This is a genomic window from Microbispora rosea, assembly GCF_900156315.1.
In the GTDB taxonomy this organism is placed as follows: domain Bacteria; phylum Actinomycetota; class Actinomycetes; order Streptosporangiales; family Streptosporangiaceae; genus Microbispora; species Microbispora rosea.
Genome location: NZ_FTNI01000011.1, coordinates 114,088 through 227,483, shown reverse-complemented (window position 1 = coordinate 227,483; position 113,396 = coordinate 114,088). Strand labels below are relative to the sequence as shown.

The following is a 113,396-nucleotide window of genomic DNA, read 5'->3' as shown; positions in this document are numbered from 1 at the left end:
GACGACCCTGGCCAAGACCCTGGGCGTGGGCCGTTCCACCGTCCGCGAGGCCCTGCGCGCGCTGGCCGGCGCCGGGCTGGTCCAGGCGCGGCAGGGGGCCGGCGTCTTCGTCATCGCCACCAGTCCCGCGGAGGACTGGACCTCCCGCCTGCGCCGTGCCGCCGTGGCCGACGTCTACGAGGTGCGCATGCTGGTCGAGGTGCAGGCCGCCCGGCTGGCGGCGCGGCGCCGTACGCCGGACGACGTGACGGCGCTGCACGCGGCGCTGGAGGCCCGGCGGGCCGCCGCACGGGACGGTGACGCCGCCTTCGTCGACGCCGACATCGCCCTGCACGCGGCTGTCGTCGCCGCCGCGCACAACCCGGTGCTGACCGACCTGTTCGCCGAGTTCGTCCCCCGGCTACGCGAGGGGCTGGTCGCCCTGGTCGACCTGCTCGATCTGCGGGCGGGCGACCCGAACCCGGGAGACCACACCCATGCGGCGTTCGTCGACGCCGTCGAGCGCGGCGACGCCGACGGCGCGGGCCGCGTGCTGCAGGAGGAACTGGAGCAGACCCTCGGCCGACTCCGCCGCGCCGGCTGACGATCGGGCCCCGCGGCTGCAGGGCAGAGTGCGGGGTCAGGGCATGCTGCGGGATCAGGGCTCGACGTCGGCGAAGAACTTGGCGTCAAAGGTGATCTTGGCGAGCGCCTTCTGCCCGTCCGCGTTGGGGTGGAAGTAGTCCCACGCGCTCACCTGCTTCAGCGTGAAGGGATAGGAGAAGACCGCACCCCCGTCGTAGCGGCAGGCCGGGCCGTAGCTCTCGCACGCCTGCCTGAGCTGCTCGTTGTAGTCCATCACCCGCTCGCGCACCCGGTCGCGCCTGGCCTCGTCCTTCTTCGCCGTGGACTTCGGGTTGGCCAGCATCGACTGGCAGATGTGACCGATCCCCCAGAAGACGCGTGCCCACCCGTTGTCCTTGCCGACCTGCCACAGGCGTTTGACGTCCGGAATGCTCGCGACGTAGACCCGCGCGCCGGCGGGCCGCAGCACGTCGAAGGCGGCGTCGACGTTGCGCCGGAAGGCGCCCACCGGGGTCATCTCCTTCTCCGTGCCCACACAGGCGTCCTGCGCGCCGATCAGCACGGTGACGTAGCCTGCCCCGGCCTCGACGGCCTTGCGCGCCTGTCCGGCCAGGTCGGCGCTGGTCGCCCCCGGGACGGCGAAGTTCAGGTTGTGCCCCTTGATCGCGCTCCCCATGGCGAGCAGGCGCAGGTAGTGGCTGTTCACCGATGACGAGTCTCCCGCGGACCATGAGCGGGACGTGCAGGCGACGTACCAGCCGCAGGCGTTGAACCCCGCGCTGATCGAGTCGCCCAGCGCCGCCATCACGGCGGGCGTCGTACGGGCATGAGCGGCGGTCGGCACGAGCAGGACGGCCGTGGCCAGGACCGGCGTGATCTTCTTGATCATGGGCACCTCCGGGAGATCAAAGGTAGGGATCGCGTGGAGGTGCGCTCTATCGCCACCAGGGAAGTCGAGCCTTCCATGACCAAGTTCCTATCGCGGCTTGACAGAGGGAACCCGGGACCGCATGGGGGGCCTCTTGTCGAACACGTTCAGATCCTGCGTAGAGTGAGTCGGGTGACTGTCGCTCTTATCCGGCCCCTCGTGGTTCGCACGGTCGCGGTGAGCGACCCTGACGATCTGCTGGCGCGTCTGCCCGACGCCGCGCCGTACGCCTGGATCAGACACGGCGAGGGGCTCGTGGGCTGGGGGGAGGCGGCACGCGCGTCGGTGCCGCCGGGCGCCGGCCGGTTCGACTGGGCCCGCGGCTGGCTCTCCTCGCTGTTCGCCGGGGCGCTCATCGAGGACGAGGTCGGCGTGCCGGGCTCGGGACCGGTCGCCTTCGGCTCCTTCACCTTCGACGGCGACGCCCAGGGGACCGTGCTGGTCGTCCCCCGCGTGGTGCTCGCCCGCCGGGACGGCCGCGCCTGGCTCACCACGATCGGCGACAGCGCCTTCGACCTGGCCACCCCGCCGAGGGAGCCCGGCCGCATCCGCTACGCCGACGGCTCGCTGTCGGCGCTGGAGTGGGAGCACCGGGTCGCGCGAGCCGTACGCCGGATCAAGGACGGCAGGCTGGACAAGGTCGTGCTCGCCCGCGACCTGATGGCCGTAGCGGAGCGGGACATCGACCCCCGGGTGCTGCTGGGACGGCTGGCCGAGCGCTACCCCGAGTGCTACACGTTCTCGGTGGACGGGCTGGTCGGCGCGACGCCGGAACTCCTGGTGCGGCACACCGGCCAGGCGGTGGAGTCGCTGGTGCTCGCGGGCACGACGGCGCGGGGCGGCGGCCCGGCCGAGGACGCCGCCCGCGCCGCCGCGCTGTACGCCTCGAAGAAGGACCGTCACGAGCATGCCTGCGCGGTCGCCTCGGTCCGGGAGGCGCTCGGCCCCCTCTGCTCGGCGCTGGACGTCCCCGACGAGCCCGAGCTCCTGGTGCTGCCCAACGTGCAGCATCTGGCCAGCCGGGTCACCGGGCGGCTGTCCGACGGCGCGTCGGTGCTCGACGTGGTGGCGGCCATGCATCCCACGGCCGCCGTCGGCGGGACGCCCACCGGGGCCGCGCTCGGCGTCATCCGCGAGCTGGAGGGCATGGACCGCGCGGGCTACGCCGGGCCGGTCGGCTGGATCGACTCGCGTGGCGACGGCGAGTGGGGCATCGCGCTGCGCTGCGCGTACGTCTCGGGCAGACGCGCCCGGCTGTTCGCCGGCTGCGGCATCATGGCCGGGTCGGACCCCGCCGCCGAGCTCGCCGAGGCGCAGGCCAAGCTCCGCGCGATGCGATACGCCCTGGAGGGGTGAGCCCCGAGGGCGCGCTCACAGGCCACTCGGCCGGGGCCAGGTGTAGTTACAGGAGGAGAAGCCCAGGTCGTTGGCGCGCTTTATCGCCGAGTCATCATATTTCGCGTACATATCGAGATAGGCGGAGGCCGTCTTCCACTCAAAGCGGCCGATGCCGTCGGCCATTTTCGACCAGGCCCAGTTCGCCTTCTCGTAGTCGTCCCAGATCTTCCGCATCGAGAACCGCATACCGTCCGGGAGGTCTTCCATCGCGGCACGCCACCGGCGGAGCAGCAAGGTGCGCAGTTCGAGGATCTTCTCGGCCCACGGATGGAACGTGGCCGCGTCGTTTCCAGCCAGCCGGTTCATCTCGTCGATCCGTTTGAGCACCTTCGCACAGGCCCGATCACCGTCCATCACGGCGTCGTCCGCGGCCTCCCGCTCTGTCACCTCGGGATCCGGCGTGGACGCGGCGGCACTGGGAGAGGGAGAGGGAGTAGATCCCCAACCAGGGATATCTTTCACTGAAGAAATGCCCAAAAAAGTGGCGATCCCCATTAACGAGGCGATTAATCCGACAAAAGCCACGAAAGACGCACCTCGCCTTTTACGCCCCATAGATCATTCCCTTTGGACGTGCGGAGTCCTCGATGGAACGCGGTTCGCGGGTCATCGCCAACCAGCACTTCTGTTATATCCGGTTCATTGAGCCTTTTTCATCGCGAGTAGCGGTCGTCTTCGACGGCGTGCAGGACGAGGATGGCCTGAAGGATCGCGGTGGCGTGGGTGGGGGCGGCAGCGGAGATTCGACACCGGCTTCCACGCTTTCAGGGTCGCGACGGCGCTTTCGCCGAGGACTCGGATGTGGGCGCGAGCGCGGTTCACGTCCTCTTGACGGCGGGACCGCCGCGGGCGGGGTGCCGGCGGCGTTGAACGGGGTGCGGATGGTGCCGCCCGCGGTCAGCGGGCGAGGTGGACGGTGCCGCCGCGCTCGGTCTCGGCCCGCCCGGCGGTGAGCGCCGCGATCCACTCCTCGAAGACGGGGAGCCGGTCCTCGGCCACCGCCACCTCGAAGGCGACCCGCGAACCGTAGTCCACACCCCGCAGCGCGTACGGCGAGGCGCGCAGGTCGCTTTCCAGCCTCCCGGCCTGCGCGTGGCCGACCGACACGGTCACGACGGCCGCGGGGACCATCTCGACCGCCTCCGCCCGGTCGAGCGTCTCCCCCACCGCGCCGCCGTACGCCCGCGCGAGGCCGCCCGCGCCCAGCAGCACCCCGCCGAAGTAACGGGTGACGACGGCGACCACGTCGGCGAAGCCGCGCCGGGTGAGCATCTCCAGCATCGGCGTGCCGGCCGTGCCGCCGGGCTCCCCGTCGTCGTCCGCCCTGCGCACGCGCTCGCCGACGACGTACGCCGTGCAGTTGTGGGTCGCGTCGGCGTAGAGCCGCCTGCGCTCGGCGACGAACTCCCGCGCGGCCTCCTCCGTGGCGGCGGGGGCGAGCGCGCAGATGAAACGCGAACGGCGGATCTCGATCTCGTGCTCGACGATGTCCCTGATCGTCCGGTACGGCGCTGCCACAAGGTCAGCTTATTCAGCGCGCCGCCTTTACAAAGTAAGGTGAGGCCTTTGTGGGGCTGGACGAACATCGCGGCGCCTTTTGGTGCGACCCGACGAATTGCCCCGCTCCCTCCCTGCCGTACCGTCGGCGGGGTGTCAGTCGAACTCCCCTCCAGCCTCCACCACCGCGCGGTCGTCGCGGACACGCACAACGACCTGCTGATGGCCGTCGCCGAACGCCCGCCGGCCCGGTGGGCGCAGTTCTTCAGGGAACGGTGGCTGCCCCAGTTGCGGGACGGCGGGGTGGACCTCCAGGTGCTGCCCGTCTTCGTGGACGACCGCTACCGCCCGGAGGGCGCGCTGCGCCAGACCCTGCGCATGATCGAGTGCGCGCACGTGCTGGCCGAGGGCAACGCGGACGCCGTACGGCTGTGCCTGGACGGCGCACAGGTCGACCGTGCCCTCGACGACGGCGTGATCGCCCTGGTCCTGGCGCTGGAGAGCATGCCCGGCCTCGACTCCTCCGTCGAACTGCTGCCCACCCTGCACCGGCTCGGCGTACGGGTGGCCTCGATCGCCCACTGGGGGCGCACGCCCCTGGCGGACGGCAGCGGCGAGGACGCCACGGGCGGACGGCTGACCCACGCCGGGGTGGCGGCCGTCCGCGAGATGGAGCGGCTCGGCATGATCTTCGACATCTCCCACCTGGGCGCACGCGGCGTCGAGCACGTGCTGGAGCTCGCCGGCCGGCCGGTGATGGCGACGCATTCGTCCGCCCGCGCCCTGCGCGACCACCACCGCAACCTCACCGACGACCAGATCCGCGGCGTCGCCGCCACCGGCGGGGTCGTCTGCGTCAACTTCTTCCCCGTCTTCCTCGCCGAGGACCCCGCCGGCCACACCGTGGAGCGGCTGGTGGACCACATCGAGCATGTCGCGGAGGTCGCCGGGATCGACCACGTGGGGCTGGGGCCCGACTTCGTCCGCGAGGTGCTGCACGACACCACTCCCCCGTGCTGTGAGGACTTCGGCTTCGACGGCATCGACCCCTACGCCGCCCTGCCCGGGCTGGACGGGCCGCGCGGGCTGCCCCTGGTCACCGCGGCCCTGCTGCGGCGCGGCCTGGCGGAAGACGACATCCTGAAGATCCTCGGCGGCAACGTGCGGCGGCTGTTCCAGGCTGAGCTGGGCAGGCCCCGGTGACGACGGTCGTGAACCTCTCAGCCATGCTGGCCGACCTGGAGGAGCTCGTCTGCTGCGAGTCGTTCTCCGCCGACCACGAGGCGGTGGCCCGCAGCGCCGCCGTCGTCGCCGGCCAGGGGCGCCGCCTGCTCGGCATGCCTCCCGAGACCATCGTGATCGACGGGGTGACGCACCTGCGGTGGAGCTTCGGCGAGCCGCGCGTGCTGCTGCTCGGCCACCACGACACGGTATGGCCGATCGGCTCCCTGCGTACGCGGCCGTGGTCGGTCAGCGACGGGATCGCGCGGGGGCCTGGGGTGTTCGACATGAAGGCCGGGCTGGTGCAACTGTTCCACGCGCTGGCCACGCTGCCCTCCCCCGACGGCGTGTGCGTGCTGGTCACCGGGGACGAGGAGGTCGGTTCGCCGTCCTCCCGCGCCCTGGTCGAGGAGTCGGCACGCGGCTGCGCCGCCGCCTTCGTGCTGGAGGCGAGCGCCGAGGGCGGCGCGCTGAAGACCGCGCGCAAGGGCATCTCGGCGTACGAGGTGGTGGTGCACGGCCGGGCCGCCCACGCGGGCCTCGATCCCGGCAAGGGAGCCAACGCCGGAGTGGAACTCGCCCACCAGATCCTCGCCGTCGCCGCGATGGCGACCCCGGCCGCGAGTCCGGACGGGACTTCGGACGGCCCGGACGGGACCCTGGACGAAACGACGGTCACGCCCACGCTGCTGTCCGGCGGCACCACCATGAACACCGTGCCCGCGCTGGCCCGCCTGGCCGTGGACGTGCGCGTGCCTACCGTCGCGGCCCAGCTCCGGGTGGACACGCTGATGCGGGCGCTGTCACCCCGGACGCCCGGCACGCGCGTGGAGGTTCTCGGCGGCCCGAACCGCCCGCCGCTCGAACCGGCCTCGTCGGCCGGTCTGTTCGCGCTCGCCCAGCGGGTCGCCGCCGGCCTCGGGCTCGCTCCCCCGGCGGGCGCGGCCGTCGGCGGCGCGTCGGACGGCAACCTCACCGCAGGGGCCGGCTGCCCGACCCTGGACGGGCTCGGCGCGGTCGGCGGCGGCGCGCACGCCGACGACGAGCACGTGGTCGTGGCCGAGATGCCGGGCCGTGCGGCGCTGCTGGCGGGCCTGGTGGAGGCGGCGCGCGGCTGAGCGGCCCCGACGGGCTGTACCCGCGGGAGAACGGGCATCTGACCGTGCCCACCGGCCCGGGCATCGGGGTCGAGCCGATCCCGTCGCTGCTGGACGAGGTCGCCGCCGACGGCTCATCCGGCGACCACGTCCTCGGGACCGGCCGCGGGCGGGAATCCCGAGCCGGCCCCCCACATCTCCGCGAACCGGCCGTCGTCGATGCGGAAGATCTCGAACAGCATGGGCCCTTCGTCGCCGTCCGCAGCCGTGATCCCCTCGACGGTCGAGCGGACGGCGGCCTTGTCGCCGTCGACCAAGATGTCCTGAGCGACGACGCGGATGCCGGGATACCGGGCGACGAGCGCGCGCCAGGCCCGCTTGCCCGCCTCGAACCCGGGGACGCCGAGCGGATGGCTGAAGAAGCCGGGGGTGTGCAGGTCGGCGGCCTGGTCGAAGCGCCGGCTGTTGAAGCACTCCTGCATCCGGAGCACCAGGGCGGTCGCGTCCTCGCGTGTGGTCATCGGCGTGGTCTCCTCGTGGCCGGCGGATCGGTCATGGGCGACGCGAGGCCTAACCGGTGCGCCGCCCCGGTTCTGCCCATACTATGCGGTGCGGCGCCCCGGTTATGCTGATCCGCGTATGTCCAGCCAGCCATCTCGACCAGGCCCGGCGAACCCGGCGGCAGGTCCCGGAAGCGACCGTGAGCTGCGGGCCGACGCGCGCCGCAATCGCGAACGCGTCCTGCGGACCGCGCAGCGGCTGTTCGCGACGGAGGGGCTCGGCGTCTCGCTCGACGAGATCGCCCGCCGCGCGGGCGTCGGTCCGGGCACCGTCCACCGGCACTTCCCGACGAAGGAGGCGCTCTATCTCGCCGTCGCGATCGACCAGATCAGGAAACTGGTGGCGGAAGGGGAGGCACTCGCCACAACCGGCGATCCCACCGCCCTGTTCACGCTGCTGTCCGCGATGATGGCGAGCGGCGCGGAGAACGTGGCGGTGAAGAGCGCGCTGGTGGCGGCCGAGTTCGACCTGCGTACCGCCGCCCCCGATGTCGCGGCGGACCTCACGCGCCGTGTCGCGGACCTGCTCGATCGCGCGCAGGCAGCCGGCGCCGTACGCCCCGACCTCACCGTCGGCGAGGTGATGGCCCTGGTCGCCGGCGCCTTCGCCGCGATCCGCCACGCGGGCGCGGAAACCAGCCGGGAGCGCTCCGCGCACATCGCCCGGCTCATCCTCGACGGGCTGCGACCCCGCTGAGCGGCGCGCCGGCCCGGTTCCGGCCGCCCGCTCAGCGCCACCGATCTCTCAGTGCCAGTCGCTGATCTGGACGTCCCGGGGCGCCGGCGCGCCCTCGCCGGTCTCCACCAGGGACTTCAGGCTCATCAGGAACGTGGCCCACTTGGTGCTGCAGTGGTGCATGAACTCCACGGGCTCCTTCCAGCCCCGGTGCCTGAACAGCACGATCGTGTAGTCGCCGTCCTGCCGGAGGTCCCAGTCGATCGTCGTTCCGACCCATTCCTCGGGGCCGTCGACCACCCGCCACGCCACCCGCTCGGACGGACGCAGCTCGACGACCTCCATGTCGAAGCCGCCGGGCGGGAACCGGAACTCGAGCACGCCGCCGACGTCGCCGCTCCCCTTCGTGTCGTCGGTCCACCAGCCGGCGAGGCCTTCGACGGTCGTCAGCGCGTCGTACACCTTCTCCGGCGCCGGGGTCTTGACCCCGATCCTGTGCAGAATGTCCGCCACCTTCGGTTCTCCTCGGTCTCGTCAGTCCTGTTGGGTGCGCTGGATCGCCTCGGCGATCCGCTTGATCCGCCGCAGCCGGGCGTCCCACGCCGCCCCGACGGACGACAGCTGGGCCACCGCGCGGGCGAGCTGGGCGTCGTCCACCCGATACCGCTTCTCCCGGCCCGCCGGCGTCCCCCGGACCAGGCCGGCCCGGTCGAGGACGCCGAGGTGCTTGGCCACCGCCTGACGGGTGACCGGAAGCCGCTGGGCCAGCGATGTCGCGGTGCCGTCGCCCTCGATGAGCAGCAGGTCGAGCATCCGCCGCCGGGTCGGGTCTCCGATCGCGGACCAGAGGCCGTCGTCGACGTCCTCGGCCGCCGTGACGCTCACGGCCGCACCCGCAGCGTCGCGACGTACGGCGCCAGCCGCGGCAGGTAGAAGTCCCAGCCGGTGGCGTGCTCCCGGTACTGCTGTTCGAGGACGGCGGCCTCCCAGCCCATCTCGCGGAAGCCGGACTCGGTCATCTTGAGCAGCGTCCCGGCACCCGAGGGGGTCAGGTCGAAGGTGACCAGCAGCGAATTGCCCTCCGCCGCGACCTCGCCCGCCGGGTGCGTCCAGCGGAACGAGAACGTACGTGGGGGCCGCACGTCGACGACGGTGAACGACACCACCGCCCCGCCGGCGTCGGGGTCGCCGAAGACGATGTCCCCCGCCGCCCCGGGGGCCGGCTCGTACCTGGCGTCGTCCGGCCACCACTCCTTGAGGTGGCCGGGGCTGCTCACGACCTCGAAGACGATCTCCGGTGACGCCTCGATGTAGATCTCACGCTCGATGGTGCCGAACTCCACGTCAGCCTCCTGCAACTTTCGGTTGCACATGAGGCTATCGCCAGGCCGCCATTCACGCAACCGTCGGTTGCACATTGGGCGGCGCGTACGCTCCGGGAGCCGCGCGCCGGGGTCGGTCAGGTCCAGCCCGCCGATCTCGGTCAGCCGCTTGAGGCGATAGCGGCCGGCGCATCACCGGAAGCGGGATTGTCCTACACGCTGCGCCGCACCTCGAACAGGAAGCAGCCGAACTCCACGGCCCGCACGTGGACCACCGCGGTCTCCGGGTCCTCCAGCAGGACGTCCAGCAGGGTCGACGCCGCGACGGGGTCTTCCGACCGGTGCGCCTCCACGAGGTGCCCGTCCAGGATGGAGCCGTCGGCGCGGTAGGTGCGGAAGACCCGCCGCGGGCCGCCCATCGCCGCCGGATAGCCGGGCCCTGCTTCCGGCTGGGGCCCTTCACACGGCTCCTCGTGGACGAACACCGGACCGACCTCCTCGTACGCCCCGGGGTCGGCGCCGGTCTCCAGCGCCCAGCGGCGCAGCGGCGCGTAGGCCGCGAGCAGGACCGCCTCCCCGGGCCGGGAGCGGCGCAGGCAGCAGCGCAGCGGGCTGCCGCCCTCCTCCTCGACGATCCGGCGCGGCCTCCGCCCGGCGTCGTCGGTCTTCCTGAGCTGGTCACACACGTCGGGCGCGATGGCCCTGATGTCGAACGCCATGTCCTTATCGTGGCCCTGCGCCCGCCCCGAAGACCGGCGGAAAACGGACGGCGCGTTACGAGGCGCTGACGGTCTCCGGCACGGTCTCCTCCTCGCTCGCGGCCTTGGCGGCCTTGCGCTTGAGCCACAGGGTGGTGCCGATGCCGACCAGGACGGCGACCACCAGCCCCACCCAGGAGAAGCCCTTGAGCCACTTGTCGGCCACCACACCCAGGTAGTAGACCCCGGCCGTGGTCCCGCCTGCCCACGCGACGCCGCCGAGGACGTTGGCGACGAGGAAGCGCCAGTACGGCATGTGCAGGGCCCCGGCCAGCGGCCCGGCGAGGATCCGCAGCAGGGCGATAAAGCGGCCGAAGAACACCGCCCACATCCCGTGGCGGTTGAACATGTGCTCCGCCCTGGCGATGTGCGCGGGGCCGAAGTGCTTGGGGAAGCGCCGTCCCAGCCGGTCGAACAGCGCCCGTCCGCCCTTGCGGCCGATCAGGTAGCCGATGGAGTCCCCCACGATCGCGCCGCCGCTCGCGCAGAGCCCGACGACCAAAGGGTCCACGACCCCTCTGGACGACAGCAGCGCGGCGCTCACCAGCACGATCTCACCCGGGAGCGGGATGCCCAGACTCTCCAGCCCGATGACGGCGCCCACGAGCACGTAGACCCAGACGGACGGGATGGTCTGCAGCCACTCGTCGACGTGCATCTCACTCCCTCTATGCGATGACAGCACCCATTCTGCCGTCGCCCCACGGGTGCGGCATCCGTCGGAAGGACCATGGCGGGTAACCCGGCAGAAGGACGGGCGTCCGCCGTCTCCGGCCCGGAGAGGACCGCGAGAGGACCGGGAGAGGATCAGTCGCGCATCGCGGCGCGGACGGCGTCGCGCATCGCGGCGTGGACGGCCGCGTTGCTCACCCGGTCGGTGCGCGCCTCCACGATGCGCAGGCCGTCCCCCTTGATCGCCCTGGACAGCTCCTCCGGGTCCTCGACCAGCGTGTACGGCAGGCCGCTCGCGGCGGCGACGTAACCGAAATCCACCCCGTGGGGGGTGCCGAACACCCGCTCGAACGGGTCCTCCAGCGCGGCCTGCGGCAGCAGCGAGAAGATGCCGCCGCCGTCGTTGTTCACCACCACGAGGCACAGGTCGGGCCGGGGCTCGCGCGGGCCGAGGATCAGGCCGTTCTGGTCGTGCAGCAGCGTGAGGTCGCCGATCAGCGCGTACGCCGGGCCGTTGTGGGCGAGCGCCGCCCCCACGGCGGAGGAGACCAGGCCGTCGATGCCCGACGCGCCCCGGTTGGCCATCAGCCGCAGCCCCCGCCGGGGGCGCATGGCCTGGTCGAGGTCGCGGATCGGCATGGACGACCCGCAGAACAGCAGCGAGCCGTTGGGCAGCACCTCGACGAGGTCCCTGGCCAGCCGCGGCTCGGTCAGCCCGGAGGAGTCGAGCACGGCGTCGATCGCGTCGCGGGCCACGTGGTCGGCGTGCCGCCAGGCCCGCAGCCAGGCGTCGCCTCCCGCCGCGATCGGGATCTCCACGGCCTGGGCCACCTGCGTCGCCGAGCGGGTCGGGTCGGGCCACCGGGTCAGGTCGGGGGAGACCACGATGTGCTCCTCGGCCCGGCGCAGCCACGACAGCAGCGGGCGCGACAGGCCTGGGCGGCCGAGGGTGACCACGACGTCGGGCCGGTGGGCGTCGGCCCACTCCTGGTCGCCCAGCAGGAAGTGGTAGGTCGAGACGGCGTGGTCGCCGTACCTGCCGCCGCCGTTGGGCTCCGACAGCACCGGCCAGCCCGCCATTCCCGCGGCGGCGACGTATCGCCGCACGTTGGCGGCGCCGTCGCCGACGACCAGCACCCCGCGCCGGGTCGGCGGGATGTGCAGGGCGGCGGAGGGCGGCGCGACCCGCGCCCGGAACCACGCGCCGGAGGCGTCGCCGTCCAGCGGCTCGCACCAGCTCGCGTCGCCGTCGGGGATCAGCGGCTCGCGGAAGGCCACGTTGAGGTGGACGGGCCCGGGGTCCGGCGGCCCGGCGGCGCGCTGGCAGGCCCGGCACACCAGCGACCGCCAGTAGGCGACCTGGCCCGGCCGATCCTCAGGCACCCCGACCTCGGCGAACCAGCGCACGGCCGAGCCGTACAGCTTGACCTGGTCGATCGTTTGATTGGCGCCGGTGCCGCGCAGCTCGGGCGGCCGGTCGGCGGTCAGCAGGAGCAGCGGCACGCCGGACTCGGACGCCTCGATCACGGCGGGGTGGAAGTTGGCCGCTGCCGTGCCCGAGGTACAGATCAGGGCCACCGGCCGCTCGGACCGCTTGGCCAGGCCGAGCGCGAGGTACGAGGCCGACCGCTCGTCGACGCGCACGTGCAGCCGCACCCGCGACTCCGCGTGCGCGGCGAGCGCCAGCGGCGCCGACCGGGAACCCGGGGCGAGCACCACATCGGTGACCCCGCAACGCACCAGTTCGTCGATCAGGACGGTCGAGAGGGCGGTCGCCGGGTTCACCGCCGCGCCTCCGAAACGCCCCGGCCGGCCCGGTTTATATCCACCCGCCCGTCTCCTCCCGTTCCCGCAGCCGCAAGCGTACGGCAAAAAGGAGAAGCCGCCGTCATCACGCGGCCTTCTACGGACGGCGGGGGAACTTCGAGAAGTCCGGCTTGCGCTTCTCCTTGAACGCGTCGCGGCCCTCCTGGGCCTCCTCGCTCATGTAGTAGATCAACGTCGCGTCGCCGGCGAACTGCTGCATCCCGGCCGCGCCGTCGGTCACCGCGTTGAGCGCGCCCTTCAGCATGCGCAGCGCGAGGGGCGACTTCTCCAGCAGCTCGCGGGCCCACTGGACGGTCTCCTCCTCCAGGCGCTCCAGCGGCACCACCGCGTTGACCAGGCCCCACTGGAGCGCGGTCTCCGCGTCGTACTGGCGGCACAGGTACCAGATCTCGCGGGCCCGCTTGAGGCCCACCGTCTCGGCGAGCAGCCAGGAGCCGTACCCGCCGTCGAACGAACCCACCTTGGGGCCGGTCTGGCCGAACCTGGCGTTGTCGGCGGCGATCGTCAGGTCGCAGCAGACGTGCAGCACGTGGCCGCCGCCGATGGCGTAGCCCGCCACCATGGCGATGACCGGCTTGGGGCAGCGGCGGATCTGCACCTGCAGGTCCAGGACGTTGAGCCGGCCGATGCCGTGGGTCTTGTCGTCCACGTAGCCGTCGTCGCCGCGGATCTTCTGATCGCCGCCGGAGCAGAACGCCTTGTCCCCGGCGCCGGTGAAGATGATCACACCGACCTCGGTGTCCTCCTGGGCGCGGTTGAAGGCCTCGCGGAGCTCGAACAAGGTCGTGGGCCGGAAGGCGTTGTGCCGCTCGGGGCGGTTGATGGTGATCTTCGCCATCCCCTCCGCGGTCTCGTAGATGATGTCCTCGTACTCGCCCGACCGCTTCCAGTCGACCCCGCTCGTCACACCCGCTCCTTCGCCGTCACCAACCAGGCGCTCCCGCACCAACGAGGCGCCGTCACCGACCACGCGCCGTCATGAACCAGGCGCCGTCACCGACCAGGCGGTCGCCTCCGGCCACCGCGCCGGGACTAACCTTACGACCGTGCTCAGCCCTCACGGACACCGCCCGGGACAGCGACCCGTGCACGCCGTCGTCCTGCCTCCGGGTCCCGCCCTGTCCGAGGCCGTACGGCAGGCCCTGACGGGCGACGGGCCCGCCGTGCTGCCGCTGTCGCCCGACCTCCCGAGGCCCGCGCTGGAGGCGACGCTCGCCGCGCTGCGCCCCACCCATGTCGTCACCCCCGACGGCGTGCGGCGCGAGCCGGACGGCGAGCCGTCCGACGCCGCGCTGATCATCGCGACCTCCGGCTCCACCGGCACGCCGAAGGGGGTGGAGCTGACGGCCGAGGCGCTGCTCGCCTCGGCCCGCGCCTCGCTGGCCAGGCTCGGCGCCCGCGAGGGCGACCGCTGGCTGTGCTGCCTGCCGCCGTCGCACATCTCGGGCGCGCAGGTGCTCATCCGGTCGCTGCTGTGCGGCACCGAGCCGATCGTCCACGCGCGCTTCTCCCCCGCCGACGTCGCCGCGAGCGGGGCCGACCACGTCTCGCTGGTCCCCACCCAGCTGCGGCGGATGCTGGACGCGGGCGCCGACGTCGCGGCCTTCGCCACGATCCTGCTCGGCGGGGCCGCCGCTCCCGCTGGCCTGCTGGCCGAGGCCCGCGCGGCGGGGGCGAGGATCGTCACCACGTACGGCTCCAGCGAGACGAGCGGCGGGTGCGTGTACGACGGCGTCCCGCTCGACGGCGTCGAGGTCAAGATCGGCGGCGACGGCCGGGTGCGGATCGCGGGGCCGGTGCTGTTCTCGGGCTACCGGCTGCGCGAGGAGCGGCCGTTCGAGGGCGGCTGGTTCGTCACCTCCGACCTGGGCTCGATGGAGGACGGACGGCTCACCGTGCTGGGCCGGGCCGACGACGTGATCAACACCGGCGGCCGCAAGGTCGTGGCCGGCGCGGTCGCCGAGGTCCTGGCCGGGCACCCCGCCGTACGCGACGTCGTGGTGGTGGGCAGGCCCGACCCCGAGTGGGGCGAGATCGTGGTCGCCGTCGTGGTTCCCCGCGACGCCGACGAGGTCACCCTCGGCGGGCTGAGGGACTTCGCCAAGAAGCGGCTGCCCGCCTACGCCGCGCCGCGCGCCGTCGAGCTGGTGCCCCAGATCCCGCTCCTGCCGAACGGCAAACCCGATAGGGTCGAACTCAAGAACCGGAACCGCGGATGACCTTCGTGCGTCTGTAAGAGCAGGGGGAAGGGGACGCCGCATGCAACCGATCCGCCTCACGCCGGCCCAGAAGATGATGGCCTCCGCCGTGCTGGTCGGCGTCGTCATCGTGGGCGGAGCGTCGGTCACGGCCGCCGCCTTCGCCGGCCGCCTGGACGACGTCGCGAAGGTGGGCGACGCCCCCGCCGCCAAGCTCGGCCCGGCGAGTCACGGGAGATCGGTCGAGGTCTCCCCCGACGCCCCCCGCCAGGGCGACGTCACCAGAGCTCGGTCCACTCCCGAGGTCGACCCCGACGTGGTGCTGAAGGAGCTCACGGACGACCCGGACGGGGTCGCCGACTACTGGACGCAGGAGCGCATCCAGGGCGCGAACCCCATGCCGATGCCCCAGGTCAGCGTCAGCATCGTCCCGGACTGACCGGCCTGCCCGGGACGAATTCGACAGCATCCCCCGCGGGGCGAGGGAACAAACCAGGCGTGAGAGCGTTATTGATACTGGTGCGCTGAGCCGCCGGACGCCGCGCCCCGATCGCAAGCATCAGAACCTCGAACCATCCACGAACTCCGCAAGGAGGAGGTGTCCTCATGCCCCGGACCGCCGTGGCGGCCTCGCCCGAGCGCGAGGCGACCCCGACGACGCTCGACCTGCTCCTGGAGCGAGGCCGTGCACAGGGTCGCCTTTCCCTGTCGGAGCTGCGCCAGGCCTTCGCGAAGGCCGGTGTCAGCCCCGTCGAGGGCCGCTCGATCCTCCGCGAGCTCACCGAGGCGGGCGTGAACCTGGCCGCGGACAACGGCGCGGAGAACGAGCCGGGCGACAAGACCGAGGCGGCCCCCGCCAAGGCGCCGGCCAGGAAGTCCCGCCGGGCCGCCCAGGCCGCGGCGCAGGCCAAGAGCGCGCCGGCAGCCAGGAGCTCCGCGAAGAAGACGGCCAAGGCCGCCGACGAGGAGCCGTACGACGAGGAGCTCCAGTCCGACGAGGCCGAGGTGGAGGACAGCGGGACGCTCGACCTCGACGACACCTCCTCGGTGATGGGCGACTCGGTCCACACCTACCTGAAGTCCATCGGCCGCCGCACCCTGCTCACCGCCGCCCAGGAGGTGGAGCTGGCCAAGCGCATCGAGGCCGGTCTGTACGCCGAGTACAAGCTGGAGACCGTGCTCGAGAGCGGCGAGCACCTGCCCCCGCACGTGCGCGAGGACCTTGAGTGGGTCATCGAGGACGGCAGGCGGGCCAAGGACCACATGCTGGAGGCCAACCTCCGTCTGGTCGTCTCGGTGGCCAAGAAGTACACCGACCGCGGCATGGCCCTGCTCGACGTGGTGCAGGAGGGCAACCTCGGCCTGATCCGCGCCGTCGAGAAGTTCGACTACACCAAGGGCTACAAGTTCTCGACGTACGCCATGTGGTGGATCCGGCAGGCGATCCAGCGCGGCTTCGCCGACTCCGCCCGGACGATCCGGCTGCCCGTCCACGTGCTGGAGATGCTGTCGAAGCTGTCGCGCGTCGAGCGTGACATGCACCAGCGGCTCGGCCGGGAGCCCACGCCGGAGGAGCTGGCCGTCGAGCTGGACAAGACCCCGGACCAGATCGAGGAGCTGCTGCGCACCAGCCGGCAGCCGATCAGCCTCGACTCGACCATCGGCGAGGACGGCGAGACCCGGATCGGCGACCTCATCGAGGACGTCGACTCCCCCGAGGCGTCCGAGGTCGTGGACCGGCAGCTGCTGGCCGAGCAGCTCAAGGGCGTGCTGAGCAACCTGTCGCCGCGCGAGGCCAAGATCATGAGCCTGCGCTTCGGGCTGGCCGACGGCAAGCCACACACGCTGGACGAGATCGGCAAGTACCTGGGCCTGACCCGGGAGCGGATCCGCCAGCTGGAGAAGGAGTCGCTGTCCAAGCTGCGCCACCCGAGCAACACCCGCCCGCTGCTCGACTGGGCGAGCTGATCCCCGTTATTCGTACGGCCCGCATCCCCTCGGGGGTGCGGGCCGCACTGCTGCCTGGGGTCAGCGGCCGGCGGCGGCCAGCCCCTTGCGCACGTCGCGCGGCGTCAGGCGGGCGGGGTCGCCCGTCTTGGAGGCGCGGGGCACCCGCGGGATGCCGCTGAGGCGGTGCGCCTCGCGCAGCGTGCGCAGGCGGTTCACCTCGTCGGTCCACAGCGCGCCGTCGGGAGTGGCCTTCGCCTTGCGCCGGGCGATCCTGCTGTCGTAGGACTTCACGCCGAAGGTGGCGCGCTGGCCCGCCTCCGCGGCGCGCAGCGCCTCGGTCAGGGCGGCGTCGAAGCCCAGGGCCGCCTCACGGAGCTCGGGGAGCGGCGCGCCGGCCGCCTTCGCCTCCTGGAACCGCCGCTGCGCCACCCGGACCTTCTCCAGCACCTGGTCGAAGTCCTTCCGGATCTCCAGATCCGCGTGGTAGCGGACCTCCGCCTCCCGGCTCACCCGCGGACGGAAAAACGCCATCGTCAGCCCCTTCGGTATCGGACTCGCGCAATCGGATGTGCGCAATCGAACTCGCGTCGCAATCGGTAGCGTACGCGCTCCGCGCGGAGGCCCGCACCGCAGGGTGCGCTGCCCTTTACGAAGTAAGGGTCCATATGGCAGCATGATCGCCGTGCCTGCCAAGCGACCACCCGTCCCCCTGTCCCGCGAGCGGATCATCGACGCCGCCCTGCACATCGCCGACGGGCAGGGCCTGCGCCGGCTGACCATGCGCCGGCTCGGCGACGCCCTCCAGGTGGAGGCCATGGCGATCTACCACCACCTGCCGCGAGGCAAGGAGGCGCTGATGGACGCCCTCGCCGAGCACGTGACGACCGTGGAGGTCGATCCGGACGCCGCCACCACCTGGCAGGACAGGGCGCGCGCCTGGGCCCGCGCGAGCCGTGCCGCGCTGCTGGAGCACCCGGGCGTGCTGTCGCTGGCGCTGACCAAGCCGCCGAAGGGGTCGGCCCTCATCGCGATCACCGAGCAGACCGAGCAGTTGCGCGAGACGGGGGCGGGCGACCCGGCCGGGGCGGTCCGCGCGCTGCGGGCCTACGTGTTCGGGAGCGTGGCGGTGGAGGTCCAGCAGTCGGGATGGGCCGATCCGGACGCCGAGGTGCGCGACGCGCGCACCGCCGAGGGCGAGCGCGATTTCGAGCACGGCCTCGACGCGCTGATCACCGGCCTCGGCGGCTGAGACCTGGGGATTTCCGGACCGTCCGCATCACTCGCATCCGACGACCGGAATCTGTGATCTGTCGGTTACCCGGCCGTCGGCGTGTCGAGGCCGGACCGTTGCCTCCATTGGGGCATTCTTGTGTACTAGGTCACATCAGTGCGCGCGAGCCTGCTCGGGGGGTGGCCGGGTCCCCTGCCCGACCGGCGGAAATGCTCCGAACGGGCTATGTCGTACGGATGCGGCCGAGCCGCAAACTGGTGTAGTCCAGTGTGGTGTGCGTCATACCCCACGGACGCCAGGAAGACAAAAACGAGCGAACGATAAGACACGGAGCCCCGGCGATGTGCCCTCATGAACCGGCCTGTCCCAACGCGGACGCGAAGGACCGAGAAGCCGCCCGCACGATAGCCTGTCACCCCGAGCAAGGCTGGAGCCTGCTCTGCAACGGCGTCGTGCTGTTCGAGGACACCGGCGAGCTGCTGCCCGACGGCGGCGTCATCGCCCCGCACCGCCCCACCGACATGGCCATCAGCGCGGCCTAGGTCCCGTTCCGCGGGGACGCTGACGCGATCAGCGTTCCACCCTCACCGTGATCGGCGTGGGAGATCGGGGCGACGGGGCCGACGCGGAGTGGGAGCGCCTCAAGTGTTCGCTCCCACCCGTGAGAACACGCGGCGGCCGGTGGAGTGGTGTCCGCGTGGTCGCCGAGAGCCGTAGCCGAGTGGTCACCACGTGGTCATAAAGGGGGGCGCCGTACCGGCCCGGCCGATGGGCCACGGCGCAACTGCCGGAACACCCCGAACCCCGCCCGCGGCGGAGAAGCGGCATCGCGAGCCGCCGCCCGGCGAAGGAACCCAGGCGGCATCTGATCACGCGAGTGCACGCCGCCCACGATGCGGAAAACGAATCGGCCGGCAGGGGTGCCGGTCGACTCGCCTCCGGCTCGGGCCCGCCCACATGCGGCCGGGCCGCGGAAGACCCCAGGGCCTACGACGCCGAAACCGCCCCCAGCGCCGGACGTCACGTGCGGTAGTTCTTCCCCGGGACCTTCCCCGGGATCGGCTTGCCGATGAGGGCGACGGGGATGAAGAAGCAGATCTGGCTCATCGCCATCGTGAGGGTCCACAGCGCCTTGTCGTCATAGTGGGCGGACGCCCTGGCGAACAACTCGTCAGGGACGCGCTCCCCGCACGGGTTGGGGGTGAGGACGGCCTCCACGAGCTCCAGCGCGACCCGTTCCGCGTCGGTGAAGTAGGGGGCGTCCTGCCATGACGCCACCGCGGTGATGCGCTCCTCCGGCTCCCCCGCCTTGCGGAGGAGGCCGGTCTGCCGGACGGTGTGGTAGGTGCTGCCGACGATCTGCCCGGCGCGTAGCTGGACCAGGCCGACGGTGGTCTGCGGAATCGCACCGTTCCTGGTCGCCTTCGACATGGCTCCGGCGATCGTTCCCAGCTCGGGGAAGAACTGGGCGGGGTCGGGCAGACGCGACCGGAGGTCGTCCTGCTCGGTCGTCGAGGACATGGACATGGCGGGTTTCCCTTCTCTCGCTGGTGAAGTGGGTCGCTCGTCAGTAGGCGGCCGACGGCGGGGACGCGCGGCGGCCGGACCAGATCCAGACGAGCTGAAGGACGCTCAGACCGAACATCAGGACGCCCAGCGGGATGTGCAGGGTCTTCACGTGCGCGATGCCCAGCGCCACCTGCGCGAGCGTGAGCCCCAAGAACCCGGCCGCGTACAGGATGGGCCCGGGCGAGCCGCCACCCGGACGCCACGTCAAGATCGCGACGATCAGATGCAGCACCGTCACGACGAACACCGTGTACGCGCCGGCGCTGTGCAGCGCCCCATGGCCGGGCGACGACAACAGCAGTCCCGCGGTGATCGCCTGGACGAAGACGGCCACGGTTTGCACGGTGGTCGCGGCACGCAAGAACATGAGGTTGCCTTGCTTCGCCGTCGTGCGCGTGGGCATGGCGCGGTTTCCCTTCTCGATCTCACTGTGTGTGAGGCTCGGGACCCGGTGTCCCGGTAGCCCGACGACGCGACCGCCGGGAATGTGAGGCGAAGCGCCGGCCTCACACTTGGGCGCGCTGTCTCGTCGGTCTGGTGAGGGACGATGCGACCGAGGAAGCCGGGGACACCATGACCACCACATCCGAGCCGGGACACGACCGGCCCGATCCGAGCCTCGACGCGATCATGAGCGAGCGGCGTCAGCTGATCAATCTCGCGTACCGGCTCCTCGGTTCACTGGCCGATGCCGAGGACGTCGTGCAGGAGACGTACGCCCGCTGGTATGCCATGTCACGGCAGCAGCAGGAGGCCATCGCGTCCCCCGGCGCCTGGCTGACGAAGGTGGCCGGCCGCATCTGCCTGGACCTGCTCGGCTCGGCACGGGCCCGGCGGGAGAGCTACGTGGGCGAATGGATCCCGGAGCCGCTCCCGGATCGTGCGGAGTGGATCGACGGGCGGGGCGGCGGCACGACCGACCCTGCCGACCCGGCCGACCGGATCACGCTCGACGAGTCGGTCACCATGGCCTTCCTGGTCGTGCTCGAGTCGATGACCCCGGCCGAGCGTGTCGCCTTCGTCCTCCACGAGGTGTTCCGCTACTCCTTCGCGGAGGTGGCCGATATCGTCGGCCGCACACCCGCGGCATGCCGCCAGCTGGCCTCCTCCGCCCGCCGCCGTATCCGCGCGTCGCAGGCTCTCCCGGCTCCCGCGGGTCTGCGGGCCGGCCTTGTGAGGGACTTCAAGCAGGCATGGGAGGCCAAGGACATCGACACCCTCGTGGGCCTCCTCGACCCCCGCGCCACGATGATCGCCGATGGCGGCGGACTGGTCAGCGCCGTGCTCCGCCCGATCGAAGGCGGCGAGCAGATCGCCCGCTACATCATCGCCATCGCCGACATGGCCCCCGGGCTGACGATCCTGGAGCGTACGGTCAACGGTCAGCCCGGTCTGGTGGCCCAGCGCGACGGCGTCACCGTGACGGTGGCGGCGTTCGACGTTCCAGGCGACCGGATCACGCGGATCTGGGCGGTACGCAACCCGGAGAAGCTCTGGCCGTGGACGGGGGAGCCACAGGCGGCCTCCGACAGCGGCCACGATGCCCGCCACGGTGAGGGTGAGACCACGATCACGTGAGCGGATCCGAGGAGCGGGACCCGGGCGAGAGCAGCCACCGCGCCACCACCTCGCCCACACGGGCGGGGTCCTTCTTGAACTCGTGTCCCTCCCCCACAAGGACCACGAGACATGCGGCGTCCTTCTCGTCCGGCACGCCGAACGGATCCCGGTCCCCGTTGACCACGAGCACCGGGGTCCCCGCCTGCCGCAGTTCCTCCGCCCGTGACCGTTCCGGCCGGCCCGGCGGGTGGAGCGGGAACGCGAGCGCCACCACCGCCTCGGCCCCGGCGGCGCGTGCCGTGCGGCAGGCGACCCGCGCGCCGTTGCTCCGCCCGCCCTGGACGAGGGGCAGGCCCGGATGACGCTCGCGGAGCGCGGCGACGATCGACAGCCACGCCTCGTCCTGTTTGACGGCCGAGCCCGGCGCCCGTGCGCCGCGCAGCCGGAACGGCTGGGTCACCCGTGCGACGCTCCCCCCGATCGCCAGCACCGCGTCCCGTACGGCGAGCAGGTCGGGGGCTTCCACACCTCCCCCGGACCCATGGGTCAGGACCAGCAGCAGCCGGGGATCGGCCGCCTCGTCCACCTCGGCCAGCGCGCGGCCGTGCGGGGTCTCGATCTCCATGCGGCGACGCTAACGGGTCCGACCGGAGCAGGAGGATTCGACCCTCCGATCGGAGGATGGCAGGCACCTGATAAAGGGGCCACAATGTCATGGTGCCGGACATCGCATCGCAGCAGCCGCCCGGGACCGGGCGCCCCGTCCCTCCGCCACCGGCGGCCCCCTCGAACCGTGAGGATCTGCGCGCCGTGATGGCGGCCCGCCGCGACCTCGGCCCGGACTACGAGGACGCCCTGGTCGACTCGTTCCTCGACAAGCTCGACGTGGAGATCGCCGCGCGGGTACGCAACGAGGTGGCGGCCCATCTCGCCCGGCAGCCGCCCGGAAATCAGCCCAAGCAGAAGGACAGCGCCGTCGGCATCGCCATAGGCTCACTGGCCCTGGGCATCCCGTTGACGGGAATCGCCGTGGGAAACGCGCACCTTCCGGGGCTGCTCCTCGCCTGGGGCGGGATCGTCGCGGTCAACCTCGCCTACGCCCTCGGCCGCCGCAGAGAGCGCTGAGCCCTGCCCGGGGGTCGGTCAGGCCTCCACGCCCTCCATGGCGGGGCGCACGTCCCGCCCGAGGCGCAGCCGCACCTGCTCGGCGAGCGCGGGATCGGGATGGTCGAGGCCGTAGCGCCACACGGTCTCCGCGTCAGCGTCACGGCCCCGCAGCGGTAGCGTGCGGGCCAGCAGTTCGATCGCGAGCGCGCCGGTGCCGGCGTCGGCCCCCTCCTGACGGCTGTCCTCCACGGCCCCGGCGAACTGCGCGCACGCCATCTCCAGGTGCGCCATGCCGAGCAGCACCCGCAGCCGCGCGGGATCGGCCACCGCGCTGACCGACAGCGCCTCAAGCAGGACGTCGGCGGCCCGCTCTGGCTCGCCGTCCTCCAGCAGCCGCTCGGCCATCCGCTCGACCACAACAGACAGGCCCTCGCCCGCCTCGCCGCGGTCCGGCGCGTCCTCGTCCGCCGCGAGCTCCGCGAAGATCGCGGCCGCGCCGTCGAGGTCGCCGCTTTCGGCGAGCCGGCGCGCGTGGTCGAGCCGGTCGGACCGCCGCCCGGAATCGATGGCCGTCATACAGGGGGCCTCGCATGGTCGCAGGTGATGAGGAACGATCACCGCGATCTTAACGAGACCGGCCGCCGGGCGGGGCCGACATGCTCAACTGATCAGTCCTCGTACGCCTCGAGGGGCGGGCAGGAGCAGACGAGGTTGCGGTCGCCGTACGCCTGGTCGATGCGGCGCACCGGCGACCAGTACTTGTCGTCCCGCAGGCCGGGGACCGGGTAGGCGGCCACCGCCCGCGAGTACGGGTGGGCCCACTCGTCGGCGGTGAGGCACTCGGCCGTGTGCGGGGCGTTGCGCAGCGGGTTGTCGGTCTTGTCGAACTCGCCCGACGCCACCTTCGCGATCTCGCCCCGGATGGCGATCATCGCGTCGGCGAAGCGGTCGAGCTCGGCCAGGTCCTCGCTCTCGGTCGGCTCGATCATGAGCGTCCCGGCGACGGGGAACGACATCGTGGGCGCGTGGAAGCCGTAGTCGATCAGCCGCTTGGCCACGTCGTCCACCGTGACGCCGGTCTCCTTGGTGATCTGGCGCAGGTCGACGATGCACTCGTGGGCGACCAGGCCGTCCCTGCCGGTGTACAGCACCGGGTAGTGCGGCGCCAGCCGCCCGGCCAGGTAGTTGGCCGACAGGATCGCCTGCTCGGTGGCCTGCCGCAGCCCGTCCGCGCCCATCATCCTGACGTACGCCCAGGAGATCGGCAGGATGCCCGCCGAGCCGTACGGCGCGGCCGACACGTGCGCCGGCAGATGCTCGGCGAGGTGGGCCTTGACCGCCACCGGGCCGACGCCGGGACCGCCGCCGCCGTGCGGGATGCAGAAGGTCTTGTGCAGGTTCAGGTGGGAGACGTCCGCGCCGAACTCGCCCAGCTTGGCCAGTCCCACCAGCGCGTTGAGGTTGGCGCCGTCGACGTAGACCTGCCCGCCGGCCTCGTGGACCCGCTCGCAGATCTCGACGATCGTCTCTTCGTACACGCCGTGGGTGGACGGGTAGGTCACCATGATCGCGGCGAGCGCGTCACGGTGCTTGTCGATCTTGGCGGCGAGGTCGGCCAGGTCGACGTTGCCGCTTTCGTCGCAGGCCACCACGACCACCCGCATGCCCGCCATGACGGCGCTGGCGGCGTTGGTGCCGTGCGCCGAAGACGGGATGAGGCAGACGTCGCGGCCGCCCTCGCCCCTGGCGCGGTGGTAGGACCTGATCGCCAGCAGCCCGGCGAACTCGCCCTGGGAGCCCGCGTTCGGCTGGATCGACACCCGGTCGTAGCCGGTGACCTCGGCCAGCCAGCCCTCCAGCGTCGCGATCAGCTCGGCGTAGCCCTCGGCCTGCCCCGCCGGCGCGAACGGGTGGATCGCGGCGAACTCCGGCCAGGTGACCGGCTCCATCTCGGTGGTCGCGTTGAGCTTCATCGTGCAGGAGCCCAGCGGGATCATCGAGCGGTCGAGCGCGATGTCCTTGTCCTGCAGCCGCCGCAGGTAGCGCAGCATGGCCGTCTCGGACCGGTGGGAGTGGAACACGGGATGGGTGAGGAAGTCCGAGGTCCGCTGCAGGTCGGCCGGGAGGGAGTCGGAGGTCACCCGGTCGAGGTCCTCGACCACGAGCCCGGACGCGCCGAACGCCGCCCAGACGGCCCGCAGGTGGTCCGTGGTGGTCTTCTCGTCGCAGGCGACGCCGACGTGGTCGGCGTCGGCCAGGCGCAGGTTCACGCCCCGCTCGGCGGCGGCTGCCACGACCTCGGCGGCCCGCCCGGGCACGCGGGCGAGCACGGTGTCGAAGAACTCGTCGTGGACGACCTCCACGCCGCCCTCGCGCAGCCCGGCGGCGAGGACGGCCGCGTGGCGGTGCACCCGCTGGGCGATCCTCTTCAGGCCCTCCGGACCGTGGTAGACGGCGTACATCGACGCCATGACGGCGAGCAGCACCTGCGCGGTGCAGATGTTGCTGGTGGCCTTCTCCCGCCGGATGTGCTGCTCGCGGGTCTGCAGGGCGAGCCGGTAGGCCGTGCGGCCGTCGGCGTCCAGCGAGACGCCGACCAGGCGGCCCGGCATCTGCCGCTGCAGTCCCTCGCGGACGGCCATGTACGCCGCGTGGGGGCCGCCGTAGCCCAGCGGGACGCCGAAGCGCTGGGAGGAGCCGACCGCGATGTCGGCGCCCTGCTCGCCCGGGGACTCCAGCAGGGTCAGCGCCAGCAGGTCGGCCGAGGCCACCAGCAGCGCCCCCTGGGCGTGCGCCCGCTCGGCGACCGCGCGGAAGGACGCCACCCGGCCGCTCGCGCCCGGATACTGGACGAGGACCCCGAAGCACTCGGGCAGCTCGCCGCCGAGGTCGGACTCCACCAGCGTGATGCCGAGCGGCTCGGCGCGGGTCGCCAGCACGGCCTTGGTCTGCGGCAGCGCGTCGGCGTCCACCACGAAGACGTCGGTCTTCACCTTGCTCGCCCGCCGGGCCAGCGTCATCGCCTCGGCGGCGGCCGTCGCCTCGTCGAGCAGGGACGCGCCGGCGACGTCGAGGCCGGTGAGGTCCGACACGACCGTCTGGAAGTTCAGCAGCGCCTCCAGCCGCCCCTGCGAGATCTCCGGCTGGTAGGGCGTGTACGCGGTGTACCAGCCGGGGTTCTCCAGCACGTTGCGGAGGACGACACCCGGGGTGATCGTGTCGTGGTACCCGAGGCCGATCATCGAGGTCAGCACCTGGTTGCGCCCGGCGAGGGCGCGCAGTTCCGCCAGGGCCTCGGCCTCCCCCACCGCCTCGGGCAGGTTCAGCGGGCCGCGCGTGCGGATGGCCTCGGGCACGGCCACGGCGAGCAGGTCGGCCACCGACTCGTAGCCGACGACCTCCAGCATCCGGCCGCGGTCGGCATCGGAGGGGCCGATGTGACGGGTGGCGAAGAGCGGAGCGGAAAGATCGCGAAGCGTGGACCGATCGGTCATGACAGGGGCCTCCTGGCGGGTTCGAGACCTGCGGCGACCGCCCGGCGCCCGGTGTGGCGCCGCGGTCGTGAAGCGGTCTCCCCCTCTGTCATCGGACCTGAGAGCTTCACCGGGCCGTCGCGCCCGGCTTTCCCCTTCGGTGAGGCACCGCCTGGCCGGCGGGCCTGCTTTTCAGAGTCGCCTCGTCCGTGCGGTACGGATGCCTGAGAGATTCCGGGGAGGTTTGCTCCTTCGGCGCCCCTTCAAGATCAGGGGTCTCTCCCGCACGAGGTCGTCGGCCGTTCCACTCTACCGGCTACCCCGGATCGGCCCGACTCGCACCCTGCTCGAGATCGGCGCCGAGACCGGCCTGGCGGGCGCGGACGATGGCCTCGGCCCGGTCGGCGACCGCCAGCTTGGCGAAGATGGCGGTGATGTGGTTGCTGACGGTCTTGCCGCTGATGGCCAGATGCCGGGCGATCGCCGCGTTGGACCGGCCGGCCGCGATGAGGTCGAGGACCTCCCGTTCGCGGGCGGTGAGCTCGGGAAAGGGCTCCGGGGCCGGCGCGCGAGAGGCCCCGGCGGCGAAGAAGTCGATGATCCGGCGGGCCACGCTCGGGCCGAAGACGGCATGTCCGGCCGCGACAGAGCGGACCGCCCGGACGATCTCCTCCTGCTTCGCGCCCTTGACCAGGTATCCGAAGGCTCCGGCGCGCATCGCGGCGAACACCGACTCGTCGTCCTCGAACATCGTGAGCACGAGCACCCGGGTGGCGGGCACCGCGCGCACGATGGCCCTGGTGGCCTCCACCCCGTTGACGCCCGGCATGTGCAGGTCCATGACCACGACGTCGGGGCGCGTGAGCTGAACCTCACGACGGGCGGCGTCGCCGTCGCCGGCCTCGCCCACCACCTCGATGTCCGGCAGCGACGTCACCAGGGCACGCAGGCCTTCCCGCATCAGTGGGTGATCGTCGACGACGACGATCCTGATCGGTTCCCCGGCGCTCATGTCTGCTCCAGTGGAAGGCGGGCGTGGACGCGACCACCGCGGTCGGTGGGGCCGGCGGTGAGCGTACCGCCCAGTTCGCCGGCCCGCTCGTGCATGGAGCGCAGACCGACGCCGTGCGGCCACGCTCCTGCGCCCCCGGAGCCGTCGTCGCTCACCTCCACATGCAGGGCGGCGTGGTCGGCGCGCAGGGAGACCCGGCACGCCGTCGCCCCGCCGTGGCGCAGCGCGTTGGTGACCGCCTCGGTGGCGATGCGATAGGCGGCCACCTCCACCCCGGCGGGCAGCGGCGGCAGGTCGTCCGGGGCGTCGATCGTGACCACGTACCCGGCGTGCTCGCGCCGCCACGAGTCGTGGGCGCGCTGGCGCAGCGCGCCCAGCAGTCCGAGCTCGTCGAGGGCGGGCGGCCGCAGGTTGTAGACGAGCCGGCGGATATCGGCGATCGCGGCGGTCAGGTCGGCGCGCAGGTCGAGCAGGAGCCGTGCGCTCCGCTCGGGGTCGGTGTGACGCAGGTTGTGGGCCGCGTCGGCCTTGAGGGTCACCGCGGTGAGCACGGTGCCGAGGCCGTCGTGCAGATCGCGGCGCAGCCGCCGGCGTTCCTCCTCCCGCGCGGCCACGATGCGCGTGCGGGACTCGCCCAGTTGCTCGGACAGGCGCACCGCCTGCAGGGCCAGGCCGACCGGGGCGGCCAGCAGTTCCAGGGCGCGCCGGTCGGCGCCGGACAGCCGGCTCTCCCCCGCCCTCAGCCCGACGAGCAGGTCCGCGGGCGGCCCGTCGGCCACCTCCAGCGACACCGTGTGCCGCCGCCGCGGTGACCGGCCGTACGTCGCGACCAGCCGCCCGTCGGAGGCGACCGCGGCGTACGGCAGCCGCAGCGCCTCGCACACGGCTCGCAACACCCCGTCCAGGCCGGCGCCGAGCCGCAGGCCGACCCGGGCGGCGGCCGCCACAGGATCGCGGCGCTGGCCGTACATGACCCGGTCCACCAAGGACTGCACGGCCGAACGGGCGGGCGCGAAGGCGAGAGCGACAGCCGCGGTCGCGATCAGCGGGGCGGCCGACAGCCGGTCCCGCGCCAGCGCGGACAGCCCCGCGACGATGCCCAGGTAGGCCAGCACGACGCCGAGCGTGAGCGCCCCGTACACCAGCGAGCGGTTGACGATCAGCTCGATGTCGTACAACCCGTGGCGCAGGATCGCCACCGTGGCCGCGGCCGGGATCAGCGGCAGGGTCAGCAGGAACAACACCGGCCCGTCGGTCGTCACGATCCGCTGCGCGTTGAGCGCGGCGAACAGTCCCACGGCCCACAGCAGCCACATCAGCTGCTGCCGCGGCACCCCGCGGGAGCGGCGGACGCGCAGGACGAGCGCGCCGAGGGAGGCCAGCAGCACCAGCGCGGCGACGGCGGCGAACACCGGAATCAGCCGCTGGGCGACCTCGCCCACGATGACGGGCAGCATCGGCTCCTCCGTGGCCGGCCCGTCCCCCGCCGGCCCGGCCGCCACGGGCAGGGTCGGGATGGGCGTGAACGGCAGGACGGCGAGGGTCGCGACGGCCAGCGGCCGCCAGCGCCGCGACAGCGGCCTGCCGTCGGGGAACAACTGCACGATCAGCGGAAGGCAGACGACCGGCGCCGGGATCCACGCGGTGATGCCGAACAGCTCGACCGCCCGCGCCCACCCCTCCGGCAGCCCGACCGCGTCGGTGAGCAGCCCGAGGCAGGCCACGCTCAGCGTGTAGCAGGCGCCGTACGCCACGAACAGCAGCCCGATGCGGTGCCCGGGGCGGTGGGCGAGCACCAGCGCGCCGAACGTGGTGAAGGTCAGCGCCTGCGCGCTGTTGGTCAGCAGGTAGGAGTCGTCGGCCGCGTCGGCGAAGGTGAGCCCGCCGAGGAACCACGACACCCACGCCGCCACCACCACGACGGCCGTGAGGATGAGCACCGCGACCGGGCCGGCCCGCCTGACTGCCATGCGCTCATCATCGGATCCCGGCGCTCCCATCGGCCATAGGAGCGTGCTCCCGGATCACGGGGTGCACGGGACCGGAATCGGGACCACGCCCCCACGACGAAGGGAGCCGTCCGCGCCCATCCTCGGACTCGATCGGACAACTCCCGGACTTTCGGAGGATCATCATGCAGCCGGACACCGACGCCCGCGCCGCCGCCACCCCGCGGAAACCGCCGCGGGACGTGCGCGGCTTCTGGCGGGTGCTGCTCGCCGTCGTGGCCCCGCTCCCCATGCTCGGCATGGGCCTCAACTATCTGTTCAGCCCCGTGGACGGCGGCGAGTCGTTCGAGGCCACGGTCGCGGCGTACGCGGCCCACGAGCAGGCCGCGGGCGTGCTCCGATGGTTCGCCCTGCCGTTCCTGGTCGGGCTGATCCCGGCCACCTTCGCCGTGGCGTGGGTGGCCCGTCGCGGCGCTCCCAGGCTCACCACGGCGGGTGCCCTCCTCGCGCTGCTCGGCGACCTGGCCGGCTTCCCCCTGATCCGTGGCGGCGACGACCTCGCGTACCTGACGGTGACGAGGCACTTCGACGTGGCGACCATGGCGAGGATTCAGAACGCGCTCGAGGACGACCCCGTACAGCTGGTGGCGAGCCTGCTGTTCATCGTGGGCATCGTCGTCGGCCTGCTGCTGCTCGGCCTGGCGCTGTGGCGCAGCGGCGCGGCGCCGGCCTGGATGGGGGTCCTGCTCGCGGCCGGCGGGTTCACCCATCCGTTCATGCCCGGCCACACCGCGTCGGGCATCGGCCTGCTGGTCACGGCCGTGGGCTTCGCCGCCGCGTCCGTCGCCCTGCTGCGCATGCGTGATGACGAGTTCGACCTGCCCCCGGTCAGGCCCGGCACGCGCGCCTGACGGTCAAGCCTGTGATCGCCGGGGCATCCGCTCAGCCGGTCCTGCGGGCCTTTCTCCGGCGGGCCAGCTCGTCCGCCGGATGGTCCCCCTCCGCATCCGGAGCGGCCTCCGCCCGCTCGCCCGGAAGCTCGGCCAGCGATCCCTCGACCTCCCGCCAGACCCTGCCGAGCGCGATGCCGAACACGCCCTGACCGCCCTGCAACAGGTCGATCACCTCGTCGGCGCTCGTGCACTCGTAGACGCTCACGCCGTCGCTCATCAAGGTGATCTGGGCCAGGTCGTTGACGCCGCGGTCGCGCAGGTGCCGTACGGCGGTGCGTATCTGCTGGAGGGAGACGCCCGTGTCCAGAAGACGTTTGACGACCTTCAGGACGAGGATGTCGCGGAAGCTGTACAGTCGCTGAGACCCGGATCCCTGGGCGGCCCTTATCGTCGGGAGCACCAGTTCGGTCCGGGCCCAGTAGTCGAGCTGCCGGTAGGTGATCCCGGCCGCCGCGCACGCCGTGGGGCCGCGGTATCCGATGCCCTGGGGCAGCGCCGTCGGCTGCTCGTCGAACAGCAGACCCTGTTCGCCGGCGCGCTCGCGCGCCGCCTGCCGAACCGGGTCGTGCTGGCCGGCCGACTTACCCTCGCCGCTGCTGACCGCCACTGCGGACCTCCGGCTTTCTCTCATCCCACGGTCTGATCTGGGGGTTCGTGAATTACAACCGTGGTTTCCCTTGCACCGTAGGACCGGGGCCATCGTCAGTCAACGACCCCGTCCGGCGCGTCGTGAAGCGTAATCTCCCGAAATCGTCCGGCACGTCAGCCCGCCCGGCCGAAGTCTTCCGGTGTGATTTTGTCCAGGAACTCGCGGAACTTTTCCACTTCGTCTTCCTGGTCGTCGGGCATGCTCACGCCCGCCTCCTGGATCACGTCCTCACTCGCGTAGATCGTCGCACCCGTACGCAACGCCAGCGCGATCGAGTCCGAAGGACGGGCGCTGACCTCCACACCGTTGGAGAAGACCAAGTCGGCGAAGAAGATTCCATCGCGGAGCGCGACGATGTTGACGGTGCGCAACCGCACCCCCAAGGCCTCAAGAACGTCACGGAACAAGTCGTGGGTCAGCGGCCGGGGCGGCGGCTCCTCCGCCTGCGCCAACGCGATAGCGGTCGCCTCGGTCATGCCTATCCAGATCGGCAGATACCGATCGCCGCTCGTCTCCTTCAGGAGAACGATCGGCTGGTTGGTGGGCATCTCAACGCGAACCCCCACGACCTCCATCTGCAACACGGGCGGCTCCGTCTCAAGCGTCGCGGCATATCACCAGGCATTCAACGTAACACCCACGGAGGTGCGGATGTGCCGGTCACCGTCCCAGAACGCCGCGAACACTCCCACGCAGTAACGCACTGTGCAGTTCCTGGAGAAGTCCGGAGATCTCCCGAGCCGTCTCGTCCGCCTCCGCGATCGCCCCCGGCGCCTTGCGCCGCAGCAGCGGGGCCACCGCCTGCTCGATGAGACCGGCCTCCCGCTCCACCGCGGCGCGGACCGCCCTCAGGTGCCGCGCCTGCAGGCCGAACCGCGCCAGCGCCCCCACGCTGCGCGCGACCTCCAGCGCCTCCCCGTCGTAGCGGCGCGCCACGGGAGCGACCAGGCCGAAGCTCTCCATCTCGGCCAGGGTCTCCTCGTCGATGCCCGCGGCCTCGATGAGCTCTTCGCGGCTGAGACGCACGGGCGGAGCGCCGCCGGACACGGAGTGCGGGCGGGCCGCCTGCTCGTCCAGCTGATCCTTGATCACGCGGAGCGGCAGGTACTGGTCACGCTGCGCACGCAGGATGTACCGCAGGCGCTCGACGTCGTTGAAGGTGAACTTGCGGTACCCCGACGGGCTCCGCTGGGGCTCGATCAGCCCCTCACCCTCCAGAAACCGGATCTTGGAGACGGTCACGTCCGGGAACTCGCTCTGCAGCAGGGCGAGCACTTCCCCGATGCTCATGAACGCCCGTACGGCCTGCGCGCTCATGACTCCTCCTCCTCACCGATCACAGCCCTCCGGGACCACGTGTGAGGAACACCAGCCGGAACTTGCCGATCTGCACCTCGTCGCCGCCCTGCAAGGGGGACTCCTCGATGCGCTCCCGGTTGACGTAGGTGCCGTTGAGGCTGCCCACGTCACGCACGGTGAACTGGCCGCCGCGCCGGTAGAACTCCACGTGCCTCCTGGACACCGTCACATCGTCCAGGAAAATGTCGCTTTCCGGGTGGCGACCCGCCGTAGTGAGGTCGCTGTCGAGCAGAAATCGGCTCCCCGCGTTCGGGCCACGCATGACCACCAGAAGAGCCGTGCCCGGCGGCAACTGCTCGACCGAGGCCCTGTCCGGCAGAAGCGTCTGGCCCGTCTCCGCCTCAAGTGCCTCAAGTGAGATCGTCGAGGTCGTGTCGGCTGCGACGGGCGCCGGAGCGCTCAGCGGCGAACCGCATCGTGAACAGAAACGGGCATCCTCGGGGTTGGCATGACCGCACTGCGTGCAGTAGACGCTGGGCATCGAACGGCTCGGCCTCTCTCACGACTTGCTCAAGGACTAGGTCAAACTGCGAATGCCGCAACTTACGCTGATCAGGCACAAAGGTCAAGACCGCGGCTGGGCGTGGACTGACCAACGCTACAGCCAGCGGACGTTCAATGTCATCTAGCTCCGGCTGCTTGTTCGACGACGTAGGCCCAGCGTTCCAGGAGGGCCTGGGCGGTGTCCATGTCGTGGCCCTCGGCCCACAGATGCGTGACGGCCTCGGCGGGGTCGGGCAGGACGAGGGCCCAGCTCCCGTCGTCCTCCACCACGCGCACACCGTCGGTGGTGTCCAGGCGGTGGCCCTCCGCAGCCTCGACGACCGAGCGCATCACCGCCCCCTTGTGCGCCCAGGGCGTGGGAACGGTCCGCTTGAGCAGCTTGGCCTCCGGGATGCGGGCGTCGATCTGGCTGAGCGACAGCCTGGTGCGCGCGACCAGGCCGAGCAGGCGCAGGAACACCGCCAGGCCGTCCACCGTGGGCGCGAACTCCGGGACGATGAAGCCGCCCTTCCCGTCGCCCGCGAAGATCGTGTCGGGGTGCCTGGCCGCCCGGGTCAGCGTGTCGAGGCTCGTGGCCGTCCAGTCGACCTGCACGCCGTGGAAGCGGCACACCATCTCCGCCACCCGGGTCGTGGTGACCGGCAGGGCCACCCGGCCGCCCCGGCGCTCGGCCGCCACCAGATCGAGCACCACGAGCAGCGCCCGCTCCTCGCTGATCAGCTGGCCCATCTCGTCCACGAGCGAGACCCGCTCCCCCACCGGGTCGAACCGTACGCCGAAGGCGGCCCGCGCCGATGCCACCAGCTCCGCCAGGCGCTGCAGGTCGCGGCGGCGCTCGGCGAGCGTCTCGGTCGGCGAGGCGTCGTCGAGGCGGTTGTTCACGGTCAGCACGTCGACCCCGGCCCGGCCCAGCAGGCTCGGCAGCACGAGCGAGGAGGTGCCGCCCGCGCAGTCGACCACGACCTTCATCTCGGCGTCCTTCACCCCCGACATGTCGATGCAGGCCAGCAGCTCCCGGGCGTACGTGTCGACGGCGCGGGCGGGGAAGGTCAGCTCGGCGATCTCGCCGGGGAAGGCGCGCCGGTACTCCTGCCGGGAGAAGACCCGCTCCAGCTTGCGCTGGGCCGCCTGGGACAGGTCGGCTCCCGTCTCGTCCATGAACACGATGTCGACGCTCTGGGGGTCGCCCGCCGTGGTGCGCACGGCGATGCCGCCCCGGACGTTCTCGCGCGAGGTGTTGAACCTGGCGACCGGCAGGGCGGCTGCCTCCAGGTCGACCACGTTGATCGCGCTGGAGTTCAGCGCGCTGATCACCGCCCGTTTGAGCGCCCGCGCCGCGCGCGAGGCGTCGCGGGAGGTGACGACCGTGTCGCCCTTGCGCAGCGTCGTGGCGTACGCGCTGGCCAGCCGTACGCACAGCTCCGGGGTGATCTCGACGTTGACCAGCCCGGAGACCCCCCGGGGGCCGAACAGGCTGCGCTGGCCGCGCGACTCCCAGATGACGCTCGTGTTGACGACCGTGCCCGCCTCGATCGTCTTGAACGGGTAGATCTTCACCCCTGAGGAGACGTACGCCTCGGACTCGATGACGCACTCGTCGCCGACGACGGCGTTCTCCTCGATCCTGGCGCCGGTCATCACGTCGGTGTTCTTGCCGATCACGCAGCCGCGCAGGTGGGCGGCCGGGCCGACGTACACGTTGTCGCTGACCACGGCGCGGTGCAGGAAGGCGCCCTCCTTGACGACGGCGTTGCTGCCGAGCACGGTGTATTCCCGCAGCTCGGCGCCGGCCTCGACCTTCGCGTAGTCGCCGATGTAGAGGGGGCCCTTGAGCACGGCCTCGGGGTCCACCGAGGCGCCCTCGGCGGCCCACACGCCCGGTGCCAGCTCGAACGCGTCGAAGTCGACCTTGACCTTGCCCTCCAGCACGTCCGCCTGCGCCTTGAGGTAGCTCTCGTGCGTGCCGACGTCCTCCCAGTAGCCCTCGGCCACGTAACCGAACAGCCGGCAGCCGCGTTCGAGCATCTTGGGGAAGATGTCGGACGACCAGTCGACCGACTGGCCGGGGGCGATCTCGTCGAGGACCGACGGCTCCATGATGTAGATGCCGGTGTTGACCGTGTCGGAGAACACCTGGCCCCAGGTGGGCTTCTCCAGGAAGCGCTGGATGCGGCCGCTGTCGTCCACGATGATGATCCCGAACTCCAGCGGATTGGGCACGCGCTTGAGCCCGATGGTGACCAGCGCCCGGTTCTCGCGGTGGAAGCGGAGCATGTCGGTCAGGTCGATGTCGGTGAGCGCGTCGCCGGAGATGACCAGGAAGCGGTCGTCGCGGAGCTTGTCGGCGGCGTTCTTCACGCTGCCGGCCGTCCCGAGGGGGACCTCCTCGGTGGCGTAGTGGAGGGTCATGCCCAGCTCGTCGCCGTCGCCGAAGTAGTTGCGGATCAGCGCGGCCAGGAACTGCACGGTCACCACGGTCTCGGTGAACCCGTGCCGCTTGAGCAGCCGGAGCACGTGTTCCATGATCGGCCGGTTGATGATGGGGAGCAGGGGCTTGGGCTGGTTCGCGGTCATCGGCCGCAGCCGTGTCCCCTCCCCGCCCGCCATGACGACGGCCTTCACGGGTCACCCCTTCGTTAGCTGGCGCACCTGTACGACATACAACACCCCCGCCCACCAATACAGACCAGTTCCCCAGATGGCGAAGGCCCATCCGAAGATCGCGGCAATCTCGGCGTACCAGCCTTCGTGGGACGCGAGGAACAGCAGCGGGAACGCGTACATCAGGGCGGCGGTGCCGGCCTTGCCGAGGAAGTGGACGGGCAGCGCCGGGCCGTACCCGTGCCGCCGCAGCAGGGGCGGCATCCACAGCAGCAGCACGTCGCGCAGCGGCACCGCGAGCGCCAGCCACCAGGGGACGGCGCCCCGCAGCACCAGGCCGATCAGGGTGGCGAGGATGTAGAGCCGGTCGGCGAGCGGGTCGATGAGCCGGCCCAGCCTGCTGATCTGGTTCCAGGCGCGGGCGAGCTTTCCGTCGAGCCAGTCGCTGAAGCCGGCGAGCGCCAGCAGCGCGATGGCCCACCCGTCGGCATGGGGACCCAGCACGAGCCAGAGGAAGACGGGGACGCCGAGCAGCCGCAGGGCGCTCAGCAGGTTGGGCACCGTCCAGATCCGGTCCTCGGCAGCGTTCACGCCCCAGACCCTACATGCCGCTCTCCCGGTCGTTCCGGGCAGGAGCCACGGGGTTGAACGCGGTGTCGACCAAGCCGAACCGGTGGGCCATCACCGCCGCCTGGGTGCGGTTGCGCAGCCCCGGCGCCCGTCGCGGCCCGCCGCGCCGGCTGGACCATCCGAGCGGGCGGGTCGTCCGTGATCAGGAATCCGAGCGCGCCCGCCGCGTGACGGCTGGTAGCGGGCGGTATCAAGACAACGATCCGTCACTCGTTCGCCTACGGGTGCCGGCCCGGGCGGAGCCCGTCTGCGCGGCGACGAGCCGGGTGTAGCGGCCGCCCAGGGCCAGCAGCTCCTCGTGGGTGCCCCGCTCCACCACCATGCCCCCCTCGACGACCAGGATCAGGTCGGCGTCCCGCACCGTGCTCAGCCGGTGCGCGATCACGACGCGGGTCTGGGTCAGACGGGACAGCCGCGCCTCGATGTCGGCCTCGGTCGCGCTGTCCAGGTTGCTGGTCGCCTCGTCCAGCAGCAGCACCTTGGGGCGAGGCAGCAGCGCGCGGGCCAGGGCGAGGCGCTGGCGCTGTCCGCCCGACAGGCCGCCACCCTCGACCAGGATCGTCTCGTAGCCCATCGGCATCGCCATGATCTCCTCGTGCAGGCCCGCGAGCCGGGCCGCCTCGGCGATCCGGTCCATGCCGGCCTCGGGGAAGTTGAGCGCGATGTTCTCCCGGATCGTCCCGGTGAACAGCGACGGCTCCTGGGTGACCACGCCGAACTGGCGGCGCAGCGATCGCGGGTTGAGCTCCGCCGCGGGAACGCCGTCGTACCGGATCTCCCCGGCCGTCGGCTGGTACAGGGCGAGCAGGAGGCGGGCGAGCGTGCTCTTGCCCGACCCCGAGGGACCGACCAGCGCGACCTTCTGCCCCGGCCGTACGACCAGTGAGACGTCGCGCAGCGTCCATGAGCCGCGCGGGTCGTGGCGGAAGCCCACCCCGCGCAGCTCGATGCCGCCGCGCAGCCGCAGCACCTCGATCCCCGTGGACGGCTCGGGCTCGGAGGCGAGGATGTCCGACAGCCGGTCGAAGTGCGCCCCGGCCTGCTGAAGGGTGCGCAGGCTGGTCATCAGCGAGCCGATCGGGGTGAGCGCGGCGGTGGCCAGGGCGTTCAGCGCGAGCAGCGTCCCGAGGCTCAGCGACCCGTCGAGCACCCGCCACGCGCCGACCCACAGCAGCCCCAGCGGTGCGAGATAGCGCACCGCCCCGAGCACCGCCTCGATGAGCCCCCGGACGAGCCCTCCCCGCACGTCGGCGTCGAGTTGCTGGGCGAACAGGTCCGACCAGCGCTGCATCGCCCGCGGCTCGGCCCCGGACGCTTTGAGCGTCTCGATGCCGCCGACCGCCTCCATCAGCCGGCCCTGCGTGACGGCGAGAGCGGCCAGCTCGCGCCTGGTCAGATCGCCCACCCGGCGGGCGGTGCCGAGTAGGAGGGCGGCCTGACCCGCGGCGAGCAGCGCGAGGAAGCCGCCGAAAACCGGGTCACGGGCGAAGACGAGCAGCAGGTAGACCAGGGCGAGCGGCCCGTCGAGCAACGACGAGAGAATCTGCCCGGTCAGCGTCTCGCGCAGGGCGATGACGCTGTTCGATCGGTTCGCCAGGTCGCCCTTGCCGCGTACCGCGAAGTACCGGTACGGCAGTGCGACAAGGTGCGACACCAGGTTCCGCGTCACCTCGCCGTCGGTGCGCGAGCGGAGCGCGACGAGCAGCACCGAACGCAGGTAGCCCACCGCGAACTGGGTGACCACGGCGACCAGCACGGCCACGCCGAGGAGCGCGAGAAGCCCGGAGTCCCCGCGCGGGAGGACCCGGTCGACGACGATCTGGAACGCCGTCGCGAGCCCCAGGCCGAGCACCTGGAGCAGCACTGAGGCCGCGAGCACCTGGGCGAGCAGGCCCTTCCTGCGGAACACCAGGGTGCGCAGGAAGTCGCGCCGCCACGCCCGCGCGGCGCCGGACCGCACGCGGCGGAACCCCGGCTCCGGCTCGAACGCCAGTAGCACGCCGGTGAAGCCGGCGTCGAACTCGGCGGGCGTGAGCCGCCTGCGTCCCTGGCCGGGGTCCACGATGTCCACGTGATCGGGCGTCCACCGCTCCACCACGACGAAGTGCTGGAACTCCCAGTGGACGATCGCGGGCATGGGCACCCGCCCGAGGTCGGCCGGCTCCAGCGAGAACGCCCTGGCGTTCAGGCCGAACTCCCGCGCGGCGTGGACGATGGCCAGCGCGCTCAGGCCGTCCCTGCCCACCTGGAGGTGGTCGGTGACCTCCTGCACGGTGGTGCGGTGGCCGTGGAAGGACAGGATCACGGCCAGGCAGGCCGCGCCGCACTCGGTCGCCGAGTTCTGCAGAAAGACCGGGACCCGTTTCACCCGCCACCCCTCAGGACCGCAGCGGTGAGAACGGCCAGCCCCGAGGTGAGCACCGCGACCGCGCACCAGAGCAGGACGAGCGTCCGGTTTCCGACTTCCTTGGCAGCGGCCGGGACGGACTGTGGGGCGGCATGACGGCGCAGCGCCTCGGCGCGGAAGATCTGCCTGCTCACAGCGTGCCGGTCCGCGCCATGGTTCCCCAGAACCACTCGATCTTCGCGGCCCGGCGGCGTTCGTCGATCCACAGGTCGAAGACCCGCCGTTCGACGCGGCGGCGCGTGTCCGCGTCGAGCTCGGCGCCGGCCACGGAGATCACCTTGAGCAGGACGCCCGGGGCGGGCGAGACGACGTCGCCCGGGCGGGCGGTGCCCACCTCGGCCGCGGGCACGTCCTCGACGACCAGCCGGGCGCCGCGCGTCCGCTCCGCCAGCGTGAGGAAGCCGGCTCCGGCGTCGATCTCGGCCGCCGCCCGCCGGGCCGTCTCGGAGTCGGGGAAGGTGAGGCGGGCGACCCGGGCCGTGCCGAGCTCCTCCCGGTGCTCCTCGAAGTACGGCTCGACCCGGCCGGCCGTCACCCGCTCGCGGACGCGGGCGGCGGCCACCTCCCCCGCGACCAGCTCCTGGAGGTCCACCAGGGTGAGGGAGCGGCGGTCCATCCACTCGCGCGTCCGTTCCGCCGTGAGCAGTCCCCGGGCGCGCCGGAACGCGTCCACCGCCTCCTGGATCTCGTGGTCGGAGAGCTCGACCGGCGCCTCCGCCATCTCGGCCTGGACGAGGGCGGCGGCGACGATCCGGTCCACCAGCCGGGTCTCGTCCCACAGGAAGTCGAGCCAGGCGATCGCGTCGACCACTGTGACCCCGACGCCGTCGATCCGCAGCAGCAGCATCTCGGCCGCCCGCTGCACGCCCCGCAGGGGCCAGGGCAGGGCGCGGTCGGGGCACCAGGACAGCGACACTGTCCCCTCCCCCGGCGCTTTGATCAGAAGGTCGTAGTGGAGCGAGTCGTCGTAGTCCTCCCGCTGCCACAGCAGCCGGAAGCGCACGCCGGGATGGCGCTCCCGCAACTCCCGCAGGCGCTCCTGTGCCTCGGACGGGTCGACCCCGTCCAGGCCGCGGAGGGTTTCAAGGGCGTCCGGCACCATGCGCGGTCTCCTCTCCGACCGTGCCGTACATCAACAGATCACACAACGCCGCGCCGATCGGCAGACCCGTGGCCTTCTCGATCCAGAGCCACTGGCCGCTGGGGTTGACTTCGAGGAAGACGTAACGCCCGTCGGGGGTCAGGATGAGATCGATCGCCCCGTAGCGCAGGCCGAGCCGCCGCACGATCCGCACGCAGCGTTCGGCCACCTCCGGCGGCAGCGCGTGCACCTCGTGGCGGGTGCTGCCCGGGTCGTAGCGGCGCCAGTCGAGCCTCGTGTGGTTGCTCTCCTGTGAGTGGATCTCCGCCGCGAAGACGGCCCGCCCCACGACGGTCACCCGCAGTTCGACCCGCTTGGGCACGTACTCCTGGATGACGACCGGGCCGAACCTGATCGCGTCCGCGTACGCTGCGTCCCGGGTGGACACCGGCTCCGACATCCGGGCCACCCCATCCCCGTCGGCGCGCAGGCTCGTGGGGACGCCCAGGGGCTTGGTGATGATGCGCCCCTGGTGCCGGTTGTAGAAGTCCAGGAACTCGTCGGGGTCGTTGGTGATCAGCGTGTCCGGCAGCTCGAATCCGAGACGACCGGCCAGGGCCAGCTGTGACGACTTGCGCTGGGCCAGTCTCACGCGTTCCCTGGGCGCGGGGACCATGCGGCAGTCGAGCTGCTCCCACAGGTCCCCGGCGAACACCGCGCACTCCTGCTCGATGTGGGCCCGTGCCACCGGGTCGGCGATCTCGGGATGCGCGACGGGGGCCTGGGGACGGCGGAACCACACCGCCGTCAGACGGTCGAGGTCGACGTCCGCCGTCTCCGTGCGCAGCCGCCGCCGCACCCGCCCGTCGCGGTGGTAGGCCGCGTCGAGCACCGCGCGGACCGGATAGCCGGCCGGGTCGAAGACGACCGCTTTCGCCCCCCGCGCGGCCAGCAGACGGGCCACGTGCTCCGCATGGGAGTCACCGTCGATCGTGAGGATGAGTATCTCGCCGGACATCTCTCGTTCTTCCTGGTCTGGCTTCCTGACGGGGCGCGGGGCGCCGGGAGGGCGCCCCGCGTTGTCACTCGGAAGCGGTCGCTCAGAAGTCGGGGTCCTGGGCGTCGATGCTGCCGTCCGGGCTGATGACGTGGCTCGACCAGTCGAACCTCTGGCCGCCGTTGACGAGACGGAGGTCTCCCTCGTCGAGCTCCGGCCCGGCCGCCGCGATATCGTCGATTCTGATCTTGGGCATTGTGATCCCTCCCGCCGTCCGGGGACGGCGCGGTTCCTGATGTGCAGGCACCCGGTCGGGCACCGGACACAGACGCTAGGAGGGCCCTCTTGGTGTCCACTTCGGACGATCTAGGGATCGGCTGAACGGCCGCTTAAGGTCAGGGGGCGCTCAGCCCGCGACGACGTCGCCCCAGACCCTACGTGCCGCTCTCCCGGTCGTTCCGGGCAGGAGCCACGGGGTTGAACCCGGTGTCGACCAAGCCGAACCGGTGGGCCATCACCGCCGCCTGGGTGCGGTTGCGCAGCCCCAGCTTGTCGATGAGCGCGGCGACGTGACTCTTGACGGTCGTGACCCCCACGTGCAGGCGATCGGCGATCTCGGCGTTGGACAGGCCGACCCCGACCAGGGCGAGCACCTGCGCCTCGCGCTCGGTGAGGCCCGGCGGGAGCGGCATCGCCTGCCGCTCGGCCGCCAGGGCCCGTTCGACGACGCGCCGCAGCACCGACGGCGCGAGCGGGGGCTCCCCCGTCGCGGCCCGCCGTACGGACTCGACCATCCGGGCGGGCGGGTCGTCCTTCACCAGGAACCCGAGCGCTCCCGCGCCCAGCGCGGCGTAGAGGTTCTCGTCCTCGGAGAACGTGGTGAGCACGACGATCCGGGCGGACGGCTGGGCGGCGAGGATCCTGCGGGTGGCCTCCAGGCCGTCGACGCGTGGCATCCGCAGGTCCATCAGCACCACGTCGGGGCGGTGCCGCTCGGCCAGCCGTACGGCCTCGGCCCCGTCGGCGGCCTCGCCGCACACCTCCATGTCGCCGGCCGCCTCCAGCATCATCCGCACGCCCGCCCGCACCAGGGCCTGGTCGTCGGCGACCACGACGCGGATCACGCGAACCTCCCGGACACGCGGCACTCCGGCCGGTTCTCCCGTGGCACCGGCAGCGAGGCGGTCAGCCGCCAGCCGCCGCCCTCGGCCGGGCCCGCGGTGACGTGCCCGCCGAAGGCGCGGGCCCGCTCCCGCATGCCCGCGATGCCCTGGCCGTGGGACGGCAGCACGTCCGGGGCGCGGGACGTGCCGGGGCCGTTGCGCACCTCCACCGTGAGCGCGTCCGGGCGCATCGCCACGTCGACCTCCGCCCGGGCTCCCGGCCCGGCGTGCTTGAGCACGTTCGTCAGCCCCTCCTGGACGATCCTCGCCGCCGAGGCCCGCACCACCAGCGGGGCCCGTTCCGCCTCGGGCGCGAGACGCAGATCCACCCGCAGACCGGCCGCCGACATCCGGGACACGGCGTCGCGCAGCACGTCACCGGGGTCGGCCAGCATGTTCGCGAGCTTGAGATCGGACCCCAGCGCCTCGTCCGGGTCGCGCAGCACGGCCAGCAGGCCGCGCAGGTCCTCCAGCACGCGATGGCCGGTGTCCCTGATGTCGGCCAGCGCCTCGGCGGCCGGGCCGCCGGCCCCCGCGTACTGCGCGGCGCTCGCGCGCAGCACCATCGCCCCCACGTGGTGGGCGACGATGTCGTGGACGTCGCGGGCGATCCGCTCCCGCTCGGCGAGCCGGCCGGCTCTGTCGCGCTCCGCGGCCAGTTCGGCGGCGTGCCTGGCCTGGGCCTGCCGCACGCCGACGTACCGGCCGATCGCCACGGGCGCGGTGATCATCGTCATCAGCGCCACCGCCCGGAACGGGGTGACGTCGGCGGGGTCGTCCACGACCACGATCGCGGCGACCGAGCAGGTCAGGGCGTAGGCCGCGGCGACCCACGGCCAGGTGGCGCGGGTCGCGAACACACCGAGGGCCACCAGGGCGAGCAGTTGGAGGCTGCTGCCGGTCCTCGGCACGTACTGGTCGGCCACGACCAGCGCGACGCTCTCCAGCAGCAGGACCGCGCCGGGCAGGTGCCGCACGACGCCCAGCGCGAGCCCCGCGAACATCACCCCGAGCGCGACCGCCCACACGGGCGGCTCGCCGCCGTGCCAGTAGGGCCAGGTGGTCAGCACCGACAGCGCCACCCCGCCGCCCGCGAGCAGCAGGTCGAGCAGCGGCGCGGGGTCCTCCTTACGGCGCCCCTCCTGACCGCGCAGGTAGCGGCCGATCAGCACGGGGGCCGCGATCAGCCCGACGGAGTAGAACCAGGTGTTGCTCGTCAGCGCGACGCCCGGGTCGGCGAGGTTCACGGCGGTCGCGGCGGAGGCGAGCACGGCCGCGGGCGCCGTCCAGCGCCAGCCGCGCGACCGGGCCAGCACGCCCACCGAGATCGGCAGCAGGACCTGCAGGGTGTTGACGGTGAACGCGCCGAGTTGGTCGCAGATCACCAGCAGCACGGACAGGTAGACGGTCACCGGCCCCGGCCACCGGCGCAGCAGGCCCATCGGCAGTCCGGCCAGCAGGGCGAAGCCCATCCCCACCCAGGGCGGGGCCGAGCCGCCCTCGTCGCCTGAGAAACCCCAGGAGCCGGCGCTGACGAGCACGTCGAGCCCGGTCCCGCCCACCGCCAGGCCGATGTCGAGGGCCGTGCCGCGCGAGAGCGCGAAGGGACGGTCAGTGAGGGGACGGTCAGTGAGAGGCAGGTCGGTCAGGGGCCGGACCGTGAGGGGACGCTGAGCGACGAGCCGGCGCGTCGAGGGCCACCGCATGAGGGAACGTTACCGTCCGCTTGCGCGGGAGCCCGTCCTCCGGTGGGAGGAGGCGTCTCCTCCTTCTGGCCGCTCCCGCCCGCCGATGGGCCGTACGCGGTGATCCACCCGGCCGCCAAGTCGGTCCGGACGGCGGGCGGCCGGGGCGGTCGCGGGGCCCTAGCGTCGCAGCATGGCGAACGAAACAGCGGTCTTCTTCGGGCAGTTCCTGCGCTCCCCCGCCGTGACCGGGGCGGTCGCGCCCAGCTCGCGGCGGTTGTCCGAGGCGGTGTGCGTGCCGGTGCCGGAGCGCGGCGACCCCGTCGTGGTCGAGCTGGGGCCGGGCACCGGCCCCTTCACCGCCGAGATCCAGCGCCGCATCGGCGGGCGGGGGCGGCACCTGGCGGTCGAGATCAATTCGCGCCTGGCCGGTCACCTCGGCGCCCGCTACCCCGGGGTGGAGCTCGTGGTGGACAACGCGGCGCGGCTGCCCGAGCTGCTCGCCGCCCGCGGCGTGGCCGCCGCCGACGTGATCGTGAGCGGGCTGCCCTGGGCGGCGTTTCCCCCCGCCCACCAGGCGGACCTGCTGCGGGCCGTGGTCGCCTCGCTCGCGCCGGGGGGCGCGTTCACGACGTTCTCCTACGTCCACGCCCGCGCCCTGCCCGCGGCCCTGCGGTTCCGCCGCAGGATGGGCGAGGCGTTCGAGGAGGTCGTGGCCGGGCGCACGGTGTGGCGGAACCTGCCGCCCGCCTTCGTCTACCACGCGCGCCGCCCCCGGCGATGATCTCGCAGCTCGCCGAATGACGTTCTAGAGTGGCGGGCATGGACTTCACGCTGCCGGAGAGCGCGCAGGCGGTGCGCCGGGGCATCGCGGACATCTGCTCGCGGTACGACATGGACTACTGGCAGCGTTGCGAGGCCGAGAAGCGCTGGCCGGAAGAGGTGTGGGCCGAGCTCGCCAAGGGCGGCTGGCTCGGCCTGGCCGTGCCCGAGGAGTACGGCGGAGCCGGCCAGGGCCTGCTGGAGCTGGCCGTCGCCACCGAGACCCTGTCGGCCTCGGGATCCGCCGGCGGTTCCGCGTTCATGTACGTGCTGACGCCGGGGTTCGGGGCGCTCACGCTGGCCAGGCACGGCTCGGCCGAGCAGAAGGCCGCGCTGCTGCCGAAGCTGGCGACGGGAGAGATCGAGACCTGCTTCGCGCTGACCGAGCCCGACGCCGGGTCCAACTCGCTGGCGATCTCGACCTTCGCCCGCAGGGAGGGCGACGACTTCGTCGTCAACGGCCAGAAGATCTGGATCACGGGGGTCCAGCGGGCCTCCTGGATGCTGCTCGTCACCCGGACGATCCCGGCGGCGCAGGCCAGGCCGCGCAGCGACGGGCTGACGGTGTTCCTGGTGAACGTGCCGGAGGCCGTCGCGGCGGGGCGGCTGTCCTATCGGCCGATCCCCAAGATGGGCGCGAACACCACGCCGTCCAACATGGTCTTCATCGACGACCTGCGGCTGCCCGCCTCCAGCGTGCTCGGCGAGGTGGACCGGGGGGCGGCCGTGCTGTGGGACGTGCTGAACCCCGAGCGGATCCTGCTCGCGTCCAGCGCCCTCGGCGGGGCCGAGGTGGCGCTGCGGGTGGGCGTGGACTACGCGAAGCAGCGGGAGGTCTTCGGCCGGCCCATCGGGGCCAACCAGGCCATCGCGTTCCCGCTGGCCCAGGTCAAGGCCAAGATCGAGCTGGCCAGGCTGATGCTGTACAAGGCGGCCTGGTCGTTCGACAACCGCCTGCCCTGCGGCACGGAGGCCAACATCGCCAAGCTGACGGCCTCGCAGGCCGCGTGGGAGGCCGCCGACGCCGCGTTCCAGACCCACGGGGGCATGGCGTACTCGCTGGAATACCCCGTCGCACGGCTGCTGGCCGACGCCAGGATCGGCCGGATCGCGCCGGTGACCGAGGAACTGCTGCTCAACTACCTGGCCACCCAGGTGCTCGGCCTGCCCAGGAGCTTCTGACCGCACACGATCGCTCCCGGCCGCTTGCGCGCCGCCGCGGCGGGGCACTTACTTGGGGCAGCGGAAGGAGTCACACATGCGCGGTGCGTACGCCAGCACGGTGATCAGCGCGGACGCCGGGGACGTCTGGGCGTTCCTGCGCGAGTTCGGCAACCTCCACGAGTGGCTGCCGGGCGTGTCCACCTGTGAGATCGAGGACGGCGCACCGCTCGCCCCGGGGGTCGTACGGCGGGTCGACGGAGCGGGCGGGGTGTTCCGCGAGCGGCTGCTCACCCTCGACGATGAGGAGCGCACGCTGACCTACGCCATCATCGAGTCCCCGCTGCCCATGCGCGACTACCACGCCACCTGCCGGGCCGCGCCGGTGACGGACTCCGGACAGACGTTCGTGGAGTGGTACGCGAGCTTCGCGGCCGACGACCCGGAGAAGATCGCCAAGATCCTTACGCGGGGCGTCTTCGTCCCCGGCCTCGAGTCGCTGCGCAAGCGGTTCGGCTGAGTCGCGTCCGACGGATCCGAGTCGCGGCTCACGGCTCCGGCCGGAAGCGGGGCGGGCGCTTCTCCCGCAGGGCCAGCACGCCCTCGGCGGCGTCGGGGCCGGTGAAGCCGAGGAACTCCATGGCCAGCGAGGCGTCGAACGACGGCCCGGCCATGCGCAGCCAGTTGTTCAGCGCGTACTTGGTCAGCCGGATCGCCTCGGCCGAACCGGCCGCCAGCCGCGTCGCGATCTCCAGCGCCCTGTCGTGGACCTGGTCGTCGTCGACGCACAGGCTCACCAGCCCCATCGCCTCCGCCTGCTCGCCGGTGACCGGCTCGCACAGCAACAGGTGATACTTGGCCTTCGCCATCCCGCACAGGAGCGGCCAGATGATCGCCGCGTGGTCGCCCGCCGCGACGCCCAGCCGCGTGTGGCCGTCGATGATGCGGGCCGTGCGCCCGGCCACCGAGATGTCGGCCAGCAGCGCGACGGCCAGCCCCGCCCCCACCGCCGGGCCCTGGATCGCCGAGACGACCGGTTTGGAGCAGTTGAGCACGTTGTAGACGATGTCGCGGGCCTCGGCGAAGACCTTCAGGCGCGTGGCGTGGTCGCGCATCATCTCCTCGATCATCGCCAGGTCGCCGCCCGCCGAGAACGCCTCACCCTCCCCGCGCACGATCACCGCCCTGACGTCGTCGTCGCGGTCCACGTCGCGCCAGATCTCGGCCAGCTCGCGGTGACCGGTGCGGTCCACGGCGTTGCGCCGGGACGGCTCGCTGATCACGACGCGCAGGACCCCGTCGCCCGCCCAGCCGACCTTCAGCTTCTCGTACTCCCTCACGACGCCGCTCCCAGTGCTCGCCTGATCCTGGCGGCCAGGAAGTCGCGGCCCTCCAGCGCCTGGTCGAAGAACCCGGGCAGACCGAGGAAACCGTGCAGCGCGCCCTCGAAACAGCGGTGCTCCACGGCGACGCCCGCCTCGGCCAGCGCCCGCGCGTAGGCCGCGCCCTCGTCGCACAGCGGATCACACTCCGCCGTGATCACCGTCGCGGGCGCCAGGCCCGACTTATCCGGCAGGTGGATCGGCGCGAGACGGGGGTCGCGGGGGTCGGCGCCACCGGCGTACTGCTCGATGAACCACCGCATCTCCGCCGCGTCGAGCCCGAACCCCTTGCCGTACGTCCGATAGCTGGGCGTGTCGGCGGCGACGTCGACGACCGGGCAGATCAGCGCCTGGTGGGCGAGGCGGAGCCCGGCGTCCCTGGCCAGCCAGGCCGCCACCGCCGCGAGGTTGCCCCCGGCGCTGTCGCCGACGACCGCCACCCTGCGGGCGTCCGCGCCGTAGAACGCCGGGCGGGCGTGCACGTCGCGGAGCACGCCGAAGGCGTCCTCGGCGGCCGCGGGGAACGGGTGCTCGGGCGCGAGGCGGTAGTCCACGGAGACGACGACCGCTCCGGTCCTGTGGGCGAGGTCGCGGCCCAGGGCGTCGTTGCGCTCGACGCTGCCGAAGACCCAGCCGCCGCCGTGGAAGTAGACCAGCGCCGGCAGCGGATGCTCACCCGGCTCCGGGCGGTAGATCCGGACCGGCACCCCGGCCGCCGTCTCGTCCCTGACCACCGGCAGATCGACCCTCGGCCCGCGCTGCTCCACCATCCCGTCCAGGGATCGCATCTTGGCGATCTGCTCGCGGGTGAGGGAGGCGAGGTCCATGCCGAGATCCGAGGGGAACAGCTTGAGATAGGCCTCCGCCTGGGGATGCAACGCCATGCCCCGCACAGTAACAGCGCCCGCCGACACGACCGCGGAAGCGGCCGCGGCGGCGCTCTCCCGGCCGCCCGCGCCGCCTTCGCCGCCTCCGCCGGCCCGGGACCGGGTCCGTACGGGTCAGGGGCGGGCGGCGTCCACCAGGGCCTCGACCAGGCGGTTGTCCGCGCCGCGTTCAGGGTGCCACTGCACGCCGACCGCGAACCGGTGCCCCTGCAACTCGACGGCCTCGACGATCTGGTCGTCCGCCCACGCCACCGCGATCAGGCCGGTGCCAAGCCTCCGGACGGCCCGGTGGTGCGCGCCGGTCACCTCCGCGCGGTCGCCCACGGCCTTGCCGACCTTGCTCGACACGCTCACGGTGACCACGTGCGCGGCCGTCTCGTGACGGTCGTGGCCGACGGCCTTCGGCAGCGAGGTGATCAGTGTGCCGCCCTGGGCGACGTTGAGCACGTGCATGCCGCGCGAGATCGCCAGCAGCGGCACGTCCGCCTCCACCGCCGCCTGCGCCAGCGCGGTCTCGAACCGGTCGCGCTGCGGCTGCGGCCCGCCGAGCCCGTCGTCGTCCGGCTCCCCCGCCGGGACCTCACCGTACAGCGCCGGATCGACCTCCACGCCCCCGGCGAGGACGACCGCGTCCAGGCGGCGCACGTAGTCGCCGGCGGAGAAGGGACTCAGCGGCGGCAGCAGGACGGGCGCGCCGCCCGCCTTCTCCACCGCGCGCGCGTACGCCTGGGGCGAGACCGCCGCCTCACGGACCCACGTACCCCAGCGCGCGGCCTCCAGATAGGTCGTGATGCCGACGATGGGACGCGCCATGGCCATCTCCTGAGGGTGTGCGAGCAGGCAGGCCCATCATGGCGCAGATCGTTTTCCTTTTTGTCAGTTTTCTCGTCAGTCACACGAGTCACAGGGAGGGCGTCACGAAAAATAACGAAGTGTTCACAGTCGGTTGCCTTGTGGGGAATCGGTTGTGACGCCCGAGAGCGAGTGAAACACTCCCCGTTGAGCGATCGGTTGAGCCGGGGCCGCCGGCGCTCGTCACCCGGAGCCGTCAGGGAGGTGGATCGACAGACCGGAGCACGTCTCCGGTCCCTAGGGTGGGACACAACTGATGCCGCTGAATCCGCGCCTCGTCAAGGAGAGCTTCTCGGTCGTCGAACCCGTCGCCGGGAAGGCCGCGGGATACTTCTACGGACGACTCTTCACGCAGTGCCCGCACCTGCGGGGCATGTTCCCGCCGGGCATGGAGGTGCAGCGCGACCGCCTGTTCAACGCGCTCACGAGGGTCGTCTGGATGCTCGACAGCCCCGAGGGGCTGGCGTCCTATCTCGCCCAGCTCGGGCGGGACCATCGCAAGTACGGCGTGTCTCCCGAGCACTACAGAGCCGTGGGAGGCGCGCTCCTCGCCACGATCAGGCATTTCGCCGCCGCCATCTGGACCGACGAGATCGAGGCCGCCTGGACCGAGGCGTACGCCATGGCGGCGAAGATCATGATCGACGCCGCCGCCGCGGAGACGACGCCCCCCTGGTGGCTGGCGGAGGTGATCGACCACGAACCGCGCACCCGGGACATCGCGGTGCTCACGCTGCGGCCCTCGCAGCACATGGACTTCGTCCCCGGGCAGTACGTCACGGTGCAGACGGCCAGGTGGCCACGGGTCTGGCGGCGGTTCTCCATCGCCAACGCGCCCCGCGCGGACGGCACGCTCCGCCTGCACGTGCGCGCCGTGCCGGGCGGCTGGGTGAGCACGGCGCTGGTCCGCCACACCCGCATCGGCGACCAGCTCCTGCTCGGCCCGCCGGTGGGCACGATGACGCCGCCCGAGTCCGACCGCGACCTCCTCTGCGTCGCCGGCGGCACCGGTCTCGCGCCGCTCAAGGCCGTCATCGAGCACGTCATCGCCTCCGGTGAGCGCCCGAACATCCACCTGCTGTTCGGCGTGCGGCGCGCGTGCGACCTGTACGACATGCCGGACCTGGCGAGAATGGAGGCCGCCTTCCCCTGGCTGCGGGTCGTGCCGACGGTCTCCGACGACCCTGGCTACGACGGGATACGCGGCCGGCTTCCCGACGTGGTCGAGAGGTTCCACTCCTGGGCCGACCACGAGGCGTACGTCTGCGGGCCGGCGGCGATGGTGAACGAGACCGTACGGCGCCTGCAGATCTCGGGGGTGCCGCTCGCGCGGATCCACCGCGACCCGATACAGACCGACACCACAGAGAGCGGCACCACACGCGGCGGCACCACCCTGAGCGGCACAAGCGACACGCTGCACGGGGACGCGCTGCACGGGGACACCGTGCACAGGGACACCGAGCACGGCGACAGGCTGCACGGCGACGCGATCCGAAGCGAGGCTTGACGGGAACGGCGGGCGGGGTGGACGGTTTCCTGGCAGGATTCGAATCGAAAACATAATCGAAATCAGCACAGGGAGGACATATGCCCGCACTGCTCGCGATCGGTACTCGCAAAGGATTGTTCCTCGCACGCTCCTCGGACGGCGGCTCGTTCGAGGTCGAGCCGGTACGGTTCTCCACCATCGGGATCCACTCGGTCGCGATCGACACCCGCGGCGGCACACCCCGCATCCTCGCCGGCATCGAGTACGGCCACTTCGGCCCGTCGGTGATGTGGTCCGACGACCTCGGCGAGACCTGGGAGGAGGCGACGACCCCTCCGGTCGCCTTCCCCGAGCGCACCGGGGCCGCACTGGCCCGGGTGTGGCAGCTCCAGCCGTCGCCGTCCGAGCCGGACGTGGTCTGGGCGGGCGCCGAGCCCGCAGCGCTGTTCCGGTCGGAGGACCGCGGGGCCACCTACACCATGGTCGACGGCCTGTGGGACCACCCCACCCGGCCCCAATGGCAGCCGGGCGGCGGCGGCCTGTGCCTGCACACCGTGATCCCCCACCCCACCGACCCGCGGCGCATCGGGGTCGCCGCCTCCGCCGTGGGGTTCTTCCGCAGCGACGACGCGGGGGCCACCTGGCGGCCGTCCAACAAGAACATCCGAGCGCCCTTCCTCCCGGAGGGCGCGCAGTATCCCGAGTTCGGCCAGTGCGTGCACAAGGTCGTCCAGCATCCCGCGGCGCCCGAGCGGCTCTACCTGCAGCACCACTTCGGGGTCTACCGGTCCGACGACTTCGGCGACTCCTGGACCGATATCGGGTCCGGCCTGCCCTCCGACTTCGGGTTCCCGATCGCGGTCGACCCGGGCGACCCGGACAGGTTGTACGTCTTCCCGCTCCACGGCGACGTCGACCGGACGCCGCTCGGCCACCGCTACCAGGTGTTCCGCAGCGACGACGCCGGGGCCACCTGGCAGGGGCACTCCGCCGGGCTGCCCGAGGGCCCGGTGCACTCCTCGGTGCTCAGGGACGCGATGTCCGCCGGGCCCGCCGGGGTGTTCTTCGGCACCAGGGACGGCGAGGTGTACGGCTCGGCCGACGCGGGCGAGACCTGGTCGCTGATCGCCCGTCACCTGCCCGACGTGCTGTGCGTGCGGGCGGCCGTCCTCTGACCGCGCCGCCGCGGCCCGGCGGCGCCCTTCCGTCCGTCCTCTGACCCGACGCCGTGGCCCCGCGGCGCCCTTCCTGCCGCGGGGCGGCCGGCTCACGGCCTGGCGCTCTCCGGCGACTCAGGCCTCGGGGATCTCCGCCATCGTCAGACCCCGGCGGATAAGACCCGGGCAGCCAAGACCCCGGCGGCTCAGACCTTGCGGTAGCCGGGAACCCAGGCGCCGTCCTCGACGACGTAGTCGCCGAACAGGGCCGGCGCCTCCTCCCGCATGATCTCCCCGATGCGGTTGAAGACGAGGCGGATCTCCTCTTCGGCTCCCCCGGCCGTCCTGGCCTCGATCGTGTGCCGCAGGGTGCGCACGTTGGCCGTCCAGACCAGGCCGGTGCCGACGCCCTCCGGCGCGAAGCGGCGCATGAACGAGGTGCGGTGCTTCTTCTCCGCGAACGGCACACCCTCCTCGTCCAGACCGAAGTGGGCCGCCATCCAGTTCTGGAACTCCTCCATCCGGTCGAGCATCTCGGTCGCCCGCTTCATCAGCTCGGCGTCCTCGCGCGCCCACTCGGGGAACCAGAACGGGATGTCGTTCAGCCGGACGAACCGCAGCGACTCCTGCGAGATCGCCACCCCGGGCCGGTGCCGCACCAGCTCGTGGGTGAGCACCCGCGAGACGTTGTGCAGCACGAAGCTGAAGCTGAGGTGCTCCAGCACGCTGCCGTGCGCGCTGGCCAGGATGTTGCGCAGGTACGCGTCCTGGTCCTGGCGGATCCGGGTCACGTTGGGGTTCAGGCCCGGCTCGAACGAGCGGTAGCACAGCCGCCCGGCGAACTCCGCCAGGTTCTGGGCGTCGAGCTCGCCCCGCTCCAGCCGCTCAAGCCAGCTCTCCCCACCGATCTCGTGCAGATAGCGGGCAAGCTCGTCGTAGTCGACCGACGGTTTGGCGACGAGGAAGACCTCGGGCTCGACGCTGCGCATTCACATTCCCCGTGAAGTGGTTGCCGATGGGTGGACCGTCCAAGCAAACCAGCTCGGGACCACGATCGCGACACGGCCCCCGCCCCGGGACCCCTGGCGGAGTCCTGGCAGGGTCATGGCGGGGCCCTGGGGTCGCCGCGATGTCACGCCTCAGGTGATGTCACGGCGGACCGTGGTGGCGGTGGCGACGGCGGCGAACAGCAGGCCGTAACCGACGAGGACGGCGGCGCCCGCCCAGGCGGGCAGCCATTCCGGCCTGCCCAGGCCGGTGTCCACGTCGATGCTCATCAGCGCCTGCGCGGCCCCGCCCGGCAGCCACTTGCCCACCGAGTGCAGGGCCGGGATCCCCGTGAAGATGTTCTCGATCACATACGCCCAGACGACCGCGGCGACGATCCCGGCGATCTGGTTGCGGACGAGCGCCCCCAGCCCGATGCCGAACACCGCGTACAGCGCCAGCGTCACGAGGATGCCGAGGCTGATCTGCGGGATGCGCGAGGCGGACAGGGAGAGCTCGCCTCCGGACAGCGTCACGGCCGGGATCACCGTGACCGCCTGGAAGACCAGCACGGCCAGCGCGAACAACGCGCCCACGAGCAGCCCGGCCACCACCTTGGCGACGATCACCAGGCTCCGCCGCGGGGTGGCGAGGAAGGTGCCGGTGATCGTCTGGTAGCGGTATTCGGAGGTCATCATGACGACGCCGAGGATCATCACGAAGATCCCGCCGCTGGACCCGCTCGACCATGCGATCTCGGCCCACTCCGCGGTGTCCCGCGCGGGCAGCGCGGCGCCGTTCTGGTCCACGCCCGCGAACGCGATGAGGAAGCCGAGGCCCACCCCGACCAGCACCAGCATGACGAGCAGCATGATCCACCACAGCCTGGTGGTGAACAGCTTGCGCAGCTCCGCCCTGACGAGCCCGCTCATCGCCCCTCCGTCAGATCGAGGAAGACCTTGTGCAGCCCGGATCGCTCCTGCGCCACCTCGGTGAGCGCGACGCGGCGCTCCAGGGCGATCCGGCCGACGGCCTCCGGGTCCAGCCCGCGCACGCGCAGCAGGCCGTCCTCGACGCGTTCGACCGCGCCACCGGCCGCTTCGAGCGCGGGGACGAGGTCGGCGGCCTGGGCGGCACGCACCCGGACGGCGTCCGCGCCGTCGCTGGTGAGCTCGGCCAGGCTGCCCTGGCGCACCAGGTGGCCCTTGGCGATGATCACGACGTCGTCGACGGTCCGCTCGACCTCGGCCAGCACGTGGCTGGAGACGAGCACCGCCGCTCCCTGGTCATGGGCGAGGTGGCGCAGGAACCCGCGCAGCCACTCGATGCCCGCCGGGTCGAGGCCGTTGGCCGGTTCGTCGAGGATGTAGACCCGGGGCCGGCCGAGCAGAGCGGAGGCGAGCGCGAGCCGCTGCCGCATGCCCAGCGAGAACCCGCCCACACGCTTGCCGGCGGCGTCCGCGAGACCGACCTGCTCCAGCGCCTCGTCCGCGCGGGTGTCCGGCAGCCCGGCGGCCGTGCACAGGATGCGCAGGTGGTTGCGGGCGGTGCGGCCGGGGTGGAAGCTCGTGGCCTCGAGCACGGCGCCGACCTCGGCCGCCGGATCGGAAAGCGCGACATAACGCTCACCGTTCACGAGCGCCTCGCCCGAATCGGGCGTGACGAGGCCGAGCAGGCAGCGGAGCGTGGTCGTCTTGCCGGCTCCGTTGGGGCCGAGATATCCGGTGACGGATCCGGCCTCCACGCTGAACGAGACGCCGTCCACGGCCTTCACCGGCCCGAACGACTTCACCAGATTTCGAATCTCAATGGCAGCCATCAGGCGCGATTATTTCGCGCAATAGATCGAAAATCATCCTCATAAAGGAGGATCGTTTCGGTTAGGACAAATCTGCGAATATCAAAGGCGGTAAACGCGGCGCGCGTTCCCCGAGCCGATCATGTGCGCGATCCGGGCGGCGTCGGCCTGGCTCCATTCGCCCTCGCCGATCCGGTCGGCGAGCACGTGGGCCAGGCCGCGGCGATGGCAGAGCGCGGCCAGGAAACACAGCTCGGCGGCGCCGTGGCAGCCGGAGCCGTACATCTGTTTGTGGAACGGCGCGAGTTCGAGCAGCTCGCGCAGGACGTGGGCGGAGCCTGCGGCGGTGTGGGCGACGGCGGGCCCGGCGTCCACGTACACGTGCGGGAAGACGGCCGCCAGGTACGCCGCCTGGCGGTGGTAGGGATAGCAGTGCAGCAGGACGACCGGCACCCCGAGCGGGGCGAGGGCGCGCACGAAGCCGGTCAGCAGCGCGGGATCGGCCAGGTGGCCGACCCCGATGCCGGACAGGCCATTCCCCGACAGGCCGCCGCCCGACAGGCCCCAGCCGGACAGACCCCAGCCGGACAGACCCCAGCCGGACAGACCACAGTGGAACTGCAGCGGCAGGCCTCGCTCCCTGGCCACGTCGACCGCCGCCCAGAGCAGGTGCCGTACGAGAACGGGGTCGTCCAGGCGGGACTTGGGGTCGGCGAGCCTGCGGCCGGCCGCCGCGATCACGCTGCCGCGGGAGGGCCGGGAGGGGTCGAAGCCGAGACCGCAGCGGTGCGCCGCGACCGACTTGAGCGCGGTGGCGCGTGCCGCACGGGCCGCGAGCTCGTCCCGCAGCATCCCGGCGTAGTCGGCGGCGGGCAGCCCGGCCTCGGCGACGTCCTGCTCGACCTGCTCGAGCCGGACGATCTCGTCGGCGGCGGCCGAGCCGAGACGTCCCATCTCGGCGGGCGAGAGCAGCCCGGGGACGTCGAGCCCGGTGTCGACCAGGAAGGCCGACACCCCGGCGCCGCGCAGCAGCCGCCGGTTGACCTCGGCCGCGCCGAGTTCGGCGCGGCGCGACAGGTAGACGGTGGCCGAGGCGTGCGGCTCCAGGCCGAGAACCGGCGCGCACCAGCGGCGGATGGCGGCGCCGGCCGGGGTGTCGAAGTGCGTGGTGCCCGGAGGCGCGGGTGTGCCGCCCTCGCCGATGAGCTGCTCGAACCCCGACCTGGTGGTGTCGTCGCGGCGCACGCCGCAGCAGTGCTGGTCGACCATGGGCGCGAGCAGGGCGGCCCGCACCGCGTCGGGAAGGGGTGTGGGCAGCATGTCATGGGATCTCGGCTCCGGCACGGCAGTGGACTCTACGGCCCCCCCGCCGCGCCGGCGCCGCCCTAAACGGCCCCTTTACTCAGCCATGACGCGCGCAAAGCCGCAGGACGTTGGCGATGATCCGCGCTCCGGCGCCGCCCTGCGTGGTCAGGATCGACTCGGGGTGGAACTGCACGCCGAAGCGCAGGTTCTCGGCGTCCTCGATCGCCATGGCCGCGCCGTCCGGCGTGTACGCGGTGACTCGGAAGCCCTTGACCCCCGGTTCCTTCGCGTGCACCGAGTGGTAGCGGGCCGCGACGAACTCGCCGGGCAGCCCGTCGAGCAGCGCGCTGTCGCCCTCGCGGCGGACCCGGCCGCGCTTGCCGTGCTCCGGGTAGGGCAGCAGTTCGAGCGTGCCGCCCGCCTGCTCGACCATGGCCTGCAGGCCCAGGCACACCCCGAACACCGGGAGCCTCCGGGCGTACAGCGCCTCGATCAGCGCCGAGCAGCCGAAGTCGGACGGCCAGCCGGGGCCGGGCGACAGCACGACGAGCGTGGGCGCGATCTCGTCCAGCTTCTCCAGCGGGAACCCGTGCCGCAGCGTGACCACCGAAGCGCCCTGCTGGCGGAAGTAGTCGGCGAGCGTGTTGACGAAGGAGTCCTCGTGGTCCACGAGCAGCACGCGGTGGCCCTCGCCCGGCAGATCGGGCCGGGGCTCCGCCCGCACCTCCTCCCGTTGGCGGGCGGACGCGGCGAGCGCGCCGAGCAGGGCGCTGGCCTTGAGCTCGGTCTCCCGCTCCTCGGCCTCGGGGTCGGAGTCGTACAGCAGCGTGGCCCCGGCGCGCACGGTGGCGACGCCGTCGCGGATCTGCGCGGTGCGCAGGGTCAGGCCGGTGTTCATCGAGCCGTCGAAGCCGATGAAGCCGACCGCGCCGCCATACCAGCGCCGGGTGGTCTCCTCGTGGTCCTCGATGAACTGCATGGCCCACGTCTTGGGGGCGCCGGTGACGGTGACGGCCCACATGTGGGTGAGGAACGCGTCGAGGGCGTCGAACTCGGGGCGCAGGCGGCCCTCGATGTGGTCGACGGTGTGGATCAGCCGGGAGTACATCTCGATCTGGCGGCGGCCGATCACCCGGACGCTGCCCGGCACGCAGATCCGCGACTTGTCGTTGCGGTCGACGTCCGTGCACATGGTCAGCTCCGACTCCTCCTTCACGCTGGACAGGAGCGTGCGGATCGCCTCGGCGTCCTCGACGGGGTTGGCCCCGCGGGCGATGGTGCCGGAGATCGGGCAGGTCTCGACGCGGTCGCCGGTCACCCGGACGTACATCTCGGGCGAGGCGCCGACCAGGTGCTCGCCGTCGCCGAGGTTGAGCAGGAACTCGTACGGCGCCGGGTTCTCGGTGCGCAGCGAGCGGTAGAAGGCGGACGGGTCGGCGCAGGCGCCGTGGAAGACCTGGCCGGGGACGACCTCGAACAGGTCGCCGCGGAGGAACTTCTCCTTGGCCTTGGCGACGACCTCGGCGTAGGTCCCCCGCACCGGGTTCGGCGGGATCTCCCTGGGCGTGGTCAGGGAGATCGCCTCGCCGGTGCGCTCCAGGCCGCTGGTGGAGACGCCGTCCACGGTGAACTCGTAGCGGTGCTCCACGCTGGTCTCGCGGACCCGGTCGATCACGACGAGCCGGTCGGGCAGGTGCAGCACCAGGTCGCGCTGGTCGCCGGGGCGGGTCAGGCGATAGCGGATGGGCTCGAACTGGAAGGCCAGGTCGTAGCCGAAGGCCCCGTACAGGCCGAGGTGGGGGTCGTCGGAGCGGAAGGCCGCGATGATCTCGCGGATGGCGGTGAACACGGTGGGCCTGCGGCTGCGCATCTCCTCGGGCAGCAGGTCCTCGGACTCGGGGACGTGCACCTCGACGTAGCCGTGGCCCGGCTCGGCCACCGGCTTGCCGGCCGCCAGCAGGCAGGAGGCGACGACGGGCAGCACGACCTGTCCGCGCTCGTTGAGCGCCCGGGCGGAGATGCGCCGCCCCCGCGCCACGATCTCAAGGCAGGGATCGACGTAGCCGAACGCCCATCTGCTGTAACGGCCCGGGTAGTCCATGCCGGACGAGAAGGCCCCGCCGCGCCGCTCCCCCAGCGACGTGACGATCTCCTCCAGCGCCTCCTCGGGCACCTCGCGCACCCGGCGCTCGACCGCGATGCCGCCGGCCGTGGTATATCCGCTGATCTCCACTGTCCACGCCCCTTTTTTCGTATGCCCCGGGGCGGACACACAGAAGGCCGCCACTCATGGGGCGGCCGGTCTATTCGACGCGAATGCGAAAACGCCGCCTGTCAGCGGCGCCACCACTGGGAGGGTGCATGAGTTCGCATGCGTCAAGGGTAGCGGCGGAAAGCGCGATCATGCAACGCGGCGCGACTGGAACGGCGAACAGCGGATAGATATTCTGTTACTGGTGGGGAAACCTCACTCTCGGCGCGGGGCGATCGGCCCGATTGCCGGGGAAGGAGGAGGCATGGTCCGCGTGCCGGTGCACCGCCGCGGTCCAGCCGGGCCGGGCGGCTTCCAGGGCCACCGCGTCCGGGTCCGCCGCGACATGCCCGTGCCGATGCCGGACGGCGTGACGCTCCTGGCCGATCACTACACGCCGGTCGGGGCCGACCGGCCGCCGACGATCCTGATCCGCACGCCGTACGGCAGGGGCGGGGTGGTCGGCTGGATGTACGGCTGGACCTTCGCCCGGCACGGGTTCCAGGTGCTGCTGCAGAGCTGCCGGGGCGGCTTCGGCTCCGGCGGACGGCTCGATCCCCTGGTCCACGAGCAGGAGGACGGCCTGGCGACGGTCGAGTGGATGCGGACGCAGTCGTGGTATGGCGGGAGCTTCGCCATGCACGGGCCCTCCTACCTCGGCTACACGCAGTGGGCGATCGCAGCCGAGACCCCCGACCTGCGGGCGATGGCCGTCCAGGTGACCGCCTCGTGCTTCCGCGACGCGGCGTACGTCGGGGGGTCGTTCGCGCTGGAGTCGACGCTGATCTGGACGACGCTCACCGCGCACCTGGAGGGCCGGCTGGGCGGCGTGGCCGCGTTCGTCGCGCCCCGGCGCACGCGGCGGGCCGTGCTGTCGGGCCGCCCGCTGCACGAGCTCGACCTGCTGTCGGCGGGCAGGCCGCTGCCGTTCTTCCGCGAACTGCTGGCCCACCACGGCGAGACCCTCTGCACGTACTGGGACAAGGCGGACTTCTCCGCGTCCGTGGGACAGGTCGGCGCGGAGATCACGATGACCGGCGGCTGGTATGACGTGTTCCTGCCCTGGCAGCTCAAGGACTACGCGGCGCTGCGGGCGGCGGGGCGGCAGCCGTACCTGACCATCGGGCCGTGGTACCACGCCGACATCCGTCACGGGCGGGCCGCCAACGCCGACGCCCTGGCCTGGTTCCGCGCCCACCTGCTGGGCGACCCGTCGGGGCTGCGTCCCTTCCCCGTCCGGCTGTACGTGACGGGCGCGGGCGAGTGGCGGGACGAGTCCGACTGGCCACCGCCCGGCATGCGGCGCGAGCGCTGGCACCTCCAGCCGGGCTTCGCCCTGTCGCGGGACAACCCGGCGGGCGGCGAGCCGGACCGCTACCGCTACGACCCCGCGCACCCCACGCCCGTGGTCGGCGGGCCTGTGCTGATCGGCAACTCCGAGCCGAGGGACAACCGGCGTCTTGAGGCCCGGCGCGACGTGCTCGTCTACAGCTCCGAGGTGCTCGGCCGGGACACCGACATGATCGGCCCGGTGAGCGCCGAACTGTTCGTGCGCACCGGCAGGGAGCACACCGACTTCGTCGTACGGGTGTGCGACGTGCACCCCGACGGCACGTCGATGAACGTCTGCGAGGGCGTGCGCCGCCTGACCCCGGCGGACCGCGGCGACGAGGCCGGCGTGCGCCGGGTGGAGGTCGACCTGTGGCCGATGGGCCACCGGTTCCGCCGCGGACACCGCATCCGGGTGCAGGTGGCCAGCGGGGCCTACCCGCGCATCGCGCGCAACCCGGGCACCGGCGCGCCGCTGACGGCGGGCACCCCGCTGGTCGCCTCCGACCAGGAGATCCTGCACGACCCCCGCCACCCCTCGGCCGTGATCCTCCCCGCGCTGTCCTGGTGACGCAGGTCGGCGTACGGCCGCCGGCGAGCCCGCCTGCCGGGACGCCGACGGCCGGCCCGGCCGTCACGGCACCGGCCCGCGGTGGCGGAGGAGGTCGGTGACGGCCTTGCCGGTCGCCGGGCCGAGTGGGCCGGTGTGCTCCAGGCCCAGGTCGCCCGCCAGGGCGGCGGTGCGCAGGCGCACGGTCGCCTCGACCAGCTCGGCGTAGGCATCGACCGCCGTACGGGCGCGGCGCCATCCCGTGCCGAAGACGGCGGCTGCGATGATCAGGCCCGGCCACCACAGCGCCCCCACCGCCGCGTAAAGCACCCCCCATCCGGCCAGGGTGGTGGCCCGGCCGAGCGTCTCGCGGGCCGCGGTGATCTCGGTACGGACGGTTTCCGGCGCGGTAAGCCACAGGTACGGCCAGACCGTGGCCAGGTCGAGGTCCAGCTCCCGGTCCAGCCGGATCGCGACCGCCTGCATCCGGTCGCCCATCCACGTGGGGCGCTCCGGCTCCTCCGTGCCGATGTCCCGCAGCCGCCGCCGCGCGGCGTCGAGCCTCGACAGGGACGCCGCGCGGCCCGGCGCGCCCGAGGCCGGGGCCTCCTCCAGGCGGGCGCGTGCCAGAGCGGCGGCGGCCTCCTCCCTGGCCTCGTGGTAGCCCTTCACCGCACCCGACCAGCGGGAGTGCCGACGCCGGGTGAGCCGGGCGGCGGCCTGCCGCAGCGGCGGTGGCCAGGAACCCCAGCTCTCGGCCAGCCAGACCCGTTCGACCATCGCGGCCAGGGCCTGTGCGGCCACCCCGGCGGCGGCCGACCCCAGCAGGTACGCGGCGAGGAGCACCACGACACGGCCCGTGCGGCCCGGCATGGCCCACTGGTCCAGCCGAGTCGCCATGAGATGTTCGTCGATCGGGCGCGCGTGCCCGAGCGTCACCGCGGTGATCAAGGTGGCGAGGTACAGCGCCCCGGGCAGGACGAGTAGAGTCAGCCATCGCTCGGCCAGCTTCTTCCCAAGTTCGGCCAGCAGGCCGCCCATGTCAGCGCAGCCGTTCGCGGGTCATCGGCGTCCCGTCGATCTCACAGCACGGCGCGGCGCCGGACTCTGGGGAAGGCCAGCGATACCGCACGCACCGGCGCCGCGGGCACAGGAAGACGAACTCGCCGGGGTCGGGTCCGACGGAGAGAGGGCGCAGGCCGCGCCCGGCGTTGCCGTACACCCCGAGCACGTCGCCGCCCGCCACCAGCGCCTCGTGCAGCCAGTCCAGCGGTCCGGCCGCCTCCTCCCCGGAGCGTACGGCGGCCAGCAACCGGTCGAGCGGCCCGGTGTCTCCAAGGGCCTCCAGGTGCTCCCGGATGTCGGCCAGGTGGCCGCAGACATAGCCGATCGCGGCGGCCGTCCGATCGCTCATTCTCACCTCCGGGCGAGTCCCGGCGGAGCCGATGACCCGCCAATCTGTAAGCGGCCCGGCTGGTGCGGGCGTTACGCTCGCGTGGGGCCGACGCCGAGACAGGGGCCGCCATGCGGGAACAGCACCTCGCCGCCGTCCAGGCGCATCTGGCGCGCATCCGGACACCCAGGGACGCCCTGGCTCCCGAGGTGACGGCGGACATCCGCGGGCTGACGGAGGCTCTCGGCGACGACGAGGACCTCGACGCCGGGTTCGCGCTCGGCTGGCTGCACTGGTACCGCTACAGCGCCCTGCCGGAGGGCCAGGACCACGACGAACTGCGAGCCGCCCTGCATGCCTTCGTCGGCTGTTTCGTGGCCGGTGTCGAACCGCTCCCAGAACCGCTGTTACCCGTCCTCGCCGACGTCGCCGAGCCCGTGGCGGTGGCGATGACCCAGCAGGGGCTGCGGACGCCGGGGCCGGACGGCCTGGAGACCGCCGCCCTCGTCTGGCAGCGCATCGTGGCCGCGGCCGCGCCCGGCGACGCCGCCCGTGCCCGGTACATCGGCGGCTGGGGCGTCGCCCTGCAGATGCTGGCCGAGCGGACCGGCTCGGCCGAACTCTTGGACGAGGCCGTCGAGACGCTGAGCCTCGCGGTCGCCGTGGCCCTGTCGCAGGGCGGCGACGTGCCCGAGCAGCAGCACCGGCTCGGCCGCGCCCTTCTGGACCGGTTCCGCCGCAACGGCGCGCCGGACGACCTGGGCGCGGCGATCGAGACCGCACGGCTCGCGGCCGACGCCGTCCCCGGCAACGGCACCTACCAATGGCTTCTCGGCACGGCGCTGCGCGCCAGGTTCGACATCACACAGGCGGCCGCCGACATGGACGAGGTCGTCGAGGCGAATCGCCGGGCCGTGGCCGCCGCCACGCCCGGCCACCCCGACCACCCCGGTTTCCTGGGCAACCTGGCGGGTGCGCTGAACGTGAGGTTCGGGCGCACAGGTGACGCCGCGGACCTCGACGAGGCGATCACCGCCTTCCAGGCGGCCGGTTTCCCGCACAACGCGGGCGTCCTGCTCATCACACGGTTCCGCCGCACAGCCGACGTCGCCGACCTGGACCTCGCGATAGAGGCGTGCCGGCAGGCCCTGACGACGCAGGACGGCCCGGCCCCGCACGTCCTCGGCAACCTCGCCGTGGCCCTGCGGACCAGGTTCGACCAGACGGGAGACATGGGCGATCTCGAGGCCGCCATCGAAGCGGGCGACGAGTCCCTGGCCCGCACCCCCGCCGGCGACCGCGGCATGCCGCTCACCAACCTCGGCATCTCCCTGCTCGACCGCTTCGGCGTCACGGGCGGACGAGAGGACCTCGAACGGGCGATCGCCCTCAGCGAGGAAGCCGTACACGCTATCCCGCCGGGCCGGCCGGAGCGCGCCGCCGCCTTGAACAACCTGAGCCTCGCGCTCCTGCGGCGCCATGAGACGGACGGCGCGTCCGGCGACATCGAGCGAGCCGTGGAGGCCGGCCGGGAGGCCGTCGACGCGACCCCGCCCGGTGATCCGGAGCGCCCGGCCCGGATGAGCAACCTGGCCCTCGCCCTGCGGCTGCGGTTCGAACTCCGCCGCTCGTCGGCCGATCTCGACGCGGCCGTCGAGATCGGCGCGCAGGCCGTCGGCGGGGTCCCCGCGGGTCACCCCCGCCGCGCGACCCTGCTGTCGGACCTGGGCACGGCACATCACGTGCGCTACCGGCGCAAGGGCGATTTCGACGACCTCCATGCGGCCGTCGAGGCCTTCCGGGACGCCGTGGACGCGATGCCGGCCGGGCGTCCGTTCCGGGCCGGCGTGCTGCACAACCTCGGCGTGGCGCTGCGCGACCGGTTCGCGCTCACCGGCAACGTGTCGGACCTCGACATGGCGATCAGCGCGGGACGCGAGGCGGTGGACACGACCCCGCCGGGCTCACCGGCCCGCCCGATCCGCCTGGCGACGCTAGCCGAGGCCCACGGCGACCGCTCCAGGGCGACGGGCGCACCCGATGACCTGCGAGCCGCCGTCACCGTCGCCCGGGAGGCCGTTGAGGCGACCCCGGAGGGTTCACCACAGCGAGCCGTGCACGTCGCCTTCCTCGGCAATGCGCTGCGCGCCCGGGCCGAGCGGTCCGGCGAGGGCGCCGGCGAGGCGCTGGCCGCCTACCGAAGCGCGCTCGGCGACCCGGCGGGCCCGCTGGACATCCGGATCTCCGCCGCCCGGGCCGCGGCGGACCTGATGCGCGACGCGCAGCCGGCGCTCGCCGCGGACCTGCTGGAGGCCGCGGTCGCCCTGCTGCCCGGGACGATTCCGGCGGGGCCGAGCTGGAGCGACAGGCAGCAGGAGCTGAAAATGTACGCACGGCTGGCCGCCGACGCCGCCGCGCTCGCCCTGTCCGTCCCCTCCGCCGGGCCGCCGCAGCGGCGAGGCGCGTCCGAACCACCCGCGCTGCGGGCCCTGCGCCTGCTGGAATCCGGCCGGTCGATCCTGCTGGGCCGCATCCGGCAGAGCCCGCCGCTGCCCGGCATGGCCGAGCTGTGCGCCGCCGCCGAAGACGGCCCGATCGTGGTGTTCAACGTCAGCCGCTATCGGAGCGACGCGATCCTGCTCACCGCCTACGGCGTCGACCACCTTTCGCTGCCCGGTCTCGCCGCCGCACCCGAGCGGTTCCACACCTTCCTCACCGCGTTGCGGGGCGCCGACGACCCCGAGGCGGGATGGCGGGAGAGGGTGGCGGCGCAGGACGACATCAACGCCACCCTGGAATGGCTGTGGGACGCCGCGGTGGCTCCGGTGCTCGACGCGCTCGGCTGCCCGACGCCGCAAGACCCCGGCACCCCGTTGCCGCGGGTCTGGTGGGTGCCCGGCGGGATGCTGAGCGTGTTCCCCATCCACGCGGCCGGCCACCACCGCGCCGCTGGCCGCCGCACGGCCCTGGACCGGGTGATCTCGTCGTACGCCACGACGGTGCGTGCCCTCCTCGACGCCCGGCGTCCGCCCCCGGCCGCCGGTAACCGCGGCGGCCGGGTACTGGTCGTCGCGATGCCGCAGACCCCGGGCGCCGCGCCGCTCCCCTACGCCGCGCAGGAGGCCGGGCTGCTCCGGGACGCACTGCCCGGCGCGCTCGTGCTGACCTCGCCTGCCCGCGACGCGGTGCTGGCCGCGATGGCGACCGCGACGATCGCCCACTTCGCGTGCCACGGCGTCAGCGAGGCCCTCGATCCGGCGACGAGCAGGCTGCTGCTGGCAGACCACGAGACGGCCCCGCTGACCGTGGCCGATCTCGCCGCGGCCGGTCTGAGCGACGCCGAGCTGGTCTACCTGTCGGCCTGCAGCACCGCGCAGATGAACGTCGTCACGCTGGGCACGGTCGAGCTCGCCCAGCCCGCCCGGGCCGAGCTACCGCGCCTCGCCGCCCTCGTCGAGCGGCTGAACCGCGGACGCGACCTGCTCGACGAGGCCATCACGCTCGCCGCGGCCTTCCAGGCCATCGGCGTGCGCCACGTCGTCGGCACCCTGTGGGAGATCGACGACGCGATCACTCTGGAGATCGCCGCCGCCTTCTACCAGAGCCTTCGCACCGGGAGCGGAGCCCTGGACCTCGGCCGGTCCGCGGAGGCCCTGCACCACGCGGTGCGCGCCGTACGCGACCGGCTCCCGCAGACGCCCTCGCTGTGGGCCCCCTACCTGCACGCCGGAGCCTGACGGACGGGCGTCCGGTCACCTCCTGGCGCGCCGCGGGAGGCTTTCAGGCTTCGTGGATCCGGCCCGCTTCGACGACGATGCGGCGTGTCGTGTGGACGGCCTTCAGCATGCGCCGGTCGTGGGTGACGAGCAGCAGGGTCCCCGTGTACGAGGCGAGCGCGGACTCCAGCTGTTCGATCGCCGGAAGGTCGAGATGGTTGGTGGGCTCGTCCAGGACGAGCAGGTTGACCCCGCGGGCCTGGAGGAGGGCGAGGGCCGCCCGCGTGCGCTCGCCCGGCGAGAGCGTGGCCGCGGGGCGGAGCACGTGGTCGGCGCGCAGGCCGAACTTGGCCAGCACCGTGCGGGCGTCGGCGGGCGGCAGGTCGACGAGCGCGCCGAACGCGTCGAGCAGCGGCTCGTCGCCTTCGAACAGGGCGCGGGCCTGGTCGATCTCGCCGACCACCACACCGGGACCGAGCGCCGCCGTCCCCTCGTCGAGGGGGATCCGGCCGAGCAGCACGCCGAGCAGGGTGCTCTTGCCCGAGCCGTTCGCGCCGGTGATCGCGACCCGGTCCGCCCAGTCGATCTGCAGGTCGACGGGCCCGAGCGTGAACGCGCCACGTCGCGCGAGCGCTCCGCGCAGCGTCGCGACCACGGCCCCGGAGCGGGGCGCGGCCGCGATCTCCATTCGCAGCTCCCACTCCTTGCGCGGCTCCTCGACGACCTCCAGCCGCTCGATCATCCTCTCGGTCTGCCGCGCCTTGGCCGCCTGCTTCTCGGTCGCCTCGGTGCGGAACTTACGTCCGAGCTTGTCGCCGTCGGGGGCCTTGCGGCGCGCGTTCTTGACGCCCTTCTCCATCCAGGCGCGCTGGGACCGGGCGCGGGCCTCCAACGACGCCCTGGTGTCGGCGTACTCCTCGTACTGCTCGCGCGCGTGCCTGCGGGCGACCTCGCGCTCCTCCAGGTAGGCGTCGTAGCCGCCGCCGTACGCGCGGACCTGCTGCTGGGCCAGGTCGAGCTCGACCACCCTGTTCACCGTACGGGCGAGGAACTCGCGGTCGTGGCTCACGACCACGGTCCCGGCGCGCAGTCCCGCCACGAAGCGTTCGAGCCGGTCCAGGCCGTCGAGGTCGAGGTCGTTGGTGGGCTCGTCGAGCAGAAACACGTCGTAACGGCTGAGCAGCAGCGAGGCCAGCCCTGCCCGGGCCGCCTGACCGCCGGACAGGGACGTCATCTCCTGCTCCAGGCCGACCGTGAGCCCGAGGTCGGCCGCCACCTCCGCGGCCCGCTCCTCCAGATCGGCGCCGCCGAGGGCGAGCCAGCGGTCGAGGGCCTCGGCGTACGCGTCGCCGGGGTCGCCGCTCACGAGCGCCTCGGTGGCCGCGTCGAGGGCCCGCTGCGCGGCGGCGACCCCGGTGCGGCGGGCGAGGAAGGCGGCGACGGTCTCACCGAGCCGCCGTTCGGGCTCCTGCGGCAGATGGCCGACGTTGGCGGTGGGCGGGCTGAGCCGTACGCCGCCGTGCTCGGGTGCGTCGAGGCCGGCCAGCAGGCGCAGCAGCGTCGACTTGCCCGCGCCGTTCACCCCCACCAGCCCCACGACGTCCCCGGGCGCGACGACCAGATCGAGATCCGCGAACAGGACGCGGTCGCCGTGCCCGGCGGCGAGTTCCTTCGCGACAAGAGTGGCGCTCATCAGAAGACCGACCCTACCGGGTCCCGCGTGAGCCCCGCCGGACGTGGTGGCGCCTCGATGGGGTGCCGTGCCTGAGTTCGAGGGTGAGCGAGCGGAGCCACGGTTCCGCGAAGGACGGCTCCCGGGCCATGAGGCGGGCCAGCGCGGTGCGGACCTCCGGGGTCCGCCCGCGTTCGACGACGGCGACCGCCTCGGTCAGGGCGTCCAGGGTCTTCTCGTCGTGCCGGGGCCGGGCCACTGTCTCGTCCGCCCAGCGAGTGGGGCGGAAGGACAGCGTCAGCTTCTTCTGATGGTCCCCGAGGTAGAACCAGAAGAAGCGGTCGACGGAGACATTGGTGACCCCGCTGCGCGGCAGTTCCGCCGTCCAGGCGCAGTCCTGCCACCAGCGCCACGTCTTCGGGCTGGTCTTCCCGCGTTCGGTGATGCCGACAAAGCGCAGCTTGAGCCGGATCACCTCCCACGCCTCGTGCTCGTCGTCGATCCAGTCGCGCAGAAGCTCGTAGAAGTGGGTGAAGGTGTATCCCCGGTGGACGAGGTCGGCGAACACGATCGGCCGCCTGCGGCGGGCCAGGACGTGCGGGCTGACGCCCATGGCGTGGAGGTTGACGCGCAACCGGCGGATCTCGTGGGGCCGCGGCGGCTCCTCGAACCGGTAGGAGAACGGCAGCAGTCGCACCCGGTCCGGACGCGAGGTGGCCGACAGCGTGCTCGACAGCAGGTCGAAGATGCTGTCGGCCGAACGGCCCACGAAGTGCACGTCGCCGTCCCCGCTGCGGGCCAGGACCTTCGCTCCGCACTCGACCAGGTCGTCCAGATAGGGCAGGTCGGGCTCGGGACGGCCGTCGAGAAGGGTGCCCAGCGGGTCGGGCCGAATCAGGTTCCAGCGGTACGGCAGATTCGGTGTCGTCATCGCACCCATGGTGACGCGTCGTCCCGGCCCGATCATCCGGATATTTCCCCGAGGTCCTCGGCGAGCGCGAGCAGGCGGGTGACGGTGTTCCAGTTGCGCATGGTCGCCGGGCCGGTCGAGTGCTTCTCCAGGAGAGGCGGCAGCTTGGGACGCCGCAGCCCGTCGGGGAAGTGGACGTAGAGCTCCCGCTCGCCCACCCGCATCTCCTCCGGGGCGTACGCCGCCGGATCGATGCTCGCGAGCCCCTCCCGGTCCGGCGGCCGGGACAGGAAGACCACGGCGAACCTGGCGGGGTCCCGCACCTCCAGGGGGTTGCGCTCCACCACGCGGCGAAGCTGCTCGGCCGTACGGACCATCACCGCGACGGACAGGCCGAGCTCCTCCCGCAGCCCGCGCTCGATCGCGGCGGCGATCGAATCGGCGTCCCCGCCAGCGGTGAACAGGGCGTTCCCGCTGCGCAGGTGGGTGCGCGCGTTCCCGTACCCGAGCCGTTCCAGCAGGGCCCTGAGATCGGCCATCGCCACCGCGGTGGCGGGGTTGACGTTGATGCCGCGCAGCAGCGCCACGTACCGCATCGCATCGCCTCCCTTCGCTGGGAAGCTACCGGCCGTTCCTGTCAGACAGCGTCAGGTATCGGATTGTCATGAGCCTCTGTCGTCGCTGGGCGCGCCAACACGACCGTTCGGCGATCGGTGATCTCCCTGTGACCTGTGGGTCCTTACGCTGCCGCCGAATAACCGTCCCGCTGGTCCGCGCGACGGCCCGTCACGCGGATCTGCCGGGCACGCCTGGTCCGTGTCCGATTGGAGAACGTGTGACGACCCCCCGCGCCGACCGCGGCCGAAACCCCGACCGGAGCCCGCTGAACTGGCTGCTCCTGCTGCCGATCGCGATCCCGCTCATCCCGCCGCTGTTCAACGCCGACGAACCGCGGCTGTTCGGCATCCCGATGTTCTACTGGCTGCAACTCGCCTTCATCATCCTCGGCGTGACCTCCACCACCCTCGTCTACCGCGCGACGAGGAGGGGCCGGTGAAGACCACCGAGATCGTCATCTTCACGCTCCTGTTCCTGGTCGTCAGCGGCATGGGCTTCCTCGCCGCCCGCTGGCGCCGCCCCGGAGACCTCGCCACCCTGGACGAGTGGGGCCTCGGCGGGCGCAGCTTCGGCAGCTGGATCACCTGGTTCCTGATCGGCGGCGACCTCTACACGGCCTACACGTTCGTGGCCGTGCCCGCCCTGATCTTCGGCGCGGGCGCCATGGGCTTCTACGCCGTGCCGTACACGGTGGTCGTCTATCCGATGGTGATGCTCGTGCTGGTCCGGCTGTGGTCGGTCTCGCACGTGCACAACCTCGTCACGCCGGCCGACTTCGTCCGCGTCCGCTTCGGCTCCCCCACGCTGGCGCTGCTGGTGGCGATCACCGGCATCGTCGCGACCATGCCGTACATCGCGCTGCAGCTCGTCGGCATCGAGGCGGTGCTGAAGACGATGGGGCTGACGGGCGACCTGCCGCTGATCATCGCGTTCGCGATCCTCGCGGCCTACACCTACCAGTCGGGGCTGCGCGCCCCCGCACTGATCGCGTTCGTCAAGGACTCGCTGATCTACCTGGTGATCCTGGTCGCGATCATCTACATCCCGGCCAAGCTCGGCGGCTGGGACGCGATCTTCGGCTCCGCGAAGGAGAAGTTCGACACCGCCGGGACCGGCGGCATCACGCTCAACGCGAACAACCAGCTCCAGTACGTCACGCTCGCGTTCGGCTCGGCGCTGGCGCTGTTCCTCTACCCGCACAGCGTCACCGGCATCCTGGCCTCGCGGAACCGCAACGTCATCAAGCGGAACATGTCCGCCCTGCCGGCCTACAGCCTGCTGCTCGGCCTGATCGCGCTGCTCGGTTACATGGCGATCGCGGCCGGGGTCACGCCGATCGGCAAGGATTCCAACACGATCGTGCCGCAGCTGTTCGACAAGGTGTTCCCCGACTGGTTCGCCGGAGTGGCGTTCGCGGCCGTCGGCATCGGCGCGCTCGTGCCCGCCGCAATCATGTCGATCGCCGCGGCCAACCTGTTCGCCCGCAACATCTACCGGGAGTACTTCAACCGGAACGCCACCGCGGCGCAGGAGGCGACGGCCAGCAAGATCGCGTCGCTGGCCGTGAAGGTCGGCGCGGTGCTGTGCATCCTGCTCATCGATCCGCAGTTCTCGATCGACCTGCAGCTCATCGGCGGCGTGATCATCCTGCAGACGCTCCCGTCGGTGGGCCTCGGCCTCTACACCCGGTGGTTCCACCGCGGCGGCCTCATCGCCGGCTGGGCCGCAGGCATGGCGGCCGGGATGCTGCTGCTGTACAACATCGCCAACCCGGCCACCAACCACGACCACTTCGGCGGCTCGGCCTTCCCGCTGTCGCAGCTCGGGTTCGACACCAAGATCACGGTGTACGCCGGGTTCCTCGCGCTGATCGTCAACCTGGTCGTCGCCGTGCTCGGGACCTTCGTGGCCCGCGCGCTCAAGAGCGCCGACGGCCCGGACGGCACCCGGGCGGAGGACTACTTCGCCGACCAGGGCGACCCGCGCGTCCACGAACTGGAGACGACGGCGCCCGCTTCCTGATGTCCTCCGGGACCGTGTACCTGGGGTCCTCCCAGACCGTGGCCGCCTGGTCGGGCTCCGTACGGACTTGTGGCCGGCTTGACGCGACGGCGCGCGCCGCGTGGAGCCGGCCACAAGCATGCGGTGGGACAAAGAGGCATCACCTCGAACGACGAAGGAGCGAAGGATGCCTCTCAGCAACGACCTGATCGTCACCGGCGGCCACGTGATCGGCATGGACCCTGGGGTGCCGGACGGCCCCGCCGACGTCGTCGTCCGCGACGGCGTGATCGTGTCGGTCGGTTCCGCCGCCGGAGCGTCCCCGGACGCGGACGTCGTCGACGCCTCCGGCTGCGTGGTGATGCCGGGCCTGGTCGACACCCACCGCCACACCTGGCAGTCCGCGCTGCGCCACATCGGGCTCGACTGGAGCCTGATGGACTACCTGGGGGCCGCGTTCCTCCAGCTCGGGCCGAACTTCCGGCCCGAGGACGTCTACGCGGGCACCCTGCTCGGCGCGCTCGGCGCGCTGGAGGCCGGGATCACCACCCTCGTCGACTGGTCCCACATCCAGAACACCCCCGAGCACAGCGACGCCGCCGTGGCCGCGCTGCGCGACAGCGGGATCCGCGGCGTCTTCGCCTACGGCTGGCCGCAGATCGACCCGCTCGCCTGGGTGGGCGACCACAGCGACGCGGAGCTTCCCGCGGACGTCCGCCGGGTCAGGGACGTGCTCCGCGACGACACCGCCCGCGTGACGATGGCCCTGGCGGCGCGCGGCCCCGAGGTGTCGGCGCCGTCCGCCGCCCGGCGCGACCTGCTGCTCGCGCGGGAGCTCGGCCTGCGGACCACCATGCACGTCGGCTCCGCCGACAAGGCGGGCAGCGTCGGATGGCTGCACGACGAGGGCCTGCTCGACGAGACGATCACCCTGGTGCACGCGAGCGCGACCGGCGACGACGAGCTGAAGGCCGCCGCGGGCGCGGGCGCGACCGCGAGCGTCTCACCGTTCATCGAGATGACCATGCCCGGGCTCGGCACGCCCGCCACCGGCCGTCTCCTGCGGGCGGGTCTCGTCACCGGCCTCAGCACCGACACCGAGGTCGCCACCTCGGGAGACATGTTCACGCAGATGCGCGCGGCCCTCGCGCACCATAGGTTCACGCAGGACCCGGCGCCGCTGGCCGCCGCCGACCTGCTGCGGATGGTCACCGCCGACGGCGCCGCGGTGGCCGGGCTGTCCGCCGTCACCGGCAGCCTCACACCCGGCAAGCGCGCCGACCTGATCGTGGTCGAGGCCGGCACCCCCGCCATGGCCCCGATGCTCGACCCGCGCGCCGCCGTCGTCCTCGCCGGCCACCCCGGGCTGGTCCGTACGGTCGTCTGCGACGGCGTGGTGGTGAAGCGGGACGGCGTGCTCACCGGGCCGGTCGGTCGGGCCATGGACGCCGCGGCCGCGAGCCTCGCACACCTCCGCGCGGCCGTGCCCGGCGTGCTGGGCGCCTGAGAGCAGGGTGCTCCCCTTCCGAGGGCTCAGTCTCCCTGCTGAAGGCTCAGTCTCGGCCGATGATCGTGGCACAATCCCGGCATGGCGGTCATGTTCCGGGTGCTCGGCCCGGTCGAGGCGTACGTCGACGGCGTTCCCGTCGACCTCGGCGGGCCACGGCCCCGGCTGCTGGTGGCCCGCCTGCTGATCTCCAGGGGCGCGACCGTGTCGGTGGACGCGATCCTCGACGACCTGTACGACGGCGCGCCGCCGCCGCGCGCCCAGAGCACGCTGCACAGCTACATCTCCAACCTGCGCAGGCTGCTCGAACCCGGCCGCGCTCCGCGCACGCCCTCGTCCGTGCTCCTCAGCCGCCCTCCGGGGTACGCGCTCGGGCCGCACGAGGTGGACGCCGACGAGTTCGTCCGCCTGGCCCAGGCCGGCGAGCCGGAACGCGCCCTGGCGTTGTGGCGCGGCACGCCGTACGAGGAGTTCGGCGACGTGCCCTGGCTCCGGCCGGAGATCGAGCGGCTCGCCGAGGCGCACCTGGTGACGCGGGAGCGTCTCCTGGCGGGGCGGGTGGGCGACCCCCACGTGGTGGGCGAACTGGAGGCCCTGGTGGCCGCGCACCCCCTGAGGGAGGGGCTGTGGGAGCTGCTGGCCCGCACGCTCTACGCCCTGGGCCGGCAGGCGGACGCCCTGGAGGCGCTGCGCACGGCCAGGGGCCGCCTGGCCGAGGAGCTCGGCCTCGACCCCGGCCCGGCGCTGCGCCGCCTGGAGGAGGCGATCCTCGCCCAGGACCCCGCCCTCGACACGGCTCTCGACAGGGCTCTCGACACAGCCCTCGACGCTCCCGCCCCCGTACGGCAGGGCCGGGCGACGCGGGCCGAGGCGGCGCGGGCCGAGGCGGACCTGCCGGAACGTCGCGCCGTCGGCCGGGGGACGCAGGTCGACCGGCTCGACGAGCTGGCGCGGGACGTGATCCAGGCGGCCCGGGGAGTGACACAGCGCGGGCCGGGGATCGCCGTGATCTCCGGGGAACCGGGGATCGGCAAGACGTGGCTGGCGGAGGCGTTCGCGGAGCGGCGGGCCGCCGAGGGCTGGCTGGTCGCCTGGGGCAGGTGCCACGAGACCTCCGGCGTGCCCGCGCTGTGGCCGTGGCAGCAGGTCGTGCGGGATCTCGCCGGCCGGGTCCCCCCGTCCCCCGCCCAGGCCGCCGCCCTGCGGGTGCTGCTCGGCGACGCCGTCGCGGGAGACGGCCCCGCCACCGGCGCCGGACGGCCCGCCGAGGCGAGCGAGGCCCGGTTCCGGCTGCACCAGGCGACCGCGGCCTACCTGGAGTCGGCCGCGGCCGACCGGCCGCTGCTCGTGGTGATCGACGATCTCCAGTGGGCCGACACGGCGTCGCTGGGCCTGCTGTCCGACCTCGCGCTGCTGCTGCGCGGCGCGGTCGCCGTCGTGATCACCGTGCGGTCCGGCGAGGGGCCGGCCGCGGTGCACGACACGCTCGGGCTGCTCGGACGGCACGACGCCCTCCGCCTGCCGCTCGCCGGGCTCGATTCCGCCGCGGTCGCCGAGCTGTCGGGGCTGCGCGACGCGGCGAGCGTGGCGGCGCTCGCCGAGCGGACCCGGGGCAATCCGCTGTTCATCCGCGAGACCCTCCGGCTGGCCGAGGACCAGGGCATCGACAGGGCGCTCACCGGGGTGCCCGAGGGCCTGGCCGACGTCCTGCGCCGCCGCCTGCTCGACCTGCCCGCCCGGCACCACCCCGCCATCGACGCGGCGGCCGTGCTCGGCACCGGCGCGGACCGGCGGCTGCTGGCCGAGGTCGTCGCGGACGCCTCGGACGCCTCAGACGCGGACGCGGACGTCGACGAGGCGCTCGACGCCGCGACCGCCCTCCGCGTTCTCGACGAGGACCTGCGCTTCACCCACGATCTGGTCCGGGAGACGGTCTACGCCGACATCCCGCCGCGCCGCCGGGCCGGGCTGCACCTGACCGCGCTCCGGGCGCTCGAACTGCGGCCGGGAGCCGACCTCGCGGTCCTCGCCAGGCATGCGATGGCCGCCGGGCCCGCCGCCGCGGCGGACGCGGTGCGCTGGGCGTCCGCCACGGCGGGGCAGGCGGCGGGACGGCACGCGTACGAGGACGCCGCGCAGTGGTGGCGCCGGGCGGCCGAGGCGCACGGAACGCTGCCCGGCGCGGACCCCCGCGAGCACGTCGAGCTCCTGCTCCAGCTGGTCCGCGCGCAGCTCGCCGCAGGTCACGGCTTCTCGGCCAGGCAGACCCGGGCGGAGGCGGTGCTCGCGGCCGACAGGTCGGGCGACCCGCTGCTCGCCGCGCGAGCGCTGACCAGCCTGGACGCTCCGGGGCTGTGGAAGTTCTACACCTACGGCGACGTGGAGCTGCACACCGTGCGGCGGATCGAGGACGCCCTCACCGCGCTGCCCGAGGGGGACTCCGAACTGCGCTGCAGGCTGCTCGGCTGCCTGGGGATGGAACGTTACGACGGCTCGGCCGACCCCCGCTGCGACACCGCCACGGCCGAGGCGCTGGCGATGGCCCGCCGACTGGTGGCCTCGGGGGAGGCCGGCCCGGAACTGCTGGCGATCACCCTGAACGCGCGGTATCTGGGCGTGCAGCTCCCCGAGCACATGACGGAGCTCGACGCGATCGGCGAGGAGCTCACCCGGCTCGGGCTGCCCGGGTTCGAGCTGCTCGGTCACATGATCAGAGAGCGGACCCGGATCGACCTGTTCGACGTGGCCGGTGCCGACCGGGCCGCCGAGCGGGCGGGGGTGCTGGTCGAGCGGCTCGACCTGCCCTGGCCCCGGTTCCAGCACCTCATCTGGACCGGGACCCGGCGTCTCCTCGACGGGGACTTCGACGGCGCGGGCAACGCGTACGCCGCGGCGGCCGAGGCCGGTGAGCGGCTGAACCTGTGGCACACGAGCAGCACGCTCTCCTCCGCGCTGCTCACGCGGCACTTCGCGATGCGCGACTTCGAGGGCGCCGACGAGCTGATGACGCACTACTCCCCCTTCCCCGCCCACCGCCAGGTGATGGGCGTGCTCATCGCCGATTCGCGGGGCGACCGCACGGCGGCCGAGACGGCACGCGAACAGGGCTGGCACGTGCTGCCGCGCGACTTCGGCGAGCTGCCGGGGCTGTGCCTGCTGGGCGAGGCCCAGATCGTCGCGGGCGACCACGAGGCGTGCGCCCTGACCTATCGCAGGCTCCTGCCGTACGAGGACAGGATCGCCTTCGGGGCGGGGACGTTCTGCGCCGGGCCGGTCGGCTACTACCTGGGGCGGATGGCCCACCTGGGCGGTGCGGCCGGGCCGGAGGCGGCGCGGGCGCATCTGGACACGGCCGCGAAGCGCTGCGCGGGGGCCGGGCTGACCTGGTGGGCCGCCCGGATCGCCCGCGAACGCGAGGCCGTACGCGGCTGACAACCTCCCGGGGAGCGGGCCGCAAGTCGACGTTGAGTGGCGGTGAAGGGGCCGGGGCCATCGTGGGGCCATGACAACACCGACGCAGACCCGGCGCCGACCGGGTGACCCCGCTCCCGACCTCGTCACGTTCCTCGTCTTCCACACCGGCCTGCGGCGCGAGTTCGGCAGGCTGGCCGAGGTCCTCGACCGCTGCGACCCCCGCGACGAGCGGCGCCGCGCGGTCGTCGACGAGCACCTCGCGCTGCTGCTGCGCGCCCTGCACCACCACCACACCGAGGAGGACGAGGCGATCTGGCCGCTGCTGCGCGGCCTCGTCCCCGAGGCCCGTACCGTGCTGGACCGGCTGGAGGCCGACCACCAGGAGATGGACACCGTCATCGGCAGACTCTCCGGCGGCGGCAGGCCGGCCCGCGAGGTCGCGGCCGACCTGCGCTCGCTCGACCGGCTGCTGAACACCCACCTCGACCTGGAGGAGTCCGAGGTCGTCCCGCTCATCAGGGAGCACGTCAGCGCGGCCTGGTGGGAGGAGTCGGGCAAGAAGGTCACCAAGAGCCACGGCCGCGACCTGCCGATGCTCGCCGCCTGGCTGCTCGACGTGGCCACCCCCGCCGACCGCGACCACATCTTCGGCTCCGCTCCAGCGATCATGCGGGTCCTCTACCGGCTCTCCTGGCGGCGCGCCTACGAGCGCCGGGTGTCGCAGGTGTACGGGTGAGGAGGTGGATGGGTGACATGGCCGGCGGCCTCCGCCGTGATCGTGCGGAGGCCGCGCCCGGAGAGCCCGGTCAGTCGCCGGGGAGGCAGACGGTGCCGGGCGGGGGCAGCGTCAGGTCCGTGAGATACCGCGTGGCGTGCCCGATCGCGCACCGGTTGCCGGAGAGGTAGAGCACGTGGCCGGGGCCGTCGTACCGGACGGTGGCCGAGCCGGGGACCCGCCGGACCAGGCTGTCGGTCAGCGTGTAGTCGCTCCAGGTGCCCGCGCCGAGCAGCGGCGGCAGGCCGCGGACGGGCAGGGGGCGGGACGGGTTCGCGATCGGCAGCGGCCACCCCGCGCAGCCGAGCTGGTCGAAGGTCGCGCCGCCGAGGTCCGGGGAGACCCTGCGCGCCTCGCGGCGCGCCCTGACGTACTCCTCGTAGCCGTGGTAGCCCCGGTCGTCGGCGCAGGTCATGCCGAGGGCGAGGGGCGTCGTCCATGCGCGGGCGTTGCCCAGGGCGGCGTCGGCGAAGCCCGAGCCGTCGCCGCGCCGGGCCTTGTCGACCGCCTCGGCGAAGGTCAGCCATCGGGAGTCCCCCGGCCCGGGGTCGGGGGCGAACCCGAACCACCGCAGGGAGGAGCCGGTCAGCCTCCCCCGGCCGAACCGCTGCGAGGTGACCGGGATCGGCGACCTGTCGGCCCGCGCGGTGAGGTCACGCCAGACCTTCCCGGCGTCCTCGCCGTGCAGGGCGCAGGCGACGGTCCGCGCGCACCAGGCGGTGAAGCGGCCGAATATCCGCTGCAGGTCCCGGTATCCCAGCAGGCTCTGGTTCGTCCAGCCGGCGGTCTGGTCGACCACACCGTCCAGGTACATGGCGCGGACGCGTTCCGGGAACAGCCGGAGATAGGCCTCGGCCGGCACCCCTCCGGCGGACTCCGTCATGAAGCTGAGCCGCGGCTCCCCCAGGGCTGCGCGGATCGCCTCCGTGTCGCGGGCCACCGACACCGAGTCGAGCCTGCCGTACAGTCCGCTGCGGTCCCCGGCCCGGCACCTGCGGACGGCCGCGGCGATCGCGCGGGCCTGGGCGTCGTACTCGGCCCGGTCGCGGGGCTCGATCAGGGCCGGCACCGCCGGCCGCGCGCAGGACTCCGGCAGCTTGGCGGCGAGATCGGTGTTGCGCGGGTCGTAGGAGACGAGGTCGAAGCGTTCTCTGATGCCGGCGAGATCGCCCGCCGCCTGCTTGATGTCCTCGATCCCGCTGTTGCCGGGGCCGCCGGGGATGTGCAGCACGCTGCCGATCCTGTGGGCGGGATCGGTGGCCGGCAGCCGCGCGACGCGCAGGGTCGTCGTCCGCCCGTCCGGGTGGGCCCAGTCGAGCGGCACGTCGATCGTGCCGCATTGCGTTTCCGCGGGAAACCCTGCCCCCTCGCACGCCGTCCACTCGATCGCCGCCCGGTCCTTCGCCGCCCGGTGCTCGGCAGCCTGCGCCTGCGCCGGGACGAGCCCGGCCGTCATCGCCGCCGTCGCGAGCCCGGCGGCCACGAGTCGTGTTCTGCCACGCATGCGTCGTGCCCTCCTTCGCGTTTGTGCCGCTTCGTCTCACGCTCGCCGAGACGCGTGCCGGGTGATATCCGATAGGCCCCCCGATCGGACGTAGGGATATCCCCCTGCCGACGGCGGCGCCGAGCGGAGCACGCCGGCGGGCCTCCGGTTCACACGGCCGCAGCGACGGCGGCGGCGACGAAGAGCACCTGCAGAGCGGTGCGGGCGAGCAGCGGGGTCACCGGCTTTCCCGCCAGGGTGAGGCCGCGGCGGGCTGCCAGGACGTTGGCCGAGAACATGGCGACGAAGTCGCGCCGCCATGAGGGCAGGAAATGCGGCACGCCGGTGACGACGAACATCAACGCCAGAGCGCCCAGCGGCGCGGGCTGCCAGCCGTCCAGCATGTCGTGGCCGGCCATGCCCAGCAGCCGCAAGGTCCGCGTCCCGCGATCCCCTTCGACGTGCTGAGCGGACGACGTGACACGACCGCCGCGGCCTCGTCCAAGTAGCCGACAAGCCGGGGCCAAGCATCGATGAAGCGGCATGGACGAAGGTTCCGTCGTGGATGAGACACGACAGGAACGAGGACGTCTCCATGCGTAAGAAGGTGTTATCGGCCGCGGCGGCGGCGACGGCGCTGACCGCGCTGACCGTGACCCCCCCGGCCCCGGCGGCCGCGGCCGCGGCGCCGTTCGTCCAGGTGCTCCAGGGCTACACCGCGACGGTTCGGGAATCGGACAGCTACTTCTGGTGCCCCGAGGACGAGGTGATGATCGGCCGGGCGCATTCGGGGGACGAGAACGGCTACACCACGTACTTCTGCGGCCAGATCTACATCAACAGCGAGCGGGTCGTGGTGGTGAACCCCCCGTACAAGGACGACGAGTGGGAGGACCACACCTACTTCGTCACTCCCGACGACTACGCCCTCGTCCGCCGGGACCATTACGGGGACGAGAAGGGCTTCACCTTCTACTACTGCTCCCGGCTGTCGTGGCAGGGCAGGCCGGTGCGGCTCGTCGACCGTCACTGGACGGAGTACATGAAGGAGAGCAAGCACGCCTCAAGGGCGGGCACCAACGAGGTCATGACCGGCCGGTCCCATTCCGGGGACGAGAACGGCCGCACCGCCTACCAGTACGCCAGGGTGACGGTCGGCTGAGGACCGGCGCGCCCCGCCTCGTCCCGATGAGGACGAGGCGGGGACACGGCGGGGACACGGCGGGGACACGGCGGAGAACAGAAGCGGCCGGGCCAGTCAGGGCTTCCTCGTGTCAGGCGCGGCGCCCTGGGCGTCGAACTCCTCGTCCGGGACGACGAGCTCGTTGCCGGCCAGGCCGGCCTCGCCGGAGACCGCGGCGAGCTCGGAGCCGAGCGACTCGTGGGCGGCGGCGCGGTGCCTGCGGCCGACGCGGTCGGTCAGCAGCGACGACAGGGCGGCCACCAGGCACGCGGCCACGGCGAACCAGAAGGCGATGACCAGGCCCTGGTGGAAGGGGCCCGCGATGAGGTGCGGGAAGAACTCCTTGCTCGTCAGGTGGGCGCCGCCGTCGGGCAGCCGGTCGAGGATGCCGCCGAGAAGCTGCCGGAACGGGTTGTATCCGAGGAACGCCGCGAACAGCACGGCGATCGGCGGCAGCTGGGCGATGCCCTCGGCCTGCGCGGCGGGCACACCCTGGGCCACCAGCTCGTCGTGCATGGTGTGCGGCAGCGACTGCGCCAGGCCCGCGATCATCAGGCTGAAGAACACGCCGATGGACAGCACCATCGAGGAGTTCTGGAAGGTGGCGGTCATGCCCGCGCCGACGCCGCGGGACTCCGCCGGGACCGAGTTCATGATCTCCGCCCGGTTGGGCGAGGAGAACAGGCCGGACCCGACACCGTTGATCAGGATGAGCAGCGCGAAGACGCCGTAGCCGAAGTCCGTGGGCAGGGTCATCAGGGCGTAGAAGCTCGCCGCGGTGACCAGCGCGCCGCCGACCGTGAACATCCGCGGCCCGAACCGGTCGGACAGCCAGCCGGAGACCGGCGCCGACAGCAGGAAGCCCACGGTCAGCGGGATCATGTAGATGCCCGCCCACAGCGGCGTCTCCTCGAAGCTGTAGCCGTGCAGCGGCAGCCAGATGCCTTGCAGCCAGATGATCAGCATGAACTGCAGGCCGCCGCGTCCGAGGGCGGTCAGCAGGCTGGCGACGTTGCCCGCCAGGAAGGCGCGGTTGCGGAACAGCTCGAGCCGGAACAGCGGCTCGTCCACCTTGGTCTCGATCCAGGCGAACAGCGCGAGCAGCAGGACGCCTCCGCCGAGCGCGGCGATCACCCAGGGGTTGCCCCAGCCCATCACGCCGGTCCCGTACGGCTGGATGCCGTAGGTGATGCCGACCAGCAGGACGATGAGGCCGACGGCGAAGGTCGCGTTGCCCCACCAGTCCATGCGCGCCCGGCGCCGCACGCCGTTGTCCTTGAGCTTGACGTACGCCCAGATCGTGCCGAAGATCCCGAACGGCACGGAGACCAGGAAGATCGCCTTCCAGTCGACCGGGGCCAGGACGCCGCCGATGACCAGGCCGAGGAAGGATCCCGCGATGGCGGCGATCGAGTTGATGCCGAGCGCGGTGCCCCGCTGCCGGACGGGGAAGGCGTCGGTCAGGATCGCGGTGGAGTTGGCGAACAGCAGCGCGCCGCCGACGCCCTGCACGATCCGCCACCCGATCAGCCACAGCGCCCCCGCGTCGCCGTCCATCCAGGTCAGCGACAGCATGATCGAGCACAGGCTGAAGACCGCGAACCCGAGGTTGTACATGCGGACCCGGCCGAACATGTCGCCCAGGCGGCCGAACATCACCACCAGTACGGCCGTGACGACCATGAAGCCCATCATCATCCACAGCAGGTAGCCCGTGTTGCCGGGGTCGAGCGGGTTCAGGTGGATGCCGCGGAAGACGTCCGGAAGGGCGATCAGCACGATGGACTGGTTGATCGTCACCATCAGGACGCCGAGGGTGGTGTTGGACAGCGCGATCCATTTGTACCGCGAGGACGGCGCCGACTGCGGCGATGTCCCCGCCCGGGACTGGTTCGCTACGGCCACGGAGTGGTTCCCCTCCTCTTGGTCCGTACAGCGCACGGCCTGTTTCCGCGCAGCGCGTGACGGACGGACAGTTAGTTAGCGCAACTAAATTACCCTGACCGGGTGACATCGATGTTTCGCGGGCATGCGCTACGAAGGCCACAAGGGGGCCCTTAAACGGATTTGGGCGGTATCTGAGCCGATTGGGGACGACAAGAGCAGGCGTCGTCAGGGTCGGAGCGCCCCGGCGATCACGTCGGCGAGGCTGTCCACCACCGTGTCGCGGTCGAGCCCGGGGTTCTCCAGCCACCAGTCGCCGATCGCCTGCACCATGCCGACGAACGCGTGGCCGAGCACCCGGGCGCGTACCGGGTCGGCGACGCCCTCCTCCGCGAGCGCCGCGCCCAACTCCTCGCCGACGCTGCGCACGATGGCGGCCATCTGCGTGCGGGTGCGGCAGTCCTCGGCACTGGCCCGGTGGAACAGGAAGCGGTAGAGGTTGGGGTTGGCCGAGATGGTCTCCAGGTACGCCTCTATGGCGCCCCGGGCGCGGGCCCGGGGGTCGGACATGGCCCTGGCGAACTCCGGGCGCAGCAGGTCGATCACGACGCGCGTGTGGCGCTCGGCGAGCGCCTGATAAAGGCCGCTCTTGTCGCCGAAGTGACGGTAGAGGATCGGCTTGGTGATCCCCGCCTCCGCCGCGATCGCGGCCATGGACGCCTGCGGGCCCTCTCTGCGGATCACCCGGTCGGCCGCGTCGAGCAGGTCCCTGCGCCGCTCCGGGCTCCGGCCTCCCGTCGCGGTGCCTCCCGCCCCAGTGCCGCCTGTCGCAGTGCCTCCCGTCGTGGCGCCGCCCGTTGTGAGCCCCGTCATGAGCACAGCATAGGTGCCGATTCCGCGTCGCCTGGATCAAGACCGGGCCCTATGGGCGATCACTCCGGTAATGTGCCGGACGCGGGTTTTCCGGTCCGGATCCTCCGGTCAGGGATCTGCCGCTGAACGGTTCCGCCGGGCTCTGGAGGTGCGGGGTGGGCGAGGCGGGCGGGCCGCTGGTGCCGGGCTACGAGGTGCTCGGAATCCTGGGCCAGGGCGGCTTCGGGGTCGTCTACCGGGCCAGGCAGCTCGCGGTGGGCCGCGAGGTCGCGCTCAAGGTCGACAACCGCGTGCTCGTCTCCGACCGCGACCGGCGCAGGTTCATGCGCGAGGTGACGTCCGCCGGCGCCCTGTCCGGCCATCCGCACGTGGCCGACGTCTACGACGCGGGCGTGCTGCCCGACGGACGGCCGTACATGGTGCTGGAGCTGTGCCCGCACGGGTCGCTCGCCGACCGGCTGCGCGAGGCGGGCCCGCTCGGCCCCCGCGAGGTGCGCGACATCGGCGTCAAGATCGCCGACGCGCTGGCCGCCGCCCACGCCGTGGGCGTCCTCCACCGCGATCTCAAGCCCGCCAACATCCTGGTCAACTCGTACGGCATGGTCGCCCTGTCGGACTTCGGGCTGGCCACGATGCCGGGACAGAGCGGCGCGGCGCGGGGCGAGGTGTCGGTCACGCGCGAGTCGCTCACGCCCGCCTACGCTCCGCCGGAGGCCTTCGACCTCACCGAGCCCACGGCCGCCGGAGACGTGTACGCGCTCTCGGCCACGTTGTACGCCCTGCTCCAGGGCAGGCCGCCGCGCTTCCCGGACAGCGGCGTGGTGAACATCGCGGCCATCATGGCGCTGCACCGGCTGCCGGTCCCCGACATTCCCGGCGTGCCCGCCGCGCTCACCGCCGTCCTGCGCCACGGCATGGAGACCGATCCGGCCCGGCGGATCCCGACCGCAGCCGCGCTGCGGGACGCGCTCGCCGCCCTGGCGCCGGACGGCTCCGCCTCCGGGGATCACCCGCACCCCGCCGCGCCCGGGAGCCCGGCAGGCGGCCCGGGATGGAGCGCCCCGTCTCCCTCCAGGCCCACCCCACCACTCTCCGGGCCCACCGCGTCTCCCTCCGGGCCCGCCGCGGCGTCCGTACGGCGCCCAGAGGAGCGGCGGCCCGGCGAGACCCGCGTCCCCGCCGCGCCGGGGCACGCGCTCACCGGCCCGGCCGGAGGCGTTCCCGCGGGCGGCCAGGACCTGCGCCGTGCGGTGACCGCGCCGAACGCGGCACAGAACGTGGCGCCGAACGCGGCACTGGGGCTCCGGCCGGACGGGCACCGGCCGCACGCGGTCCGGCCATCCGGTCACCGGCCGCCGGGACCCCGGCAGGGGCCGGTTCCCCCGCCTCCGCCGCGCACCGGCATGTCCCGGCAGTCGATCGTGTTCGCCGTGGTCGCCGCCCTCTTCGCCCTGCTGCTCACGGCCGGGATCACGGTGCTGGTGCTGGAGAACCGCGGCCAGGCGAGCGATCAGGGCGTGACGGTCTCGTCCCAGTCGATCCGGTAGCCGTGCATCCAGCCGAACATCCTGCGCGGAGTGGCGAAGGTCCGCATGGCGATCGGCGCGGTGACGCTCATGAGCATCCGGGCCAGGCGGCCGGACGCCTTCCTGCTGTTCGTCCTCGCCGCGGACGCCGCGATCTTCTCCACCCTGTCCCGGCGCAGCCTCTCGTACGCGGAGAACGCGGCGGGCACGTCAGGCAGGTCGCGTAGGCAGCGGGCGAGCTGAACCGCGCTCTCCACCGCGAGCGCGACGCCCTGGCCGGAGCTGGGCGAGGGCGCGTGGGCCGCGTCGCCGGCCAGCACCATCCGGCCGCGGTGCCACCGCGGCACCGCGGGCAGGATCTCCAGCGCGCCCACGGCGGACAGCTCGGCGGCCTCGGTGTGCCGGAGCAGGTCGCCGCCGGGCACGTCGTCCGCGTACGCCTCGCGCAGCACCTCCAGCCATTCCGCCGCGGGCACCTCCCGCGCCTGCGCGGCGGTCATCGGCTCGGGCCGCGGGAGGTTGCCGAACCACACGGTGCGGCCGTCCGGCCCGGTCCAGTGGCCGAGGAAGGCCCGCCGGCCGAAGACGTAGTGCATGGTGTCCGGAGGGCCGGGCACCGTCAGATCCGCCCGGCCGGCGAACGCGATCAGCCCGGCGTACGCCGGGCCCGGCGCCTCCGGGTCGACGAGCGTGCGGACCGTCGAGCGGATGCCGTCCGCGCCGACGAGCACGTCGGCGGTCGCGGTGCTTCCGTCGGCGAACCGCGCGGTCACCCCGTCGTCCGTCTCCTCGACGCCGTCGAGCCGCCTGCCGTGCTCGACTCGCACGCCCTGCGCCGCCGCGTGGTCGTGCAGCAGGCGGTAGAGCTCCGAGCGCCGCAGAGCGCGGCCGGGCGGCAGACCCGGCACACCGGTGTACGCGCCGAACTTCCTGCCCCGGCCGTCCGCGATGATCGTGCGCCTGATCGGCCGGCCGCTCGCCTCCACGGTGTCGGCGGCCCCGAGGATCCGCAGCGCCTCCAGTCCGTTCGGCGCCACCTGCAGCCAGCCGCCGAGCCCGTCGGCGGGCGTTTCGTAGGCCTCGTGGACCGTGGCCTCGATCCCCGCCCTGCGTAGTGCGAGCGCCGTGACCGGGCCGGCGATTCCGCCCCCGATGACCAGCGCCGTCCTGACCCCTGTCACCCTTGTCCTCCTTCGCCCCCACCACTGTCCGGCGCGGGACGAACAAGATCAACGGTTTTGCGGGAAATTCTCGCGACCCGGCTCCGCCGGCCGCCGCGCCCTGCGCGTACGGGGCCGGGCCCGGCCGGCCAGCGCGCCGTACTCGGCCAGCGAGTCCCGCAGGTAGTCGATGAGGTCCCACACGTCGGGCACCATGTCGCGGTCGGTGACGATTCCGAAATCGAGCCTGCCGTCGTAAGAGAACACCGTGATGTTGATCCCCCCGCTGACGTCCGTGATCACCGACATCGGGTAGAGCGCGGCGACCCGCGCCCCGCCCACGTAGAGCGGCGACTGAGGCCCAGGCACGTTGGAGATCATGAGGTTCATCGCGGAACCCGTACGCGAGGCGATCCGGAAGGCGGACCTGGCCGCCAGCGCGCTCAGCGCGGCCGGCATCGCCTGGCTGAACTCGAGGAGCCAGGCCGCCGGGGCCGCGGCCAGCCGTTCCTTGAGCAGGCCCATCGACCGGTTCACCGACAGCAGCCGTTCGCTCGGGTCGGCCACGTCCGTCGGCAGGCTCGTCATGGTCAGCAGGACCTCGTTGGCGACCGTGCCGTTGGCGGCCTGCCCCCGGGTGGAGACCGGGATCCCGGCGACGAGCGGCTGACGGGGCAGCTCGTCGCGCTTGGCCAGCCAGCGCCGCAGCGCCGTGGCGCACATCGCCATGACGACGTCGTTCACCGTGACGCCGAAGGCGTTCTTGATCCGCTTGACCTCGTCGAGAGGCAGCTGACCGAAGGCGAACCGGCGGTGCCGGGAGATCGGCCCGGAGAACGGCGTGCGCGGCACCACCATGCGGGGCAGCTCGGGCAGGGGCTCGGCGTCCCGGCCGCCGATGCCGCGGACGAACCGTGAGACCAGCCCCACCCCCGGAAGCTGCGCCACGAACGGCACCTCGTCGAGCCGCGGCACCGCCTCGGCGACGAAACGCAGCAGGGCGAACGGGTTGTCCAGCACCCGTGCGACGCCCCTGATCACCATCTCCACCGCGTCGGGGGCCGGCTGCGGCTCGGCCGCGGCCTCCGGGGCGAGCACGGCGGGCGGCTCGGGCTCGAAGTCCATCACGGCGGCCAGCACCTCGGCCCCGGTGACACCGTCGACGGCGGCGTGGTGGACCTTCGTGTAGATCCCCACCCGGCCCCCGGCCAGGCCGTGGATCAGGTACATCTCCCACAACGGCCGGCCCCGGTCGAGCCGGGCCCCGTGTAGCCGGGCGACCTGCACGGCGAGCTTGTGGTCGTCGCCGGGGGGAGGCAGTGCCAGCTCCCGTACGTGGTAGTCGAAGTCGACCTCGCGGTCCTCGGCCCAGTAGGGGTGGTCGAGCCCGAAGGGCACCTCGACCAGCCGTCTGCGCAGCGGCGGCGCGAGATGGAGCCGGCGCTTGAGCAGCGCGATCAGGTCCTCGCGGGTGAGCGCGCCGCCGGGCCTGCCGGAGGGGTCGAGGATCGTGAGCGCCGCGATGTGCGCGAGGTTGGTGGCCGTCTCGAAGTTGAGGAACTGCGCGTCGAAGGCGCTGACTTGCTGTGCCATGCCTACTCACGTGCCCCGAAACGCCGGGGTCGGACCTCCGGGGAACCGGGTGTTTCGCAGGTCAGTGCCGGTGGTCGGCGTCGGGCTGGGCAGGGTCGGCCGGATGCTCGTGCCCTGGCGTGAGCACGACCGAGCCGGCGTGCCGCGCGTCGAGCCAGCGGGCGAATGCCCGCTCCCCGTTCTCCTTCGCCAGCTCCGCGCGGATCCGCTCCCGCACGGCCGCGTACGGCTCCCGCCGCGCCGCCTCGATCCGCTCGACCGCCAGGGTCCAGGGGCCGCCGGGGCCCTCCACGGGCCCGACCGTCTCCCCCTGGCGGGCGGCGAAGACCGCGTCCTCGATCGGCCCGGTGATCTCCCCGCGCCGGACCGGCCCGAACGGACGGACCCACCGCGTCTCCGGCGTTGTGAAACGGTCGAGGTTGCGCCGGTAGTAGTCGCGCACCTCGTCCTCGGCCGGCTCGCGGCCGGCGGCGAGCACCCGGCACACCGCTCGCGCCGCCGGTGACGCCGCCAGCACCGCCGCCGCGACTCCTCCGGTGCGCAGCGCCCCCGCCAGGGTGAGCACGGCCCCGGGCACGACGGCCGTGCCTTCGGACTGCGCGGGTGCTGAAGGGAGCTCGGGCACAGGGAGGGGCTCGGGCGGGCCGGGATGCTCGGACGCCAGGCCCAGGCGGGCCGCCTCCTGCTCGGCCAGCGCCTCGGCCACCATGACCTGCACCAGCCAGCGGCGCAGGTTGCGGCCCTCGGCGGTCTCCGGGCGCGGCAGCCGGCCCGCGAGCGGGCCGCCGCGCATCAGGCGCAGCCGCCGGTCCACCTCGGCGGCCAAGACGACCCTCTCCCCCACCACCGCCGCGATCGCGGCGTCGCCCGCGAGGACGCCCTCCGACGGGAGCACGCCCCCGGTCACGCGCGCCACTCCCGGCGCCTCCACGAGGTGGTGTCCATCGGCGAAGCGTCGCGCGGAACGGCCGGCGCGCCGCCGGCCGGGGGAACGTCCGGGCCGTTCACGGCTCCACCTCGACCTCGATCGTGTCGGTGTAGTGCAGCCACCCGGCGCAGGCGATCTTCACCAGCGCCCACCAGCGGCCCGGGCGGGCGCCCGGCGGCACGCGTACCGGGAAGCAGACCTCCGCCTCGCCTTCGGGTGGCACGACGGCCCCGCGGTTCCACTCGGGGAACATCCCGAACGTCTGCCACGGGCTGACGAGCTGCGCCTGCGCGGCGACCGGCGACCGCGCCTCCGACCGCAGCCGCACCACGACCTCCGCCCGGCCGCCGGGCCCCAGCCGCAGGTGTGGCGGGTGGCCGAGCCCCTCCAGCGTCACCTCCAGCCCCGGTGACCGCCGCCCGCTCTCCCCCGGCCGGAACACGTGCAGCCGGGTCACGTCCTCGTACGCCTGGCCGCCGAACTCGATGCGCGCGGTGAGCAGGTGGAGGCCGGTCTCGGCGCCGGCGGGCGGCGTGACCCGAACCGGCACGGTGGCGTGGCCCCCGGGACGCAGCACGTACGGCCGGACGGCGGGCGCCACCGACCAGCCGTCGGGGGCGGTGAGCGTGACCACGCCCTCCGCCAGGTCCTCCGCGAGGCCGGAGGCGACGGTCAGGGTGAGGTCCACCGGCCCCGCGACGTCCAGGTCGGACGGGGACAGGTGCACGGCGACCGGCAGGTCGCCCATCGGCGCGGGTCCGGTGTTGTTCAGCCAGTAACGCGTGTGGACCGGCTGGTGCGGCTCGGTCTCCGGCACCACGGGCGCGCTCCCGCAGGCCACCACCCGGCCGCCGGCGCTCGCCTCAGGACCGCTCGCCCCAGGACCGCCGGCGCCAGGACCGCCGGCGCCAGGACCCCTCGCCTCTGGGCCGCCGGTCTGCTCCCCCGCCACGTCCGCGGGCGGCCCGGGACGGAGCGGGGCGACCAGCGTGACGATCTCCATGCCGTCGAGGGTGCCGGGGGCGTCCCCGGTGACGTTCTCCAGCAGGTCGGCCCGCCGCCACGGCGCCGTTCCCCCGGACCCCGTGCCCAGGGGCAGCGTCGTGCTGATCGACAGCGGGACGGTCCGGCCGACGGCCTCGTACACCCGAGCGGTCAGCGCGGTCACCGGACCGGGCGTCCGGCCCGAGGCGATCGGGTTGCCCGCCGCCTTGAGCGCGGTGAGGACCAGGCCGGACCCGGTCTCCAGGAACGAGCGCGACTCGCCCGCCGGCCCGTCCCTGCCCACGGTCGCCGCCAGCGGATGGTTGACGTCGTGGCCGAGCCGTACGAGATCGGCCGCGCGCCAGTCGCCCGGGGCGGCCACCAGGGAGCACTCGAACGTGTGGGTCCAGTGCTGGAGCTGGAAGCCGGAGCCGTCGGGCGCGGTGCGGCGCGGCGGGTCGATCCACACGCCGGACGGCCAGCCCGTGCACGACCGCATCAGCGACACGTGCAACGCCCCCGACGGATCGACCGCGAAGCCCGGGATCCCGCGGTTCACCAGCCCGATCGTGTAGTCGTCGAGAACCGCGTCGGCCGGCTCGGCGTCCGTCACCACCTCCACGGCTGCGTCGGCGAGGTCGGCGACCAGTTCCCCGACCGCGCCCTCGCCGCAGACCACGAGCACCGGAAGGTCGCGGAGGCCGGTGAGGTCCGCGCCCGGCACCCAGACCTTCTCCAGCGGCTCGTCGGCGGGCACCCACAGGCGGGCCCGGCCCTCGGCGCCGAGACGCGCGCGCAGCTCCGCGGCCTCCGCGTCGTCCAGCAGCGCCGCGACGAACGGGTTCTCCTCGGGCGTGCCGACCGCGATGCGCACATCGGGCAGGTTGGAGTCCACGGCGAGGTTGCCGTACCGGGGGCCGGGCCCGGCGGAGCACGTCGAGGTCACGCCCTGCCGTACGAGGGCGACGGCGAGATCTCTCAGCTCGCCCGCGTCCGCGTCCTCCGGCGCGATGATCTCGGCGACGCCGACGGCCCGCGCGCCGAGGGGACGTCCGGCGGGCGAGCGCAGCACGACGCGGGCCGTGGACGACAGCGCGAACCAGTTGTGCGCGGGGTTGTCCAGCGTCCACGGGTGCTCCGCCGAGTCCACGTCGATCAGGCCGAACCCGCGGCCGACGACGGCGCCGGCGACCTCGCTGACCGGCAGCGCCCCCGGCGCCCGCACCGGCCAGCGCAGCCGGAGCAGCACGTCGGAGCCGTGGAACTCGTCCACGTGGGTGGTCAGGTCCACCCGGGGCAGCCCGTTCCAGAGCGTGATCTCCTGGGTGTAGACGACGGGGCCGACCCGGCCGCCGACGACGATCCGCCGACCGGCCGGGCACTCGGCGACGGCGACCTCCGCGGGGGCCGCGGCCGAGCCGCTCACCCCGCCGTCCGGCACCAGGTGCCAGGGGCCCTCGCCGAATCGGGGGTGCGCGGGGTGCTCGTCGTAGACGAGCAGTTCGTTGCCCACCCGGTCCTGCTGCAGCAGCTCGCGGCCCTCGACGGTGAGGCTCGACACCGCTCCGCCGCGCTCGGGGTCGACCTCCACCGCGTGCGTGGCGTTCGCGATCCGGGTGCCCTCGCGTACGGCCCAGCCGATCGGGGCGGGCTCGGTGGTGGGCACCAGCCGGAACGTGCGGTATCCGAGCGCGGGCACGTCGTCGGCGACGAAGACCGCGTCCACGGCCGCGAGGCTGCCGTCGGGGTGCCGCTCGGGATGCTCCAGCAGCAGACCGCGCTCGGGCGGGTCGAGCGCGACGCCGTACGCGCCCGGCTCGGGCAGCGTCAGCCGCACGCGGACGAGGTCGGTCCTGGGCCAGGAGGAGGGGTTCCAGACGGCGACGCCGGTCAGCCCCTCGCCGAGGCGGCGCAGCGACGCGTCGAGGACCCGCCCGCCCAGGTCGTAGGCCTCCCGCCAGCCCGTCATGAGGTCGAGGTAGACCTGGTCGGACTCCGATCCGGTGATGCCGTCGTGGTGCGCGCCGTAGGCGATCTGGCGCCAGGCCTTGTCGAGGGCGGCGTGCGGGTAGGGCGCGCCGAGGGTCGCGGCGGCGATCGCGGCGAACTTCTCGGCGTCGGCGAGCCGCGTCTCGGCGTGCCGTTGCGCCTGCTTGGTGTCGATGTACGACACGTCCTTGCCGGTGTAGATCGGGTTCATGTCCCGCGTCTGCGGCGTCAGGCGGACGCCCTCGTCCCGGACGGCGGCGAAGAACTCCCTCGGCAGCCCGCAGACGAACCGGGGCGAGACGTAGCGCCGGTTCCAGTCGCGCTGGATCTCCATGACCCACTTGTTTGGCGGGGTGTAGTCGGTGCCGACAGGCAGCAGCACGTTGCGGGTCGCGGCGACCTTCTTGAGCAGCGTGAACAGTTCGTAGACGGCGGCCTCGGCCTGCTCCAGAGTCGGCGCGGAGTCCATCCACCACCCGGCGCTGTAGTGGGCCGGCATGTAGTGGGTGACGACCCCGCGCCCCGACGGCGACACCCACTCGAACTCCGAGGGGAACTGCATCACCGAGGGGTCGCCCCAGCCCCCGCGGGTGAGCATCGGGCCCCACTGGTGGTAGGGCCCGCGCGCCCAGGAGCTGGAGGTCAGCCCCGCCTCGGCGGCCAGCCCGGGAAACTGCGGATCGTGCCCGAACGCGTCGAGCTGCCAGGCCGTCGCCGGATCGCCGCCGAGCACGTCGCGCTGGAAGCCGATCCCGTGCACCATGTTGCGGATCGTCGCCTCGGGCCCGGTCAGGTTGGTGTTCGGCTCGTTGTACGTGCCGCCCATGATCTCCACCCGGCCCTCCGCGAGCAGGCGGCGCAGGTACGCCCGATCCTCGGGGTGGGCGTTCCAGTACGGCTTGAGGTAGTCGACCTCCGCGAGCACGAACGCGTAGCCGGGCTCCCTCCTGGCGGTGTCCAGGTGGAGCCGGACGAGATCGAACCCCGCGTGCTGGAACTCCTGCCGGTTCGCCTGCGCCAGGCCGCCCGCCCGGTCCCACGTGGCGGTGTAGGCGGCCTGAGTGTTCCACCAGACCGGGTCGTAGTGGAAGTGGGGGATCATCCAGACCGTCCACCCCGGCTCGGCCACGAGCAGTTCGCCCTCGGCCGTGCACCGCTCCCGGCCCGCGGCGGCCCGCACGCTGATCGGGACGCGCGCGCCCGGGGCCGCGGCGGGCGCGGCCGCCTCCACCGGCACTTCGACCACCACGGGCACTTCGACCACCACGGGCACTTCGACCACCACCGGCGCCATGCCGGGGGGCCGTCCGTCCGCCGCGTGCTCGCCCCGCACCCCGGGGCCGGTGACCTCCACCACCGGGGACGCGCCGTCCGGCACCTCGTCGAGGACGACCCGGACCACCTGGCGCGGGTCGTCCCGGCCGGCGGCCGGGCGGACGAACAGCTCGGTGGACTCGACGGCGATGACGCGCATGCGCACCCCTAACTGCGGCTCCCCACGGCGGCCGCTGGGGGACGGGGGACGGTCGAGACATCCCCCGCCCGCACCGGCCTCACCCATGTGATCTTCCGCGGCGCCGTACGTCTCGGGTCTTGTGGCCCGGTTCGGGGAGCTGCTCGTCGCCGAGCCGCAGATCGAGTTCGCGGAGGAGCTGACGGGCTTCATCCGGTGAGGCGGGCCGCGGCGTCCCCGATGAGCCGGGAGGCGCCCTCCGTGACGGGCTCGCCGTGGCCGAAACAGGCGATCTCGACGTCGAGGGCCGCCTGCCGTGCGAGCGAGGCGACGGCTACGGGCGGGTCGGCGTTGAACACGCCGAGGATGACCTGCCCGTCGGGGGCGCGCGCGATCGTGTCGCCGGTGAACAACACCCCCGGCTCCGGCAGGTGAAGCGCCAGGCTGCCCGGAGTGTGACCGGGGACGGCCAGCACCCGCGCCCCGCCGCCGAAGTCCAGCGTGTCGCCGTCGTCCAGTTCGCGGTCCACGCGCACGGGCGGCGCGGGCACGTGCGGCATGCCCGCGTGAACCGCGTCCCACAGCTCCTGCTCCCATCCGGACAGAATCGGCGGGGGTCCGTCCGCCTCGCCCCGGACGAAGGGCGCGTCGTCGCGGTGGGCGTACACGGTGACGTCGCCCCAGGTGGCGATGTCGGCCGCCGAGCCGGTGTGGTCCTCGTGGAAGTGCGTCAGGACCAGGCGCCGTACGTCGGACGGCACGTGCCCGAGCGTACGGACGGCGTCCGCGATGAGCGGCGCGGAGCCGGGAACACCGGAGTCGATCAGGGTCAGCCCGTCGGGGTCGCGCCACAGGTAGACGTGCCCCACGGGAAACCGCAGGAAATACAGGCTGGGGAGCAGTTCGACCAGATCCATGGGGCGACGTTAGGGCCGCCCCGCGGGCCATCGGTGAGATCTTCGCCGGCAGCGGATCCGCTCTGGGCGGATGCCGGGCATGGAACGTGAAACTTTCCTCGCCCACGGCTGGTGGCGAGTGTCCGGGAGTCACCTCGTTTGACCCGAATTCCCGGCGATTCCTACGGTCGGCGGGACCCCCTAGGAGGACGCGATGACATCCCGGCTGAGACCCGTCTGGATACCGGCGCTCGTGGCGCTGCTCGCCGTGGCGCTCGGCGCCGTCTTCGCCGGCGGTCGCGAGGCCGCGCGGGCGGCGGACGCCCCCTACAAGGATCCGAGCCTTCCGGTGGCGACGCGGGTGAACGACCTGCTGTCCCGGATGTCGCTTGACGACAAGGTCGGGCAGATGACCCAGGCCGACCGGTCGGCCCTGGCGACGATCTCGGACGTCGCGGCGTACCGGCTGGGCTCGATCCTGTCCGGCGGCGGCTCCGCGCCCTCCTCGAACACCCCGTCGTCCTGGGCCGACATGTACGACAACTTCCAGCGGCAGGCGCTGTCCACCTCGCTCGGCATTCCGATGATCTACGGCATCGACGCCGTACACGGGCACAACAACGTCGTCGGGGCCACGATCTTCCCGCACAACATCGGTCTCGGCGCGACCCGCGACCCCGACCTGGTGGAGCGGGTCGGGCGGGCGACGGCCGAGGAGGTGGCGGGCACCGGAATCGACTGGACCTTCGCGCCCTGCCTGTGCGTGGCCCGCAACGACCGCTGGGGCCGCACGTACGAGTCCTTCAGTGAGGACCCGCAGCTCGTCACCCAGATGACGACGATCGTGGACGGCTTCCAGAAGGCCGGGAACGCCTCCATCCTCGCCACCGCCAAGCACTATGTCGGCGACGGCGGCACCACGGGCGGCAGGGACCAAGGAAACACCGAGCTGAGCGAGGCCGACCTGCGCGCGATCCACCTCGCGCCGTTCAAGGCCGCCGTGCAGCGCGGCGTGGGGTCCGTCATGGTGTCCTACAGCTCCTGGAACGGCGCGAAGATGCACGGCAACAAGTACCTGATCACCGACGTGCTGAAGGGCGAGCTGGGCTTCACGGGCTTCGTGGTCACCGACTGGGCCGGCATCGACCAGCTCGACGGCCAGAGCGGCTTCACCGCGAGCGAGATCACCACGGCGATCAACGCGGGCGTCGACATGGTGATGGTGCCGAACGACTACAAGCGGTTCATCTCGCTGCTGAAGTCGGAGGTCCAGGCGGGCCGGATCGCGACGTCGCGGATCGACGACGCCAACCGGCGCATCCTGACCAAGAAGTTCGAGCTGGGACTGTTCGAGAGGCCGCTGACCGACCGGTCCTACACCTCCACCGTGGGCAGCGCGGCGCACCGCGCCATCGCCCGCGAGGCCGTACGCAAGTCGCTGGTGCTGCTGAAGAACGCGGGCAACGTGCTCCCGCTCGGCAAGAGCGGCGGCAAGATCTTCGTGGCGGGCAAGAGCGCCGACGACATCGGCAACCAGAGCGGCGGCTGGACGATCAGCTGGCAGGGCTCGTCGGGCAACATCACCACCGGCACCACGATCCTGCAGGGCATCCGCGACGCCGTCGGCTCGGGCGCCCAGGTCACCTACAACCGCGACGGCAGCGGCATCGACTCCTCCTACCGCGCCGCGATCGCCGTCGTGGGCGAGACGCCGTACGCGGAGGGCCAGGGCGACCGCACCGGATCGATGGGCCTGGACTCGACCGACCTGGCCACGCTGCAGCGGCTCAAGGCGTCCGGCGTGCCGCTGGTGGTGGTGCTCGTCTCCGGCCGGCCGCTGGACATCGCCGGTCAGCTCGACCAGTGGAACGCGCTGGTGGCGGCCTGGCTGCCGGGCACCGAGGGGCGCGGCGTGGCCGACGTGCTGTTCGGCGACTACGCTCCGGCGGCGAAGCTGCCGATGACCTGGATGCGCAGCGCCGACCAGCAGCCGATCAACGCCGGGGACGGCAAGCAGGCGCTGTTCGAGTACGGCTTCGGGCTGACCTACACGGGCGCCAGCCCGTCCCCCTCCCCGTCGCCTTCCCCCTCGGCGTCTCCGTCTCCGTCGCCCTCGGCGTCTCCCTCGGCGTCTCCGTCCCCCTCGCCGTCTCCGTCGCCCAGCCCTTCGCCCAGCGCCAGCCCGTCGGCGCCGACCGGCGGCTGCGTGGTGACGTACAAGGTGAACGACTGGGGCAGCGGGTTCACCGCGGACGTGACGATCACCAACAGGTCGTCGAGCCCGGTCAACGGCTGGCGGCTCCAGTGGACCTACGCCGGCAACCAGACGGTCACCGGCTACTGGAACTCCACGATCACGCAGTCGGGCCGGCAGGTCACCGCGTCCAACGCCGCCTGGAACGGAACCATCGGCGCGAACGGCGGCACGGCGAGCTTCGGCTTCCAGGGGTCCTACAGCGGCGCCAACCCCGCCCCCACCGCCTTCACCCTGAACGGGACGGCCTGCGCGACCGGATGATTCATGCGCCGGAGGGGGCGGGGACAGAGCGTCCATGCTCGGAGCGTGCGGGCTCAGAACGTCTGGGCCAGCGCCACCCCCGCCCCCGCGGTGAACAGGACGATGCCGACCGCGAGGAAGATGCCGCCGAGGAGCGTGCCGCTCCCCGCCGCGCTGTCGATGCGGATCCGGGTGGGCCTGGCCGGGTCGTACAGCACCGTGACCTCCTCACCCGGCCGTGCGGGCGGCGGGTTGCTCCCGAAGGTGGTCTCGGCCTCGACCTGCTGGCCGTAGACGGTGGTGAAACGAATGGTCGGGTAGTACGAGGTCCCGTCGTCGGACCGGCTCGCCCGCAGTCCGACGACCAGGCCGCGGGCGCGCTGCGCCCGGCGGCGGAACTCCCGGGCGTTCATGGTGATCCCGCCACCGATGAGGCCGAAGACGAGCCCGATACCGGAGAGGATCAGTGTGATGAGAGCGGTTTGTGACACGATCGGACCTTAGGGCCCGGCGCTTGCGACCGGCTTGCATCGTTCCCGAACCGCGATGCGCGTACAGTCAGGGGCGCATCCGCATGAGCGTCTCGGCCACGTCGACGACCGGCTCGCCGAGGTCGAAACGGCTGAACAGGTGGATCTGCTCGCCGGCGTCGATCTCCAGCAGCTCGGTCGTCAGGCCGTAGCGGCGGTGGGAGTCCACCCGGATGCGGTCCACGTCGTTCCAGGAGATGCGTTCCCGGCCGGACAGCCCGGTGACGACCAGGCCGTCCTCCGCCGCCGCGAGCCGCACCGGCGCGACCAGGTCGCGCCCGGTCAGCAGGCCGAAGCCCAGGGTCGCCACGCCCGCGAGGAAGAGCTGCGCGCCGTCGCCGGCGATCGCCAGCACACCGCACAGCACCATGCCGGCGCCCTTCAGCGCAACGATCCCGCGCGGCACCCGCCATTCGTGCCGCGACTCCTCAACTCCCGCCATCGGGGCAGCGTAACGAATGCGAGGACCTCTCGCGGCTTCTTTCCCGGCCCCCCACGCCGGGCGGCGGCGGCCCGGCCGCACGGGCGCCGCCGCCGTTCCCCGCGGCGTCTCGTCCCGTCTCGTGTCGTCCCGCCGGCAAGATCCACCTGCCGCCGACCGCAAGTGCCGTGGGCCCGGTCGATCCTCAAAGGGCCCTCGATTCAGATCTCTGACGAGGGTCTTTATCCTTGAGCGGCACCCTGAGCAGATTCTGAGGCTGAGAAGACCATGGCCCTGCGGTTCGAGCATCGCGACACCGAGATCGACGTGAGCATCGTCGACCGCGTGTGGCGCACCCGCAGCGGCGCCGATGACACGATGACGTCCGCAGCGCGTACCTGCTGGCAGCTGATCCTTTCACGGACGCAGGAATGCCTGCTCGCCAGCCTGCGCGGGCCGGAGACGAGGGCGACCACCGCACCGGTCCCGCCGTACACCGAGTTCCTCGGGGTCCGATTCACACTCGGTGCGGTTCTTCGGCCCCATCCGGCAGCCTCGATCATCAATGGGTACGTGCCGTTCCCAGTGACGGACTCGGGCAGAGTCGTCATCGGCGGCGAGGACTGGGAGGCGCCGACGTACGAGAACGTCGAATGCTTCATCCGGCGACTGCTGGACGCGGGTCTGCTGGTGCGGTCGCGCCTCCGGGACGAGGAGCACGTCGCCGGGCATGCCAAGGCCGGCCCGACCCTGCGTACCCTTCAGCGTCGATACCGTGCGATCACCGGACTGTCGCAGACCGCCGTGACGCAGATCGACCGCGCGAACGCCGCGGCCACGATGCTGCGCGACGGCCGCGATTGGCGCGCGGTCGTCGAGGCGCTCGGCTACTTCGACCAGGCCCACCTCGCACGTTCGCTACGTCGCTACGTAGGGCGCACCGCGCGCGAACTGCGGGAGGGCGACCAAGCCTCGATGTCGTTCCTGTACAAGACCCACCCTGGGCCCGGAAGCTAGCGTCTGCCTGCCGGTCAGCTCTGGCCGGCTGTCCGCGACCCGATTTCCGGGGGAGAATCGTGCTGCTCAGCGTCAACACCTTCATCAGTCTCGACGGCGTCATGCAGGGGCCAGGAGCCCCCGACGAGGACCGCTCCGACGGCTTCGACCGCGGCGGGTGGCTCGTTCCGCACGCCTCGGCGCACACCAACGAGGTTGTCGAGAGCTGGTTCCGTGAGGCCGACGCCTTCCTCTTCGGCCGCACGAGCTTCAATCTGCTCGGTGGGTATTGGCCGAAGGTCACCGAACCGGACGATCTGATCGCCACCAAGCTCAACACGCTGCCGAAGTATGTCGTCAGCTCGACGCTGACCGACGAGGAAGCCGACTGGAGCCCGACGACCGTCCTGCGCGGTGAACTGGTCGACGAGGTACGCCGGCTCAAGGAGCTTCCCGGTAGGGAACTCCAGGTTCACGGAAGCTGGAAGCTGGTGCAGACCCTGCATCAGGCAGGACTTGTCGACGTCTACCGGCTGCTCCAGTACCCAGTCGTCGTCGGGACGGGGAAGCGCCTGTTCCCGGACGGATCGACGCCCGCGACGTTCACGACCGTGGACGAGAACTCCCGCGTACTGCCCGGGGGCGTCGTCTCGCTGACCCTCACCCCTGCGAGTCTCGGTGCGATCTCCGCGGGTGCGTACACCGTGGACGAGGGGCGCTCGGCGACGGTCCTCGGCTGACACTGGTGTCCGACCGGCTTGATCGCCGGGCCAGGGCGAAGGGGCCCCGCCGTACGGCGGGGCCCCGGTGGGTCGGATCGGGGAGAGCTGTCCGTATCCGGCGTCGGCGAGAGTCCTGGACCACCCTCGCGCCCGTGCCGTTCGGCACGGCGTCCGCCTGCTCGGCCGTGTGATGCGGGTGAGCTCTCAGCGGGCCATGGCGATGGCCGACCAGGACCGGAACCACCGTGTAGCCGGATCCTCTGATCTCGACTCCGTACAGGCCATAGGGCATGCATTCGGTTGTGATCAAGAGGGGTCGTCCTAGGGTGTCTCGTCCTCCACGTGCATCGCCTGCTCCTCCGCCGTGTAGCCGCCGAGGTCCGGCCCCACATCCTCGGCGATCATGTCCTTCTCGGTGTCCACGCCCATGCCGCCGTCCGGATCGACGAGCCGGCCGGCCTGGCCGGGCTCCGCGGTGCCGTACCTGCCGGGCTGGGCGGGATTGACGGTCGCGTAGTCGGCCGGATCGCCGGACCCGTAGCCGCCTGCCTCGTCGCCGGTGCCCGCGCCGCCGTAACTCTCGGCCGGCCGGCCGCCCGCCGTGCCCGGCTCCGTGCCGAACCGGACATCCGCATCGGGCACCTCGCGGGACAGGCGCCCGCCGATGGACTCGCCCTCGCGCATCTCGTTGGGCGTGGTGCCGTACTCGTCGAGACCCAGGGGCCGGTCGCCGGGCAGCGGCATCTCCTGCGGGTCCTCGGCCCACTGCTGCCCCGGCGTGCCCTCCTGCAGGTCCGGAATGCCTTCGTCCTCGAACCGCGAACGCGGGTCGGGCTGTGGTCTGTTCTCTCTCATACCGGCCCCATGCCCCGCCGTACGGCCCTTAGGCAGGTCAGGTGACGGGGACGATCTCGGCTCGCCGCAGCACGCCGCCGTCGACGTCGAGTATCCCGATGGTGCCGTGTGGCTGGCGGCGGCGGTCGGTGGGCGAGCCGGGGTTGAACACCCGCACCCCGTCGCCGGTGAGGTCCATGGGAATGTGCGAGTGGCCGAAGACGACCAGGTCGGCCTCGGGGAAGCGGCGCCGCATCCGTGCGGTCCGCCCGGCGGCCTGCCCGCTGTCGTGGATCATCGCCACCCTGAGCCCGCCGAGGTCGAGGCCGAGCGTCTCGGGGGCGCCCCAGGCCGCGACGTCCGCGCCGTCGTTGTTGCCGAACACCGCGTGGACCGGAGCGTACGCGGACAGCTCCACCAGGACGTCGGCGGTGCAGACGTCGCCGGCGTGCAGGATCAGGTCCGCCCCCCGCAGGTGCGCGGCGACCGCGGGCGGGCAGGACTTCCAGCGCCGGGGAGCGTGGGTGTCCGCGAGCACGACGACCTTCACCATTCCATCTTCCCGCGAAGAAGAGGTGCCAAATCTCATATTCGGGGAATAGGGATTCAGGATCCGCACGACCCTCATGCCCTGCACCCCTACACCGGTCTCCCCCGGCCGGTCCCGCTCGGGAGGAACGATGAGCAGGCAGATCGCCGACGGCTACCAGGCCCCCACCCTGTTGGAGCTCGAGGCGCGCGTACGCGGGCTGGAAACTCAGGTCGCCCGCCTCACCGAGTTGGTCAAGACGCTGTCCGGCCAGAGCAGGGAGAGCCGCTGACAACCGCGCCGCCCGGCCGCGAGGCGGCCCGGACGACCGCGTCCCCGCCAGGAATAGACCTGACACGACCGCGTCCCCGCCAGGGAAGACCTGACGGGGACGCAGACGCCGGCGTGGGTCTCTCTATGCGCGACGCGCGGAGGCGGCGACGGCACGGACCTTCCGGCCCGCGGCCCGCCCGTTGACGTGTCCGTTGCCGGACGCGCCGACGGGCGCCCTGCCAGACCCGGCCGCAGGTGCTCGGCCGGAACCCGGCGCAGGTGCCTGGCCGGACCCGGTCACAGGTGCCTGGCCGGACCCGGCCGCAGGTGCTTGGCCGGATCCGTCGGCGGACGCACCGGTCGTCACGGCCTCGGGCCGGGAGTTCCGCGCGCGTCCGTCCAGGCCCGTGCCCGCCGGGACGGGTGTCGCCCGCCCGTAGGACTCGCGCCCGGTGCTCATCGCCATCGCACCCAGCCATACGAGGGTCGCGATCGCGATCACCAGCACGACTCCGAGCACCAGCACCGCCACCGCCGCCAGGGAGACCACGGCTCCCAGCAGCTCCACCATTCAGATTCCTCCAGAGGTCGACCCCGATTACGGCACTCCGGTGGCCGGCGGAAGATCACCTGCCACGTAGAGGAACGGAAATTGCCGGTTATTGGTGCCTTGCCCCGTTTGGATGACTCTCATACCTTACTGATCGGCCAGCGAGGGCCCACCCATGGGCAGGCCGTCGAGCCTGCGCAGGATCACGCCCTCCCGCAGCGCCCACGGGCAGATCTCCAGCACCGGCACCTCGAACAGGTCCATCGCGGCGTCCGCGACGACCGCGCCGGCGAGAAGCTGCGCGGCCCGCCCGGCGGACACGCCGGGAAGCTCCGCCCGGCGGGCGGCCGGCATCGTGGCCAGCCGGGCCGTCCACTCGGCCAGGTCCTCGTGCGTCAGCGTCCGCTTGACGTACGGGCCCTCGCCGGACGAGGCGGCCCCCGCGATGCGCGCGAGCTGGCGGAAGGTCTTGGACGTGGCGACCGCGTGGTCCGGCCTGCCGTACTTGGCGACCGCCCCGACCGTCCGCGCGATCTCGGTGCGCACGTGCCGCCGCAGTGCGCGGAGCTCCTCCGGATCGGGCGGGTCGGCGGTGAACCAGTCGCGGGTGAGCCGTCCCGCGCCGAGCGGGAGGGAGACGGCGACGTCGGGCTCCTCGTCGAGACCGGAGGCGATCTCCAGCGACCCGCCCCCTATGTCGGTCACCAGCAGCCGCCCGGAGGACCAGCCGAACCAGCGGCGGACGGCCAGGAACGTGAGCCTGGCCTCGTCGTCCCCCGACAGCACCTGGATGTCCACCCGGGTCTCGGCCTTGATCTGGGCCAGCACGTCCTCGCCGTTGACCGCGTCGCGGACCGCCGAAGTGGCGAAGGCGACCAGGTCCTCCACGCCCTTGTCCTCGGCGATGCGGGCCGCTTCGCGCACGAAGGCCGCGAGCCGCGCCGCGCCCTCCGCGCTGAGCCTGTCGCCGCCGACGAGATGCTCGGCCAGCCGCAGCTCCTCCTTGTGGGAGAACGCGGGCAGCGGCCGGGCGCCCTGATGCGCGTCCATCACCAGCAGGTGCACCGTGTTGGAACCGACGTCCAGCACTCCAAGTCGCATGCCCCGACGCTACCGCCCGCGCGGGAAAGATCCATCGTCCCTCCCGGCTCGCAGCGCCCACCCTGGACTCGCCCGGCGCTCACCCGGCGCTCACCCTGGGCTCACCCGGCGCTCACTCCGGGGCGACGTCGACGAGCACCTTGCCGACCGCGCCCGACTCGACCGCGTCGTGGGCGTCGGCCGTACGCTCCAGCGGGAAATGGTGAAGGGGCAGCCCGGCCTCCTCCCCCACCCGCAGCGCGCCCGCCTCGACCGCCGCGCGCACGTCGGCCACGGCGGCGTCCTTGACGGCCTCGGACACCGTGTAGACCAGGACGAACTGGTAGCGGACATTGCGGGTGAACAGGTCGCGTACCGACAGCGCGACCTCGTCTCCCCCGTCGTTCGCGTACACAGCGACGACCCCGCCGGGAGCGGTGACCGCCGCGTCGAGGGCGGCGTTCGGCGCCGGCGCGACCTCCACCACGATGTCGACGCCGCCCGGGGCGACGCCACGGATCTCCGCCGCCGGATCGCCGGTGCGGTAGTTGACGACGTGATGCGCCCCCGCTGCCCGGGCCAGCGCCGCCTTCTCCGGCCCGCTGACGGTGGTCACGACGGTCGCCCCGGCCCAGCGGGCGAGCTGGATCGCGGCGTTGCCCACGGCCCCGGCCCCGCCCGCCACGAGGACGGTCCTGCCGTCGAGCGCTCCGGGGGCGAGCCGGTCCGGTCCGCCCTCCGCCACGGTCAGGCAGCGATGCGCGGTCAGCGCGGGAATGCCGAGGCTCGCGCCGAGGTCGAGCGAGGCTCCGTCCGGCAGCGGCACGACCTGCCGCTCGGGCAGGACGACGTGCTCCTGCGCCGTGCCGTCCGGCCGCCCCCAGGCGGCCTCCCACACCCACACCCGATCCCCCGGGCCCACCGCCGTCACACCGGGCCCGACGGCGTCCACGATGCCGGCGCCGTCCTGGTTGGGCACGGCTTCCGGATGGCCCAGCCGGCCGCGCCGCGCCTTCCAGTCGGTGGGGTTGACGCCCGAGCGCACCACCCGCACGCGTACCTCTCCTGGCCCCGGCTCGGGCACCGGCCGTTCGGCCAGGCGCAGGACGTCGCTGTCCCCGGTCTCGGAATACACGATCGCTCTCATACCGGCTCCAAGGCGCCGGTCCGACCCGCTATTCCGGTTCGGCCGTTTCCGCTCGGGTAGTTGCAGGCCGATCGGCGAGGGGGTGCGATGGCATGAGCGTCAGGCAGAGGTACGGAGGCCTTTCCGGCGGAAGGGCCGGTGACCGGCTCGGCGGCACGGCGGGCGGCTGGTCGAGGGACTGGTCGGGAAGCTGGGCCAGGGGCTGGGCGGGGGGCCGCTTCGGCCGGCATTTCGGACGCAGGGGCAGGCGCCTGCGGGCCACGGCCAGGGAGGCGTTCGGCTGGCAGCAGCTGCGCCCCGGCCAGCAGGAGGCGATGGAGCACCTGCTCGCGGGGCGCGACGTGCTGCTGGTGATGCCGACCGGCGGCGGCAAGTCGGCCGTCTACCAGGTGCCCGGCCTGCTCCTCGACGGCCCGACGGTCGTCGTCTCGCCGCTGATCGCCCTGCAGCGCGACCAGGTCATGGGCCTGCTCAAGGCGGGGGCCGCGGGCGCGGTCGCGGTCAACTCGGCCGGCTCGGTCGAGGCGGGCCTCGACCAGGTCACGGCGGGCGACGCCGAGTACGTGTTCCTGTCGCCGGAGCAGCTCGCCAAGCCCGAGGTGGTCGAACGGCTGGCCGAGGCCCGGCCCTCCCTGATCGCCGTGGACGAGGCGCACTGCGTGTCCGCCTGGGGCCACGACTTCCGGCCCGAGTATCTGCGGCTCGGCAAGGTGATCGAGCGCCTGGGCCATCCCCCGGTGATCGCGATGACGGCCACGGCCGCGCCGACCGTGCGCGAGGAGATCGTCGAGTCGCTCGGCCTGACCGGCGCGCAGCAGATCGTGCGGGGATTCGACCGGCCCAACCTCCAGCTCGAGGTCCGCCGGTTCACGAGCGACGACGACAAGCGCAGGGCCCTGGCCGACCACGCCGCCGGGCTCGACGGCGTGGGGCTGATCTACGTGGCGACGCGGCGCCAGGCCGAGGAGTACGCCGAGTTGCTGAAGGAGCGCGGCCGCCGGGCCGAGGCGTACCACGCGGGGATGAAGGCGAAGGAACGCCGCCGCATCCACGAACGGTTCCAGGACGGCGACCTCGACACCGTCGTGGCGACCTCGGCCTTCGGGATGGGCATCGACAAGCACGACGTGCGCTACGTGCTGCACGCCGCGCCCCCGGAGTCGCTCGACGCGTACTACCAGGAGATCGGCCGGGCCGGCCGGGACGGCAACCCGGCCGACACCGTGCTGTTCTACCGGCCCGAGGACCTCGGGCTGCGCAGGTTCTTCGCCGCGGGCCGCGCGGACGAGGCCCTGATGCGGCGCGTCGCGACGCTGGTGCACGAGCACGGCGGGGAGGTGGCCGCCGCCGACCTGCGCGGGCTCCTCGACGTCGGGGCGGCCAGGCTGACCTCGCACGTCAATCTGCTCGAACGGGCGGGCGCGGTCGAGGTCGCCCACGGTGGCGCCCTGCGCTACGCGCCCGACGGCCCGCCGCCGGACGAGGCCGCCGCCCACGCGGTGGAGATCGACGACCTCCGGCACCGGATGGAGGACTCCCGGCTGGAGATGATGCGCGGCTACGCCGAGACAACCGGCTGCCGGCGCCGCTTCCTGCTGGAGTACTTCGGCGAGCCGTACGAGCGGTCCTGCGGCGACTGCGACACCTGCCGCTCCGGGACGGCGACCCCGCCGGAGACCGGCGACGGGCGGTTCCCCATGCACGCGAACGTCCGGCACGCCGAGTGGGGGCACGGGATCGTGATGAGCCGCGAGCAGGACCGGATCACGGTGCTGTTCGACTCCGTGGGCTACAAGACGCTGGCGCTCGGCCTGGTCGACGAGCTGCTCGAAGTGGTCTGACGGAGCAGGAGAAGCACCCGGCCCGCTGGGCAATCATTACCGATCGTGTCCTTCACACCACTTGCAGTGGTTTCACCCTGTGTTGAGACTCGTAGGCGGAGGTCGTCAGTTCGGGGGTGGTACCGGTGCGGGAGGCAGTCAGCGCCAGGGAGACGTGGCCGTTCGAGTGCCTGCACTGCCTGCGTGTCTGGGAGGAGGAGTACGTCGTCCGCCGCACGCGCGACGAGCAGGGCGTCGACATCGTGATGTGGACCCGGGACGAGGTGGTCGTCCAGCCGCCCTGGTCCGGGATGACCTGCCCCGGATGCGGCTGCGGGACCGTGACCTCGTTCCCCACCGGCTACCTGGCCCACCATCCGGAGACCACGCCGAACCGGCCCGCGGTGGAGGCCCCGGCCGGCGAGACGCCCGCCAGGGGCGCGCCGTTCGCGCCACACGCGCTGCTCACCCTCGCGTTCCTGCTGCTGGCCTGCGCCGGTCTGTACGAGCGCCTGTGCGGTCCCGCCGAGCCCCGGTGACCACCGGTCCTGCCGAGCCCCGGTGACCGCCGGCCTCGCCGAGCCCTGGTGAACGCCGCCGGCTCGGACGAAAGGCGAGCTCCACCCGAGGCCGCCGCGGTCCGGTGCGTGCTCAGCGGGCGTGGAAAGCCGTGCCGCATCTCGCGAGGGGACCGGCCCTCGCCACCGAGCCAAGCTGTGTGCCGCTTCAGATCGTGCCGAGGCGCTCGGCTATCAGCATCGTTCCGGGTGCCCGCCGGCCTCCCGGTCCGGGCTTGGCGCTCAGGTCCTGCGACGTGATCCGGTCGCCGCACGTTCCACATGCGACCATGGGTGCGGCGTGATGGTCGCCGTGCTGGAATCGGATCGGCGGGCCGCCCTCAGGTGTCCGCCACCGGTCGCCCCACGCGGTCAGCGCCACCAGGATCGGTATGACCTGCTGCCCGGCTTCGGTCAAGGCGTAACGGTCGCGGGGTGGACGTTCCTGGTAGCGCTCACGCCGCAGGATGCCGTTTTCGATCAGGCCGTTGAGTCGTTCGGTGAGCAGGTTGCGGCTCAAACCCAGGTCCTCCGCCAGCTCCGAGAACCGGTCGATACCCAGGTAGACGTCGCGCAGGATGAGTGGGGTCCACCAGTCTCCGACGACTTCCAGCGCGCGCGCCAAAGAACAGTGCATGTCGGCGAAGCTGGTCTGCCGCACGGCTCACACCCGCACCGTGTCGGTGATGGGCGGTGCGACGGCCTCGGCGACTCCGTTCGAGCTCAGATGTTGGCACAGCCGCCACCAGCGCAGCGAGTCCTCGTGCACCTCATACCAGGACACCCGCCCGAACCGCAGGCGTACGAACTGGACGAACACGTTCTCGTAGGGCTCGCCGAGCGGCGTGGTCGCCCGGACGGTGAACAGGCCGGCGATCCGGGTGTTCCATGGCGGCCCGTCGACGGCCACCTGCCGCAACTCGAACTGGGCGTCGGGCAGGAGGCGGAACAGCCGGTCGAACCATGCGGCCATCCCCGCCCGGGTGGTGCGCGTACCGCCCAGGCTGGTGTCGCCCTGGAACGTCATCCGGAAGTCGGGGGCGAGCTGCTTGATGATGGCCTGATAGTCGTGGTCGTTCATGGACTGCCAAGCACGCCGGTACCTGCGGCGGGCGATCATCCGGAACACAGCCCCTCCTCGGGTCAGTTCAATCCCGATACTAACTCTTCTCGTCCTTCGTCACCACGATGCGGGCGGTTCTCCACACTGACCGTGGAGGCCACGTGCAGGTCGATTCGCAGGTGGGGCCGTGACCGGCGCCGGTGCGGGTCGCGTAAAGAACAAAGACGCTCGGAACATGAGGAGGACATCGGGCCCTCGCCCACAGGTTGAATGAGGGGGCCCGGCGGATCCGGCAGAATGAGAGCCTCCCGGAGAGGGGCGGCCCCCGGAAAGGGCGGACCCGGAAGAAGGCGGATCAGGATCGTGACGACGTCCATTCAGCAGCGGATCGCCGAAGAGCTCGGCGTGCGCGAGAGTCAGGTCACCGCGGCCGTCGACCTGCTCGACGGCGGGGCGACGGTGCCGTTCATCGCCCGCTACCGCAAGGAGGCCACCGGCGCGCTCGACGACGCCCAGCTGCGCACGCTGGAGGAGCGGCTGCGCTACCTGCGCGAGCTGGAGGAGCGGCGGGCCGCCATCCTCGACTCGATCCGTTCGCAGGGCAAGCTCGACGAGGCCCTGGAAGCGCGGATCATGGAGGCCGACTCGAAGGCCCGGCTGGAGGACATCTACCTGCCCTTCAAGCCCAAGCGCCGCACCAAGGCCCAGATCGCCAGGGAGCTGGGGCTGGAGCCGCTGGCGGACGCGCTGCTCGCCGACCCGTCGCTGGACCCCCAGGCGACCGCGGAGGGATACGTGCGCGAGGGCGTGGCCGACGCCGCCGCCGCGCTGGAGGGCGCCAGAGCCATCCTGGTCGAGCGCTTCGCCGAGGACGCCGACCTCATCGGCGACCTGCGGGAGCGGATGTGGTCCCGCGGGCGGCTGATCTCCCAGGTGCGGGAGGACAAGCAGGAGTCCGGGGCCAAGTTCTCCGACTACTTCGACTTCTCCGAGCCCTTCACCCGCCTGCCCTCGCACCGCATCCTCGCGATGTTCCGGGGCGAGAAGGAGGAGGTGCTCACGCTCACCCTCGACCCGGAGGCCGAGGAGCCGAACGACTACGAAGCGCGAATCGCCCGGCGCTTCGCCATCGCCGACCTCGGCCGCCCCTCCGACAAGTGGCTGCTCGACACCGTGCGCTGGGCCTGGCGGACCCGCGTCCTCGTGCACCTGGGCATCGACCTGCGCACCCGCTTGTGGCAGGCGGCCGAGGAGGAGGCCGTGCGCGTGTTCGCGGCCAACCTGCGCGACCTGCTGCTGGCCGCCCCCGCGGGGGCACGGCCGACCATGGGCCTCGACCCGGGGCTGCGCACCGGCGTGAAGGTCGCGGTCGTGGACGGCACCGGCAAGGTGGTGGCCACCGAGACGATCTATCCGCACGAGCCCAGACGACAGTGGGACCAGTCACTCGCGGTGCTGGCCCGGCTGGCGACCGAGCACAACGTGGAGCTGATCGCCATCGGCAACGGCACCGCGTCACGGGAGACCGACAAGCTCGCCGGTGAGCTGGTCAAGCACATGCCGCATCTCACCAAGATCGTGGTCTCGGAGGCGGGAGCCTCGGTCTACTCCGCGTCGGCGTACGCCTCCCAGGAGCTGCCCGGCCTGGACGTCTCGCTGCGCGGCGCGGTGTCGATCGCCCGGCGCCTGCAGGACCCGCTGGCCGAGCTGGTCAAGATCGACCCCAAGTCCATCGGCGTCGGCCAATACCAGCACGACGTGTCCGAGGTGAAGCTGTCGCGCTCACTCGACGCGGTGGTGGAGGACTGCGTGAACGGGGTGGGGGTGGACGTCAACACCGCGTCCGCCCCGCTGCTGACCCGTGTGTCCGGCATCAGCGCCGGACTGGCGGAGAACATCGTCGCGCACCGCGACGCCAACGGGCCGTTCCGCGCGCGGACGGGGCTGAAGGAGGTGCCGCGGCTCGGTCCGAAGGCGTTCGAGCAGTGCGCGGGCTTCCTGCGCATCCCTGGCGGCGACGACCCTCTCGACGCCTCCAGCGTGCACCCCGAGGCCTACCCGGTCGTGCGCCGCATCCTCGACTTCACCAGGAGCGACCTGCGCACGCTGATCGGCAACACCTCCGCGCTCCGCTCGCTCAAGCCGTCGGAGTTCGTCGACGGCACCTTCGGCCTGCCGACCGTCACCGACATCCTCAAGGAACTGGAGAAGCCGGGCCGCGACCCCCGGCCGGCGTTCAAGACCGCCACCTTCAAGGACGGCGTCGAGAAGCCGTCCGACCTGTCGCCCGGCATGATCCTGGAGGGCGTCGTCACCAACGTCGCCGCGTTCGGGGCGTTCGTCGACATCGGCGTGCACCAGGACGGCTTGGTCCACGTCTCCGCGATGTCCAACTCGTTCGTGAAGGACCCCCGCGACGTGGTCAAGCCCGGCGACATCGTGCGGGTCAAGGTGCTCGACGTCGACCTCCAGCGCAAGCGCATCTCGCTCACGCTGCGCCTGGACGACGAAACGGCGGCCGGCGGCCGCAGGGGGGGGCCGAACGGCGAGGCGCGCGACGACCGGCAGGACGGCCGGCGCGGCCAGTCGCGCCAGAACCAGTCCCGCCAGAACCCTGCTGGCCAGAACCCCGCCCGCCAAAGCCAGGGCGGCCAGAGCCAGAACGGCAGGGGCGGGTCCGGCCGCGGCAACGGCCGGGGCTCGGGCGGCGCGCCGCTCGGCGGGGCCATGGCCGAGGCCCTGCGCCGCGCCGGGCTGACCGACCCCGGCTCCGGCGACCGCCGTTCCCGCTGACGCACCCTGCATTCCCGCTGACGCACCCTGCATTCCTGCTGACGCACCCTGCATTCCCGCTGACACACCCTTGCATTCCCGCTGACGCACCCTGCCGGATCCAACGGCCTCTTGCGCCCGGCGCCCGCGTTCCGGGCGCCGGGACCGCCGTCAGCGGCCGTAAGAAAGTGCCCCGCGAGACGGTGGACGCGGGGCACAGGGCTGATCAGGCACGATGAACGGTCATCCGGTCACTGCTGCTGTTGCTGCTGTTGCTGACCCCCGCGGCCCTGTTGCTGCTGTTGCTGTTGCTGTTGTTGCTGTTGCTGGTGACGGCTGCGGCCCTGCTGTTGCTGCTGCTGTTGTTGCTGTTGCTGGTGACGGCTGCGGCCCTGCTGTTGCTGCTGCTGTTGCTGCTGTTGCTCCCGAAGGTGGCGATGGTGACGGTGATGGTGCCTGCCGTGGCATCTGCCTCCCGGGCAGTCCCCCGTAACCGACGGCCGGACGACCTGCTCGGTCGTGCCGGCGGCGTTGACGGGCTGCGCCTGAAGCGCGACAGGGACGACGAGGGCCGAAGCCGTCATGACGGCAGCAGCCAGTGCTTCCTTGAACATGGGGTTTCCCTCCGTCGGCTCCGTGTCGAGAAAGCGGACGACATCCGCATTCACGGAGCTCGAATCGATCCATCGAACCTTTGGATCTGGACCCTGATTCTCACGCTAAAGGCAACAAACGCCCCAGTCACCCATCAGAGGGCAAATAAGCACTTTAAGCGATAAAAGGCACAACTATCGAGAACTTCGGACTATCTGCCTCTATTCGAACAGGTCGACGATCAACACTTTGCCGAGGCCTGACGCCGTTTCCCCCTGCCGTGGAATTCCACTTTTCACTTTCGGGGTAACGGGCGTCCTCACGGTCTTTCCCGAGGTCGTCCGTGCTTCGCCGGGTCGTCCCCGCTTCCCGGGCATCGCCCGTGCTCTCGGGCATCGCCTGGCGGGGCCGTCCGCACGCAGCCGGCCCCGTCGGGGCGGTCCGCACGCTCAGCGAGCCCCGCCGGAGCCGTCGGCGGCCGACGTGAGCAGATCTGCCAGAACGGCGGCGAGCGCGGCGACCCCGGCGAGGCAGTCGGCCTCATCGGCGTGCTCGTACGGCGAGTGCGAGACGCCCGTGGGATTGCGCACGAACAGCATGGCCGCCGGGACCTCGCCGGCGAGGATGCCCGCGTCGTGCCCCGCCCCCGTGGGCAGCACCGGCGCTCCCCCGAGGATGTGCGCGACGCGGTCACGCAGCGGCACGTCGAAGTTCACGACCGCCGTGTAGGACTCCCGGATCACCTCGGCCCCCTCGGCCGCTCGCGCCGTCTCCTCGACGAGCCTGTCCACCAGGGCGGCGTCCGGCGCCCGGCAGTCGAGCCAGGCGCTGACCAGCGAGGCGATGGCGTTGGTGCCGTTGGGCTCGACCCTGATCCTGCCGAAGGTGGCCAGGGCCCCCAGGCGCTCGGCGTTCGCCCGGGCGGCCAGCACCGCCGCCGCGTACGCCGGCATGGGATCGCGCCGGTCCTCCAGGCGGGTGGTCCCGGCGTGGTTGGCCTCCCCGCGGAAGTCGAAACGCCAGCGGCCGTGCGGCCAGATCGCGGAGGCGACGCCGACCGGGTGTGGCGTGGCGGCGAGGTGGCGGCCCTGCTCCACGTGCAGTTCCACGAACGCGCCGATCCGCGTCAGGCGTTCGTCGTCACGCCCGGCGGCCGCCGGGTCGCGTCCCGCCCGCTCCATGGCCGCCGCCAGCGTGACGCCGTCCGCGTCGCGCAGCGCCCCTGCCGTCTCGGGACGGACGGCGCCGGTCATCAGCCGCGATCCCAGGCAGGCCAGCCCGAACCTGGCGCCCTCCTCCTCGGTGAAGTTCACCACCGCCAGCGGCCGCTCCGGCCGGAGTCCGCGCGCCCGCAGGGCGTCGAGCGCGGCGAACGCCCCCACCACGCCGAGCGGGCCGTCGTACGCCCCGCCGTCGGGCACCGAGTCCAGGTGGGAGCCGGTCACCACGGCGTCACCCGCCGTGGGATCGCCCAGCCAGGCCCACTGGTTGCCGTTGCGGTCGGTCTCGTACGTCAGGCCACGGTGCCGCGCCTGTTCGGCGAACCAGGCCCGGCACTCCGCGTCTGCCGTCGTCCAGGCGTGCCGGCGGTATCCGCCCGTCGCGTCGCACCGGCCCACGGGGAGCAGGTCGCGCCACAGCCGGCGGAAACCGTCCGCCACCTCCTCCGGTAGAACCCGCGCCGCCCCCTCAGACATCGGCGTCGGGGCCGGCCGGCTCCGCCTCGGCCATCGGGACGCGTACGCCGCGCTCCCCCGCCACCTGGGCGGCTCGGTCGTATCCGGCGTCCACGTGCCGGATCACGCCCATCCCGGGGTCGTTGGTCAGCACCCGGCGGATCTTCTCCCCGGCCAGCGGCGTGCCGTCGGCGACGGTGACCTGTCCGGCGTGGATGGAACGGCCGATGCCGACCCCGCCGCCGTGGTGGATCGACACCCAGGACGCGCCGGAGGCGACGTTGACCATGGCGTTGAGCAGCGGCCAGTCGGCGATCGCGTCGGAGCCGTCCAGCATGCCCTCCGTCTCGCGGTAGGGCGAGGCGACCGAGCCGCAGTCGAGGTGGTCGCGGCCGATCACGATGGGCGCGGAGATCTCCCCCGAGGCGACGAGGTCGTTGAACCGCTCACCGGCCCGGTCGCGCTCGCCGTACCCCAGCCAGCAGATCCGCGCGGGCAGGCCCTGGAACCGCACCCGCTCGCCCGCCATCCTGATCCACCGGGCCAGCGGCTCGTTGTCGGGGAACAGATCGAGGATCGCGCGGTCGGTCGTCGCGATGTCGGCAGGGTCGCCGGACAGCGCCGCCCACCGGAACGGGCCCTTCCCCTCGCAGAACAGCGGCCGGATGTAGGCCGGCACGAATCCGGGGAAGTCGAACGCCCGCGCGTACCCGGCGAGGCTCGCCTCGCCCCTGATCGAGTTGCCGTAGTCGAACACCTCCGCGCCCGCGTCCTGGAAGCCGACCATCGCCTCGACGTGCCGGGCCATCGACTCGCGGGCCCGGTGGGTGAAGCCCTCGGGGTCCTTGCGCGCCAGCGCGGCCATGTCCTCGAACGCGACACCCAGCGGCAGGTAGGCCAGCGGGTCGTGCGCGCTCGTCTGGTCGGTCACGATGTCGATCTCCGCGCCCCCCGCCAGCAGCGCGGGCACGGCCTCGGCCGCGTTGGCCACGACTCCGATGGACAGCGGGCGGCGGGCGTCCCTGGCCTCGTACGCCAGGCGCAGCGCCTCGTCGAGGCTCTCGGCGCGGACGTCGAGGTACCGGTGGCCGATGCGGCGCTCGACGCTGCGCGGGTCGCAGTCGACGCAGATCGCCACGCCGCCGTTCATCGTGACCGCGAGCGGCTGCGCGCCGCCCATGCCGCCGAGCCCGGCGGTGAGCGTGATCGTCCCGGCGAGACTGCCGCCGAACCGCTTGGCCGCGACCGCCGCGAACGTCTCGTACGTCCCCTGCAGGATGCCCTGAGTGCCGATGTAGATCCACGAACCGGCCGTCATCTGGCCGTACATCGTGAGCCCGAGCCGCTCCAGCCGGCGGAACTCCGGCCACGTCGCCCAGTCGCCGACGAGGTTGGAGTTGGCGATGAGCACGCGGGGAGCCCACTCGTGGGTGCTCATCACGCCGACCGGCCGGCCCGACTGCACGAGCAGGGTCTCGTCGGCCCGCAGGGTGGTGAGCTCGCGCACGATCGCGTCGTACGACGGCCAGTCGCGGGCCGCCTTGCCGCTGCCGCCGTAGACGACGAGGCGCTCCGGATGCTCGGCGACCTCGGGGTCGAGGTTGTTCATGAGCATGCGCAGGGCGGCCTCCTGCTGCCAGCCGCGCGTGTTCAGCGTGCCGCCGCGGGGAGCCCGGATCGGAGCCCGCCCGCCGGAAGCCCCGTCATCGGAAACCCCGTCGTTGGAAACCCCGTCGTTGGAAACCCGGCCGTTGGGAACCCGGTCGCCGGAAACCTGCTCATGTGGGGCCCCGCCGCCGTCGTCAGCCACGAGTCCTCCTTCCACCCGCGCCCGCGGCGCATGGTCCTATTCAGTGAGTCCCATCCATCGTGGGTGAATGAATAGATTCAGTCAATGAGGAACACCCCGCGGGCCGCGGCCGACGCCTCGAACGCCTCCAGACGGGCCTGCGCCCCGGGCAGTTCGTCGCACATCGCCTCCAGCAGCACCCGGCCGAGCATCATCGGCGCGCACGCCGTGTCGAACACCAGGTGCGTGCCCACCCCGGCGGTGAGCAGAACGTGCGACAGGCCTGCGAGGGACGGCACCCGCCGGTCCGCGACCGTGACGACGGCCAGCCCGGCCGTGCGGGCGGCCCGGAGGGCGTCCACAAGTTCGGCGGGATAGCGGGGCAGCGCGAAGCACAGCAACGCCGTCGCCCCGGCCGCCGCCGCCTGCTCGACCCGGTCGGCCAGGAGCGACCCCGCCTCGTGCAGGGGCCGTACGTCGGGGTGGACCTTCGCCGCGAAGTAGGCGAATCCGGCGGCCTGGGCCGCGGCGGCCCGCAGGCCCAGCACCGGCAGCGGCCGTGACGCGGCGAGCAGGCGGGCCGCCTCGGCGACGGGCCCGGGGTCGTCCAGCGACCGGGCGAGGGCGCGCAGGTTCTCGATCTCCGCCAGCACGGCCCGCCGATATCCGCCACCCGCGCCCGTCGCCCGATCCAGGCCGGGCTCGGGATCCCCGGGCCCAGGCCGCTCAGACACGGGCCGCTCAGACACAGGCTTTTCGGACATGGGCCGCGCGGACGCGCCGGGTCGCGACGGCGGACGAAGCGAGTCCTCCGCCGTGGCGGAAAGCGTCGCCGCGGGCCCCTCCCCCCGGCCCTCGGCCCACCCGGCCGCGCCGCCGTCGGAGAGCCGGGAGGCGGCCGCGTGCGCGGAAGCGCGGGCGTCGGGTTCCGCGTCCTCCCCGTTCCGGCCGGCGCCGTCCCGTTCCCGGCCTGGCCGTACGCCCAGCTCGCGGAACCTGCGCCGCAGACCGGGGTATCCGCTGTAGCCCAGCGCCATCGCGAAGCGGGTCACCGACGGCTGGCTGACCCCGGCCAGCTCGGCCACTTCGATGCTCGACAGGAACGGCGCCTCGGCGGCGTGCTGTGCGAGGCAGTGGGCGATCCTGCGCTGCACGGGCGTCAGCCGATGCCCCTCGAACAGCCGCAGCAGGCGGGACGCGGCGTCGCCGTCAAGGCCGCCGAGGTCCCCGGAAACGTCGCGGCCGTCGTGACCGGCACCCCGATCGTGGTCGTCGCGGAGGTCGCCGCCGTCACCCTGGTCGCGGCCCCCCGGGATGTCGCGGATGTCGCGGCCCCCGGGCAGGTCGCGGCCATCACCCTGGTCGCGGCCCCCGGGGACATCGTGGTCGTCGTCGTGGTCGTCCTCGTGGTGGTCGTGGTGGGCGGCCGGGCCGTCGTCCGCGTGGTGGCCGGTGTTCATCGTCCTCCGCCTCGCCTGCCCGCGCCGGGCCGGTCGGTCTGCATGGTTTCATTCAACACGCAGTCTCCGGGGAGGGTTGTCCACAGGCAAGACGCCGCCGCCGCGACCCGCACGGAGATTGCCTAGTCTGATCGGCAGACCTCAGCAAGGAGATTGCCGTTGATGACCGGTGTTCTGAGAAGTAGTGCCCTGGGCCGTCGCCTGGGGCTCGTCGCGGGAGCGGCCGCCCTGGCGGCGGCGGTGTGGGCGGTGCGGGACGTCCCCGCCGCGCTGGGAGCGCGGCCCTCGGGAGAGCGGGCGCATCGGGTGCGGCGCTCGAAACAGTTCCGCGACGGCGCGTTCCGCAACACGACCCCCAGTCCCATCCTCCCGCCGGGGACCAGGCAGCAGGTCCTCCGCGAGTTCCTCCGCCGGACGCAGCGCAAGCCCCGCCTGCCCGTTCCCCTGATGACTCCCGGCCCGTCCGGGGGCGGCGACCTCGACGCCGTCTGGTACGGCCACTCCTCGGCCCTGATCGAGATCGAGGGGCGGCGGGTCCTGCTCGATCCGGTGTGGAGCGAGCGTTGCTCCCCGGCGTCGTTCACCGGGCCGCGCCGGCTGCACCCTCCGCCGGTGCCGCTGCACCAGTTGCCCGAGCTCGACGCGATCGTCATCTCGCACGACCACTACGACCACCTCGACATGGACTCGGTGCGTCTGCTGGCCCGCACGCAGTCCGCGCCGTTCCTGGTGCCGCTCGGGGTCGGCGCCCATCTCGAACGGTGGCGGGTCCCCTCGTCCCGGATCATCGAGCTCGACTGGAACGAGGAGGCCACGGTGTCCGGCCTCCGGTTCGTGGCGGCCCCCGGCCGTCATTTCTCCGGCCGCGGATTCCGCCGGGACCAGACCCTCTGGGCCTCGTGGGTCATCGCGGGCGAGCGCCGGCGGGTCTTCTATACCGGCGACTCCGGCTACTTCGACGGGTATGCCGCGATCGGCGAGGCGTACGGGCCGTTCGACCTGTCGGTGATCCAGATCGGCGCCTACAGCAAGGCCTGGCCGGACATCCACATGACGCCGGAGGAGGCGGTCCTCACCCACCTCGACGTGCGCGCCGGGGTGCTGCTGCCGGTGCACTGGGGCACGTTCTCACTCGCCGCGCACGCCTGGAGCGACCCGATCGACCAGCTGTGGCGGGAGGCCAAGGCACGCGACGTGCGCCTCGTGGTGCCGCGGCCGGGTGAGCGCGTGACGGTCGACGACCCGCCGCCGGTGGACGGCTGGTGGCAGACGATCCTGTGAGGAGCCGGTCCCGCGCCGGCCGGTCAGTTCATCCGGGCCGTGTCAGGATGCATGGCCGCCGGGTGGCTCAACGCGTCGGCGCGGGTCGGATACACGGTGAGCCGCGAGATCAGCCCGAGCAACGAGAACAGGTGACGCATCTGCGGGCTCATCCCGCAGAGCGCGCCGTCACCGTCCTTCGGCGGGGTGCGGACGCAGGCGTCGATGAGCACCCTCATACCTGCGCTGTCGATGAACCGCAGCTTCTCCACGTCGAACAGAATGCGCGTCGCGGGA

General features: G+C 72.6%; 103 protein-coding genes and 1 riboswitch (2 of these 104 only partly in view). Of the genes, 36 read left to right on the top strand and 67 right to left on the bottom strand.

Annotation, left to right across the window (positions count from 1 at the left end; genetic code table 11):
* Positions 1-583: the 3' portion of a FadR/GntR family transcriptional regulator gene (locus BXA11_RS18105; RefSeq protein WP_076435942.1), read on the top strand. The gene continues 110 nt to the left of window position 1, outside the view; the window shows 583 of its 693 coding nt (coding positions 111-693); its start codon lies off the left edge, out of view; its stop codon occupies positions 581-583.
* 54 nt (positions 584-637) lie between these two features.
* Here the strand turns inward: BXA11_RS18105 and BXA11_RS18100 are convergent, their stop codons facing one another.
* Positions 638-1,453 (bottom strand): SGNH/GDSL hydrolase family protein, encoded by an 816-nt coding sequence (locus tag BXA11_RS18100; protein WP_076435939.1) that lies wholly within the window; start codon positions 1,451-1,453, stop codon positions 638-640.
* A 171-nt stretch (positions 1,454-1,624) separates the two neighbouring features.
* Between BXA11_RS18100 and BXA11_RS18095 the strand changes: the two genes are divergently transcribed.
* Positions 1,625-2,848 (top strand): isochorismate synthase, encoded by a 1,224-nt coding sequence (locus BXA11_RS18095; protein WP_076435937.1) that lies wholly within the window; start codon positions 1,625-1,627, stop codon positions 2,846-2,848.
* 15 nt (positions 2,849-2,863) lie between these two features.
* Here the strand turns inward: BXA11_RS18095 and BXA11_RS18090 are convergent, their stop codons facing one another.
* Entirely contained in the window at positions 2,864-3,415 is a 552-nt protein-coding gene (locus BXA11_RS18090; RefSeq protein WP_143734375.1) for a hypothetical protein, read from the bottom strand.
* A gap of 372 nt (positions 3,416-3,787) precedes the next feature.
* A complete protein-coding gene (locus tag BXA11_RS18085) occupies positions 3,788-4,408 on the bottom strand; it encodes an IMPACT family protein (protein WP_030506500.1) in 621 nt (206 codons plus the stop codon).
* A 132-nt stretch (positions 4,409-4,540) separates the two neighbouring features.
* Here BXA11_RS18085 and BXA11_RS18080 point away from each other — a divergent pair, with 132 nt between their 5' ends.
* Together BXA11_RS18080 and BXA11_RS18075 are read left to right on the top strand one after the other, a co-directional pair.
* Positions 4,541-5,590: a dipeptidase gene (locus BXA11_RS18080; RefSeq protein ID WP_076435932.1), complete on the top strand. Its 1,050-nt coding sequence runs from the start codon at positions 4,541-4,543 to the stop codon at positions 5,588-5,590.
* Positions 5,587-6,726, top strand: coding sequence for a M20 family metallopeptidase (locus BXA11_RS18075; protein ID WP_239105017.1), 1,140 nt, complete (start codon positions 5,587-5,589; stop codon positions 6,724-6,726). Before BXA11_RS18080 ends, BXA11_RS18075 begins: the two co-directional genes overlap by 4 nt.
* Before the next feature lie 113 nt (positions 6,727-6,839).
* Here the strand turns inward: BXA11_RS18075 and BXA11_RS18070 are convergent, their stop codons facing one another.
* Positions 6,840-7,226: a nuclear transport factor 2 family protein gene (locus tag BXA11_RS18070; RefSeq protein WP_076435929.1), complete on the bottom strand. Its 387-nt coding sequence runs from the start codon at positions 7,224-7,226 to the stop codon at positions 6,840-6,842.
* Positions 7,227-7,344: 118 nt separating this feature from the next.
* On the opposite strand from BXA11_RS18070, the gene BXA11_RS18065 reads away from it, so the two are divergent.
* The gene (locus BXA11_RS18065; RefSeq protein ID WP_076435926.1) at positions 7,345-7,962 is read left to right on the top strand and encodes a TetR/AcrR family transcriptional regulator; all 618 of its coding nucleotides are present in this window, start codon (positions 7,345-7,347) and stop codon (positions 7,960-7,962) included.
* Between the two features lie 48 nt (positions 7,963-8,010).
* Here the strand turns inward: BXA11_RS18065 and BXA11_RS18060 are convergent, their stop codons facing one another.
* The 7 genes from BXA11_RS18060 to menB form a co-directional block, all read right to left on the bottom strand.
* Positions 8,011-8,454, bottom strand: coding sequence for an SRPBCC family protein (locus BXA11_RS18060; protein ID WP_076435923.1), 444 nt, complete (start codon positions 8,452-8,454; stop codon positions 8,011-8,013).
* 21 nt (positions 8,455-8,475) lie between these two features.
* Entirely contained in the window at positions 8,476-8,826 is a 351-nt protein-coding gene (locus tag BXA11_RS18055; RefSeq protein WP_076435920.1) for an ArsR/SmtB family transcription factor, read from the bottom strand.
* Positions 8,823-9,284, bottom strand: coding sequence for an SRPBCC family protein (locus BXA11_RS18050; RefSeq protein WP_076435917.1), 462 nt, complete (start codon positions 9,282-9,284; stop codon positions 8,823-8,825). The genes BXA11_RS18055 and BXA11_RS18050 overlap by 4 nt, the downstream gene beginning before the upstream one ends.
* A 191-nt stretch (positions 9,285-9,475) precedes the next feature.
* Entirely contained in the window at positions 9,476-9,982 is a 507-nt protein-coding gene (locus BXA11_RS18045) for a DUF1203 domain-containing protein (RefSeq protein WP_076435915.1), read from the bottom strand.
* 55 nt (positions 9,983-10,037) lie between these two features.
* Positions 10,038-10,679 carry a DedA family protein gene (locus BXA11_RS18040; RefSeq protein WP_076435912.1) on the bottom strand — a complete coding sequence of 214 codons (642 nt, stop codon included), beginning with the start codon at positions 10,677-10,679 and terminating at the stop codon, positions 10,038-10,040.
* 149 nt (positions 10,680-10,828) lie between these two features.
* Positions 10,829-12,478 carry a 2-succinyl-5-enolpyruvyl-6-hydroxy-3-cyclohexene-1-carboxylic-acid synthase gene (gene menD, locus BXA11_RS18035; RefSeq protein ID WP_076435910.1) on the bottom strand — a complete coding sequence of 550 codons (1,650 nt, stop codon included), beginning with the start codon at positions 12,476-12,478 and terminating at the stop codon, positions 10,829-10,831.
* A 118-nt stretch (positions 12,479-12,596) separates the two neighbouring features.
* Positions 12,597-13,427, bottom strand: coding sequence for a 1,4-dihydroxy-2-naphthoyl-CoA synthase (gene menB, locus BXA11_RS18030; protein ID WP_076435907.1), 831 nt, complete (start codon positions 13,425-13,427; stop codon positions 12,597-12,599).
* Between the two features lie 139 nt (positions 13,428-13,566).
* Between menB and BXA11_RS18025 the strand changes: the two genes are divergently transcribed.
* From BXA11_RS18025 to BXA11_RS18015, 3 genes are all read left to right on the top strand, one after another.
* Positions 13,567-14,739: an AMP-binding protein gene (locus tag BXA11_RS18025; protein ID WP_076435905.1), complete on the top strand. Its 1,173-nt coding sequence runs from the start codon at positions 13,567-13,569 to the stop codon at positions 14,737-14,739.
* A gap of 40 nt (positions 14,740-14,779) precedes the next feature.
* Entirely contained in the window at positions 14,780-15,157 is a 378-nt protein-coding gene (locus BXA11_RS18020) for a hypothetical protein (RefSeq protein WP_076435902.1), read from the top strand.
* A 167-nt stretch (positions 15,158-15,324) separates the two neighbouring features.
* Positions 15,325-16,686 carry an RNA polymerase sigma factor gene (locus BXA11_RS18015; protein ID WP_076435900.1) on the top strand — a complete coding sequence of 454 codons (1,362 nt, stop codon included), beginning with the start codon at positions 15,325-15,327 and terminating at the stop codon, positions 16,684-16,686.
* 60 nt (positions 16,687-16,746) lie between these two features.
* Here BXA11_RS18015 and BXA11_RS18010 read toward each other — a convergent pair whose 3' ends face one another.
* Positions 16,747-17,199 (bottom strand): hypothetical protein, encoded by a 453-nt coding sequence (locus BXA11_RS18010; protein ID WP_197042485.1) that lies wholly within the window; start codon positions 17,197-17,199, stop codon positions 16,747-16,749.
* Between the two features lie 142 nt (positions 17,200-17,341).
* Here BXA11_RS18010 and BXA11_RS18005 point away from each other — a divergent pair, with 142 nt between their 5' ends.
* Together BXA11_RS18005 and BXA11_RS18000 are read left to right on the top strand one after the other, a co-directional pair.
* Entirely contained in the window at positions 17,342-17,917 is a 576-nt protein-coding gene (locus BXA11_RS18005; protein WP_076435898.1) for a TetR/AcrR family transcriptional regulator C-terminal domain-containing protein, read from the top strand.
* Between the two features lie 323 nt (positions 17,918-18,240).
* On the top strand, positions 18,241-18,441 hold the full coding sequence (locus BXA11_RS18000) for a DUF5999 family protein (RefSeq protein ID WP_030506517.1): 201 nt from the start codon (positions 18,241-18,243) through the stop codon (positions 18,439-18,441).
* A 478-nt stretch (positions 18,442-18,919) separates the two neighbouring features.
* On the opposite strand, the gene BXA11_RS17995 is transcribed toward BXA11_RS18000, so the two are convergent.
* Together BXA11_RS17995 and BXA11_RS17990 are read right to left on the bottom strand one after the other, a co-directional pair.
* Positions 18,920-19,426: a carboxymuconolactone decarboxylase family protein gene (locus tag BXA11_RS17995; RefSeq protein ID WP_143734374.1), complete on the bottom strand. Its 507-nt coding sequence runs from the start codon at positions 19,424-19,426 to the stop codon at positions 18,920-18,922.
* Positions 19,427-19,466: 40 nt separating this feature from the next.
* Positions 19,467-19,871, bottom strand: a complete 405-nt coding sequence (locus BXA11_RS17990) for a hypothetical protein (RefSeq protein ID WP_036405421.1) — start codon at positions 19,869-19,871, stop codon at positions 19,467-19,469.
* Between the two features lie 170 nt (positions 19,872-20,041).
* On the opposite strand from BXA11_RS17990, the gene sigJ reads away from it, so the two are divergent.
* The gene (sigJ, locus tag BXA11_RS17985) at positions 20,042-21,046 is read left to right on the top strand and encodes an RNA polymerase sigma factor SigJ (RefSeq protein ID WP_076435892.1); all 1,005 of its coding nucleotides are present in this window, start codon (positions 20,042-20,044) and stop codon (positions 21,044-21,046) included.
* Here the strand turns inward: sigJ and BXA11_RS17980 are convergent.
* Positions 21,039-21,653 carry an alpha/beta hydrolase family protein gene (locus BXA11_RS17980; protein ID WP_076435890.1) on the bottom strand — a complete coding sequence of 205 codons (615 nt, stop codon included), beginning with the start codon at positions 21,651-21,653 and terminating at the stop codon, positions 21,039-21,041. The genes sigJ and BXA11_RS17980 overlap by 8 nt on opposite strands.
* 92 nt (positions 21,654-21,745) lie before the next feature.
* Between BXA11_RS17980 and BXA11_RS17975 the strand changes: the two genes are divergently transcribed.
* Positions 21,746-22,153 carry a hypothetical protein gene (locus tag BXA11_RS17975; RefSeq protein WP_143734372.1) on the top strand — a complete coding sequence of 136 codons (408 nt, stop codon included), beginning with the start codon at positions 21,746-21,748 and terminating at the stop codon, positions 22,151-22,153.
* Between the two features lie 18 nt (positions 22,154-22,171).
* Here the strand turns inward: BXA11_RS17975 and BXA11_RS17970 are convergent, their stop codons facing one another.
* The 4 genes from BXA11_RS17970 to BXA11_RS17955 all read right to left on the bottom strand — a co-directional run bounded on the left by BXA11_RS17970 (position 22,172) and on the right by BXA11_RS17955 (position 28,590).
* Complete coding sequence (locus tag BXA11_RS17970; protein ID WP_051761380.1) at positions 22,172-22,711, bottom strand: hypothetical protein; 540 nt, start codon at positions 22,709-22,711, stop codon at positions 22,172-22,174.
* A 92-nt stretch (positions 22,712-22,803) separates the two neighbouring features.
* The gene (gcvP, locus tag BXA11_RS17965) at positions 22,804-25,629 is read right to left on the bottom strand and encodes an aminomethyl-transferring glycine dehydrogenase (protein ID WP_076435887.1); all 2,826 of its coding nucleotides are present in this window, start codon (positions 25,627-25,629) and stop codon (positions 22,804-22,806) included.
* Positions 25,630-25,810: 181 nt separating this feature from the next.
* Positions 25,811-25,903, bottom strand: a riboswitch (glycine riboswitch).
* Positions 25,904-25,924: 21 nt separating this feature from the next.
* Positions 25,925-26,620 (bottom strand): response regulator, encoded by a 696-nt coding sequence (locus BXA11_RS17960; RefSeq protein WP_204053691.1) that lies wholly within the window; start codon positions 26,618-26,620, stop codon positions 25,925-25,927.
* Positions 26,617-28,590: a sensor histidine kinase gene (locus tag BXA11_RS17955; protein ID WP_076435885.1), complete on the bottom strand. Its 1,974-nt coding sequence runs from the start codon at positions 28,588-28,590 to the stop codon at positions 26,617-26,619. The genes BXA11_RS17960 and BXA11_RS17955 overlap by 4 nt, the downstream gene beginning before the upstream one ends.
* Positions 28,591-28,754: 164 nt before the next feature.
* Here BXA11_RS17955 and BXA11_RS17950 point away from each other — a divergent pair, with 164 nt between their 5' ends.
* Positions 28,755-29,480, top strand: a complete 726-nt coding sequence (locus BXA11_RS17950) for a hypothetical protein (protein ID WP_076435883.1) — start codon at positions 28,755-28,757, stop codon at positions 29,478-29,480.
* Between the two features lie 31 nt (positions 29,481-29,511).
* Here BXA11_RS17950 and BXA11_RS17945 read toward each other — a convergent pair whose 3' ends face one another.
* From BXA11_RS17945 to BXA11_RS17895, 13 genes are all read right to left on the bottom strand, one after another.
* Positions 29,512-30,129, bottom strand: coding sequence for a MerR family transcriptional regulator (locus BXA11_RS17945; RefSeq protein WP_030506528.1), 618 nt, complete (start codon positions 30,127-30,129; stop codon positions 29,512-29,514).
* 155 nt (positions 30,130-30,284) lie between these two features.
* The gene (locus BXA11_RS17940) at positions 30,285-30,755 is read right to left on the bottom strand and encodes a bifunctional nuclease family protein (protein ID WP_139577972.1); all 471 of its coding nucleotides are present in this window, start codon (positions 30,753-30,755) and stop codon (positions 30,285-30,287) included.
* Positions 30,756-30,831: 76 nt separating this feature from the next.
* Positions 30,832-31,488, bottom strand: coding sequence for a transcriptional regulator FtsR (ftsR, locus tag BXA11_RS17935; RefSeq protein ID WP_076435881.1), 657 nt, complete (start codon positions 31,486-31,488; stop codon positions 30,832-30,834).
* A 19-nt stretch (positions 31,489-31,507) separates the two neighbouring features.
* The gene (locus tag BXA11_RS17930; RefSeq protein WP_030506531.1) at positions 31,508-32,011 is read right to left on the bottom strand and encodes an FHA domain-containing protein; all 504 of its coding nucleotides are present in this window, start codon (positions 32,009-32,011) and stop codon (positions 31,508-31,510) included.
* 140 nt (positions 32,012-32,151) lie between these two features.
* A complete protein-coding gene (locus BXA11_RS17925) occupies positions 32,152-34,656 on the bottom strand; it encodes a mannose-1-phosphate guanyltransferase (protein WP_076435879.1) in 2,505 nt (834 codons plus the stop codon).
* Between the two features lie 3 nt (positions 34,657-34,659).
* Positions 34,660-35,226 (bottom strand): cardiolipin synthase ClsA, encoded by a 567-nt coding sequence (gene clsA, locus BXA11_RS17920; protein WP_030506533.1) that lies wholly within the window; start codon positions 35,224-35,226, stop codon positions 34,660-34,662.
* A 229-nt stretch (positions 35,227-35,455) separates the two neighbouring features.
* Positions 35,456-37,633 carry a peptidase domain-containing ABC transporter gene (locus BXA11_RS17915; RefSeq protein WP_076435877.1) on the bottom strand — a complete coding sequence of 726 codons (2,178 nt, stop codon included), beginning with the start codon at positions 37,631-37,633 and terminating at the stop codon, positions 35,456-35,458.
* Positions 37,630-37,806, bottom strand: coding sequence for a hypothetical protein (locus BXA11_RS43210; RefSeq protein ID WP_159454803.1), 177 nt, complete (start codon positions 37,804-37,806; stop codon positions 37,630-37,632). Before BXA11_RS43210 ends, BXA11_RS17915 begins: the two co-directional genes overlap by 4 nt.
* Positions 37,803-38,774: a TIGR04500 family putative peptide maturation system protein gene (locus BXA11_RS17910; RefSeq protein WP_076435874.1), complete on the bottom strand. Its 972-nt coding sequence runs from the start codon at positions 38,772-38,774 to the stop codon at positions 37,803-37,805. The genes BXA11_RS43210 and BXA11_RS17910 overlap by 4 nt, the downstream gene beginning before the upstream one ends.
* Positions 38,755-39,771 (bottom strand): MvdC/MvdD family ATP grasp protein, encoded by a 1,017-nt coding sequence (locus BXA11_RS17905; protein WP_076435872.1) that lies wholly within the window; start codon positions 39,769-39,771, stop codon positions 38,755-38,757. Before BXA11_RS17905 ends, BXA11_RS17910 begins: the two co-directional genes overlap by 20 nt.
* An 82-nt stretch (positions 39,772-39,853) precedes the next feature.
* Complete coding sequence (locus tag BXA11_RS43205) at positions 39,854-40,006, bottom strand: hypothetical protein (RefSeq protein WP_156080802.1); 153 nt, start codon at positions 40,004-40,006, stop codon at positions 39,854-39,856.
* Between the two features lie 178 nt (positions 40,007-40,184).
* Positions 40,185-40,874 carry a response regulator gene (locus BXA11_RS17900; RefSeq protein WP_076435870.1) on the bottom strand — a complete coding sequence of 230 codons (690 nt, stop codon included), beginning with the start codon at positions 40,872-40,874 and terminating at the stop codon, positions 40,185-40,187.
* A complete protein-coding gene (locus tag BXA11_RS17895; RefSeq protein WP_239105018.1) occupies positions 40,871-42,619 on the bottom strand; it encodes an ATP-binding protein in 1,749 nt (582 codons plus the stop codon). Before BXA11_RS17895 ends, BXA11_RS17900 begins: the two co-directional genes overlap by 4 nt.
* Positions 42,620-42,791: 172 nt before the next feature.
* Between BXA11_RS17895 and BXA11_RS17890 the strand changes: the two genes are divergently transcribed.
* The 3 genes from BXA11_RS17890 (at position 42,792) to BXA11_RS17880 (ending at position 45,101) form a co-directional block, all read left to right on the top strand.
* On the top strand, positions 42,792-43,382 hold the full coding sequence (locus BXA11_RS17890) for a class I SAM-dependent methyltransferase (protein ID WP_076435867.1): 591 nt from the start codon (positions 42,792-42,794) through the stop codon (positions 43,380-43,382).
* A 38-nt stretch (positions 43,383-43,420) separates the two neighbouring features.
* Positions 43,421-44,602, top strand: coding sequence for an acyl-CoA dehydrogenase family protein (locus BXA11_RS17885; protein ID WP_030506540.1), 1,182 nt, complete (start codon positions 43,421-43,423; stop codon positions 44,600-44,602).
* A 76-nt stretch (positions 44,603-44,678) separates the two neighbouring features.
* Entirely contained in the window at positions 44,679-45,101 is a 423-nt protein-coding gene (locus tag BXA11_RS17880; RefSeq protein ID WP_076435865.1) for an SRPBCC family protein, read from the top strand.
* 28 nt (positions 45,102-45,129) lie between these two features.
* Here the strand turns inward: BXA11_RS17880 and BXA11_RS17875 are convergent, their stop codons facing one another.
* From BXA11_RS17875 to BXA11_RS17865, 3 genes are all read right to left on the bottom strand, one after another.
* Positions 45,130-45,921, bottom strand: a complete 792-nt coding sequence (locus BXA11_RS17875; RefSeq protein ID WP_076435862.1) for an enoyl-CoA hydratase/isomerase family protein — start codon at positions 45,919-45,921, stop codon at positions 45,130-45,132.
* Positions 45,918-46,847: an alpha/beta hydrolase gene (locus BXA11_RS17870; RefSeq protein ID WP_030506543.1), complete on the bottom strand. Its 930-nt coding sequence runs from the start codon at positions 46,845-46,847 to the stop codon at positions 45,918-45,920. The genes BXA11_RS17875 and BXA11_RS17870 overlap by 4 nt, the downstream gene beginning before the upstream one ends.
* 117 nt (positions 46,848-46,964) lie before the next feature.
* Positions 46,965-47,663 carry a gamma-glutamyl-gamma-aminobutyrate hydrolase family protein gene (locus BXA11_RS17865; protein WP_030506544.1) on the bottom strand — a complete coding sequence of 233 codons (699 nt, stop codon included), beginning with the start codon at positions 47,661-47,663 and terminating at the stop codon, positions 46,965-46,967.
* Positions 47,664-47,958: 295 nt separating this feature from the next.
* Here BXA11_RS17865 and BXA11_RS17860 point away from each other — a divergent pair, with 295 nt between their 5' ends.
* A complete protein-coding gene (locus BXA11_RS17860; protein ID WP_083744332.1) occupies positions 47,959-49,212 on the top strand; it encodes a globin domain-containing protein in 1,254 nt (417 codons plus the stop codon).
* Positions 49,213-49,292: 80 nt separating this feature from the next.
* Entirely contained in the window at positions 49,293-50,369 is a 1,077-nt protein-coding gene (locus BXA11_RS17855) for a WD40/YVTN/BNR-like repeat-containing protein (protein ID WP_030506546.1), read from the top strand.
* 188 nt (positions 50,370-50,557) lie between these two features.
* Here the strand turns inward: BXA11_RS17855 and thyX are convergent, their stop codons facing one another.
* The 5 genes from thyX to BXA11_RS17830 form a co-directional block, all read right to left on the bottom strand.
* Entirely contained in the window at positions 50,558-51,340 is a 783-nt protein-coding gene (gene thyX / locus BXA11_RS17850; protein WP_030506547.1) for an FAD-dependent thymidylate synthase, read from the bottom strand.
* A gap of 150 nt (positions 51,341-51,490) precedes the next feature.
* The gene (locus BXA11_RS17845; RefSeq protein WP_030506548.1) at positions 51,491-52,270 is read right to left on the bottom strand and encodes an ABC transporter permease; all 780 of its coding nucleotides are present in this window, start codon (positions 52,268-52,270) and stop codon (positions 51,491-51,493) included.
* On the bottom strand, positions 52,267-53,157 hold the full coding sequence (locus tag BXA11_RS17840; protein WP_076435860.1) for an ABC transporter ATP-binding protein: 891 nt from the start codon (positions 53,155-53,157) through the stop codon (positions 52,267-52,269). Before BXA11_RS17840 ends, BXA11_RS17845 begins: the two co-directional genes overlap by 4 nt.
* 81 nt (positions 53,158-53,238) lie before the next feature.
* Positions 53,239-54,480 (bottom strand): amidohydrolase family protein, encoded by a 1,242-nt coding sequence (locus BXA11_RS17835; protein WP_239105019.1) that lies wholly within the window; start codon positions 54,478-54,480, stop codon positions 53,239-53,241.
* Positions 54,481-54,538: 58 nt separating this feature from the next.
* Complete coding sequence (locus BXA11_RS17830; RefSeq protein ID WP_076435855.1) at positions 54,539-56,674, bottom strand: anthranilate synthase component I; 2,136 nt, start codon at positions 56,672-56,674, stop codon at positions 54,539-54,541.
* A gap of 283 nt (positions 56,675-56,957) precedes the next feature.
* Here BXA11_RS17830 and BXA11_RS17825 point away from each other — a divergent pair, with 283 nt between their 5' ends.
* On the top strand, positions 56,958-58,592 hold the full coding sequence (locus tag BXA11_RS17825; protein WP_076435853.1) for a CocE/NonD family hydrolase: 1,635 nt from the start codon (positions 56,958-56,960) through the stop codon (positions 58,590-58,592).
* 63 nt (positions 58,593-58,655) lie between these two features.
* Here BXA11_RS17825 and BXA11_RS17820 read toward each other — a convergent pair whose 3' ends face one another.
* Entirely contained in the window at positions 58,656-59,612 is a 957-nt protein-coding gene (locus BXA11_RS17820; RefSeq protein ID WP_076435850.1) for a hypothetical protein, read from the bottom strand.
* A 1-nt stretch (position 59,613) separates the two neighbouring features.
* Positions 59,614-59,985: a hypothetical protein gene (locus tag BXA11_RS17815; RefSeq protein ID WP_076435846.1), complete on the bottom strand. Its 372-nt coding sequence runs from the start codon at positions 59,983-59,985 to the stop codon at positions 59,614-59,616.
* Positions 59,986-60,095: 110 nt separating this feature from the next.
* Between BXA11_RS17815 and BXA11_RS17810 the strand changes: the two genes are divergently transcribed.
* Entirely contained in the window at positions 60,096-63,701 is a 3,606-nt protein-coding gene (locus BXA11_RS17810) for a CHAT domain-containing protein (protein WP_076435843.1), read from the top strand.
* 43 nt (positions 63,702-63,744) lie between these two features.
* On the opposite strand, the gene BXA11_RS17805 is transcribed toward BXA11_RS17810, so the two are convergent.
* The 3 genes from BXA11_RS17805 to BXA11_RS17795 are packed head-to-tail and all read right to left on the bottom strand — an operon-like array spanning position 63,745 to position 66,858.
* Positions 63,745-65,373: an ABC-F family ATP-binding cassette domain-containing protein gene (locus tag BXA11_RS17805; protein WP_076435839.1), complete on the bottom strand. Its 1,629-nt coding sequence runs from the start codon at positions 65,371-65,373 to the stop codon at positions 63,745-63,747.
* Between the two features lie 13 nt (positions 65,374-65,386).
* Positions 65,387-66,283, bottom strand: coding sequence for a hypothetical protein (locus tag BXA11_RS43945; protein WP_204053692.1), 897 nt, complete (start codon positions 66,281-66,283; stop codon positions 65,387-65,389).
* Between the two features lie 32 nt (positions 66,284-66,315).
* Positions 66,316-66,858, bottom strand: coding sequence for a DUF1697 domain-containing protein (locus BXA11_RS17795; protein ID WP_076435836.1), 543 nt, complete (start codon positions 66,856-66,858; stop codon positions 66,316-66,318).
* Positions 66,859-67,097: 239 nt separating this feature from the next.
* On the opposite strand from BXA11_RS17795, the gene BXA11_RS44600 reads away from it, so the two are divergent.
* The 5 genes from BXA11_RS44600 to BXA11_RS17770 all read left to right on the top strand — a co-directional run bounded on the left by BXA11_RS44600 (position 67,098) and on the right by BXA11_RS17770 (position 74,538).
* A complete protein-coding gene (locus BXA11_RS44600; protein WP_239105020.1) occupies positions 67,098-67,319 on the top strand; it encodes a DUF3311 domain-containing protein in 222 nt (73 codons plus the stop codon).
* The gene (mctP, locus tag BXA11_RS17785) at positions 67,316-68,902 is read left to right on the top strand and encodes a monocarboxylate uptake permease MctP (RefSeq protein ID WP_076435834.1); all 1,587 of its coding nucleotides are present in this window, start codon (positions 67,316-67,318) and stop codon (positions 68,900-68,902) included. Before BXA11_RS44600 ends, mctP begins: the two co-directional genes overlap by 4 nt.
* 166 nt (positions 68,903-69,068) lie before the next feature.
* A complete protein-coding gene (locus BXA11_RS17780) occupies positions 69,069-70,388 on the top strand; it encodes an amidohydrolase family protein (RefSeq protein ID WP_076435832.1) in 1,320 nt (439 codons plus the stop codon).
* A gap of 81 nt (positions 70,389-70,469) precedes the next feature.
* Positions 70,470-73,820, top strand: coding sequence for an ATP-binding protein (locus BXA11_RS42200; protein WP_076435829.1), 3,351 nt, complete (start codon positions 70,470-70,472; stop codon positions 73,818-73,820).
* Between the two features lie 70 nt (positions 73,821-73,890).
* Entirely contained in the window at positions 73,891-74,538 is a 648-nt protein-coding gene (locus BXA11_RS17770; RefSeq protein ID WP_036405429.1) for a hemerythrin domain-containing protein, read from the top strand.
* A 70-nt stretch (positions 74,539-74,608) separates the two neighbouring features.
* Here the strand turns inward: BXA11_RS17770 and BXA11_RS17765 are convergent, their stop codons facing one another.
* Positions 74,609-76,081, bottom strand: a complete 1,473-nt coding sequence (locus tag BXA11_RS17765; protein ID WP_083744329.1) for an alpha/beta fold hydrolase — start codon at positions 76,079-76,081, stop codon at positions 74,609-74,611.
* A gap of 149 nt (positions 76,082-76,230) precedes the next feature.
* Entirely contained in the window at positions 76,231-76,494 is a 264-nt protein-coding gene (locus BXA11_RS17760) for a hypothetical protein (protein WP_204053693.1), read from the bottom strand.
* Positions 76,495-76,625: 131 nt separating this feature from the next.
* Here BXA11_RS17760 and BXA11_RS17755 point away from each other — a divergent pair, with 131 nt between their 5' ends.
* Positions 76,626-77,222 (top strand): hypothetical protein, encoded by a 597-nt coding sequence (locus tag BXA11_RS17755; protein ID WP_083744328.1) that lies wholly within the window; start codon positions 76,626-76,628, stop codon positions 77,220-77,222.
* Between the two features lie 96 nt (positions 77,223-77,318).
* On the opposite strand, the gene BXA11_RS17750 is transcribed toward BXA11_RS17755, so the two are convergent.
* Positions 77,319-79,148 (bottom strand): MFS transporter, encoded by a 1,830-nt coding sequence (locus BXA11_RS17750; RefSeq protein WP_051761388.1) that lies wholly within the window; start codon positions 79,146-79,148, stop codon positions 77,319-77,321.
* Positions 79,149-79,355: 207 nt separating this feature from the next.
* Positions 79,356-80,000: a TetR family transcriptional regulator gene (locus tag BXA11_RS17745; protein WP_083744343.1), complete on the bottom strand. Its 645-nt coding sequence runs from the start codon at positions 79,998-80,000 to the stop codon at positions 79,356-79,358.
* A 155-nt stretch (positions 80,001-80,155) separates the two neighbouring features.
* Between BXA11_RS17745 and BXA11_RS43940 the strand changes: the two genes are divergently transcribed.
* On the top strand, positions 80,156-81,547 hold the full coding sequence (locus BXA11_RS43940; RefSeq protein ID WP_076435824.1) for a serine/threonine-protein kinase: 1,392 nt from the start codon (positions 80,156-80,158) through the stop codon (positions 81,545-81,547).
* Here the strand turns inward: BXA11_RS43940 and BXA11_RS17735 are convergent.
* The 5 genes from BXA11_RS17735 to BXA11_RS17715 all read right to left on the bottom strand — a co-directional run bounded on the left by BXA11_RS17735 (position 81,511) and on the right by BXA11_RS17715 (position 90,550).
* Positions 81,511-82,707 carry an FAD-dependent oxidoreductase gene (locus tag BXA11_RS17735; protein ID WP_076435821.1) on the bottom strand — a complete coding sequence of 399 codons (1,197 nt, stop codon included), beginning with the start codon at positions 82,705-82,707 and terminating at the stop codon, positions 81,511-81,513. The two genes, BXA11_RS43940 and BXA11_RS17735, sit on opposite strands and share 37 nt — an antisense overlap.
* Before the next feature lie 48 nt (positions 82,708-82,755).
* Positions 82,756-84,279, bottom strand: a complete 1,524-nt coding sequence (locus tag BXA11_RS17730) for a WS/DGAT/MGAT family O-acyltransferase (protein ID WP_076435818.1) — start codon at positions 84,277-84,279, stop codon at positions 82,756-82,758.
* 61 nt (positions 84,280-84,340) lie between these two features.
* Positions 84,341-85,195: a peptidylprolyl isomerase gene (locus BXA11_RS17725; protein WP_076435816.1), complete on the bottom strand. Its 855-nt coding sequence runs from the start codon at positions 85,193-85,195 to the stop codon at positions 84,341-84,343.
* A gap of 88 nt (positions 85,196-85,283) precedes the next feature.
* Positions 85,284-89,654 (bottom strand): glycoside hydrolase family 38 N-terminal domain-containing protein, encoded by a 4,371-nt coding sequence (locus BXA11_RS17720; protein ID WP_076435813.1) that lies wholly within the window; start codon positions 89,652-89,654, stop codon positions 85,284-85,286.
* A 188-nt stretch (positions 89,655-89,842) separates the two neighbouring features.
* A complete protein-coding gene (locus BXA11_RS17715; RefSeq protein WP_076435811.1) occupies positions 89,843-90,550 on the bottom strand; it encodes an MBL fold metallo-hydrolase in 708 nt (235 codons plus the stop codon).
* Positions 90,551-90,743: 193 nt separating this feature from the next.
* Here BXA11_RS17715 and BXA11_RS17710 point away from each other — a divergent pair, with 193 nt between their 5' ends.
* Positions 90,744-93,047: a glycoside hydrolase family 3 N-terminal domain-containing protein gene (locus BXA11_RS17710; protein WP_083744327.1), complete on the top strand. Its 2,304-nt coding sequence runs from the start codon at positions 90,744-90,746 to the stop codon at positions 93,045-93,047.
* 53 nt (positions 93,048-93,100) lie between these two features.
* On the opposite strand, the gene BXA11_RS17700 is transcribed toward BXA11_RS17710, so the two are convergent.
* Entirely contained in the window at positions 93,101-93,517 is a 417-nt protein-coding gene (locus BXA11_RS17700; protein WP_159454802.1) for a DUF3592 domain-containing protein, read from the bottom strand.
* A 67-nt stretch (positions 93,518-93,584) separates the two neighbouring features.
* Positions 93,585-93,998 (bottom strand): PH domain-containing protein, encoded by a 414-nt coding sequence (locus tag BXA11_RS43200; protein WP_076435806.1) that lies wholly within the window; start codon positions 93,996-93,998, stop codon positions 93,585-93,587.
* 267 nt (positions 93,999-94,265) lie between these two features.
* Between BXA11_RS43200 and BXA11_RS17690 the strand changes: the two genes are divergently transcribed.
* Both BXA11_RS17690 and BXA11_RS17685 read left to right on the top strand, forming a co-directional pair.
* Entirely contained in the window at positions 94,266-94,994 is a 729-nt protein-coding gene (locus BXA11_RS17690) for a helix-turn-helix domain-containing protein (protein ID WP_076435803.1), read from the top strand.
* A 59-nt stretch (positions 94,995-95,053) separates the two neighbouring features.
* Entirely contained in the window at positions 95,054-95,713 is a 660-nt protein-coding gene (locus tag BXA11_RS17685; RefSeq protein ID WP_076435800.1) for a dihydrofolate reductase family protein, read from the top strand.
* A gap of 303 nt (positions 95,714-96,016) precedes the next feature.
* Here BXA11_RS17685 and BXA11_RS17680 read toward each other — a convergent pair whose 3' ends face one another.
* Positions 96,017-96,550, bottom strand: coding sequence for a DUF5709 domain-containing protein (locus BXA11_RS17680; RefSeq protein WP_076435798.1), 534 nt, complete (start codon positions 96,548-96,550; stop codon positions 96,017-96,019).
* 37 nt (positions 96,551-96,587) lie between these two features.
* Positions 96,588-97,082: a metallophosphoesterase family protein gene (locus tag BXA11_RS17675; RefSeq protein WP_239105021.1), complete on the bottom strand. Its 495-nt coding sequence runs from the start codon at positions 97,080-97,082 to the stop codon at positions 96,588-96,590.
* 127 nt (positions 97,083-97,209) lie between these two features.
* Between BXA11_RS17675 and BXA11_RS43195 the strand changes: the two genes are divergently transcribed.
* Positions 97,210-97,350 carry a hypothetical protein gene (locus BXA11_RS43195; RefSeq protein WP_159454801.1) on the top strand — a complete coding sequence of 47 codons (141 nt, stop codon included), beginning with the start codon at positions 97,210-97,212 and terminating at the stop codon, positions 97,348-97,350.
* Positions 97,351-97,473: 123 nt separating this feature from the next.
* Here BXA11_RS43195 and BXA11_RS17670 read toward each other — a convergent pair whose 3' ends face one another.
* From BXA11_RS17670 to BXA11_RS17660, 3 genes are all read right to left on the bottom strand, one after another.
* Entirely contained in the window at positions 97,474-97,902 is a 429-nt protein-coding gene (locus BXA11_RS17670; RefSeq protein WP_076435795.1) for a hypothetical protein, read from the bottom strand.
* Positions 97,903-98,028: 126 nt separating this feature from the next.
* A complete protein-coding gene (locus BXA11_RS17665; RefSeq protein ID WP_030506584.1) occupies positions 98,029-98,982 on the bottom strand; it encodes a Ppx/GppA family phosphatase in 954 nt (317 codons plus the stop codon).
* Between the two features lie 112 nt (positions 98,983-99,094).
* Positions 99,095-100,108: an NADPH:quinone reductase gene (locus tag BXA11_RS17660; RefSeq protein ID WP_030506585.1), complete on the bottom strand. Its 1,014-nt coding sequence runs from the start codon at positions 100,106-100,108 to the stop codon at positions 99,095-99,097.
* 92 nt (positions 100,109-100,200) lie between these two features.
* Here BXA11_RS17660 and BXA11_RS17655 point away from each other — a divergent pair, with 92 nt between their 5' ends.
* Together BXA11_RS17655 and BXA11_RS17650 are read left to right on the top strand one after the other, a co-directional pair.
* Positions 100,201-101,949 (top strand): RecQ family ATP-dependent DNA helicase, encoded by a 1,749-nt coding sequence (locus BXA11_RS17655; RefSeq protein ID WP_083744325.1) that lies wholly within the window; start codon positions 100,201-100,203, stop codon positions 101,947-101,949.
* 125 nt (positions 101,950-102,074) lie between these two features.
* Positions 102,075-102,467: a hypothetical protein gene (locus tag BXA11_RS17650; protein WP_143734366.1), complete on the top strand. Its 393-nt coding sequence runs from the start codon at positions 102,075-102,077 to the stop codon at positions 102,465-102,467.
* Between the two features lie 187 nt (positions 102,468-102,654).
* Here BXA11_RS17650 and BXA11_RS17645 read toward each other — a convergent pair whose 3' ends face one another.
* Both BXA11_RS17645 and BXA11_RS17640 read right to left on the bottom strand, forming a co-directional pair.
* On the bottom strand, positions 102,655-103,146 hold the full coding sequence (locus BXA11_RS17645) for a winged helix-turn-helix transcriptional regulator (RefSeq protein ID WP_083744324.1): 492 nt from the start codon (positions 103,144-103,146) through the stop codon (positions 102,655-102,657).
* Positions 103,147-103,149: 3 nt separating this feature from the next.
* A complete protein-coding gene (locus tag BXA11_RS17640) occupies positions 103,150-103,605 on the bottom strand; it encodes a nuclear transport factor 2 family protein (RefSeq protein WP_239105028.1) in 456 nt (151 codons plus the stop codon).
* A gap of 306 nt (positions 103,606-103,911) precedes the next feature.
* On the opposite strand from BXA11_RS17640, the gene BXA11_RS17635 reads away from it, so the two are divergent.
* Both BXA11_RS17635 and BXA11_RS43190 read left to right on the top strand, forming a co-directional pair.
* A complete protein-coding gene (locus tag BXA11_RS17635) occupies positions 103,912-106,341 on the top strand; it encodes a Tex family protein (protein ID WP_076435787.1) in 2,430 nt (809 codons plus the stop codon).
* A 242-nt stretch (positions 106,342-106,583) separates the two neighbouring features.
* Positions 106,584-107,099 (top strand): hypothetical protein, encoded by a 516-nt coding sequence (locus BXA11_RS43190; protein WP_159454800.1) that lies wholly within the window; start codon positions 106,584-106,586, stop codon positions 107,097-107,099.
* Between the two features lie 264 nt (positions 107,100-107,363).
* On the opposite strand, the gene BXA11_RS17625 is transcribed toward BXA11_RS43190, so the two are convergent.
* The 3 genes from BXA11_RS17625 to BXA11_RS43935 form a co-directional block, all read right to left on the bottom strand.
* Positions 107,364-108,575: an allantoate amidohydrolase gene (locus BXA11_RS17625; protein ID WP_239105022.1), complete on the bottom strand. Its 1,212-nt coding sequence runs from the start codon at positions 108,573-108,575 to the stop codon at positions 107,364-107,366.
* 28 nt (positions 108,576-108,603) lie between these two features.
* The gene (gene hutU / locus BXA11_RS17620; protein WP_030506591.1) at positions 108,604-110,268 is read right to left on the bottom strand and encodes a urocanate hydratase; all 1,665 of its coding nucleotides are present in this window, start codon (positions 110,266-110,268) and stop codon (positions 108,604-108,606) included.
* 209 nt (positions 110,269-110,477) lie between these two features.
* Positions 110,478-111,839 carry a MurR/RpiR family transcriptional regulator gene (locus BXA11_RS43935; RefSeq protein WP_239105023.1) on the bottom strand — a complete coding sequence of 454 codons (1,362 nt, stop codon included), beginning with the start codon at positions 111,837-111,839 and terminating at the stop codon, positions 110,478-110,480.
* Between the two features lie 162 nt (positions 111,840-112,001).
* On the opposite strand from BXA11_RS43935, the gene BXA11_RS17605 reads away from it, so the two are divergent.
* The gene (locus BXA11_RS17605) at positions 112,002-113,120 is read left to right on the top strand and encodes an MBL fold metallo-hydrolase (protein ID WP_076435780.1); all 1,119 of its coding nucleotides are present in this window, start codon (positions 112,002-112,004) and stop codon (positions 113,118-113,120) included.
* Between the two features lie 23 nt (positions 113,121-113,143).
* On the opposite strand, the gene BXA11_RS17600 is transcribed toward BXA11_RS17605, so the two are convergent.
* A protein-coding gene (locus BXA11_RS17600) for an STAS domain-containing protein (protein ID WP_159454799.1) crosses the window boundary here: on the bottom strand, positions 113,144-113,396 show its 3' portion. Its footprint extends 122 nt past the window's final position; 253 of the gene's 375 nt are visible here — the last part of the coding sequence; the start codon falls outside the window, past its right edge; the stop codon is at positions 113,144-113,146.

Coding starts and splice junctions, on each gene's coding strand:
- BXA11_RS18100 (WP_076435939.1), bottom strand. CDS start 1,453: ATGATCAAGAAGATCACGCCGGTCCTGGCCACGGCCGTCCTGCTCGTG.
- BXA11_RS18070 (WP_076435929.1), bottom strand. CDS start 7,226: ATGACCACACGCGAGGACGCGACCGCCCTGGTGCTCCGGATGCAGGAG.
- BXA11_RS18065 (WP_076435926.1), top strand. CDS start 7,345: ATGTCCAGCCAGCCATCTCGACCAGGCCCGGCGAACCCGGCGGCAGGT.
- BXA11_RS18045 (WP_076435915.1), bottom strand. CDS start 9,982: ATGGCGTTCGACATCAGGGCCATCGCGCCCGACGTGTGTGACCAGCTC.
- BXA11_RS18040 (WP_076435912.1), bottom strand. CDS start 10,679: ATGCACGTCGACGAGTGGCTGCAGACCATCCCGTCCGTCTGGGTCTAC.
- BXA11_RS18020 (WP_076435902.1), top strand. CDS start 14,780: ATGCAACCGATCCGCCTCACGCCGGCCCAGAAGATGATGGCCTCCGCC.
- BXA11_RS18015 (WP_076435900.1), top strand. CDS start 15,325: ATGCCCCGGACCGCCGTGGCGGCCTCGCCCGAGCGCGAGGCGACCCCG.
- BXA11_RS18010 (WP_197042485.1), bottom strand. CDS start 17,199: ATGGCGTTTTTCCGTCCGCGGGTGAGCCGGGAGGCGGAGGTCCGCTAC.
- BXA11_RS18005 (WP_076435898.1), top strand. CDS start 17,342: ATGATCGCCGTGCCTGCCAAGCGACCACCCGTCCCCCTGTCCCGCGAG.
- BXA11_RS18000 (WP_030506517.1), top strand. CDS start 18,241: ATGTGCCCTCATGAACCGGCCTGTCCCAACGCGGACGCGAAGGACCGA.
- BXA11_RS17995 (WP_143734374.1), bottom strand. CDS start 19,426: ATGTCCATGTCCTCGACGACCGAGCAGGACGACCTCCGGTCGCGTCTG.
- BXA11_RS17990 (WP_036405421.1), bottom strand. CDS start 19,871: ATGCCCACGCGCACGACGGCGAAGCAAGGCAACCTCATGTTCTTGCGT.
- sigJ (WP_076435892.1), top strand. CDS start 20,042: ATGACCACCACATCCGAGCCGGGACACGACCGGCCCGATCCGAGCCTC.
- BXA11_RS17980 (WP_076435890.1), bottom strand. CDS start 21,653: ATGGAGATCGAGACCCCGCACGGCCGCGCGCTGGCCGAGGTGGACGAG.
- BXA11_RS17970 (WP_051761380.1), bottom strand. CDS start 22,711: ATGACGGCCATCGATTCCGGGCGGCGGTCCGACCGGCTCGACCACGCG.
- gcvP (WP_076435887.1), bottom strand. CDS start 25,629: ATGACCGATCGGTCCACGCTTCGCGATCTTTCCGCTCCGCTCTTCGCC.
- BXA11_RS17960 (WP_204053691.1), bottom strand. CDS start 26,620: ATGAGCGCCGGGGAACCGATCAGGATCGTCGTCGTCGACGATCACCCA.
- BXA11_RS17955 (WP_076435885.1), bottom strand. CDS start 28,590: ATGGCAGTCAGGCGGGCCGGCCCGGTCGCGGTGCTCATCCTCACGGCC.
- BXA11_RS17950 (WP_076435883.1), top strand. CDS start 28,755: ATGCAGCCGGACACCGACGCCCGCGCCGCCGCCACCCCGCGGAAACCG.
- ftsR (WP_076435881.1), bottom strand. CDS start 31,488: ATGAGCGCGCAGGCCGTACGGGCGTTCATGAGCATCGGGGAAGTGCTC.
- BXA11_RS17930 (WP_030506531.1), bottom strand. CDS start 32,011: ATGCCCAGCGTCTACTGCACGCAGTGCGGTCATGCCAACCCCGAGGAT.
- BXA11_RS17910 (WP_076435874.1), bottom strand. CDS start 38,774: ATGGTGCCGGACGCCCTTGAAACCCTCCGCGGCCTGGACGGGGTCGAC.
- BXA11_RS17905 (WP_076435872.1), bottom strand. CDS start 39,771: ATGTCCGGCGAGATACTCATCCTCACGATCGACGGTGACTCCCATGCG.
- BXA11_RS43205 (WP_156080802.1), bottom strand. CDS start 40,006: ATGCCCAAGATCAGAATCGACGATATCGCGGCGGCCGGGCCGGAGCTC.
- BXA11_RS17895 (WP_239105018.1), bottom strand. CDS start 42,619: ATGCGGTGGCCCTCGACGCGCCGGCTCGTCGCTCAGCGTCCCCTCACG.
- BXA11_RS17890 (WP_076435867.1), top strand. CDS start 42,792: ATGGCGAACGAAACAGCGGTCTTCTTCGGGCAGTTCCTGCGCTCCCCC.
- BXA11_RS17885 (WP_030506540.1), top strand. CDS start 43,421: ATGGACTTCACGCTGCCGGAGAGCGCGCAGGCGGTGCGCCGGGGCATC.
- BXA11_RS17880 (WP_076435865.1), top strand. CDS start 44,679: ATGCGCGGTGCGTACGCCAGCACGGTGATCAGCGCGGACGCCGGGGAC.
- BXA11_RS17870 (WP_030506543.1), bottom strand. CDS start 46,847: ATGGCGTTGCATCCCCAGGCGGAGGCCTATCTCAAGCTGTTCCCCTCG.
- BXA11_RS17865 (WP_030506544.1), bottom strand. CDS start 47,663: ATGGCGCGTCCCATCGTCGGCATCACGACCTATCTGGAGGCCGCGCGC.
- BXA11_RS17860 (WP_083744332.1), top strand. CDS start 47,959: ATGCCGCTGAATCCGCGCCTCGTCAAGGAGAGCTTCTCGGTCGTCGAA.
- BXA11_RS17855 (WP_030506546.1), top strand. CDS start 49,293: ATGCCCGCACTGCTCGCGATCGGTACTCGCAAAGGATTGTTCCTCGCA.
- thyX (WP_030506547.1), bottom strand. CDS start 51,340: ATGCGCAGCGTCGAGCCCGAGGTCTTCCTCGTCGCCAAACCGTCGGTC.
- BXA11_RS17845 (WP_030506548.1), bottom strand. CDS start 52,270: ATGAGCGGGCTCGTCAGGGCGGAGCTGCGCAAGCTGTTCACCACCAGG.
- BXA11_RS17840 (WP_076435860.1), bottom strand. CDS start 53,157: ATGGCTGCCATTGAGATTCGAAATCTGGTGAAGTCGTTCGGGCCGGTG.
- BXA11_RS17825 (WP_076435853.1), top strand. CDS start 56,958: ATGGTCCGCGTGCCGGTGCACCGCCGCGGTCCAGCCGGGCCGGGCGGC.
- BXA11_RS17820 (WP_076435850.1), bottom strand. CDS start 59,612: ATGGGCGGCCTGCTGGCCGAACTTGGGAAGAAGCTGGCCGAGCGATGG.
- BXA11_RS17815 (WP_076435846.1), bottom strand. CDS start 59,985: ATGAGCGATCGGACGGCCGCCGCGATCGGCTATGTCTGCGGCCACCTG.
- BXA11_RS17810 (WP_076435843.1), top strand. CDS start 60,096: ATGCGGGAACAGCACCTCGCCGCCGTCCAGGCGCATCTGGCGCGCATC.
- BXA11_RS17805 (WP_076435839.1), bottom strand. CDS start 65,373: ATGAGCGCCACTCTTGTCGCGAAGGAACTCGCCGCCGGGCACGGCGAC.
- BXA11_RS43945 (WP_204053692.1), bottom strand. CDS start 66,283: ATGACGACACCGAATCTGCCGTACCGCTGGAACCTGATTCGGCCCGAC.
- BXA11_RS17795 (WP_076435836.1), bottom strand. CDS start 66,858: ATGCGGTACGTGGCGCTGCTGCGCGGCATCAACGTCAACCCCGCCACC.
- BXA11_RS17780 (WP_076435832.1), top strand. CDS start 69,069: ATGCCTCTCAGCAACGACCTGATCGTCACCGGCGGCCACGTGATCGGC.
- BXA11_RS42200 (WP_076435829.1), top strand. CDS start 70,470: ATGGCGGTCATGTTCCGGGTGCTCGGCCCGGTCGAGGCGTACGTCGAC.
- BXA11_RS17770 (WP_036405429.1), top strand. CDS start 73,891: ATGACAACACCGACGCAGACCCGGCGCCGACCGGGTGACCCCGCTCCC.
- BXA11_RS17765 (WP_083744329.1), bottom strand. CDS start 76,081: ATGCGTGGCAGAACACGACTCGTGGCCGCCGGGCTCGCGACGGCGGCG.
- BXA11_RS17755 (WP_083744328.1), top strand. CDS start 76,626: ATGAGACACGACAGGAACGAGGACGTCTCCATGCGTAAGAAGGTGTTA.
- BXA11_RS17745 (WP_083744343.1), bottom strand. CDS start 80,000: ATGACGGGGCTCACAACGGGCGGCGCCACGACGGGAGGCACTGCGACA.
- BXA11_RS17730 (WP_076435818.1), bottom strand. CDS start 84,279: ATGGCACAGCAAGTCAGCGCCTTCGACGCGCAGTTCCTCAACTTCGAG.
- BXA11_RS17720 (WP_076435813.1), bottom strand. CDS start 89,654: ATGCGCGTCATCGCCGTCGAGTCCACCGAGCTGTTCGTCCGCCCGGCC.
- BXA11_RS17715 (WP_076435811.1), bottom strand. CDS start 90,550: ATGGATCTGGTCGAACTGCTCCCCAGCCTGTATTTCCTGCGGTTTCCC.
- BXA11_RS17710 (WP_083744327.1), top strand. CDS start 90,744: ATGACATCCCGGCTGAGACCCGTCTGGATACCGGCGCTCGTGGCGCTG.
- BXA11_RS43200 (WP_076435806.1), bottom strand. CDS start 93,998: ATGGCGGGAGTTGAGGAGTCGCGGCACGAATGGCGGGTGCCGCGCGGG.
- BXA11_RS17690 (WP_076435803.1), top strand. CDS start 94,266: ATGGCCCTGCGGTTCGAGCATCGCGACACCGAGATCGACGTGAGCATC.
- BXA11_RS17680 (WP_076435798.1), bottom strand. CDS start 96,550: ATGAGAGAGAACAGACCACAGCCCGACCCGCGTTCGCGGTTCGAGGAC.
- BXA11_RS17675 (WP_239105021.1), bottom strand. CDS start 97,082: ATGGTGAAGGTCGTCGTGCTCGCGGACACCCACGCTCCCCGGCGCTGG.
- BXA11_RS43195 (WP_159454801.1), top strand. CDS start 97,210: ATGAGCAGGCAGATCGCCGACGGCTACCAGGCCCCCACCCTGTTGGAG.
- BXA11_RS17670 (WP_076435795.1), bottom strand. CDS start 97,902: ATGGTGGAGCTGCTGGGAGCCGTGGTCTCCCTGGCGGCGGTGGCGGTG.
- BXA11_RS17665 (WP_030506584.1), bottom strand. CDS start 98,982: ATGCGACTTGGAGTGCTGGACGTCGGTTCCAACACGGTGCACCTGCTG.
- BXA11_RS17660 (WP_030506585.1), bottom strand. CDS start 100,108: ATGAGAGCGATCGTGTATTCCGAGACCGGGGACAGCGACGTCCTGCGC.
- BXA11_RS17655 (WP_083744325.1), top strand. CDS start 100,201: ATGAGCGTCAGGCAGAGGTACGGAGGCCTTTCCGGCGGAAGGGCCGGT.
- BXA11_RS17640 (WP_239105028.1), bottom strand. CDS start 103,605: ATGATCGCCCGCCGCAGGTACCGGCGTGCTTGGCAGTCCATGAACGAC.
- BXA11_RS43935 (WP_239105023.1), bottom strand. CDS start 111,839: ATGAACACCGGCCACCACGCGGACGACGGCCCGGCCGCCCACCACGAC.
- BXA11_RS17605 (WP_076435780.1), top strand. CDS start 112,002: ATGACCGGTGTTCTGAGAAGTAGTGCCCTGGGCCGTCGCCTGGGGCTC.